This window comes from Halogeometricum sp. S1BR25-6, from assembly GCF_031624495.1.
In the GTDB taxonomy this organism is placed as follows: domain Archaea; phylum Halobacteriota; class Halobacteria; order Halobacteriales; family Haloferacaceae; genus Halogeometricum; species Halogeometricum salsisoli.
This window is the reverse complement of record NZ_JAMQOP010000007.1, coordinates 1-113,355: the sequence shown is the minus strand read 5'-3', so window position 1 is coordinate 113,355 and position 113,355 is coordinate 1. Positions and strand designations below refer to the sequence as shown.

General features: G+C 57.1%; 111 protein-coding genes and 15 pseudogenes (1 of these 126 only partly in view). 45 read left to right on the top strand and 81 right to left on the bottom strand.

Translation table 11 applies throughout. From position 1 onward, the window contains the following. Positions 1-144, top strand: the final stretch of a protein-coding gene (locus tag NDI76_RS22435) for a hypothetical protein (protein WP_310926383.1). 288 nt of this gene lie to the left of the window's left edge; 144 of the gene's 432 nt are visible here — the last part of the coding sequence; its start codon lies off the left edge, out of view; the stop codon is at positions 142-144. Continuing rightward, a complete protein-coding gene (locus NDI76_RS22430; protein WP_310926382.1) occupies positions 137-835 on the top strand; it encodes a TIR domain-containing protein in 699 nt (232 codons plus the stop codon). Before NDI76_RS22435 ends, NDI76_RS22430 begins: the two co-directional genes overlap by 8 nt. Before the next feature lie 36 nt (positions 836-871). Here NDI76_RS22430 and NDI76_RS22425 read toward each other — a convergent pair whose 3' ends face one another. The 4 genes and pseudogenes from NDI76_RS22425 to NDI76_RS22410 form a co-directional block, all read right to left on the bottom strand. Beyond that, entirely contained in the window at positions 872-1,333 is a 462-nt protein-coding gene (locus NDI76_RS22425) for a hypothetical protein (protein WP_310926381.1), read from the bottom strand. Between the two features lie 276 nt (positions 1,334-1,609). Beyond that, a complete protein-coding gene (locus NDI76_RS22420; protein WP_310926380.1) occupies positions 1,610-2,509 on the bottom strand; it encodes a DNA-binding protein in 900 nt (299 codons plus the stop codon). Between the two features lie 836 nt (positions 2,510-3,345). Then, positions 3,346-3,851 (bottom strand): annotated as a pseudogene (locus NDI76_RS22415) (PIN domain-containing protein). Continuing rightward, positions 3,848-4,447, bottom strand: a complete 600-nt coding sequence (locus NDI76_RS22410; protein ID WP_310926397.1) for a DUF7437 domain-containing protein — start codon at positions 4,445-4,447, stop codon at positions 3,848-3,850. Before NDI76_RS22410 ends, NDI76_RS22415 begins: the two are co-directional and overlap by 4 nt. 301 nt (positions 4,448-4,748) lie before the next feature. On the opposite strand from NDI76_RS22410, the gene NDI76_RS22405 reads away from it, so the two are divergent. The 3 genes from NDI76_RS22405 (at position 4,749) to NDI76_RS22395 (ending at position 7,680) form a co-directional block, all read left to right on the top strand. Beyond that, positions 4,749-5,276: a hypothetical protein gene (locus NDI76_RS22405; protein ID WP_310926379.1), complete on the top strand. Its 528-nt coding sequence runs from the start codon at positions 4,749-4,751 to the stop codon at positions 5,274-5,276. Between the two features lie 110 nt (positions 5,277-5,386). Continuing rightward, a complete protein-coding gene (locus NDI76_RS22400) occupies positions 5,387-5,899 on the top strand; it encodes a DUF7342 family protein (protein ID WP_310926378.1) in 513 nt (170 codons plus the stop codon). A gap of 686 nt (positions 5,900-6,585) precedes the next feature. Continuing rightward, entirely contained in the window at positions 6,586-7,680 is a 1,095-nt protein-coding gene (locus tag NDI76_RS22395; protein ID WP_310926377.1) for a CAP domain-containing protein, read from the top strand. Between the two features lie 60 nt (positions 7,681-7,740). Here the strand turns inward: NDI76_RS22395 and NDI76_RS22390 are convergent, their stop codons facing one another. The 6 genes from NDI76_RS22390 to NDI76_RS22370 all read right to left on the bottom strand — a co-directional run bounded on the left by NDI76_RS22390 (position 7,741) and on the right by NDI76_RS22370 (position 12,679). Next, entirely contained in the window at positions 7,741-8,031 is a 291-nt protein-coding gene (locus NDI76_RS22390) for a DUF8069 family protein (protein WP_310926376.1), read from the bottom strand. Positions 8,032-8,199: 168 nt separating this feature from the next. Continuing rightward, positions 8,200-8,634: a toxin-antitoxin system TumE family protein gene (locus tag NDI76_RS22800; RefSeq protein ID WP_425498415.1), complete on the bottom strand. Its 435-nt coding sequence runs from the start codon at positions 8,632-8,634 to the stop codon at positions 8,200-8,202. Positions 8,635-8,642: 8 nt separating this feature from the next. After that, positions 8,643-9,176 carry a DUF7342 family protein gene (locus NDI76_RS22385; RefSeq protein ID WP_310926375.1) on the bottom strand — a complete coding sequence of 178 codons (534 nt, stop codon included), beginning with the start codon at positions 9,174-9,176 and terminating at the stop codon, positions 8,643-8,645. 137 nt (positions 9,177-9,313) lie between these two features. Then, positions 9,314-9,757 (bottom strand): DUF8030 family protein, encoded by a 444-nt coding sequence (locus NDI76_RS22380; RefSeq protein ID WP_310926374.1) that lies wholly within the window; start codon positions 9,755-9,757, stop codon positions 9,314-9,316. 553 nt (positions 9,758-10,310) lie between these two features. Then, entirely contained in the window at positions 10,311-10,733 is a 423-nt protein-coding gene (locus NDI76_RS22375; protein ID WP_310926373.1) for a saccharopine dehydrogenase NADP-binding domain-containing protein, read from the bottom strand. Beyond that, positions 10,730-12,679, bottom strand: coding sequence for a copper-translocating P-type ATPase (locus tag NDI76_RS22370; protein WP_310926372.1), 1,950 nt, complete (start codon positions 12,677-12,679; stop codon positions 10,730-10,732). Before NDI76_RS22370 ends, NDI76_RS22375 begins: the two co-directional genes overlap by 4 nt. A gap of 24 nt (positions 12,680-12,703) precedes the next feature. Between NDI76_RS22370 and NDI76_RS22365 the strand changes: the two genes are divergently transcribed. Next, positions 12,704-12,931: a hypothetical protein gene (locus NDI76_RS22365; protein ID WP_310926371.1), complete on the top strand. Its 228-nt coding sequence runs from the start codon at positions 12,704-12,706 to the stop codon at positions 12,929-12,931. A gap of 262 nt (positions 12,932-13,193) precedes the next feature. On the opposite strand, the gene NDI76_RS22360 is transcribed toward NDI76_RS22365, so the two are convergent. Next, entirely contained in the window at positions 13,194-13,391 is a 198-nt protein-coding gene (locus NDI76_RS22360) for a heavy-metal-associated domain-containing protein (protein ID WP_310926370.1), read from the bottom strand. A 131-nt stretch (positions 13,392-13,522) separates the two neighbouring features. Here NDI76_RS22360 and NDI76_RS22355 point away from each other — a divergent pair. Continuing rightward, positions 13,523-14,121 (top strand): annotated as a pseudogene (locus NDI76_RS22355) (winged helix-turn-helix transcriptional regulator). A gap of 123 nt (positions 14,122-14,244) precedes the next feature. Beyond that, positions 14,245-15,324 carry a hypothetical protein gene (locus NDI76_RS22350; RefSeq protein ID WP_310926368.1) on the top strand — a complete coding sequence of 360 codons (1,080 nt, stop codon included), beginning with the start codon at positions 14,245-14,247 and terminating at the stop codon, positions 15,322-15,324. Positions 15,325-15,541: 217 nt separating this feature from the next. Here NDI76_RS22350 and NDI76_RS22345 read toward each other — a convergent pair whose 3' ends face one another. Continuing rightward, complete coding sequence (locus tag NDI76_RS22345) at positions 15,542-16,195, bottom strand: hypothetical protein (RefSeq protein ID WP_310926367.1); 654 nt, start codon at positions 16,193-16,195, stop codon at positions 15,542-15,544. Positions 16,196-16,679: 484 nt separating this feature from the next. On the opposite strand from NDI76_RS22345, the gene NDI76_RS22340 reads away from it, so the two are divergent. After that, positions 16,680-17,273 carry a helix-turn-helix transcriptional regulator gene (locus NDI76_RS22340; RefSeq protein ID WP_310926366.1) on the top strand — a complete coding sequence of 198 codons (594 nt, stop codon included), beginning with the start codon at positions 16,680-16,682 and terminating at the stop codon, positions 17,271-17,273. Positions 17,274-17,519: 246 nt separating this feature from the next. Here the strand turns inward: NDI76_RS22340 and NDI76_RS22335 are convergent. After that, positions 17,520-18,835: pseudogene (locus NDI76_RS22335) on the bottom strand (permease). A 491-nt stretch (positions 18,836-19,326) separates the two neighbouring features. Here NDI76_RS22335 and NDI76_RS22330 point away from each other — a divergent pair. From NDI76_RS22330 to NDI76_RS22290, 9 genes and pseudogenes are all read left to right on the top strand, one after another. Next, positions 19,327-19,647 carry a hypothetical protein gene (locus NDI76_RS22330; RefSeq protein ID WP_310926365.1) on the top strand — a complete coding sequence of 107 codons (321 nt, stop codon included), beginning with the start codon at positions 19,327-19,329 and terminating at the stop codon, positions 19,645-19,647. Positions 19,648-19,866: 219 nt separating this feature from the next. Beyond that, positions 19,867-20,061, top strand: coding sequence for an SHOCT domain-containing protein (locus tag NDI76_RS22325; protein WP_310926364.1), 195 nt, complete (start codon positions 19,867-19,869; stop codon positions 20,059-20,061). Between the two features lie 95 nt (positions 20,062-20,156). Continuing rightward, positions 20,157-20,573, top strand: coding sequence for a DUF302 domain-containing protein (locus NDI76_RS22320; RefSeq protein ID WP_310926363.1), 417 nt, complete (start codon positions 20,157-20,159; stop codon positions 20,571-20,573). Between the two features lie 5 nt (positions 20,574-20,578). Next, positions 20,579-20,932, top strand: a complete 354-nt coding sequence (locus tag NDI76_RS22315; protein WP_310926362.1) for an SHOCT domain-containing protein — start codon at positions 20,579-20,581, stop codon at positions 20,930-20,932. A 454-nt stretch (positions 20,933-21,386) separates the two neighbouring features. Beyond that, positions 21,387-21,431, top strand: a pseudogene (locus NDI76_RS22310) (hypothetical protein); the annotation flags it as partial. Positions 21,432-21,483: 52 nt separating this feature from the next. Next, complete coding sequence (locus NDI76_RS22305) at positions 21,484-22,140, top strand: plastocyanin/azurin family copper-binding protein (protein ID WP_310926361.1); 657 nt, start codon at positions 21,484-21,486, stop codon at positions 22,138-22,140. 216 nt (positions 22,141-22,356) lie between these two features. Continuing rightward, entirely contained in the window at positions 22,357-22,725 is a 369-nt protein-coding gene (locus NDI76_RS22300) for an SHOCT domain-containing protein (protein WP_310926360.1), read from the top strand. 7 nt (positions 22,726-22,732) lie between these two features. After that, complete coding sequence (locus NDI76_RS22295; RefSeq protein WP_310926359.1) at positions 22,733-22,972, top strand: hypothetical protein; 240 nt, start codon at positions 22,733-22,735, stop codon at positions 22,970-22,972. Between the two features lie 3 nt (positions 22,973-22,975). Continuing rightward, a complete protein-coding gene (locus NDI76_RS22290; protein WP_310926358.1) occupies positions 22,976-23,323 on the top strand; it encodes a cupredoxin domain-containing protein in 348 nt (115 codons plus the stop codon). Positions 23,324-23,423: 100 nt separating this feature from the next. On the opposite strand, the gene NDI76_RS22285 is transcribed toward NDI76_RS22290, so the two are convergent. Genes NDI76_RS22285 through NDI76_RS22245 form a run of 9 tightly spaced genes read right to left on the bottom strand, consistent with a single transcriptional unit; the run spans position 23,424 to position 37,031 of the window. Then, entirely contained in the window at positions 23,424-24,935 is a 1,512-nt protein-coding gene (locus tag NDI76_RS22285) for a primase-associated protein (RefSeq protein ID WP_310926357.1), read from the bottom strand. Next, the gene (locus NDI76_RS22280) at positions 24,932-25,816 is read right to left on the bottom strand and encodes a bifunctional DNA primase/polymerase (protein ID WP_310926356.1); all 885 of its coding nucleotides are present in this window, start codon (positions 25,814-25,816) and stop codon (positions 24,932-24,934) included. Before NDI76_RS22280 ends, NDI76_RS22285 begins: the two co-directional genes overlap by 4 nt. Then, positions 25,813-29,616, bottom strand: coding sequence for an ATP-binding protein (locus NDI76_RS22275; protein WP_310926396.1), 3,804 nt, complete (start codon positions 29,614-29,616; stop codon positions 25,813-25,815). Before NDI76_RS22275 ends, NDI76_RS22280 begins: the two co-directional genes overlap by 4 nt. Further along, on the bottom strand, positions 29,609-31,807 hold the full coding sequence (locus NDI76_RS22270) for a VirB4 family type IV secretion system protein (RefSeq protein ID WP_310926355.1): 2,199 nt from the start codon (positions 31,805-31,807) through the stop codon (positions 29,609-29,611). Before NDI76_RS22270 ends, NDI76_RS22275 begins: the two co-directional genes overlap by 8 nt. Further along, positions 31,800-32,921, bottom strand: a complete 1,122-nt coding sequence (locus NDI76_RS22265) for a TraC-like domain-containing protein (protein WP_310926354.1) — start codon at positions 32,919-32,921, stop codon at positions 31,800-31,802. The genes NDI76_RS22270 and NDI76_RS22265 overlap by 8 nt, the downstream gene beginning before the upstream one ends. Before the next feature lie 2 nt (positions 32,922-32,923). Beyond that, a complete protein-coding gene (locus NDI76_RS22260) occupies positions 32,924-33,985 on the bottom strand; it encodes a TrbL/VirB6 family protein (protein WP_310926353.1) in 1,062 nt (353 codons plus the stop codon). Positions 33,986-33,987: 2 nt separating this feature from the next. Continuing rightward, positions 33,988-34,848 (bottom strand): hypothetical protein, encoded by an 861-nt coding sequence (locus NDI76_RS22255; protein WP_310926352.1) that lies wholly within the window; start codon positions 34,846-34,848, stop codon positions 33,988-33,990. After that, the gene (locus tag NDI76_RS22250; RefSeq protein ID WP_310926350.1) at positions 34,845-36,581 is read right to left on the bottom strand and encodes a DUF8186 domain-containing protein; all 1,737 of its coding nucleotides are present in this window, start codon (positions 36,579-36,581) and stop codon (positions 34,845-34,847) included. The genes NDI76_RS22255 and NDI76_RS22250 overlap by 4 nt, the downstream gene beginning before the upstream one ends. A 27-nt stretch (positions 36,582-36,608) precedes the next feature. Then, positions 36,609-37,031, bottom strand: coding sequence for a DUF7985 family protein (locus NDI76_RS22245; protein WP_310926349.1), 423 nt, complete (start codon positions 37,029-37,031; stop codon positions 36,609-36,611). Positions 37,032-37,952: 921 nt separating this feature from the next. Here NDI76_RS22245 and NDI76_RS22240 point away from each other — a divergent pair. Next, on the top strand, positions 37,953-40,244 hold the full coding sequence (locus tag NDI76_RS22240) for a DUF6789 family protein (RefSeq protein WP_310926348.1): 2,292 nt from the start codon (positions 37,953-37,955) through the stop codon (positions 40,242-40,244). A gap of 759 nt (positions 40,245-41,003) precedes the next feature. Here the strand turns inward: NDI76_RS22240 and NDI76_RS22235 are convergent. From NDI76_RS22235 to NDI76_RS22795, 4 genes and pseudogenes are all read right to left on the bottom strand, one after another. Further along, positions 41,004-41,408: a DUF7541 family protein gene (locus tag NDI76_RS22235; protein WP_310926347.1), complete on the bottom strand. Its 405-nt coding sequence runs from the start codon at positions 41,406-41,408 to the stop codon at positions 41,004-41,006. Positions 41,409-42,173: 765 nt separating this feature from the next. Then, a complete protein-coding gene (locus NDI76_RS22230; protein WP_310926345.1) occupies positions 42,174-42,893 on the bottom strand; it encodes a CPBP family intramembrane glutamic endopeptidase in 720 nt (239 codons plus the stop codon). Between the two features lie 557 nt (positions 42,894-43,450). After that, a complete protein-coding gene (locus tag NDI76_RS22225; protein WP_310926343.1) occupies positions 43,451-44,791 on the bottom strand; it encodes a right-handed parallel beta-helix repeat-containing protein in 1,341 nt (446 codons plus the stop codon). A gap of 141 nt (positions 44,792-44,932) precedes the next feature. Continuing rightward, a pseudogene (locus NDI76_RS22795) lies at positions 44,933-45,175 on the bottom strand (NosD domain-containing protein); the annotation flags it as partial. Here NDI76_RS22795 and NDI76_RS22220 point away from each other — a divergent pair. The 6 genes from NDI76_RS22220 to NDI76_RS22195 all read left to right on the top strand — a co-directional run bounded on the left by NDI76_RS22220 (position 45,077) and on the right by NDI76_RS22195 (position 50,825). Beyond that, complete coding sequence (locus tag NDI76_RS22220) at positions 45,077-45,430, top strand: hypothetical protein (RefSeq protein ID WP_310926342.1); 354 nt, start codon at positions 45,077-45,079, stop codon at positions 45,428-45,430. The pseudogene NDI76_RS22795 and the gene NDI76_RS22220 overlap by 99 nt on opposite strands. 25 nt (positions 45,431-45,455) lie before the next feature. Further along, on the top strand, positions 45,456-46,241 hold the full coding sequence (locus tag NDI76_RS22215; RefSeq protein WP_310926340.1) for an ABC transporter ATP-binding protein: 786 nt from the start codon (positions 45,456-45,458) through the stop codon (positions 46,239-46,241). Between the two features lie 26 nt (positions 46,242-46,267). Beyond that, positions 46,268-47,056, top strand: coding sequence for an ABC transporter permease (locus NDI76_RS22210; RefSeq protein ID WP_310926338.1), 789 nt, complete (start codon positions 46,268-46,270; stop codon positions 47,054-47,056). 133 nt (positions 47,057-47,189) lie between these two features. Beyond that, complete coding sequence (locus NDI76_RS22205; RefSeq protein WP_310926337.1) at positions 47,190-48,149, top strand: hypothetical protein; 960 nt, start codon at positions 47,190-47,192, stop codon at positions 48,147-48,149. A 323-nt stretch (positions 48,150-48,472) separates the two neighbouring features. Next, positions 48,473-49,777, top strand: a complete 1,305-nt coding sequence (locus NDI76_RS22200) for a DUF7405 family protein (RefSeq protein ID WP_310926335.1) — start codon at positions 48,473-48,475, stop codon at positions 49,775-49,777. A 217-nt stretch (positions 49,778-49,994) separates the two neighbouring features. After that, the gene (locus tag NDI76_RS22195) at positions 49,995-50,825 is read left to right on the top strand and encodes a DUF7350 domain-containing protein (protein WP_310926334.1); all 831 of its coding nucleotides are present in this window, start codon (positions 49,995-49,997) and stop codon (positions 50,823-50,825) included. Positions 50,826-50,899: 74 nt separating this feature from the next. Here the strand turns inward: NDI76_RS22195 and NDI76_RS22190 are convergent, their stop codons facing one another. Further along, a complete protein-coding gene (locus NDI76_RS22190; protein ID WP_310926333.1) occupies positions 50,900-52,225 on the bottom strand; it encodes a hypothetical protein in 1,326 nt (441 codons plus the stop codon). Between the two features lie 169 nt (positions 52,226-52,394). Then, complete coding sequence (locus NDI76_RS22185; RefSeq protein WP_310926332.1) at positions 52,395-52,808, bottom strand: hypothetical protein; 414 nt, start codon at positions 52,806-52,808, stop codon at positions 52,395-52,397. Between the two features lie 210 nt (positions 52,809-53,018). Here NDI76_RS22185 and NDI76_RS22180 point away from each other — a divergent pair, with 210 nt between their 5' ends. Further along, entirely contained in the window at positions 53,019-53,930 is a 912-nt protein-coding gene (locus NDI76_RS22180) for an iron transporter (RefSeq protein WP_310926330.1), read from the top strand. A 275-nt stretch (positions 53,931-54,205) separates the two neighbouring features. On the opposite strand, the gene NDI76_RS22175 is transcribed toward NDI76_RS22180, so the two are convergent. Next, entirely contained in the window at positions 54,206-54,466 is a 261-nt protein-coding gene (locus NDI76_RS22175) for a DUF7520 family protein (RefSeq protein ID WP_310926329.1), read from the bottom strand. 169 nt (positions 54,467-54,635) lie between these two features. Here NDI76_RS22175 and NDI76_RS22170 point away from each other — a divergent pair, with 169 nt between their 5' ends. Genes NDI76_RS22170 through NDI76_RS22160 form a run of 3 tightly spaced genes read left to right on the top strand, consistent with a single transcriptional unit; the run spans position 54,636 to position 58,651 of the window. Beyond that, positions 54,636-57,260, top strand: coding sequence for a heavy metal translocating P-type ATPase (locus NDI76_RS22170; protein ID WP_425498414.1), 2,625 nt, complete (start codon positions 54,636-54,638; stop codon positions 57,258-57,260). Between the two features lie 3 nt (positions 57,261-57,263). Then, the gene (locus tag NDI76_RS22165) at positions 57,264-57,722 is read left to right on the top strand and encodes a DUF7996 family protein (protein WP_484494597.1); all 459 of its coding nucleotides are present in this window, start codon (positions 57,264-57,266) and stop codon (positions 57,720-57,722) included. 5 nt (positions 57,723-57,727) lie between these two features. Beyond that, on the top strand, positions 57,728-58,651 hold the full coding sequence (locus NDI76_RS22160; protein ID WP_310926325.1) for a cation diffusion facilitator family transporter: 924 nt from the start codon (positions 57,728-57,730) through the stop codon (positions 58,649-58,651). A 581-nt stretch (positions 58,652-59,232) separates the two neighbouring features. Here NDI76_RS22160 and NDI76_RS22155 read toward each other — a convergent pair. From NDI76_RS22155 to NDI76_RS22140, 5 genes are all read right to left on the bottom strand, one after another. Next, on the bottom strand, positions 59,233-60,555 hold the full coding sequence (locus NDI76_RS22155) for a hypothetical protein (RefSeq protein ID WP_310926324.1): 1,323 nt from the start codon (positions 60,553-60,555) through the stop codon (positions 59,233-59,235). After that, entirely contained in the window at positions 60,552-60,830 is a 279-nt protein-coding gene (locus NDI76_RS22790; RefSeq protein ID WP_425498413.1) for a DUF7521 family protein, read from the bottom strand. The genes NDI76_RS22155 and NDI76_RS22790 overlap by 4 nt, the downstream gene beginning before the upstream one ends. Continuing rightward, entirely contained in the window at positions 60,827-61,096 is a 270-nt protein-coding gene (locus NDI76_RS22150; RefSeq protein ID WP_310926323.1) for an ArsR family transcriptional regulator, read from the bottom strand. Before NDI76_RS22150 ends, NDI76_RS22790 begins: the two co-directional genes overlap by 4 nt. 487 nt (positions 61,097-61,583) lie before the next feature. Continuing rightward, a complete protein-coding gene (locus tag NDI76_RS22145) occupies positions 61,584-62,981 on the bottom strand; it encodes an arylsulfotransferase family protein (protein ID WP_310926321.1) in 1,398 nt (465 codons plus the stop codon). 56 nt (positions 62,982-63,037) lie between these two features. Then, positions 63,038-63,610: a plastocyanin/azurin family copper-binding protein gene (locus NDI76_RS22140; RefSeq protein ID WP_310926320.1), complete on the bottom strand. Its 573-nt coding sequence runs from the start codon at positions 63,608-63,610 to the stop codon at positions 63,038-63,040. Between the two features lie 264 nt (positions 63,611-63,874). On the opposite strand from NDI76_RS22140, the pseudogene NDI76_RS22130 reads away from it, so the two are divergent. Next, positions 63,875-64,875 (top strand): annotated as a pseudogene (locus NDI76_RS22130) (arsenic resistance protein). 263 nt (positions 64,876-65,138) lie between these two features. On the opposite strand, the gene NDI76_RS22125 reads toward NDI76_RS22130, so the two are convergent. Both NDI76_RS22125 and NDI76_RS22120 read right to left on the bottom strand, forming a co-directional pair. After that, positions 65,139-66,212: a sodium:calcium antiporter gene (locus tag NDI76_RS22125; RefSeq protein WP_310926317.1), complete on the bottom strand. Its 1,074-nt coding sequence runs from the start codon at positions 66,210-66,212 to the stop codon at positions 65,139-65,141. A gap of 115 nt (positions 66,213-66,327) precedes the next feature. Continuing rightward, positions 66,328-67,401, bottom strand: a complete 1,074-nt coding sequence (locus NDI76_RS22120) for a hypothetical protein (protein WP_310926316.1) — start codon at positions 67,399-67,401, stop codon at positions 66,328-66,330. Between the two features lie 626 nt (positions 67,402-68,027). On the opposite strand from NDI76_RS22120, the gene NDI76_RS22115 reads away from it, so the two are divergent. Both NDI76_RS22115 and NDI76_RS22110 read left to right on the top strand, forming a co-directional pair. After that, positions 68,028-68,309: a DUF7967 family protein gene (locus NDI76_RS22115; protein ID WP_310926315.1), complete on the top strand. Its 282-nt coding sequence runs from the start codon at positions 68,028-68,030 to the stop codon at positions 68,307-68,309. Between the two features lie 446 nt (positions 68,310-68,755). After that, on the top strand, positions 68,756-69,364 hold the full coding sequence (locus NDI76_RS22110) for a hypothetical protein (RefSeq protein WP_310926314.1): 609 nt from the start codon (positions 68,756-68,758) through the stop codon (positions 69,362-69,364). Between the two features lie 46 nt (positions 69,365-69,410). On the opposite strand, the gene NDI76_RS22105 is transcribed toward NDI76_RS22110, so the two are convergent. From NDI76_RS22105 to NDI76_RS22070, 7 genes are all read right to left on the bottom strand, one after another. Next, positions 69,411-70,448 (bottom strand): DUF7350 domain-containing protein, encoded by a 1,038-nt coding sequence (locus NDI76_RS22105; protein ID WP_425498412.1) that lies wholly within the window; start codon positions 70,446-70,448, stop codon positions 69,411-69,413. An 83-nt stretch (positions 70,449-70,531) separates the two neighbouring features. Continuing rightward, on the bottom strand, positions 70,532-71,065 hold the full coding sequence (locus NDI76_RS22095) for a winged helix-turn-helix transcriptional regulator (protein ID WP_310926310.1): 534 nt from the start codon (positions 71,063-71,065) through the stop codon (positions 70,532-70,534). Next, positions 71,062-71,385 carry a DUF7471 family protein gene (locus NDI76_RS22090; RefSeq protein ID WP_310926308.1) on the bottom strand — a complete coding sequence of 108 codons (324 nt, stop codon included), beginning with the start codon at positions 71,383-71,385 and terminating at the stop codon, positions 71,062-71,064. Before NDI76_RS22090 ends, NDI76_RS22095 begins: the two co-directional genes overlap by 4 nt. Beyond that, a complete protein-coding gene (locus NDI76_RS22085) occupies positions 71,382-72,068 on the bottom strand; it encodes an SCO family protein (RefSeq protein WP_425498411.1) in 687 nt (228 codons plus the stop codon). Before NDI76_RS22085 ends, NDI76_RS22090 begins: the two co-directional genes overlap by 4 nt. A 39-nt stretch (positions 72,069-72,107) precedes the next feature. Then, the gene (locus tag NDI76_RS22080; protein ID WP_310926306.1) at positions 72,108-73,343 is read right to left on the bottom strand and encodes an outer membrane protein assembly factor BamB family protein; all 1,236 of its coding nucleotides are present in this window, start codon (positions 73,341-73,343) and stop codon (positions 72,108-72,110) included. A 63-nt stretch (positions 73,344-73,406) separates the two neighbouring features. Continuing rightward, the gene (locus NDI76_RS22075) at positions 73,407-74,783 is read right to left on the bottom strand and encodes a hypothetical protein (RefSeq protein WP_310926305.1); all 1,377 of its coding nucleotides are present in this window, start codon (positions 74,781-74,783) and stop codon (positions 73,407-73,409) included. A 553-nt stretch (positions 74,784-75,336) separates the two neighbouring features. Next, a complete protein-coding gene (locus NDI76_RS22070) occupies positions 75,337-75,675 on the bottom strand; it encodes a hypothetical protein (RefSeq protein WP_310926399.1) in 339 nt (112 codons plus the stop codon). A gap of 556 nt (positions 75,676-76,231) precedes the next feature. Between NDI76_RS22070 and NDI76_RS22060 the strand changes: the two genes are divergently transcribed. After that, positions 76,232-77,323, top strand: coding sequence for a tyrosine-type recombinase/integrase (locus tag NDI76_RS22060; protein ID WP_310926304.1), 1,092 nt, complete (start codon positions 76,232-76,234; stop codon positions 77,321-77,323). A 72-nt stretch (positions 77,324-77,395) separates the two neighbouring features. Here the strand turns inward: NDI76_RS22060 and NDI76_RS22055 are convergent, their stop codons facing one another. Together NDI76_RS22055 and NDI76_RS22050 are read right to left on the bottom strand one after the other, a co-directional pair. Next, entirely contained in the window at positions 77,396-77,680 is a 285-nt protein-coding gene (locus tag NDI76_RS22055; protein WP_310926303.1) for a hypothetical protein, read from the bottom strand. Positions 77,681-77,828: 148 nt separating this feature from the next. After that, the gene (locus NDI76_RS22050) at positions 77,829-78,134 is read right to left on the bottom strand and encodes a DUF6788 family protein (protein WP_310926302.1); all 306 of its coding nucleotides are present in this window, start codon (positions 78,132-78,134) and stop codon (positions 77,829-77,831) included. Between the two features lie 1,344 nt (positions 78,135-79,478). Between NDI76_RS22050 and NDI76_RS22045 the strand changes: the two genes are divergently transcribed. Continuing rightward, complete coding sequence (locus tag NDI76_RS22045; RefSeq protein WP_310926301.1) at positions 79,479-80,858, top strand: Cdc6/Cdc18 family protein; 1,380 nt, start codon at positions 79,479-79,481, stop codon at positions 80,856-80,858. A gap of 321 nt (positions 80,859-81,179) precedes the next feature. Next, on the top strand, positions 81,180-81,380 hold the full coding sequence (locus NDI76_RS22040) for a hypothetical protein (RefSeq protein WP_310926300.1): 201 nt from the start codon (positions 81,180-81,182) through the stop codon (positions 81,378-81,380). Positions 81,381-81,565: 185 nt separating this feature from the next. Here the strand turns inward: NDI76_RS22040 and NDI76_RS22035 are convergent, their stop codons facing one another. Beyond that, entirely contained in the window at positions 81,566-81,946 is a 381-nt protein-coding gene (locus NDI76_RS22035; protein ID WP_310926298.1) for a DUF8160 family protein, read from the bottom strand. Further along, positions 81,943-82,710 carry a ParA family protein gene (locus tag NDI76_RS22030; RefSeq protein ID WP_310926296.1) on the bottom strand — a complete coding sequence of 256 codons (768 nt, stop codon included), beginning with the start codon at positions 82,708-82,710 and terminating at the stop codon, positions 81,943-81,945. Before NDI76_RS22030 ends, NDI76_RS22035 begins: the two co-directional genes overlap by 4 nt. A 391-nt stretch (positions 82,711-83,101) precedes the next feature. Here NDI76_RS22030 and NDI76_RS22025 point away from each other — a divergent pair, with 391 nt between their 5' ends. Next, positions 83,102-83,329: a UPF0175 family protein gene (locus tag NDI76_RS22025; RefSeq protein WP_310926294.1), complete on the top strand. Its 228-nt coding sequence runs from the start codon at positions 83,102-83,104 to the stop codon at positions 83,327-83,329. Continuing rightward, positions 83,326-83,850 carry a PIN domain-containing protein gene (locus tag NDI76_RS22020; RefSeq protein ID WP_310926292.1) on the top strand — a complete coding sequence of 175 codons (525 nt, stop codon included), beginning with the start codon at positions 83,326-83,328 and terminating at the stop codon, positions 83,848-83,850. Before NDI76_RS22025 ends, NDI76_RS22020 begins: the two co-directional genes overlap by 4 nt. Positions 83,851-83,963: 113 nt before the next feature. On the opposite strand, the pseudogene NDI76_RS22015 reads toward NDI76_RS22020, so the two are convergent. The 4 genes and pseudogenes from NDI76_RS22015 to NDI76_RS22000 all read right to left on the bottom strand — a co-directional run. Next, positions 83,964-84,221, bottom strand: a pseudogene (locus tag NDI76_RS22015) (hypothetical protein); the annotation flags it as partial. A 78-nt stretch (positions 84,222-84,299) separates the two neighbouring features. Next, positions 84,300-85,226, bottom strand: coding sequence for an ArdC-like ssDNA-binding domain-containing protein (locus NDI76_RS22010; RefSeq protein WP_310926289.1), 927 nt, complete (start codon positions 85,224-85,226; stop codon positions 84,300-84,302). Between the two features lie 87 nt (positions 85,227-85,313). Beyond that, a complete protein-coding gene (locus NDI76_RS22005; protein ID WP_310926288.1) occupies positions 85,314-85,661 on the bottom strand; it encodes a DUF8013 domain-containing protein in 348 nt (115 codons plus the stop codon). Positions 85,662-85,732: 71 nt separating this feature from the next. Further along, a pseudogene (locus NDI76_RS22000) lies at positions 85,733-86,733 on the bottom strand (DUF6610 family protein). Between the two features lie 438 nt (positions 86,734-87,171). Here NDI76_RS22000 and NDI76_RS21995 point away from each other — a divergent pair. Next, positions 87,172-87,594, top strand: a complete 423-nt coding sequence (locus NDI76_RS21995; protein ID WP_310926287.1) for a DUF8011 family protein — start codon at positions 87,172-87,174, stop codon at positions 87,592-87,594. A 331-nt stretch (positions 87,595-87,925) separates the two neighbouring features. Here the strand turns inward: NDI76_RS21995 and NDI76_RS21990 are convergent, their stop codons facing one another. From NDI76_RS21990 to NDI76_RS21975, 4 genes are all read right to left on the bottom strand, one after another. After that, a complete protein-coding gene (locus tag NDI76_RS21990; protein WP_310926286.1) occupies positions 87,926-88,507 on the bottom strand; it encodes a hypothetical protein in 582 nt (193 codons plus the stop codon). Beyond that, positions 88,504-88,662: a hypothetical protein gene (locus tag NDI76_RS21985; RefSeq protein ID WP_310926285.1), complete on the bottom strand. Its 159-nt coding sequence runs from the start codon at positions 88,660-88,662 to the stop codon at positions 88,504-88,506. The genes NDI76_RS21990 and NDI76_RS21985 overlap by 4 nt, the downstream gene beginning before the upstream one ends. Next, a complete protein-coding gene (locus tag NDI76_RS21980; protein WP_310926284.1) occupies positions 88,662-89,348 on the bottom strand; it encodes a DUF6166 domain-containing protein in 687 nt (228 codons plus the stop codon). Before NDI76_RS21980 ends, NDI76_RS21985 begins: the two co-directional genes overlap by 1 nt. 121 nt (positions 89,349-89,469) lie before the next feature. Next, positions 89,470-89,862 (bottom strand): CopG family ribbon-helix-helix protein, encoded by a 393-nt coding sequence (locus tag NDI76_RS21975; RefSeq protein WP_310926283.1) that lies wholly within the window; start codon positions 89,860-89,862, stop codon positions 89,470-89,472. A 101-nt stretch (positions 89,863-89,963) separates the two neighbouring features. On the opposite strand from NDI76_RS21975, the gene NDI76_RS21970 reads away from it, so the two are divergent. Then, positions 89,964-91,190, top strand: coding sequence for an MFS transporter (locus tag NDI76_RS21970; protein WP_425498410.1), 1,227 nt, complete (start codon positions 89,964-89,966; stop codon positions 91,188-91,190). A gap of 39 nt (positions 91,191-91,229) precedes the next feature. Here NDI76_RS21970 and NDI76_RS21965 read toward each other — a convergent pair whose 3' ends face one another. From NDI76_RS21965 to NDI76_RS21910, 12 genes and pseudogenes are all read right to left on the bottom strand, one after another. Further along, positions 91,230-91,451 carry a DUF8129 domain-containing protein gene (locus NDI76_RS21965; RefSeq protein WP_310926282.1) on the bottom strand — a complete coding sequence of 74 codons (222 nt, stop codon included), beginning with the start codon at positions 91,449-91,451 and terminating at the stop codon, positions 91,230-91,232. Between the two features lie 49 nt (positions 91,452-91,500). Continuing rightward, positions 91,501-91,779, bottom strand: a pseudogene (locus NDI76_RS21960) (DUF7389 domain-containing protein). A gap of 17 nt (positions 91,780-91,796) precedes the next feature. Further along, entirely contained in the window at positions 91,797-92,201 is a 405-nt protein-coding gene (locus NDI76_RS21955; protein ID WP_310926281.1) for a DUF6166 domain-containing protein, read from the bottom strand. A gap of 77 nt (positions 92,202-92,278) precedes the next feature. Further along, positions 92,279-92,674 (bottom strand): DUF7567 family protein, encoded by a 396-nt coding sequence (locus tag NDI76_RS21950; protein WP_310926280.1) that lies wholly within the window; start codon positions 92,672-92,674, stop codon positions 92,279-92,281. Positions 92,675-92,749: 75 nt separating this feature from the next. Beyond that, on the bottom strand, positions 92,750-93,115 hold the full coding sequence (locus NDI76_RS21945) for a DUF7568 family protein (protein WP_310926279.1): 366 nt from the start codon (positions 93,113-93,115) through the stop codon (positions 92,750-92,752). Positions 93,116-93,118: 3 nt separating this feature from the next. After that, positions 93,119-93,609 (bottom strand): annotated as a pseudogene (locus NDI76_RS21940) (DUF7995 family protein). A gap of 128 nt (positions 93,610-93,737) precedes the next feature. Further along, positions 93,738-94,142: a DUF8025 family protein gene (locus NDI76_RS21935; protein ID WP_484494598.1), complete on the bottom strand. Its 405-nt coding sequence runs from the start codon at positions 94,140-94,142 to the stop codon at positions 93,738-93,740. 96 nt (positions 94,143-94,238) lie between these two features. Continuing rightward, positions 94,239-94,544 (bottom strand): plastocyanin/azurin family copper-binding protein, encoded by a 306-nt coding sequence (locus NDI76_RS21930; RefSeq protein ID WP_425498408.1) that lies wholly within the window; start codon positions 94,542-94,544, stop codon positions 94,239-94,241. A 133-nt stretch (positions 94,545-94,677) separates the two neighbouring features. Then, positions 94,678-95,913, bottom strand: coding sequence for a ZIP family metal transporter (locus NDI76_RS21925; RefSeq protein WP_310926277.1), 1,236 nt, complete (start codon positions 95,911-95,913; stop codon positions 94,678-94,680). Beyond that, positions 95,914-97,176 carry a multicopper oxidase domain-containing protein gene (locus NDI76_RS21920; RefSeq protein ID WP_310926275.1) on the bottom strand — a complete coding sequence of 421 codons (1,263 nt, stop codon included), beginning with the start codon at positions 97,174-97,176 and terminating at the stop codon, positions 95,914-95,916. It abuts the gene before it with no gap. A gap of 3 nt (positions 97,177-97,179) precedes the next feature. Further along, positions 97,180-97,881 (bottom strand): metal-dependent transcriptional regulator, encoded by a 702-nt coding sequence (locus NDI76_RS21915; protein ID WP_310926273.1) that lies wholly within the window; start codon positions 97,879-97,881, stop codon positions 97,180-97,182. 202 nt (positions 97,882-98,083) lie between these two features. Continuing rightward, positions 98,084-99,309 (bottom strand): annotated as a pseudogene (locus NDI76_RS21910) (IS701 family transposase). 146 nt (positions 99,310-99,455) lie between these two features. Here NDI76_RS21910 and NDI76_RS21905 point away from each other — a divergent pair. After that, positions 99,456-101,390 (top strand): aconitate hydratase, encoded by a 1,935-nt coding sequence (locus NDI76_RS21905; protein ID WP_310926271.1) that lies wholly within the window; start codon positions 99,456-99,458, stop codon positions 101,388-101,390. 148 nt (positions 101,391-101,538) lie between these two features. Further along, a pseudogene (locus tag NDI76_RS21895) lies at positions 101,539-102,361 on the top strand (phosphosulfolactate synthase). Positions 102,362-102,488: 127 nt separating this feature from the next. Here NDI76_RS21895 and NDI76_RS22785 read toward each other — a convergent pair. The 5 genes from NDI76_RS22785 to NDI76_RS21875 form a co-directional block, all read right to left on the bottom strand. Further along, positions 102,489-102,596, bottom strand: coding sequence for a YgaP-like transmembrane domain (locus NDI76_RS22785; RefSeq protein ID WP_425498417.1), 108 nt, complete (start codon positions 102,594-102,596; stop codon positions 102,489-102,491). Between the two features lie 123 nt (positions 102,597-102,719). Continuing rightward, a complete protein-coding gene (locus NDI76_RS21890) occupies positions 102,720-103,163 on the bottom strand; it encodes a hypothetical protein (protein ID WP_310926269.1) in 444 nt (147 codons plus the stop codon). Between the two features lie 77 nt (positions 103,164-103,240). Further along, positions 103,241-104,062 (bottom strand): IS5 family transposase, encoded by an 822-nt coding sequence (locus NDI76_RS21885; protein ID WP_310926268.1) that lies wholly within the window; start codon positions 104,060-104,062, stop codon positions 103,241-103,243. Positions 104,063-104,066: 4 nt separating this feature from the next. Continuing rightward, positions 104,067-104,522 (bottom strand): PIN domain-containing protein, encoded by a 456-nt coding sequence (locus NDI76_RS21880; protein ID WP_310926267.1) that lies wholly within the window; start codon positions 104,520-104,522, stop codon positions 104,067-104,069. After that, positions 104,519-104,770 carry a ribbon-helix-helix protein, CopG family gene (locus NDI76_RS21875; RefSeq protein ID WP_310926265.1) on the bottom strand — a complete coding sequence of 84 codons (252 nt, stop codon included), beginning with the start codon at positions 104,768-104,770 and terminating at the stop codon, positions 104,519-104,521. Before NDI76_RS21875 ends, NDI76_RS21880 begins: the two co-directional genes overlap by 4 nt. Before the next feature lie 266 nt (positions 104,771-105,036). Between NDI76_RS21875 and NDI76_RS21870 the strand changes: the two genes are divergently transcribed. Continuing rightward, positions 105,037-105,291, top strand: coding sequence for a hypothetical protein (locus NDI76_RS21870; protein ID WP_310926264.1), 255 nt, complete (start codon positions 105,037-105,039; stop codon positions 105,289-105,291). Positions 105,292-105,413: 122 nt separating this feature from the next. On the opposite strand, the gene NDI76_RS22855 is transcribed toward NDI76_RS21870, so the two are convergent. From NDI76_RS22855 to NDI76_RS21850, 5 genes and pseudogenes are all read right to left on the bottom strand, one after another. Beyond that, positions 105,414-105,680, bottom strand: coding sequence for a DUF8150 family protein (locus tag NDI76_RS22855; protein ID WP_484494596.1), 267 nt, complete (start codon positions 105,678-105,680; stop codon positions 105,414-105,416). Positions 105,681-105,972: 292 nt separating this feature from the next. Beyond that, entirely contained in the window at positions 105,973-107,388 is a 1,416-nt protein-coding gene (locus NDI76_RS21865) for an ATP-binding protein (protein WP_310926263.1), read from the bottom strand. A gap of 179 nt (positions 107,389-107,567) precedes the next feature. Beyond that, positions 107,568-107,950: pseudogene (locus tag NDI76_RS21860) on the bottom strand (DUF7995 family protein). A 105-nt stretch (positions 107,951-108,055) separates the two neighbouring features. Next, the gene (locus NDI76_RS21855; protein WP_310926261.1) at positions 108,056-108,496 is read right to left on the bottom strand and encodes a DUF8025 family protein; all 441 of its coding nucleotides are present in this window, start codon (positions 108,494-108,496) and stop codon (positions 108,056-108,058) included. A 190-nt stretch (positions 108,497-108,686) separates the two neighbouring features. Next, a complete protein-coding gene (locus tag NDI76_RS21850) occupies positions 108,687-109,631 on the bottom strand; it encodes a transcription initiation factor IIB (RefSeq protein WP_310926260.1) in 945 nt (314 codons plus the stop codon). A 182-nt stretch (positions 109,632-109,813) separates the two neighbouring features. On the opposite strand from NDI76_RS21850, the gene NDI76_RS21845 reads away from it, so the two are divergent. After that, the gene (locus NDI76_RS21845) at positions 109,814-110,065 is read left to right on the top strand and encodes an AbrB/MazE/SpoVT family DNA-binding domain-containing protein (protein WP_310926259.1); all 252 of its coding nucleotides are present in this window, start codon (positions 109,814-109,816) and stop codon (positions 110,063-110,065) included. Continuing rightward, positions 110,066-110,500 carry a type II toxin-antitoxin system VapC family toxin gene (locus tag NDI76_RS21840; protein ID WP_310926258.1) on the top strand — a complete coding sequence of 145 codons (435 nt, stop codon included), beginning with the start codon at positions 110,066-110,068 and terminating at the stop codon, positions 110,498-110,500. It begins immediately after the preceding gene. 73 nt (positions 110,501-110,573) lie between these two features. Here the strand turns inward: NDI76_RS21840 and NDI76_RS21835 are convergent, their stop codons facing one another. Continuing rightward, positions 110,574-110,990, bottom strand: a complete 417-nt coding sequence (locus NDI76_RS21835) for an SWIM zinc finger family protein (protein ID WP_310926257.1) — start codon at positions 110,988-110,990, stop codon at positions 110,574-110,576. 1,069 nt (positions 110,991-112,059) lie between these two features. Continuing rightward, a complete protein-coding gene (locus tag NDI76_RS21830) occupies positions 112,060-112,392 on the bottom strand; it encodes a HalOD1 output domain-containing protein (RefSeq protein ID WP_310926256.1) in 333 nt (110 codons plus the stop codon). Positions 112,393-112,567: 175 nt separating this feature from the next. Between NDI76_RS21830 and NDI76_RS21825 the strand changes: the two are divergent. Continuing rightward, positions 112,568-112,834 (top strand): annotated as a pseudogene (locus NDI76_RS21825) (DUF7342 family protein); the annotation flags it as partial. On the opposite strand, the gene NDI76_RS21820 reads toward NDI76_RS21825, so the two are convergent. Further along, positions 112,820-113,272 carry a toxin-antitoxin system TumE family protein gene (locus tag NDI76_RS21820; protein ID WP_310926254.1) on the bottom strand — a complete coding sequence of 151 codons (453 nt, stop codon included), beginning with the start codon at positions 113,270-113,272 and terminating at the stop codon, positions 112,820-112,822. The pseudogene NDI76_RS21825 and the gene NDI76_RS21820 sit on opposite strands and share 15 nt — an antisense overlap. After that, positions 113,269-113,355 (bottom strand): annotated as a pseudogene (locus NDI76_RS21815) (winged helix-turn-helix domain-containing protein); the annotation flags it as partial. The pseudogene NDI76_RS21815 and the gene NDI76_RS21820, both read right to left, overlap by 4 nt.

Below are 113,355 nucleotides of genomic sequence, written 5' to 3'. Positions count from 1 at the left end.
TCTCGGTTCGAGGACGAAGTCGATGGAACCACTCAGCTGATGACAACCAGATCCATGTTCACATTTTACGGCACGATCGCCGGACTACTCATCATTTACACAGTAATCCTGATCTGCATTAACGGAGGGGAAATCTTTGGTTAGAAGAGTCTTCTTCAGTTTCCACTACGGCCGAGACGTATGGCGAGTGAACCAAGTCCGAAACAGTTGGGTGACCAGCAACGACCGTGAAGCAGCAGGGTTCTTCGATGCCGCAGAGCAGGAGAAAATCAAACGAGCAACTGATGAGAAGATCCGGAGATGGATCAACGGACAGCTCCACGGTACCTCTGTCACAGTCATTCTCATCGGTAACGAGACTGCAGAGAGAGACTGGGTTCACTACGAAACCAAGAAGAGCATCGAAAGAGGAAACGGCATCGTCGGTGTGAAAATCCATTCTCTGAAGGATAAAGAAGGCAGTACCGACTTCAGCGGGACAAACCCATTGAAGAAATTCGTTGTCGAGGATGGTAACCATGTGCGTACGCTATCCAGTATTTTCTCGACCTATGACTGGAAACGAGACAACGGTAGAGAGAACATCAGCGAGTGGGTTGAGGAAGCAGCAGAGATTGCTGACAGTCTCTCCCGTGAGCAGCAGAACACGGTTCGACGCCGAGAATCGATCAGAGATGGACTCAATTCAGACGTAGGGGCGGTTATCTTCCTGCTCATCACAATCGCCATCCTGATCGACGAATACACCGACATCAATCTACGAGATTTGATTGACGTCTCCAAGCTCCAGCAGCAGTCGCACCAATCCGATCCGTTCTCAGATCACGAGTTTTAGATCAGACAACGATTATCGAGGGCTCCAGATATGAGACTAATATCCGCAATCCACACACTCCCATCGGAACCCCTCGCTACGTCTCTTATCACTAACCGGCTCCTGTAAAGAACCACATCGAAAGCACTCCTTGAAATTGTCGTCCGGAAATGCTCCCTCAAACTCTTCGATGCAGGACTCTAATTGGAATCTTCTCGTGGATTTTCTGAACCACTTATTGGAGTCCAAGATCCTCTTATCTAGCTCATCAGCTTCCTTCCGCCAATCTGCTAATGACTCTAAGAACTCGTCAGTGGTGGTGCTCTCTTCAAGATCGTCGATACAATCTTGTACCGCCTTCCGCTTAAGCTCTGGCTCGGCACGTTCACGTGCTGCATCCCAGCTCCCTCTGTAGAAACTGTCCTGCTGTTGCTTGATTTCCTGTGGTTGGCCTTCCAGCTCGTCAACTTTCTCACGCCACTCTCGGAGAAGAGCGTCTACAGCGTCCGATTGACTCATAGCCGCAATTGAGTACTCAACTGAAATAAGAACTAGGAGTGAATATACGCCTGATCAACTTTTCTCTGCTTCCATCGAAATCAGGACGCCGAGGATAGGTCGGCGCCTCACCGCTTCAAGTGCAGAAAGACTGTCTTTCGACAGGAGTCTCCTTGAATCACTGACCTACCTAAGGTTGTGGCTGCGCGCGCAGCGAAGCGAGCACGGAGCGGAGGGTGGGGCGGTGGGGTCTGGGTCGGTCCGGCACGTAGCAAAAAAAGAAAGCCGCATACACTGCTATGCTTCCCACCACCGACCGCGCTCAGGGAAGTGAACGGTGCTCCACCCAGTCAGGGCCACGGAGACGCGCCCGTTGTACCAGTTCTTCGCCGCTCCGTGAATGCGAACGCGCTCGCCCTCCTCAATCCACGGCTGGTCGCTCGCCACCCAGCTGGTGAACTTCGTTTTCCCGCTCTCGTCTTCGATGAGTCCCACTTGGGAAATCGCTGAACTTGACGGTTTCCACAACGTGGTCACAGTCCCCTTGATGCTCACCTCCTTGCGATTGACGTCCTCGAGCTCCTCGATGGGAACCACCTGCCCTGGCGCCGTCTGCAGCTCCTCGAACACCCCGACGACCGCGCTCATCAGGTCTTTTCCACCGACGACAGCTTTACCCAGCCGCCGCCCGATCGCTGCTCGCGACCAACCATCCAACTTCTCCGCCAGCCGTATCGACTGCGTGTTTACCGCCGCCAACTGCTCCTGCGAGAGTTCTGCACGAGGATCGTCTCGCTCCGGATCAGCCCACGGGTCCACGCTCGCCGCGCGCTTCTGGAACTCAGCACGCCGCTCAGCGCTCCGCTTCGCTGCGATATCTCGCGTCCGCTTCTCCCGACCATCTTGCGTACCCAGCTCTGCTTTGGCACTGATGCGCTCCAGCTCAGCTTCCCGCGCCCGCATGCGCTCTTCCTGTTCGAGGGTCGCACCGTAAATCCGATCGTCACTGGTGTCGATCATCCCGTCCGGGTGATTCGCATCCACCTTCGCCTGCGTCTCCATCTGCACCGTCGCCTGGAATTCCGGCGTTTCGTCGACGACCTCGAAGCCGTCCTCGTCCACCGCCGCTTCGTCCGCGTTCTCGAATGCCTGTTCATCGACCGAAACTACTTGACTGGTAGCGTTCTTACTTGACATTGGAACTCACAGGTTCCTGAAGGCGCTCACGCGCCCGACACCGCGATGCTACGACATCGCGGTTCTTCGCACCACAACGACCGACAGACCCATCTATGCGCTCTCGCTCGCGCCTTCGCGAGCGCCCCCTGGGGCGCGAGCGAGAGCGCTCAGAAGAGAGACGCTCAACCAGCACCGCGCGCCGACCCGCCCGGAGCGAGCGTCCAGCGGGATATGCCCGCTCGTGTCCGGCCCGATCCGCGGGTCCGTGTCCAGCGCGACTGTCGTCGAGCACGCGCGCCGCGGTGTGGCGCGCGCCAGCGCAGGCGGCACGAAGCGCTGGAACGCGAAAGCCTGCAAGGGGCGCAACCGACGGGCATACCCGCTGGCGTCGAGGGCACATTCATTTTAGCCCGGCAGCCCGCCCGCCACTGCAGGCAGGCAGCCCGGAATGGTCAGTCGCGAGCGACGCGGAGGTCCCGTGAACAGAGTGAGCGGGACGTCGGTGAGCTTTGCTCACCGGAAGGCGGCAGCGGCGAGCGGGGCGGGCCGGTACGTACACACCTGTCCAGCCAGCCACGTCGCTCGGTGAGCCAGCTACAATCCTGGCGGACTTAGAAAGGGCGAGGCCGCCTCGGTCGTCCCCCGACCCCACAAGCACCGCGGGCACGAGGCGCACAGCGGCGTCCTCGTGAGCGGGGTTCCTGCGAGTGGAACGAGCGGGAGCACGGAAGACGAGCGGAGCGAGTCTTCAGGAGCGAATGAGGGCCAGCGAGACTTCGTCTCGCGCGATCGCGGAACGTCGAGCGGCCGAGGGCTTTCGAGTTCCTCTCTCACCGACTCAGACTAGAAATCGGTCAGCTGTCACCGGCGACCAGATCCTCGATGAACCGGAACCCGTTCACGAATGTTACCGAGTCACCGTACCCCTCGCTCGCGAGTACGGTTTCAGCCCCTTCACCGGCCGCGATATCGGTCGTGTAGATGCAGACCTCGCCGTCCCCGCGCTCAGATGCTGGCCAGCTAGCGCAGCAAGGGCCGCGTCGGCACGTTCAACCTCGTCGGCTGGTCGGTCGTCGGCGTTCGCGATGTACCGCTGGACCCCGTCCATCACCCGCGAGACGACCGGTTCGGAGAACTCGAGCGGCGCCGCAACCGTCGCCCAGTCCTCGTCGATCGCGGTGTCAATCGGCATTTCCTCAACGTCGGGGTCGTCGACGGTCAGCTCCCCGTACACCCGTTCGGGCAGGACGAAGGTGATGTCATTTCGGCGAGCGAACCGCCGAACGGCCTGGTACCGACTGTTCGAGGGCTGTCCCATCGCGACAAACAGGCCGGTGTCGGCGATGTGGAGCCGGCTCACGCGTCGTCAGCTGCGTCGCCGTCGTCGATATCCAATTCGTCGAGTCCCGTCCCTGCTTCTTCGATGTCGTAGTGTTCGTGAACGACGGGGTGAAGCGCCTGCAGAATCATCTCCGCGGCTAGCGGCGAGATGTCGAGGTCCTCGGCCATCAGCCGGTGGGTCACCTCGCCGCGCTCCCGAGCGACGGCGTAGGTGAGTGCGGTCGCGAGGCCGGCGACGCCGTGCCGGTCGATGTACGTGTCGATATCGTCATTCGTCTCGCGGCGGCCGACGGCGTCGATGAGCGCCGGCGTGATCGTATACTCGCGGTCGCCGGCGGCCGTCGTCACAGTCAGGTCGATTGCCCGGGCGGCGTACCGGCGGGGCTGCTCATCGTCAGTGACGTCGACGACGCCGGCGTCGACGAGCCGGTTGACGTAGCTGTAGGCTGTCCCCTGGGCAAGTTCGAGGTTGTCCATTACGTCTTGGACGGTCGCTTCCCTCTCTCGGGCGAGGTACGCATACAGCTGGGCGAGCTGTGGCTCTTCGAGGAGATCGGCGACCGAGAGGAAGTCTCGGATGACATCGCCGTTGGTTCGGTTTGAGGTCCGTGACATGGGCAACGAGGTGTTTACAGTTTACAGAGAATTGGTAAAGAGTATTGCGGTCAATCAGCCAAAGGGTGAGAGCGTCTCGATCATCGGGAGGCTCCGTTTCCCGAGCTCACCGCGCGAAGCGCCGTGAACGTCTCCCGACCCCGCAAGTGTCCGACTCCTCGGTCGCGGCATCCTCCCTATCTCTCGGCAGGCGTTCTCGAACATCTCATAGGACGATCAGCATCCTCGTCAGGGCGTCTTCCACCGATCACCAACATACGCCCCAATAGAAATTTATACTAAGATTATATATCTGTGTTATATGTCTGGTGTATCCTCCAAATTAAACAAACAGCGAGTAAAGCACGACCTTCATGGCGAGGAGGTGGGACGGCGTGGTTCATTCTACTGTGACTTCTGCAATACTAAAATGTCCATCGAGGAACCAATCATGTATGATATCGCCAGAATACACGATATGGCGCACTTAGAATTACTGGTGGACCTTCCAGATGGATGGTCACTTGACGCTGCTCGGTGCCAGAACTGCGAGGTTGAAGGTATTATACCTGAAACCGATGGCTGGGAGGAAGCAGTGGTCATACTTTCGGTCAACGAGTCAAACGGAGTCCTCAGCGTTGACACACGTAGCCTCACCGTCGTTGACTACTCCCCGGGCGAAGAGGGAGAGTACCCTCCACCGATACAACCGGCCTTCCTGAGTCGACAAGGTGCATCCATGTCCCGATGGGGTTTCCTCAAAAGCGCCGTCGAGACAACCGAGGTAGATAGTAGGCCGATTCAAGTCTACAGAGACATGTTAGAAGAACTGGAAGGCGAGACCGACTAAGGAAGTTTGAGCCTCTCGGCGCCGCACAGGTCCTATAAAACATCAATCTCCGTCCTAGACTATTTCTCCGACCTAGTGGATATATGTTCCAGCAGTTCGTAGGTCTTGGTATGCCAGCCAACGAAGAAGAGAACCGCGACAATCGGACACGAGGAGAACGAGTCCGGAGTGCCGGTCGGACACTCCACCACCCTCGGTCAGCGTCTTGGGTAGCCGACGAAACAGGTGTCTCCACGAAAACCGCTCAGAAATACCTTGACCAGCTCGTCGAAGACAACGTCCTTCGAAAAACCGACCGAGGAGACCAAACGCTGTACTGTATCGATCAACTCATGGCGAAATACCGAGAGGTAGCAGAACTCCAGCGAGCCCACTCCCGCGAAGAACTCACCGATGCCCTTGAGACCATGCGGAATAAAATCACAGACTGGAAACAAACGTACAGCGTAGAGGCACCTGGGGAACTCAGAGCAAGCATCGCAGACGTTGAGAATGCAGCAGAGAGTGAGACTCGGCGTGACATCGCGAAAGAATGGGAACACCTCACCAACCGCATCCCAGTAGTGAGAGCCGCACTCAACGAATACGACTGGGCTGACGACCCAGACCCGATCTCGGCGTGAACACATGGGGCTCTCAGGCGACATCGATAGGCAAGTCTACCGGGAATTGAAAGACATCCTCCAACGATACCCCACCGTCACTGCAGTCACGTACGAACCTGATAGCATAATCAAGACCTCGATACGTGCGACAATAGACTCCGACCGGGTTAGCTCTCCGACTGGCCCCCAGTCACCAACTCTCGATGTCGAGTGGCGATTCGATAAAGAGGGACAACAGTATCGCATTCACTACGCAGATCCGAATACAGGACTCAGTTGTGGGTGGCATCGTGACGATGACCACCCCGATCTCGGTCCAGTCCACTTCCAATACTCTCTAGCAGACTCCGAGGAGACACATCATAGGCCAGCGGAGATAGAGGCGAACGTCCCTTCAGAAATCCTGTGGGAAACACTTGATACCCTCTTCTCTGAGACTCTCCCCCAATTGACTTCCAGTCAGAATCGCTAGTCCTCGAAACGAGGGCGTCTTCTATAGTAGCGTCTGCAAGTCATCACACACTCGGCTGCGCGACGGCATGCGGCCGGATGAGTACACAGTTGCAGACGCTATTATAATGTGTCTCTGCTCGACGTCAACGGTATCTGTCGCGTTTCTCTTTCGGTGACTACAGGCCAGGATCAATTGCGGTCTCTCTCAACCGAACATTCATATCAAAGAAGACTACATTCTCTGTATCAATATGGGAGCGAGGGAATGCCACTACTGCGGGACGAGTCTCGAAGAAGAAGGACTCAGCACCCGCTGTAACTACTGTCGCGAACGAGTCTGTGGCGACCACCGACTCCCCGAAAAACACGACTGCCCCGGCCTCTACTACCAAAAACAATCCACCGACTCAACTCGCAAATCCTCTTCGCGGCGACCAAGCAGGTCACGGACGCCTCCGAAACCCACGTTCGGGCAGTCAAAGAAAACAGGCCAGAGCCGCCCCTCTCGAACACGGCATGCCTCGGGGTCGTCGAGAGCAGCTGGGAAGACCCCCGAAAAAACGGGTATGAGGGGACCTGATGTCAATGCCGATGGGAGCATTAAACCCCGGTCGCACCAGACCCCAGAGAAGCCCTCGTTCGACGAAGCAGGCTCGAAGTCGCCAGTGGTGACTCGTCGTCGAATCATCGGTGGTCTCTTCACAACACTTCTCGGTGCCATCGGCGCCGCCCAAACCGGCGTGATCGACTCCCCGATCAATCTCTCTGGTGTCGACATCCCGAATCTCAATACTGGCGGACAGGGCGGTGAGACCAGCGGTGGTGCATCGACGTTGACGACCGAAGCAAGCGAAACTGGCAGTGGTGGTGAGGGATTATTCGGGGAAGACCTCGACGCTCAACGGGTTCAAGAGTTCGTTCACGACGCCGTGAACGCACGGCGGTCCGAAGAAGGCGTCAGTACCCTCCAGTACAGCGCAGACTTGCAGGAGGTCGCCGTCTCCCATTCTGAGGATATGGCTGAGGATGAGTATTTCGCGCACGACTCTCCAAGTGGTGAGACAATGGAAGATCGCTACGAGCAGTTCGGTATCGACTGTCGACTCAGTGGGGAGAACATCGCGCAGACGTGGTACAAAGAACGCGTCCGAACCGATGACGGCGAACAGTATTACGATACGAACAAGGCCCTCGCTGAGGGGATTGTGACGCAGTGGATGAACTCTCCGGGGCATCGAGAGAATCTGCTTCGAGACCGATTCAGCAAGGAAGGCATCGGGATCGCCGTCGTTGAGGTTGATGACGGCACGAAGGTTTTCGCCACCCAGAACTTCTGTGGGTCGTAACCCCGTGACTTCACATCAAGAGCGCATCACAGAAGGTACAGCCAGCAAGTGTCTGTTGCATCACTCTCCTCCCTCGTCGGTGTCGTGAGCGGCAGTCCAGCCCCGATGGAAGAGTGCGAGTTGGAGAATCGAGTCGAATGCTTCGTCGCTTGGCTCGTGGACGAGAACGCGTTCGTTGGGGATGGGAATGACGACGTCGTCGTCGACGAGGTTGTTGACGAGAGAATGGGCCCTTTCGTCGTCAATATCCGCTATTGCGACGCGGGCGGCATCTCGGTCCTGTGCGACGAGTTCCGCTTCAAACCGTTCGTGGTCGGCTGATGCATCGTCGAGTGTGTCTGTACCGGGCATGGGAATCACGTCGGCGCGAATCTACGCGCCTCGGCCTCTCAGGCGCGGACAAACTGCTCTCTGCTACGTGTTTAACCAACGGTGCAAGGGGGCTATGGTTCTGTGTTGGTTAATTCGCAGCGGAGTGACGAAATTGTTCGCGATATAAGTTCACCTTTGGGACATCCCTTACTCACTCCACAGGGTCGCTATCCGGTCTTCAATTTCGTCGAGGACGAGCCGAAGCACGTCGCGATGGTCGGTCGGCCATGAAGCATCGTCGCCGGGGGTAGGGGCAGCCGGTGGGGGGTGGAAATGGTCTCGGGTGTTGTGAGGGTTGGGATGACGATCCCACCGACATTCCCAGGAGCGGTCTGACTGAACCTCCCGGTAGTGAATTTTGAAGTCGTCGTTCGTGTACCAGCGAACAGTCAGAGTCGTCTCCTCGACGGAGTCCGGATAGTACGATGGCGCGAGTGTCACACGAAGTTCGAGATGGCCGCTCGCGTCGGTGATACGTGCTGTTGCGACCTGGCCCGTTGCTTGGAGACGCGTCCGCAGGAACTCGAGTATCGGGCGATCGATAGGGGCGGGGCTTCCGCCGTCACCTGTGGGCGGCACCATCGGTGTGACTACCCGGATACCTGTTCGGTTTCAGTGCTTGCGCGTTGCTGACGGGCACGTTCGTAGCGTGTTCGCTCCTTGATGGCAGTCGCCCAGTCGCCGAGGTCACCGTACACGTCATCGATTGTTCGGTCGTCGCTCGATTCTGCAGTGGCGACGGCGTCGACAGCCGCTGGCGTCGGAGCACCATACGTATCCTCGTACTCCTCGATCCACGAGCTCAGTTCCCGAACGCGCTGCTGGAGGTCTTCAACGGAGTGGTCGACCGCGAGCTGGTTGATTCGCCGCCACTCGAAGTAGGCGTCGTTGCGCTCGTATGTGGCTGGATGGCCGTCGTGGCGCGTGACGATACCGAGTTCACTGAACCAGCCCAGATATTTCCGAGCAGTTTTCGAGTCACAGTCGGCGACGTTGGCGATGGCGCTCGCTGTTGTCGGCTCACGAGTCTGGAGAATCGTCCCGTAGATGCGTTGCTCAACATCGTCGCCACGAAACGCATCCTCGAAGGAAGGCGGGCCGTCTGGAGACTCGCTATTGGACATACTTGTTCTTGCGTGGCACAGGATATAGTTCTTACTTCGGGGAATAGTTTCCTGACTTTGTGCGGGGTGGAATCCACCAACTGGCCACAATCTTAACCAACAGACGTTATGGTCTTATGCTATTGTTGGTTAAGACATCACTCCTGAACTCGCAGCTTCCGAACTGGCATCACCTGGAATTTGTCGGGGTCGCCAACGACGCCATGCTGACCCACACCACAGCCCAGTGACGACCGCTGTGTGAGTCGGTTGACCAACTCCTCACGAACCGCTTCACGGCTGACTGTCGTTTCGTGCCAGCCGAGACGCTCGTCGAAATACCGCTTCTGGAACCGCTGGCCGACGTCGTCGACGGCGATGAACTGTGTTCGCTTCACGCCCGCTACGCTCGTCGAGACGAACTCGGCTCCGACGTCTTCGTGGGTGAGTTCGACGAGTGCGCACTCGACAAATGAGACGATGCCAGTCTGACTTCTGTTGTGAGGGAGCGTCAGTTCGAGATCTGTCCGCGATTCTTCGCTCAGTTGCTCCGCCTGCTCGCTAGAGAGTCGTGATTGCTGTTGCTCGTGTTCAGATGACACGGTTGTTGAGTGGGGTGCCTACGACAGCCCCCTCGTCCCTCTCGGGGGCGACAAACTCCATCGCGGATCGCATCACCACCCTGTGAGTGAATTCTGATATATCGGCTAGAAACAGTTGTCGTTTGATGGCCTCTCGGCCGGAGAGACCCAGCGGCGTTTGCACCGGTGTACCCTAGTCTTCCTTTGGATAATTTGGGAGGTGCAGAGAGGGATAAAACACATTCAAATTTGTTTATAGTGTCGTCGGGCGGTTTTCAGGCAGTAATGATCCCCTCGACGAACTACGAAATACGGTGATTGGTGAAAATTGTGCTTGACGAGGTGGTGAAACACTCGGATTCGAGAGTATAGTGGTCTCATAGTGTGCGGACCTGAGCAGTATCCAATCAAAGTACCTGGTGGCTCGTTTGGTGTTTCTGCAGATGATATCCCTGTACTCCCGAAATCATGCGATAAGAGCTCTGAAAAGTGCATGACGTGATTTCAGGCAGAGTTGTGCCCTTCTTTCATAGAATCATAGATAATCTGGCAGTTTTGTGTGGGGGGGTTAGGACTAGACTGATGTCGTGGAAGACAGAGATACCTGGTGCGAGTCCGACACTTGGTATCGCTGTCGTACCGTTGTCTCGCGTAAAATCGTAGAGTTATTCGACCTTGCGGAAGAACTCGTCCGCGGCTGTGATGTCGATCTAATCGATTCCCGTTCCAGACACGCCTCGACGAACGTCGTCCCCGACTGATCTACGCACATTACGACTTGGTCAAGATCTTCGAGGACACGAGCGTACGAATCCGTCTCCTGGAAGTCGAACGCGACACCAGAGACGTGGTCGCCGAACTTGCTGGCGACGGCGTTCGCTTTGGTCCCGTCGCGACCAGCAATAATCACTGCGCTCGGATCGTCAGGCGCAGTGGCCAGTTCTTCTGCAACCGTGCGACCGACCGATCCGTAGCCTCCGACGATCAGCGTCGTCATGGCGAGAGATCGACTCCCCGGAGTCGGCGGGCATTGATCGCGACGATGATGGTCGACAGCGACATGAACACGGCACCGATGGCCGGCGACAGTAGAATCCCGATGGGTGCGAGGATTCCTGCAGCGAGTGGCAGCGCGAACACATTGTAGTCGGTCGCCCAGACGAGGTTCTCCTGCATCTTCCGGTAGCTCGCCTTCGAGAGCTTGATAAGACGGACCACGTCGAGAGGGTTGTTGTCGACGAGGATGATGTCGCCCGACTCGATGGCCACGTCGGTCCCGGAGCCGATGGCGATGCCGACGTCAGCCCTGGTGAGCGCTGGGGCGTCGTTGACGCCGTCACCGACCATCGCGACCAGTTTTCCCTCGGACTGGAGCTGCTCGACCTTGGTGTCTTTCTCCTCGGGCAGGACTTCCGCGAAGTACTGGTCGATGCTGAGTTCCTCGGAGACGGCCTTCGCGACGTCTTCGCTGTCGCCGGTCAGCATCGCCACCTCGATGCCCATCCCGTGCAGTGCCTCGATGGCCTGTCTGCTCTCTTCCCGAATGACGTCCGCCAGCGCGAACCCCGCGACGACCTCGGATTCGTCGTGAATCAGGTAGATAACCGTCTGTGCGTTCGAGCCGGCTTCCTCGGCGAAGGCAGTGATGTCGTCGGGGCGGTCGATATCGAGTTTTTCGATCAGGTTGGGGCCACCCAGATGAACTGTCTCGCCATCGACTGTGGCTCTGACGCCGAGACCACGGAGGTTCTCGAAGCTCGAGACCTTCGCCCGTTTGATGTCACGTTCGTCGGCGGCGTTCCGGATGGCGCGAGCGATCATGTGTTCGGAGTCACCTTCGACGCCCGCCGCAACCTCGAACGCCCGCTGTTCGTCCCAGTCGCCTGCCGTCTCGACTCCGACGACGCCCTGTTCGACCTTCGTGAGCGTCCCGGTCTTGTCGAACATCACCGTATCGAGATTTCGGGCCTCCTCCATGGCGATGCGGTCGCGGATGAGCATCCCGTTCTGGGCAGCAGTGGAGGTGTTGATCGCCACTACAAGCGGGACGGCCAGACCGAGTGCGTGCGGACACGCGATGACGAGAACCGTCACGACGCGTTCGAGTACGCCGATGTTGAACCCGACCGCGACGACCCACGCAACGGCCGTAATCGCTGCGACGCCAAGTGCCACGTAGAACAGCCAGCCGGCCGCCCGGTCGGCCAGCAGCTGCGTGCGGGATTTGGACTGCTGGGCCTCGTCGACGAGTCGCATGATACCCGCCAGTGTCGTCTCGTCACCGGTCTTCGTGACGCGAACGCGGAGGCTGCCGTCCTGGTTGGCCGTGCCAGCGACGACGTCCGACCCGGGTTCCTTATCGACAGAACGAGACTCGCCGGTGATCATTGATTCGTCGACTGAGGACTCCCCCTCGACGACTTCCCCATCCGCAGGTACACTCGCACCCGGACGGACGAGAACGATGTCGTCCTCGCCGAGTTCGGAGACAGGAACCTCTTCCGTGTCCCCACTCTCGGTGACGCGCTCGGCGATGTCGGGCATGAGTTTGGCCAGTTCGTCGAGCGCTCCGGACGCCTGCCGGACCGACCGCATCTCCATCCAGTGGCCCAGCAGCATGATGTCGATCAGCGTGACAAGTTCCCAGAAGAACGGCGTCGTTCCCTCGAGGAACAGGCTCGCAATCGAGTAGACGAACGCGACCGTGATCGCCAGCGAGATGAGCATCATCATCCCCGGCTCACGGTTTTCGAGTTCCGTTCGGGCCATCGAGAGGAACGGCACCCCACCGTACGCGAAGACGATTACCGAGAGGACGGGCGTGATCCAGACACTACTTGGGAACGTCGGCGCAGTGTAGCCGAAGACGTCCTGGATGAACTCGCTGAAGAAGATGACTGGTACCGAGAGGACGAGCGACACCCAGAACCGTCGGCGGAACATCCCTTCGTGGCCCGTGTGGTCGGTGTGGACCCCGTGCTCCTCGTGTGGACCCTCTTCGTGACCGTGCGCACCGTGGTCGTGTTCGTGGACTGCTTCTCCGTGCTGTGCGTGTTCGGGTTCGGTTTGGCGGTGCCCGTCCTCGATTTCGTGCTCGTGATGCGCGTGTTCGTCCGAGTGCTCGGATTCCGTGGTGCCCTCATCCGCCGTAGTGTGTGCTTCGTGCTCCGGAGGAAGGGAATGCTGCTCGGATGACGCGTGGGCTGTTGCTCGCCGTTCCGAATCTGCTTCTAACTGGCAAATTCGACAACAGTAGACAGATCTGTCGGATTGATTCGAAGGTTGTGGCTCCGCGGAGGGGGTTCCGGAATGCTCGTGATCTGGATGGTTGCTCATGGCGTGGGTGTTGGTGCCGTCTCCCATTATATTGTCCAGGCCCTGATACTGCGCGGTGACATCGAGAGGGTTGGAATCGAACGAGAACGGCGGGGCGTTCGTCGGTGTGTTCCGGCGTGTCTCAGGCGTGGGCGGTGTAGCCAGCGTCCTCGACGGCCTGGACGAGTGCTGTGAGGTCAGCATCGCCCTCGACGCTCGCCTGTTCGGCTTCTCGATTGGCGGTCGCGTCGGTCACGCCGCTCACCTCTCGAAGTGCGTCTTCGACTGTCTGTTCACAGTGGCCGCAGGACATGCCCTCGACGGTGATGGTTGTCGACATACAAGAACACCTACGTTCCCCTTTCTTATGCGGATTTTCCCTTCGATATAGTGGGTGATGACCAATCCAAAGCTTGGACACTAACCAGTATCCGCTGAGATGCTTTCGTCGATTGTCGCCGTTGGTCCACTATGCGCGACCTCGACGAAACCAATCCCGAAATACTCCAGATCCTGATGTCGAACGCTCTCGACCGTACAGTAATATCGCGGACATCGTCGGTCTCTCGGCACCGGTCATGTCGGATCGGGTGGCGAGACTGCAGGAGAGGGGCATCATCAACCGGTTCACGCTCGACGTCGACCGCTCCCAACTCCGGAAGGGCATTCCCGTGTTGCTGACGCTGGATGTTACATCGGATGGGCCGGGAGTCGCGTCAATCAAAGATCTCCTGCTCAACGAGGGAGCGGTCGAACACGTATTCACCACTGCTGAAGCCGATCTGGTCGTCTATGCGCGAGTGCCGGACAACGATGTTGCGAGTTGGCTCGACGACACGCTCGAAGACGGAGCAATCGCAGATTTCGGAGTAACGCTTCTAGCAGGCGCTGATTGGTCGCCCGATCTCGGCGGGACGGAGTTCGCGCTCACCTGCGTTCAGTGCGGGAATACGGTCGATACCGAGGGGACAGCGACCCGCATCGACGGGGAGTTGTATCAGTTCCGTTGTCCCTCGTGTGAATCCCGGTTCGAGGAGAGATACGAGGAACTTCAGCAGGGAGCCGATTGATTCGATAGAGACTCGCCAGATTGGTTTGGGTTCGAAACGGCTGAGTCCGCCAGCTCGACTGACGTAACACGGGGTCGTATTTCAAACGCCGATTGTAGCCAACCCAGTTCTTTTTCCACTGAAGTGAACATCCTTTTCGAAATGAATTCTCGTCGAGTCCTCCCGTTCGCGCTTTCTGCGCTGGTGATCCTCGTCATCGTCGGTGCGGCCGTCCCCGTCACTGCCAGTCCCGCTCCGGTGTCGGCCTGTCCACCGTGTGGTGATGGCTTCGTCCGCGCAGCAGCCTCGCATGGACTTGCGACCGAGGCCCGTCACGGTGAGGCAACAGTCCGGGTCCACGACAACGGGTCTGCGACCTGGACGGCTCGTGTCGTCCCGACGAACGAGTCCGTGTTGGACCGCCTTGCAGCGAACGAATCACTCGCTTGCGCGGTCGCCGGCGACAGTTTCGGCGTTCGATACGGCTCCGGCATCGAACACGAGCTACTCGCTGCGGACGCCGTCAACGGAACGTTCGTGGTCTGGTACCGGACACTCGGTGTTGTTCGAGAGAGCGTCTTTGGGACGCAGACGCTCACGTACTTCCGCGATTCCCCCGGCGCGTACGTCTACACCGGCCTCGGTGCCGACGAGTTGACGGTAGTCGCACCAGAGGGGATGACGATCGCCAGTGGATTCGGCACCGTCGAAGGTAATCGGATGACGGCAACAGAACTCCCCGACGCGAGAGATGGTCCCTTCGTCGTGTTTGCATCCACGGGTAGCATCACGCCCGGCTTGCTCGGTATCTTCGCAGTGACCAGCGCGCTCGCCGGGGTCATCGTCCGGAATTTCCTGCTGTTTGTCGTCGTACTAGGGAGTGTTCTCGTCGGTGGAATCGCAGGAATGAGACGGTTCACCGACTCCGCCACGGGTCGAAGACCCGCTCTGCTCGGATGGGGAGTGGCCGGTAGCGGCGCGTTACTACTCCTCGGCACGCTCGTCACCGAGGCAGACATCCTCTCGGAGCTCACAGGAAACCTCCTCGCGGGCGGTGTCGTGTCCGGTTTCCCGGGAGCGGCGGTCGCACTGCCAGACGAGGCGAGACCGAGCACAGCTGCCCCCGCGAGCACGGCACCGTGTCTGAGAACTGTTCGCCGGGATCGTTGGGTAGTATTGCGTGTCATTATCACACAATCCTCCGCCCATAATGTCAACGGCTGATGACAAATATGTCTGGGTCTTCGGGGAGGGCCACATCGACACAAAACGAGACTGGTACAAACCAGCCGACAGAACGAACCACACATCGGACGTCTGACCGTCGAATTTTCGCTGTTAGGCACGGCTACGAACCGAACAGCATCTGCCCCTGTGGAAGATGAAATCTCCTGCAGAGGGCTATGAATTCATCCGCTTCGGGGGCACTCATCACCAGCTGTTAGCTCTCGATTCGAATATCGTGCTGGGTCGTGATGAGCGTCCCGTCCGGTTTCGACTGGAGGAACAGCCGGTACCGGCCAGGAGTTGGGAACTGCGCGCCGAATACGACTCTACCGCTGTCGGGACTCGTCTCTTCGGGGTGGACGTGCAGATAGGCGAGATCACCCTCACGGAGCGCAACGAGATGGCCGAGTGCGCCGAGATACGGGTCCAGACGCGACACGGGCCCATCTTCACTGCTGATTTCGAATGCTAACTCGACCGACTCGCTGGCGAGTATCCCGCCAGTACGGAGTTCGATATCGTATCCGTCTGTCGTTGCACGGTATGAGGTATCTGGGCGCGGCGCAACCTCCATCGGACCGGGGACAAAGAGATCGAATCCGAGCGTCGTCGGTCGACTGTCGACGACTAGGTCGACGAACGCCCTGTAGACACCGGGATCGGGGAGGGAGAATTCCCCAACACGCCACGTTCCATCGGCGTTGAGCATCGGATGGAGGTGCTGGAATCGGGTCAGATCCCGACGGACGACGATCAGGTGGCTGCGCTGTCCGTGAGCCTCGTCGAACTCGGTTACGATATCACCGTTCGACGTGACGATCTGAAAGCTCCAGTCCGATGGGTCGCCTGGAGTGAAGCGCGTGTCCATCGGTACGAAGCGAAGTCGTTTGCGTCCACCGACAGTCCACCCAGTGAAGCGTGTCCGCCAAGGCTGTATCCCTCGGGTTGACTGTGGCGATCGTGGCTAGAGTGATCCTCCATAGAGTAGAGATGGTCTGGTGCGGATTTACCGATTACTACGCTGAGTGTCAGATATGCGTTCTCAACCGATTCGTCGATCCGCAGCCGGATCACAGTCGAGAGATCGGCCCGCTGGTATCGATTACGGAGTCGACGTGGCGGTCTCAGATTCGAGCCGCTGTTTGAAGAACACGAGTTCCTTGTGGGTGTGGTCGTAGAGTTTGGCCTTCCCGTCCAAAACGGACGTGAACAGCCACTTCAACGCTCGACCTCGACGAGTGTTCGGGAAGTCCATCCAGACTCTTCTTGTCTCGGTCAATCAAAACTGGTACACCGATGTCTCGCCAACTCTCGGGCATGATCGAGTATCACGATATATCGAGGTGGGATGGATGAATCGACGGCGAGCCGATGCAGTCGTCGGTCTCCTCGTCGCTGCCGTCGTTATCATCGGCGGGGTACTCAGCTGGCAAGCGTACCAGCAACAGCAGGCCTTCGAGCAGATGGGATCGATGATGGGCACGTCGATGGGGACGGTTCACGGAACGAACCCGCTCTGGTACGTCCTTGGAACCCTCCTCATCTCGGCTGTCATCGGTGGGGGGTATCTCGCGGTCCGGGACGACCTCACCAGCACAGACGTAAACGTCCGCTCACAGCATGAGATGGCGGTTCCGACCGACCCTGAGATCGCCGAATCGTCGGAGGGGACCACCCAACCAGATGGGTCCATCAATCCAGAATCTCAGCCACAGGCTCGCGTGTTAGACCTCCTTCCGGAAGACGAACGCCGTATCCTCGAACCAGTCCTATCCTCGCCCGGCATTACGCAGATCGAACTGCGGGATCGCTCCGACTTCTCGAAGAGCAAGGTAAGTCAGACGGTCAGCGCCCTCGAGAAGCGCGGATTGTTGTATCGTGAACGGCAGGGGCGGACGTATCGAATCTATCCGAGTGACGACTTGCAGCAGAATCAAGCGCACTAGCAATCGCTACCGCGAACTAGAACCGTTTGGTACCATCGCCATCGGTGCTGAACTCGAGACGAGCTACGTCCGTGTGACCCCGTTTTCACCAGCCGTGTCTAGATTGCGTGCAAGTTCTATTTCGCCGGGGTCGCGGGGTGTCTGTCCTAGCCGAGGGGTCAGCTCCATCGACGAACTCGTCACCACGATCACCGACTACTGGCACAGCAAAGATGCCGACCGACTAAACGAGAGAGACCGAGAGCGTTAGTCGGCTGTGTGAGCGTGCTCGCCATGCTCCTCATCTCCGATCGAGTCCGAACGGTGCAGCCAGTAGAGGAATAGGAAGAACACCGTTGCGAGGACGTTCAATATCATCTTGTAGTTCATCTCGATCTTTACCTCTGCAATCTGGACGCTCGATGGGTCTGGAATGACCCCCGCCCCGAGGAAGATGAAGTGAATGACAAAGCCCGTGAGCACGGCGGAGACGAAGATCATTCCAGAGAGGATGGCCGCGAATTTCGTGCCGTAGTACTCACGGTACGCGTCCATGATCGGCGGGACGATGAGGTCCGCATAGATGTACGAGAGCACCGATCCGAACGGCAAGCCGTTGGCGTAGAGGACGGCGCCGAACGGGACGTTTCCGACCGAGCAAACGAACGTCGCGACGCCGATGACCGCACCGAGGACTGCCGTCCAGAAGACGTACACTGGGAGTCCGAACGTCGGCCCGGAGAAGACGGAGGTCCAGACGCTCTCGGGAATGAAGCCAGCGATGAGACCGGCAAAGATGAACCCGATGGCGATTTCGTCCCAGAGCATCCCCCACTCCGACCACTGCTTGTCCGCGAGCGCCTTCCAACCCGAGAGGGAGGTCGCCTGCTCGCGGATCGTGGTATTGGCCTCTTCCGGGTCGAAGCTGCCCTTACAGGACTGCGAGCAGAAGTAGTATGTCTGACCGTCGTGTTCAGTCGAGTAGTCGGCCTCCTCGGGGTTGACCTCCATCCCGCAGACGGGGTCCTGCACGGTCGGGGCACCCTCGTCGAGGACGTTTTGCCGGGCCTGATCGATTACCTTGTCAGGAGTAAGGTAAACGAAGCCGAACGCCATCAGGCCGATGAGCATGAATCCGCCGACGAGGTCTGCGACCAGGAACTGCCAGCCCAACAGGATGTAGATCACGATACCGATCTCGATGACGAGGTTCGTCGAGGCGAACATGAACGCCCCGATGGTCGCGGCGGCAGAACCGCCCTTCTTGAAGAGGTTCTTCGCAGTTGCGATCGCGCTGTACGAGCACGACGAGGAGACGAACCCGAACAGCGACCCGTAGCCAATCTCGCGCAGTCCGTGACCGTCAAGGAGGTCCGCGACCTGCTCATTCGAGGTCCAGGCTTCGACGCCGCCGGCGATTGTGAAGCCGATCACGAGCGCCCACCACGTGATCCACGCCATCGCAGCGGTCGTCGTCAGGAACTGGCGCGTGCTCTCGACGAAGAACGGCCACAAGGGACGACACCGAGTGCGACCGTCGCGAGCGCAATGACGGCGAGGATCGCGTATTCCTTTTTCTCCATATAGGATACATGGGGTTCAATCTTTTACAGAGCTTTGGCTAACACTCCATGGGTGAGACAGGGTCGTAATTTTCTGTCCGTAACGTGTTGACGACTGAGATACTAGACTCTGAATCAGCTGGTGAGTTGGACACGGACAGCTACTCCCTCAATCCGCGTTTCGCATGACTCGTGAGGGCGAGATCCTCGTTTCATCAGCACCGTCTTCAATAGCAGTAGTCAGAAAACGTCCCAGCCCATCCATGTACCCATGGCTGAGCTAGATTCGTTAACATTCCAAAGTAGCTCGTCTCACTATCGCTGGCTTCAACCGGTCCATGATGGAGAAGGAGGGCGAACCGAATTCTCATCGAATTCGGCGGCTATGAACGATTCTGTTCCTGAAAAACGATTAGAACACCCTATACACATTCTCGAACGTTCTCCTGCGCGGATTCACACCCATCGCGATAACTCCAGAGGGGTCCTACGACTAATCGAGGAGAATGGCAATGACCAACTTCACCATCGGCCGCTGGCTGCTCGTAGCGCTCGCGATCATCGGACTCGCTTTCGCTGCGCCTGTGGTCAGCGCACACGGCAACGAAACGACCGCAGACGACGCGCCCCCGTACGACGGGACCGCCGACGACTGGGCGGCCTGGATGGAAGACCACATGACCGAGCACATGGGCCCCGGTGCTGTCAAGTGGATGGAGTCGCACATGGGTGTGACCGTCGACGAGATGGCCCAGGACATGGCTGACGAGGAATACCACAATGGGGCTAACGACGACTACAACGGCGGGATGTACGGGCAGAGCCACTGCTGATAGGCCCTGACCGTTTCGATCGCTTCAGCCGAACACCACGATTCACCAACTCAAGATAATGACGCAACTCACCATTCGCATCGGACGCACTGCTCGTCGACTCGCGATACTCTCTGTCCCGCTGCTGGTTGCGGCAACTGGGACGGCTGCTGTCCACAGTAGTGGGAGCTACGGCGGTGGTATGATGGGCGGGAGTAGCTGGGCCTTTTCGGCGGAACGATGGGGCTCTGGGGGCTCCTCTGGATGGGGCTCCTCATCGCCGTCCCCCTCTACATCGGCTATACGCTACTCAATCGAGGGTCCGGCGGGAACAATGAGCAGTCGCTGTCGGTTCTCCGCGAGCGCTACGCCCGCGGTGAGCTCTCGGACGACGCATTCGATCGGCGGCGAAAACAGCTCGAACGTACCGGATGACCGGAACCGCTGCTGTTCCAACCGGTGCACCACACCCCCAACGCTCGCCGTTGCGGCACCCGACCGTTAACCCCGTGGACGGGGTATGATATTCCATGGAATACACAATACAGACTTCAGTCACCGGTGAGTTCGACGACGTCGTCGACACGACGATTGCTGCGCTCAAAGACGAAGGATTCGGCGTCCTCTGTGACATCGACATCCAAGCGACGCTCAAGGAAAAACTCGGCGAAGAGTTCCGCCAGTACCGCATTCTCGGTGCATGCAATCCCCCGCTGGCATACGAGGGACTGACCGAAGAAATCGAACTCGGTGCACTCCTCCCGTGTAACGTCATCGTCTACGAAACCGACGACGGCGAGGTCATGGTGAGTGCCGTCGATCCGCAGCAATTAGTCGGCATCGCAGACAACGACGCGCTCGATTCAATCGCGACCGAGGTCAACGAGCGCTTCGAGCGTGTTCTCTCGGCCGTTACCGACGAACTAGGATCGAAGTCGGAGACCTGATCTCGATGCCTTCACCGAACCAGCTCGACACCACGACCATCGTGCTCCTGATCCTCGGAGCGATCATCTTGCTCCCGTTGCTCACGATGGGGATGGGATTCGGCGGGATGATGGGGTACGGTGGGATAATGGGTCAGTATGGCGGGACTGGTGGATGGTGGCCGCTCGTCGGGATGCTCGTCCCGCTCATCTTCCTCCTTATCCTCCTCGGTGGTGGCTACCTCGTCTTCCGGCGCATGAGCGAAACGCAGACATCTCGAGATCCCGCGATGGAAGAACTCCGCACGGCATACGCTCGCGGCGATCTCACTGACGAAGAGTTCGAAGCCCGCCGCGAGAGACTCGAACAGTCGGAGTAATCGTCTCGACCACCAACTCCCGCGTTACTCACGTCCGCTTCCCTTGGATTCCGAAATCTGTGACCCTCACAGCTTTCGGATGTGAACAGAAATGTGATAAAGGTACAAGACCATACTAGCTACTATGACGGAAGTACTCCTCTTCACGCAGGAGACGTGCGGGGCGTGCGCAACGCAACGAGAGAAAAACGAAGGCATCGAAGATGCGTATCCGGATGTCGAATTTCGCGAGGTCGACATCTAGACCGATCTGGAGACGGCCGAGGAGTACGGCGTCCGAAAGACACCAACGACGCTCGTGTATGCGAACGGGGAGCGGACTGACGAGTTCATCGGCATCGTCGACCGGGACGAACTGGAGGCGGCTATCGAACGTGCAGACCAGCAAGCGACCGGACTCACGCAACGACTCGCCAGCATCGTACGCAGATGACGGAAACCAAACAATCAAATAATGAACTACAGTAGACGCCAGTTCCTGGGAGCACTCGGAGCCAGCACAGTCGCGACGGCGGGACTCGCTCGGCCAATCACTGCCCAGGAGACGCCCGTTGTCAGGATGGGCCAACAACTACTTCGACCCGATCGGGCTCCACGTCGACCCCGGCACGACCGTCCGCTTCGAGATAGCGGCCGGAGCACACTCGGCGACCGCCTACGAGAACCGGATTCCATCTGACGCCAGCGTATTCGATAGCGGGACCATCTCGTCGGGATCCTTCGAGTACACGTTCGAAGAGCCAGGCACGTACGACTACTACTGTATCCCACACAAGTCAATCGGGATGGTCGGTCGCATCGTCGTCGGCAGCCCCGGCGGTCCAGCCGCGGAGAGTCCGATTCCGGACGGCGACGTGCCCGAGAGCGACGCGATCGTCGAACAGGGTGCCATAGCATATGGGTCCAGCACCGGAGGCGACGGAAACTCCGATGGCGGAATAATGGGTCCCGGTATGGGGTCTGGTTCAGGGATGATGAACGGCCGAAACGGTGGCTGGGGTCGCGGGCTGCCGTTCGTCAGCGGGGCACTCGGAATACTGGGGCTGGTTGCCGGACTACTCTACTGGGCACTGGGTCGAGATGATGCACCTCCCGAGAGTGACGATTCCGCGATGGAAACCCTCCAACGCCGATACGCACGAGGCGAGATCGACGAAGCGGAGTTCCAACGACGCCGTGAACGATTGGTACGGAATCAAGAGAACTGATGCCTGTCAGGGCCTGTGCGTGGGGATGTTCTGACGACTGTGGATCGCCGACGTACCATAGTCGCCTGACGTCGTCGCCTACTGTCAGGGGGACCCATTCTAGCGAAGACACGGAGCAACGTATCGGCTGCCCTCAAATCAGAGACTATTACTGGAGCAGTACTGGCAGCCGACCAAGCTTATCGACGCAGTCGACGAACTTCACTAGTGGTTCATATGTCGACAGAACGCACGTCCGACGGCTTGCTCCGCATCATCCTGATCGTCCTGGCGGTAATCGTCCTGTTCCCGCTGCTAATGATGGTATTTGCGATGCCGATGATGGGAATGATGGGCTGGTGGTGGGGTGGCGGAATGGCTGGCGGCCTCTCCCCACTGTGGGGCATCGGGATGATGCTCGTCTGGCTCGTCGTCCTCGTCGGTATCGGCTATCGCCTCTATCGCGGCCTCGTTGGCGGTGTCGGGTCATCGCTGACCGGCGATAGAGCACTCGAGGAACTCCGAGTGGCGTACGCTCGCGGTGATCTCTCCGATGAGGAGTTCGAGGAACGACGGACGAAACTCAGCCGCAAGGAGTCGCAATAGCACGATCATGTCTCCGACAGTACAGCGGCGGGAGTTCCTGACCGCGCTTGGAGCTGGCATCGCAGGTCTCTCTGGCTGTGTCGAGAATCTCCCTGGCAGTGGCGACGGTGTCGACAGGACGATCTACGTCGGGGCCTACCACTGGGGCTTCGTCATCGTCGACGAATCCGGCGAGGAACAGGAGCGTGTCAGCCTGCAACGGAACGATGTTCTTCGCGTCGTTTCGTTCAACACGCTCTCGGGTTAAGCCATGCAATCCCTTCCATTGTCCATCCGCGAGGCACTCCCCGGCCACGAGACACTCGAAGAACGAAATGAGGAGCGCATCCCGCCTCCATCTAGCGGCGACTTCCACGAACTGCTGGAGGCAGCGAACGAGCAGTATCCCGACCACAGCCTCGCGATCATGCCGTCAGGACAGGTTCACATGGGTGGTGGAATGATGATGCACCCGGTCGCGCTCCCCCAGAACGCCACCAGGCCCGTCGTTCGACAGTTAGGTGCGACGCGACGGGGCGACTACACACTGAGCTGTTTGACCTACTGCGGCTATGGGCACCCCTACATGGAAATTGACGGGGGGATTATCATCACTTGACACTCCTCACGACTCAACCTCGTGAATTACACCACCGTATCGCACACGAGGACTTCATCCCTCAAGATATGATGAATTGAGTTCGCTGAAATCAATCGAATTAGAACTCCCCGCCAGTAGTTTCGGCCCCATCCAACTGGTCGTACATCTCATCCGGGAAGGGGAGACTCCCCCAAATCGAGTATGGACACCGCTCCTGCCCGATACAGTACCGCTGCATATCGTCGTTGTCGCAGTTCATCGGAAGCGGGGTGTTGCCCCCAATCGTGTTCGAGAACTCGTAGCGAATCTGGTAATCGGTAACCTGTTCATCGTACCAAGGCCACCGTGAGAAGACGTCCTTGAGGTCTGCGACAATCGTCTCGAGGTCGCTGTTCTGATACTGTGGCAGCCACATCACCATCCGGGCAAAGTTGTACAGATCCTTTCGGACTGGCTTCTTCTCGTGGAGACGTTCGGCCATATTCGCCATACAGGGGAGTTCGAACAGATCCTCGATTGACTCGACATCGAGGGGCTGGGCGCCACGCGAAGACTCCTGAACCCGATAATGGTTCGTATTTCCGTGCTGCCGGATAGTCAAACTTCGGTGGTCACGCTGGGATGCGAGAAGGTTCCCGAGGCTCCGTGGACTCGAAATCCGATTACAGACGTCTCGCTTCCAGCTCGCTTCCGAGTCGTACGCCTCCACCGCTTCAAACAACTCCTTCGCCGAGTGGAACTCTCCCAGTGAGACGACCTCGTCTGGAGCGTCTCGAATCGCGTCCCGGAGCACACGGATGGTCCGTTCTCCGGGGTTCCAGTCTCGCCAGATCCGTTCGTGGTGTCCCGTCTCGATGAAGCGGTCGATGCGCTCTGTGATGGCCGACTCATTCGTCGTCAGCCACGTCAGCTGGTCTTCTGAGAGGTTCTCCTCTTGGACTCGCAGGAGCTTCTTGAACGCACGTCTGGCATACTCGCGATACTTCGTATCGAAATCACCAGCCGGCACATAGAGACAGTTGTTCTTGACACGAGTGAGCAGTTCTCCGGATTCGCCTGTCTCGGTGTCGGCGTGAACGAGGCAATCCCTCGACGCTGCAGCCATCGGAATTTCGAGATACAACCCGTCACTGAATTCGGGCATCTCTTTGATTCCAGTACAAACGCGACCGGGGTGTGGTCCGTCCTCCCCGGGGTCTTTCGCGTACAGCACCTCCGCGATATCCTGTTGGAGACTCCCATCACCGAATTCTCGAAGGAGAGAGGCGAGATTGTTGACGTAGAGTTCGCGAATATCGTAGAGGACCTGTACCTTTCGCGGTGGAACGTGTTCGAACTTTGGGTGTAATTTCACGCAGATTGCGTTCAACGTCGCAAGGACGGCGAGCATTCCGGGTTCGTCGACGAAGGGCTTCTCTGCGGCGTTGGCCCTGACGTCTTCTTTGAACGCCGCCGTCCCGAACCGCTCGAGATCGTTCAACAGATCTTCCGGTTGATCTTCGCCGTCGACGATGTAGCGATTGTAGCCTCGCGTGAACAGTTGGTTAATGCGTGTCGTGCCGTATTCAAGCGGGAGCGTCGCAACGCGGTAGGCGGTACGCTCGTCCTCGACAGGGGTTGACTGACTCATGACTGGATGACCTCCGGTGTTGCAGACCGAACGTCGAAGTTTGGACTCTCTATCGGCGTGACGATACTGCAGACGTCAGCGTGCAACGAGTAGGGGAGTCGGGCGACTCGACGTCGGTCGGCGGTAACTACTGGGTCGATGGGAATCTCGTAGGTGTCTTGCAGAAGGTCGTTCAGCACTTCTCGGCTCTTCGCGTCGTACCGATGGGCAGGGCCCGTATCGAGGACATAAACGTGAACGCCTTGGCCGCTGTACACCACTACCGTCTCCTCGGCGTTGAAGTCGTCCTCGAAGATATCTCGTAGCTCGAAGCCGTACTCGATAGCCCGTTCAACATCCTCGAAGGAATACGGGTAGCCTACCGGGTCCGCTTCGAAAATGCCCGCGGTATCGAGCAGCACCTCGCTGTCTTCCGTACCATCTCTGTCAGGTACTGCTCGTGTTGCTCGCTCTCGAGCGATCGTTTTCGCATCGATATCGACGAGGAGCACCCACGGCCGTTCCCAGTGATCGAGAGCGTAGTAGACTGCATCAGGACGCGGGTCTGGTTTGTCGAACAGATCGGGGTCGGCGAGTGCGAAGTTGCTCCGTCCGAGTGGATCATTTCGGGCTGGATGGCGGATGAACTCGAGGACGTCGTTGAACTCGTGGAATGCCGACGAGGTCCGTTCACCTGAGGCGTTCGTTTGCCACGTATCTCGTCGGATGAAGTCCTTGTCTGGGACTCCGTCTTTCCGTACCGGGTGAGGGTCTCGAAACGCGAGTGCGTACTGCTTCGGCCCCTTTGCTGTGATGAACGACGGTAGCTCGTCGACGTACGAAGGGAACTCCTCCGTGTAATACCTGTAGATCTCCTCGCGGGTTGCATGGCGCCACGTCATGAATTGAACTCCTGATCAAGTTTGTTGAAGCTCCGAATCGTCGTCAGTCCGGCTGCGTCGAACGATTCAACGGCCTCTCGGATATCCGAGAACCGACGGGCTGCACGCCCATTCACACTGTGTTCTATTCGGTCGGCTTCTGCGAGACGGTCCAACACCTCGACGGCTGTCTCGCGTCTGTTGAACGCCCAGATAGCGTTCGCATCCACCGCACTCTGCTTGTCGTAGTCGTCGACCGGCGCGTGTTTGTTATTACTCGCAAGTTCGGCCTCACCGACCCACACGAGTTCCCCGTCAGCATCGAGGCCGGCGACGTCGAACACCGTCTCTTCATCGTACTCGTAGTAGGATTCGACCTGTGTGACGTCGTCGCGGGAGTCTAACCACAGTTCGAGCAGCTTCACCCCAACTTTGTGCGGCATTTTCTCGCCGATATCGCCCTGACCTGGGCCAACCTTGAGCTTCTGGCCGAGCAGCTCACGCCCTGCTGGGAGGACGGTGTAGTATTTCCGACCGCAGGCTCGTCCTTCCTCCAGCAGGTCTTGTTCGACGAGCCGTTGCACATCCAGATCCTCAAAGTCCTTCTTGAACGAACTCATTGAATCCAAGAGTCTGTGATTTGGCGCGTCACCATTCATCACGTCGAGGATGCGGGTTAGGAATCGGACGTCGTCGTGCGTGAGCCCGTACCGCCGGAGTTCGTCATCTGGGACGGTTACTCCACCTGCTTGTACTGGTGACGACCTATTCTCATCAACAGCCGTCTCCTCTTCTTCACTGACTGGTTCTCCGGACTCAGTTGCCTCGGAATCTCCAAACAGCGAGGGAGTGGTATCCGCGTCTTTCTCTTTCTTCGCTTCGTCACTTGCTGACCCACTGGTTGCCTGTCCGAGGAACGACGACTGCGTCGATTCCACTGGGCTAGTTGAGTCTACGAATGTCGGGCCTTCATCGTTCGCTCTACTCCCCCAGCTGTCGTCGGCTGTCTCCGATTCGTTGGTGGTCTCAGCAAGCCCGTACTGGGTCTGTGTTCGCTCCGACAGTCGTGGGAGGGCCACGGTCTCGAAGTGGTCCTCCTGCTCGACAGAGAGCGGCTCGTCACTCTCAGGATGACCGGCTGCTATTGGGAGCGGCTTCACCGAGAACGGGGCTGGACCCGTCTCCCCGAATGAGGGACTTGGCAGCTGCGCAATCCACTCTCCACTGGGGAGCGTATTGATCCGATTGCGGAGGTCAGTCGGGCTCAAGTCTTCATGAGCCAATGACTCAGCGAGGTCGCGCTCGATGGAAATATTCCCGATGAGCTTCGTCTTGATATTGTTGAGGACTTCGTCGTAGGCGCGTTCGCTCCGGTTCCGGACCTGCCCGGGGAACTGCATCACCAGCCCCATACTTAGGCCGAAGGACCGACCTTGGGGAAGCAACTGCTCGGAAACGAGTTTCGTTGCGGCGATGGGTGCCGCCTCCTCAATGATGAGGTTCGTGAGCTTCTCGTAGTCCGTTTGCCCGTCACGTCGACGCACCTGCACCGCATCCCAGAGATTACTCAATAGCAGCAGTGTGATTGCCCGCTGTGCCTCCGGACGGAGATCACCGAGATCGAACAGAATTGTGATGTCTTCGTCGAGGAACTCGCGGAAGTCGAATCGATTGTCGACGTACTCTCCGGTATCGTCCTGTTCCGGAACGTGACTGAAGATCCGTCGCAGGTGTGAGTCCTCTCTGAGTTTATCGAGGCGGTTGCCGACCGCGTCCATCGACACCTGGAACTGGTGGTCGTCCTTCGAGAAATGCCGCGTGAGTGACTCCTCGACGTTTGTATTGTCTGCCGAAACCGGTGGGATTGTTCGCTCACGTTGCATCTGGAGTGCTGCCGCGAAGAGGTCGTCAAGCCCGAAGACATTGCTCCCATACTCCTCGTCGAAGAGCGCCTTGATGAGGTAGCTGAGGATTTCGTTGGCGACGAACGCTTGTCCGTACATCTCGCGTCCCATCACCATCCCCATGATATCGTGGAAATGGTCGACCTTATCCTGGATCGCGTCTTCGCGGTTCCGCCCTGCTTCAAGCGCAGGCCGAATATCGAAGAAAGAGAACGCAGGGAGCGTCTCTGGAACGCGGAACTGATAGACGTCGTCCAACCCACTGAAATGCTCGTAGTGGCAGCGAAGGTAGTTTGCACACATCCCGTCGCCTTTCCGATCGACGATGACGACGGGCCCGCCTGTTGTCTCTCGCAGGGACAGCGCGTCGTTGATGACCGCTTTCGATTTCCCGGCCCCGGTCGAGGCAAACCGACCGTAATGCATCGTCAAGAGCTTCGGTGGAATCCGAATCGGGTCCGGTTGGGGTGAGCCATTCTCATCGAGTGCATACCCGATCGCCATCCCCTCCTGGAACTGCTGAATTAAGTCGGGATTCGGACACGCGAGCGGATTGCGGCTCTGTTGTTCAGCGCGAGTCCCGCGTGTTCCTTCTACTGTGAGTTGCTCGGAGGAAGGAACCAAGACGAAGTTCGCGAGTTCCGCCCCACTGAGGACGAAATCCGATCGGGTCTTCCCTCGGCCGACCGCAATCTCGCGGTCAAGTAGCTGCTGAAGAGCGGTTCGAGCGTTCTTCTCCTTTGTTGTTTCTCGAAAGCCCTCAGCACGGAGTCGTTTGCCCGTGACTTCGTAATAGGGGCCGTCTATCGGGTCAAACACGGGCCGAAGTGAGTCCATCTGCGCTGCAAGTTCGTCGCGGGATGCAGTATCAACTGGAACGCCCACTGCTCGAATGTTTGCGGTAAACGACCGGTTGTGGTTCTTCGCGTCAATGTATTCGATCCGCTTTGCGACTGATTCGGGAAGATGTGTCTCCGCGCGACCGTTCTGTTGCTCTTCGACCGCGAAGAATGAGCCAATGAGCTCTTGGATGAAGGTATCCCGTCCATCGAGAAGGTCCTCTCTGCGAACTTCAGCGTCGGCCTGCCAGGGTGCTCGCCGCTGGAACACAACTTGGAACGCCACAGGCGAACCTGCCTCCATCAGATAGTCGACGAGTGAGGCTAGCGCCGCGCCGGGCTGGTCGACAGCAGTTACTGCGTCGTCGTCATCACCGGATGCAAAGGGCGTCAGCGATGTCATCCAGTCTTTCTTTCGGGTAGCCGAACCGGACCAGCGCACACCAACTGGCGAGACGGCGTCGGTAGTTGGCCGAGCGAGTATCGTTCCCTCCGTCGTCGCGGTTGGTTTTTCGAGTGTCGTCAGTGGTTCCTCTTCGGGAACTGCACTCGGTGGTGCGAGTTCGAATGCAGCGTTTCCTGTCTCGATGAGGTGATTCGTGGCTCTCTGGGCCGTTGTATCGCCAGTAGAGAGGGGGGACGTTTCCGTCGTTTCTGCCTGGTCTTCGTCGTCAAGGTCGTGCTGCTCCTCGGGACCAAATTCGTACTGTAGTTGTCCTGCTTCGTAGTGGTCGATGAACTCCTCTCGTGTGAGTTCGACTGGCTGGATGAGCCGAGCGGCGACATTAACGTCAACGCGTTCAATATCGAATGTGGCTGGATAAATCGAGCGGAGGCGCTTCTCGAAAGTGTCGAGATGCTCGTCGACGCCGTAGTAGAACTCCACTGGCTCGTCCGTTCCATCGCTCAGGGCAAGGAATTCAAACCGGGGCGGTGTTTCACTGTGGAACGGATTCAGCTTCTCTGTGAGGCTTTCCGATCCGGTATTCGTGAGCTTGTGAAGACTAGCGAGAACACGCGAGATTCCCGCAGAGTCGAGCTGTTCGGACGTCGGCGTGACGCGGAGATACTCACGCATCCTCATCACCCTCCATCTGACCACCATCAGGTTTCGCAGTAACCGACTGTGACTCTCCGTTCGCAGCCTGCTGTTCGAACTCCTCACGGAACTCCTGTACGTCAGTAGTGGCGGCCTCCTCGTTAGCACCGGGAAGTGTTTCTCGTGTCTGTTCGGCCGGGTCGAAATCGATGACTTGCTTTTCCTTGGACATTGCCTGCACCTTGATTCCGCGCCACTCGCCGTCGACGCCGACGAGCGCCTCGGAGAACCCGGCGTCCTCGTTGCCGGGGACCGCATCCTGTACGTAGCGCATCTGTGCATAATTCAGACCAAACTCCTCAGCCCACTCCTCGTCCATCCCGTCCAAGCGATGGAACTGCTTGACGGCACACTGGTCAAGAATGGCCTCGGACTCGGCGTGCTCGAAGAACTCGTCGACAGTCTGAGTGACAAGGCGGATCGAGAGGTCGTGGTGGCGGTGATGACGGAACACTGTTTCGAGGAACGCCAGACTCGCGGCGTCCTGCATGATATAGCGCGCCTCGTCGATGACGAACACGACTTCTTTGTCCGTCTCCTTCGCTCGCTCGTACACCAGAGAGATGAGTAACTGCATCGTCAGCGCCGTACTGCTGTCGACGCTGCCCTCCTGCTGGGCAAGGTCGAGATAGATGACCTTCTCGTCGCGGATGTCGAACTCCGAGGACTTCCCGAGATTAGCATGGCGACCTTCTTCCTCGAAGGGGCGCAGTTGGTCCAGCAGCCACGTTGCGTCCTCACGGATCTTCCCAGCCTCCTCGTCGGACCGGACGACGAACTCCTCCGGTTCGTCGACCATGTCCTCGAAGACGTCCATCATCTCTCGGATCGTCGGACTTGGGTTACTGTGCGTCGATATATCATCGGAGATACTATTACGCATGTAGGCACGTTTGAGTCCGAGCTCGAGTGTCGTCCGACGGTCACCGAGCGAGATACCGCGCAGTGCGAAGAAGTTCGTCAGGAAGCTCATCGCGTCGTCAAGCTTCTCGTTGAACGGACTCGCGTCTTCACCCATCGCCCGCTGGACGTGGTCGGGTGTCTGGCGAATCTCCAGGGGATTCAACCCGAGCGTCCCACCGACGGTGATGCGTTTCGCATCGAGTGCCTCGGAGACGCCCGCCCAGTTGTTGAGCGGTTCGAGAATAATGCCGATGCGATCCTTGCTCTGTTCGATCGAGCGGATGAAGTTCTGTTTCGAGCCGAACGATTTCCCGGAGCCGGTATCGCCGACGGTGAACATCGCGTACCCGCTGTCACGGGCGAACGGATCAATGACGACGGGACTCTGGTTGTCCTTGTGGATCCCGAACTCGACACCACCCTCTTCGAGGATGGTCGCGTTATGCGGTGACGAGAGGAGTGCACCGATGGCACCACCGAGGGCGATAGACTCACGGCCAAACTTGTTGTCTCCAATCGGGGCAGCCGACTGGAGCGCGAGGTCCTGCCGGCAAATCGCGGTCTTCGGCGTTAGGTTCGCCGGGTCGTCGCGGAGCGCGCTCTTGACCTTCTGGACGGAGTCTCGGAGGTCATCTTTGTTGTCGTCACGAACCGTGACGAACATCCCTTGGTCGAAGACGTTCGCTCCGTTCTCGACGGCCTTGTAGGTTGCAGCGGCTTCGTTGGCTCGCTCCTGGAGATACGCACTGCGGACGCTCTGTTCGAGATCGGCGTCGACTTGGAGGTCATCAGCGATATCCTGCAGTTCGTTCCGTGCCCGTTGCTGGTTCTTCGGGGTAATGTGCGCTGTAAGGTCGAACTCAACGTCAGTCAACTCGAAGAGGTCGCTCAGATAGCCGTCGTTCGGGTAGTCGGCGTAGTCAGCGATGTACAGTGTCGTCGTCCACTGCTCGCCGACGTGAGCCGCCCGTGTCTCCCACTCGATGGCTGCCGGCGCGATCACCGTCTTGTGGGACTCGGAGATGTCGTCGAGGAGTTGGCCCTCTACGTGACCCTCTTTGAGCGTCTTCTCGTCGAGGACATCAGAAAAGTCGACTTCCGGTTCGTCGGCGGCGGTGTGGCGGTCCCAGAGACGTTTGCTACTGGCCCCGAGGGTAATCACCAGTATGGCGTAAATCGCCGTACCTTCGGGCGACATCGGGTTTAGAAGCCACTCTGTGAACTGGCCGAGGATACCGCCACTCGCCTGCAGGATGACGTTACGCATTGACCTCATCCTCCCGGCGTGAGCGACCGATAATCGGTTGCTCGCGAACAGCGTGCTCGGCTTCCTCGGCGTCGTGCTCTCGTCCGTTCCAGAAGTCCATGTTCAGGACAAACAGTTCGACCGTACTGAGCCGGCGAGCGGACCACCCGGACGCCTGCTGGATGAATTCGGCGCGAACGTCGTTGACGCGGCTGTCGAGTTTCTCGAACATCTGTGCCCGGCGTTCAACATCTGTCAGGTCCTCACGGCGCGTCACGAATGGGTTGAACAAGAACCCGATGACGGGGAACTGCGTCAGCTTCTCTGCAGGTGTGCCTTCGTCTCGGTATCTATCGTAGACCTCTAGTGGCGAGACCTCGACACCAAGGTAGTATCGCACCTGCTGGATACCTCGGTCACGCATCTCCTTGGGGCGTGTCTCACGATACTCCTCGAGGAGTTCTCGGAAGATCGGGTTCTGCGTGACGTCTTCGTCGTTGAGTCGCTCCTCGATCGTCTCCGTAATCTGTGCGACCGGGAATGACCGAGTTGTCGCGTGGAGTTTGATCTTCGAGTCGAGTTCCTTGTTGGCGAACTCCTCACCCGCCTCTTGGAGCTGGGCCCAGTCCTCGGACATGGCGAAGTCCATGTTCCCTGGGTCGATTTCGATGAACGCTTCCATCGTTCCGTCTGCTCGTTGGATCGCACCAGCACCGGGCCACGCTCGCTTGACGTTCGTGAGATCCTGCGTTCGCTCGTCCGGTTTGAACGGCGTGTAGTTCGCAAGACCACCCTCGTTCCGCTTAGTCTCGTCCGTGTTCTCGTTTGGCTCCTCTGGAGCACTAAACGTAACCTGCGGACGCTTGGCGTACCGATAGATGCTCTTCGTCCAGGTCCACGCATTGAGGTGGTTGGGAGAGACGTAGATGACGGCAACGCCAAACCCGAATCCGCCCACGACGAACGGAAGGGCGAGTGATTCAATCCCGGTGAGGCCTGCGATGAACAGGCCGACAATCGGGAAGGCGATGAGCACGCCAACGTCTCCTTCCTCGATATTGAGGTAGGGGATGCGACTCTCTTCGCCGAACTGGTCCATGATGCGCCGTGCGGCTGCGTCTTGGTCTATCGACATTGTTAGTGGATTCCGGGGTCGTTCTCGGTCCGCCGGTACGATGGCGTGCTGTTCTCTTCGGTACCGCTTTCTGCTCGTGCTGCGGCCTTCTGAGCGAGTGCGTGACCAGCAGCTGCCTTTGGTCCCCACCGAGCAGCAGTTGTCGCGACGCCGGCGCCACCGACGGACGCACCGGCTGCGACGCCACCGATGAGTGCCGCTCCTGTTGTCGCACCTCCCACGACCTTGGCGGTCAGCGGAGTCGCGTATTTGAACGTCTTCCAAGTCACATAGAGAGCGATTAGTGGGAGCGATGCGGCTACGAGGTATTTCAGAAATGCACTACCGGGAGCAAGCGCGCCTTCAGAGTAGAGTAGGTCGTATCCTTTGAAGACTACTGCTGCGGGGAGAGGAAGAACTGCAAGTGGAATGAATCGCTTGATGAATCCCATCGCAATATCGGAGAGAACAGGGATGTTACCGTAGCCTAAGGCGAACGCTATCGGCATTCCATACACGTAGACGTAGAGGAGGATTTCTCGAATGTAGTAGAGGGCCTCAAGTGCCCACATCGAGAGCCCACCAACCAGAGCAAAGACGAAGGCGAGTGCTGGATTGCTCAAAGAGACCTCTAAGAAATTGAGCATCGCATCTCCTAACGAACTAAGGCTCGGCATCAGAGTAATCGTGAACCCATCAACGATGTAGAGGCACAGAATACCGAGCCAGTACCACGTAGTGATGAGGAACGCTCCGACCCAGGCAGTTTTCTTTGTCCGCCTTGCTTCGTATGCGCTTCCAATGTTGAAGATCCGAATTGTGTGCCGCCCTTGAACACACATCAGCAACAGGAGTAACGAGATTAGCATAATCTCGCCGCCAACTAGGGCATCTTGTATTGCAGGCCATGGAGCATTGGAGGGAGTCCCGAATACGAACGTCCCATCCGTCCGTGGCGTTGGGGTTCCGAACATTTCCTCGGTGAGGGAATCGTAACCAGTCTGCAAGCCTTCCATGAAGAGGCCGATTAACCAATCGACGGCCTCTTTGAACCCCTCAAGGACGACATCAATTAGATCCACCATGGTTAGATCTCTCTCATCGTCATTTCGCAGTCGTCTGTCTCAACAGATGCAGAATACTGTATACTGTAGGTCTTGGTTAGCTGAGTCTCCCCGACTTGCGTTTCGAGGATGAGCTCGAACTCGCCGCTCTGTTGTTCGTCTTTGCACGAAGTGCCTGAGCCGGGAACGAACGCAAAAGGGGATCGAGAGCTGTAAATCGTGACTCGATCCCCTGCGGCAACGATGAGCTTGCTTACTTCGGAATCAGACTGAGGATCGTAGATTCCGCTCACGTCCTCGTTGTCAGCATAATTTGTTCCTTCCTCACCAGAGGGATACGGAACGTCTCCGATGAAGAGAAGTTTCGTAATCGCATCCGGGCCGCTGCCCTGGTTCTCAACGGTCACGAATGCTTCTTCAGTAATCTCGTCACTGGAATCGTCCCACATCTCCTCAGGCTGATTCCTTCCAGTACCCATCTCTACAATGCTGAGGCTCGGTTGTATGGGAAGAGAAGTTTCCACCACATTCTCCTCCCCTTTCAGCACGACCACGCGGTATTCGCCGGGCTCATACGCGGTTCCAATCTCGAACGAGACCTGCTGGGCCCCTGTGGCCACGTCACGCGTTCCGAACAGTTCCCCATTCGGCTGGATGAGGTTGACTTGGTCGACATCGGCTTCGGCCGAGAGTTCGACGACGAGTGTCGTGCCGTCGACAGCGACTCGTGTGAGCGGTCTCTGACTGTCTGACGCGGTCGTTTCGTCACCGGAAGTTCCGGAGCGTCCACCACTATTTAGACAGCCAGCCATGCCCGCGAGCGTCGCACCGGCCACTGTTCGGAGGGCGTTTCTTCGACTGATGTGTGGATGGTCATTGGTCATGGGTTTCGTTGGAAGATGTCTTCTGGACCGAGCATTCGGAGGAGACGGCGTCCCGCGTAGAACATCACGAAGAAAGGGATGAACTGCCAGCCGACCTCGAAGACGAACGCGAACCAGCCGTCGATGGAGCCGAGTGGATGCCACCGAGCGGTCGCCGTGTCACTCACATAGGCCGGGTTGTGTCCGAGCCACGACCCTGGATGATAGCGGGCCGTGTAGATGCCGGGTTCGGTGATCGTCACAATGGCGACGCCAGAGGCGTTGGTCTCGACTTTCTGATCGGCGACGGTGATATAGCCGTTACGGGCGCTTCCACCGATCAGATACCGGCGGGTATCGTCATTGAGGATGATCGGTGCACCAGTCTCGTTGTCGCGCAGTTCGATTCGGAGCGTCGCCTGCGACTGGTTCTGTTGGAGCACTTCGACCGAGAGATTGCTGCGACGAAGCTGTCGCTCGGAGCCAGCATTGGGCTCAGCGATAGACGCGTTCACGCCGCGAACGATGCCCGCGACGTGAAGCGTCTCTCTGTCGACGTTCTCGGCACGGACGGCGACACCGTACGTCGTCTCGTAGGACTGGTTGACGACCTCGATGGTGACATTCTCGCCGATAGTCTCCAGTGGAGAGGACCGTTCGGTCCCCCACGTGTCGATGATCTCCGGGCCGTCCCGGACGGGTTCAGCACGCGGCCCGATTCGAGATGGATACGCGTGGACGTACACGGGGATTGCGTCGGATTCGACTTCAGCGCTGTCGGTTCGGTTCGATCTGACGAGGGTATCCCAGTTGGTGTTGCGAGCGGTATAGAACCGCCAGACACCACGCACGCTCGCATTTCCGTCGTCAGAGAGAGTATACCCTTGCCACGGCCGGGACTGGAAGATGGCGACGCCAGCATCACCATTGGGATACTCGGCGTCGTAGGGATGCGCAGAGAGGTCGTAAATCTCGACGTCGATCGAGTCGGAGACATTTCGCGTCTCCTCACGGTAGACGACCTGGATATCGGTTCCGTTGATCCCGTCAGTCTGTATCGTTTTCTTCAGTCGGACGTGGATTTCTGCTTCGAGGGAGAGGGTTGCACTCCAGTCATCGTCGATCTGGTAGTCGATGGCCGGTGTGTGCGACCCGTCGGTCCTTGCGATGATTTCTTTGTCTTTCTGTAACCGAACCTCCTCGATCTCGTGGTCTGCAAGGGACCACTCGATAGTCTGGTTCCCAGAGGAACTCCCGTTAGGAACACGGACGCGATAATCAACGAACCCACGCATCGTCCCATTTGGTGCGATGTAGAGTGGCGTGTCACCGGATTCGAGGTGGCTTCGAGTCGACGGTTGAATCGCGAATACGGTTGCGTGGGCATCCGCAATGAACACGCCATCTTCGAGCGACGCATGAGGCGGGTGTACGGACGTGCCCAGGCCACCGGCTTCGAGGTCCTCGAAATCGTTCCGAGTCCAAGTTGCAGCAGTCGCCGGCGGCCGCTTGAACGTGATATCCGTCCCGTTTGCAAGCTGGTGGATGGCCGTCCGCTCGTCACCGTAGCGCTGGCGAGACTCGTCTTGACTAACGTAGTTATCTGCATCACGAGACCAGAGGGTGGCGGATTCGTTCTCAGAGAGCCCGTTACCTTCCGTACCCGGCCGCGGTGGGCTGGCTGTAGCGAAGCCTGTCGCGAGGCTCGTCGCCAACAAGGCGGCCATGAGCACGGAGAGTTCTCGGTGTTGCATGGACTCGTGATGGGATCCTGGAGTTGCTTACCAGGGGGTGAGATTGACGCAGTCAGCTAACGGAAGGCTCATCATCGATCCGGCGACCGTGTACAACGGGCCGAGAACGAGGAGGATGACGGCAGACTTCATCGCCGAGCGCTTGTGGCGTTTGAGCCCTTTCTTCTGCTCTGAATTGAGGGTAAACATCTCGATAAGCGAGTCGGCCTGCCAGACCACGGCAACGCCGACGATGCCGAGTCCGGTAGTGAGCTGGAAGAATCCCTCAATCATGCTCGGGAGCTTGTCGGCGCTACAGACCGCAGTTGTCTGTGCCGCGGCGGGGTAAACAGCAAACATGCTTAACAGCGCAAGGGCGAGAATAGCCGGTCTAGAGACGGTGCTTATCGCCGTAGATTGACTGTCAGTACGGTTCTCAGACATCTTGGGGGTAGTGCTGTCCTGTGACATAGCGAGTTCTTTGTTTGCGTCTTCGACAGGTGCCGAGGAGGTCGGCTATCGACGAGGTCGATGGAAGAGGATAAATAAATTCTGGATATAGTGAGTGTATAATATTTAAACTAATAGAGTGGTTTTGTTAGACTAGTGCTGAGTGTTGCTAACTAGCAGCATAAAATGGAGTTTGTGAGCAAATCAAGATGTGATGAAGGACTGATTTTGAGTTCTCCCCATGAGTCAGCTGTCGCTGTAGATTTTCTTGTTTGCACGCTAGAATCTAATGTTCAGCGAACTCAAGCCGTAGCTTTATTTTTCATACCTTCTCAAAGTAAACACAAATAATAGAATGTACTTTCATACCTGGATTTTCTGTTATTTATACAGAGAGACTTATCAATATACAGAATTAGATACCTGTATTCCTCATATTATGAGTTTAAATGGCCTAAGATAATGCTAAAATGGCTCTTGTTAGTAATCTGTAGCCACATCCTATTTAAACGTGCATTAGACCGGCTCCATCGTAATACCAGAACTGCGAAGATACGGTATCTTTCGTCGATTAGTCTGACTATCGACTTGTAATCTGTTGGTTAGGGTTAGGTAGTTGATTTGACTATACTAACTGAAACATGATCGAAAAGTGGTTTCAGAGCCTCAAGATCCGAGCTGATCGCTTTCATAATTTGCGGGGATCAACTGAGCGTCCGCTAGTGTCTTGCGAGGTTTAGCTATTACTGATGTTTCAGAGGCTGCGTCAAGCGCTCCATAGACAAACACCGGTTCAGGAGGTTGGCCACACGGAATTGTTTCCGTAGTATCTTTGTGATTAATTATTTCTCCAAGTTCGAGGAGTAGATTTAATGGCAGAAACTTCGTCCACAACCATAAGATGCGCTACGCACTCAAACAGTCGGATCTCCGGAAATCCGTATGAGTATCATACCATACGTACTCGCGGTAATCGTTCTCTCTGTCGTGATTCTCCGGGCACGATACGGCTCATTCCGAAATTTCTCTCGAATCGTTTTCGCGGATGGTGGACACGTCCAAGGTGAAGAGACGGAGGAACGCGAGAAGAAACAGAACCTTCTCCGGTGGGTGACGACCGTCGACCACAAGGACATCGGTCTCATGTACCTCGTGTTCGGGACCGCGGCGGCCCTGTGGGGCGGCGTCGACGCAATGATGATTCGGACGGAACTGCTGACGCCTGCCGTCGACGTGTGGTCCGAAGAGACGTACAACGCGCTGTTCACCACCCATGGGCTGACGATGCTGTTCTTCTTCGTCACCCCGGTGTTCTTCGGCATGGCCAACTACTTCCTTCCGTTGTTTGTCGGCGCCGACGACCTGGCGTTCCCCCGCATCAACGCCATCGCCTTCTGGCTCCTCCCTCCCTCGTTACTCCTCGTCCGCGGTGGCCTCCTCACCGAAATCCTCGCACGGATCCTTGGCCTCGGGCTGCCTCGATCAATGCTCCAGCTTTTGTACACTCTCGCTCCACCAGCAACGGGATGGACACTCTATACCCCGCTATCGACACAATTAGTCAATCCACAGATAGATTTTATGCTACTTGGATTACATTTGAGCGGGCTGTCGACGATGATGGGGGCGATAAACTTCATCGTCACCATCTTCATGAAGCGCGGTCCGGACGTCGATATCGGCGATCTCGACATCTTCACGTGGTCGATGCTGACGACGAGCGGAATCATTCTGTTCGCGTTCCCGCTTCTCGGGAGCGCCCTCCTCATGCTGCTCCTTGACCGCAACTTCGGCACCTCCTTCTACGCTGTGGAGGCAGGCGGGTCGATACTGTATCAGAACCTCTTTTGGTTCTTCGGCCACCCCGAGGTGTACATCATCTTCCTGCCCGCGACAGGACTGATGAGCACCATCCTCCCGAAGTTCTCGGGTCGGAAGCTGTTCGGCTTCAAGTTCGTCGTCTACTCGACGCTGGCCATCGGCGTCCTCTCGTTCGGCGTCTGGGCGCACCACATGTTCACAACAGGGATGGATCCGCGAATTCTCACTTCCTTCATGATCGTCTCCATCGCTATCGCCGTTCCGAGCGCCATCAAGGTGTTCAACTGGCTGACGACGATGTGGAAGGGGAACATCCGGTTGACCGCACCGATGCTGTTCTCCGCCGGGGGGCTCAGCCTGTTCGTTATCGGGGGAATTACAGGCGTCTTCCTCGCGTCCATCCCCATCGACGTGATGTATCAGGATACCTACTACGTCGTCGGACACTTCCACATGATCCTGATGGCGATCATCCCGTTCCAGATGTTCGCTGCCTCCTACTACTGGTTCCCCATCATCACCGAACGGATGTACAACCAACGTCTGGCGCGCCTCCAAGCTGTCCTCACATCCGTCGGTGTGTTCGTTACGTTCATGGCGTTCCTGATACTTGGCGCCCTTGGAATGCCCCGGCGGTTCGCCTCCTACCCACCGAAGTTCCAATTTCTCAATGACGTGGCTACTATCGGGGCATATATTATCGGCTTCAGTGTCCTCTTGTGGGTGTACAACATGCTGCATTCGCTGTGGTTCGGCGACATCGTCCGTGACGCCGACGTATGGGACCTGAAGAAGACCCAGCAGTTCACCCGCGAGTGGCAGGCGTTTGAGGTGCGCCTCGCCGAGAAGTACGGCGTCACCAGCCCCCCGCCTGAGGAGACGCGGGCCGCCGCGGAGAGCCAGATGGTCGGCGACCAGAAGGACGAGGCGGACACGGGCAGTCCGAAGGCGTTCGAGGACCTCTCGGGCGTCGGCCGCGACGTCGTCGTCGGCGCCGTCGCCGGCTTCGTCGGCATGATGCTCATGTCGGCCGTCCTCTACGTCGGGTCTCTCCTCGGCGTCTTCCAACTGGCGGCGTTCGCTGAACTGGCTGAGCTCGTCGGCGTGCAGGGGAGTCCGTCCATCGGCTACTTCATCTTCCTCGGCGGCGGCATGACCACGTGGGCGCTCCTGTTCGTCACCTTCGCGGACTTCCTGCCGGGAGAACCCCTCGTCAGGACGGGCCTCGTGTTCGCTGTGGTGATGCTGCCGGGCTTTTTCGTGGCGTTCTACAGCGGGCAGTCCGGGTTGGAACTCGTCGGCTACATTCTAGTGGCGTTCGTTGCCCACCTTGCGTATGGCACCGGACTCGCGGCTACATTCAAAATGCTGAGCGGGCGTCTGCAGACATCGCTCGTTCACGTCTCAGAATGAGTGGAGGCAGACCACGATATACGCGCTGACAGGTGTTGTTGAGAATCGTGCGAAAAACATGCCGTGGGCGATGAGACCTATTTTGAACGATGATGCAGTGTGGCTACAAAGGTTACTTGCTCTCTGTATCCAGTTCCAGCACATGGCCAAAGGGAATCAAATAGTCCTCATACATCCATTCAAATGTCTCACAGCTTTGTTAACTGTCTTAGACAGCAAACAAAGGAAGGTAGCGCCAAAGGTATGGAACTCCTGTCAGCAGCAGTTGGCATTGGTATCAGATTAGCCCCATTCTCGTCGCTGGATTGGTGCTAAGTGTCGCAGGATTTGAGATCACTCCGTACTGAGCATCGTTCCTTCATTAGTACTTGACACAGGACGCGGATTCGGCGGAGTTGCTCTCTCTATCTCCAATACCGGGATTTCGACCGCTCATACGTTAGATTTCGTGTCCCAGCACTCCGCACACTCATCTATGCAGCCGTCGGATACGTCACTGCGTTATCGTTTGGACTCTTGGCGATCGCTGCAATCTCGTTCTTAGGTGTCAAAGTCGGGACGAACGACGCCGCATAGATCGTCACCGGGAGCGGTTACCGATTGTTGGCAGCGATTTCGTTCGTGAGCATCATCTTTGCGTCAACCTACTTGACGCTGCTCTCGTTACTGTATTTCGCTTCCAGTTCTCTCAAATGGCGTAGCAGACGAAATCTTCCACCTACGATTCCGGGCGTTACTTATCGAGACCAGTATCTCTGATTAGTCAGACGAAGATTCTGACGCATCAGAAGTCCGGTTCGTGTTTCCGAAACGAAGTCGGTGGTACCCAATCCTGAGGAGTAAAAGGACGAAACAGAGCACTCCTGCGATAACGATTGATTGGCCACGGATAGTCATTCCAGTCTGATTTCGCAGGATCAATACGCTCCCGATAACCAATAGGGCGATTCCCTGTGCGCCGATAGATCGAGTAGATCGAGTGACGTATCCCGATTCTGCAAGGATTCCGGCAACGGATCCGACGAATAGTAACAACCCGCTGACTGAAACGGGGCGAAGCGCAAACAGGACACCAACCTCAGACAAAGCTAGGCCGAGTGCGATAAACATCGGCCATGGACTTGATCCAGTGTTCACCAAGTCCGCTTTTGCATCTTCACTCATCCTGACGCACCATCACTTGATGTGTCGTCGATCTGTCTCCAAACCTCTCGCTCAAGACACGTGGTCCGGATTAAGGCGCCTCTTTGCTGCTCAACCATTATCGAGATTATTCCACTACAGGCATAATAAGCTGGCTACCAGTTGAACAGGTCACCTTATTAATTCTAGTCGTGTACTATTGTAGCGATGGGGACTGTGTATCCATCTACCTACACATATTTCGCTATATCAGCCGGACAACGAATCCGACCAAGACTAATAGCAATACGATGCCGAACAGGACAAACATGAGACGGTGTTTTGCTTTCACGAGTGTTGCTTCGAGAGGAGCGTAAAATGAGTGTTCATTCGGTTAGAAGAGGTTCAACGGAGATATAAACTGACGAACGCCTGTTTGCCAGTGGAATCCGCGGATTATTTGTAGAAGAGTTGCCTTCTCTTCGATATGGCCATCGAGAACGCACTATCGGTTGTAGCGCTCGTACTACTGATCGCCTTGGTTGGTTTCTACGTGAGTAACCCGGTGACGGAGGGAAGAGCCCCACTCATTGGGTCAGCTCTAATCGGAGCGATAGTTTGTCTACAGTTCATACAACTGCTCGTAGCCAGTCGCCGATAGAGGATTAAACGAGAATCAGAAGAACACCTAGTATCGGTTTTTACCTAAAGAACGTTCGCAACTGGCCGAAATCGTTCGAATTTCTCGGTTACCGTATTCGGGTGAGGAATCTACCGTGTCGCTGTTGTCAATATCGTGGGGTACTCTCATGCGCTGGAGAGATACAGATTTGCGTAGAGAACCGCGTTGTATCCGCCGTGAAGGAGCGCTGGAACTACCAGATTCCCACTCAACTCATAGAGCGTGCCGAGTACGACCGCTAATCCGAAGACAACGATCATATACGTCAGCTGTCCCCGTCCCGTTAGTGAACCCGCGTGGCTGATAGCGAAGATCGCGCTCGCAAGAACAATAGCCGACCGAGCGGCGAACGACTCAGTGAGAAGTCCCTGAACGATACCCCGGAACAGCAGCTCTTCACCGGGCCCGACGAAGAGAATCGAAAGTGGGACCAGTAGCAGTACAACAGACGGTGTTTCGCTCGCGATGATAGCGACGTTATTTTGAGCGATTGGAAGTCCGACAGCTGTGACGAACCCTGTGAGACCGAAGTAGACGCCGGCGAATAGGAGTCCTCCGCCGATGATCCAAGTGATGTCTCGCCGGCTCGGAAATCGAACGTGCAGGAGTTCAGAGCCTCGCGACCGAAACGCGACGTACCACAGCGCGACTGTCCCAAACGCAACGCCCTGGAGCAGTACGGTTGAGACGACCAACCTGATTGCCGGTCGCTCGGTGAGCCTGACACCGGACATCTCGAAGAAGGCAGTACCAAACGAGAGAAGAACGAGTCCAAGTAGGAATCCCGCAGCAGCGAGGGCAATCGCCAGTAGAAGATGTTTCACTCGGGAAGCGATATCCTTCATTCGACTGTCGGACATAGCATCAGTACGCATCTATTCAACGGTTTGTGATTCTCTGCTTTGTCTCTATTGATAGGACGATCGGCACGGGTTATTATCTCGCACCCGAATTACCGCCGGTATTTATTAATAACTACGGGGTCAAACGCCTATAGAATAATAATCGGTCCACTCAGGTTATTACAGACCTATGGATGTAACGCAGTTATCAATTGAATAGGGGTTAGCAAAGTATACCCAGGCAAGAACAACTCAAGAGAGGAGGAACCGGTGAGCTCCCCTAAGTCTAGTAAATTGCAGAGTGCTATCTTGCGCCGGATCTATAGTAACGTCTGCAACTGTCTACTCATCCAACCGCGCGCTGTCGTGCGGTCGAGTGGGTGATGACTTGCAGACACTACTATAGGCCAACGCACTGACGAACGTGGGTGCAAACAGAGAAGAGGTGACAGTACCGACGGCCATTCTCATAGCTCACGGTCCGAATAGAGACGGTATTCACGACTCGGAATGACGATGACCCTACCAACACCTCCTGATTGACGGCAGTTAGCCGACAATCACGAACGATAGTCCCACGAATCGTCATCCTCGCTCTTACCCGTTCGATTGTACGTCTCCCGGACTCGCTTCACGACGTCGTCACGAATCGGGTCGGCCGCCGGAGCAGGGTCCACGACGCCCCCTTTGCGAAGTCCTGGGACGAACTGCTGGAGTTGCCGTAAGACCGTTACCGTCGGAGAGTGAGCGACGGTGTTCGCGTACGGTACGCGACCGACGGCGCGGTCTACCGACCCGGTCGGACGGAACGACCGGACGAGACTCCCACTCGGGGTTCGTCTCACACCGGGTGCGCTCGACCAGTAGTTCCCGCGCCACACGTGGACGATATCGTACGCCGAAGTCGTGACCGGTTTCCCGTTTCGCACCACGTCGTTGTCCGTGACGGTATTCGTCGGGAGCAGCGTGAGACTCCTGAGTCCGATGCGGTTGTACGCGAGGACGTTCCGGCGATACAGCGAGTAGTGTCCTTCGACGAGAAGACCAGCGCGGTTCTGCGTCAGGACGTTGCCCGAGACGTAGTTTTCAGTTCCGGCGACGATAACGCCGTTCCCGCTCCGCCGCACTGAGTTACCGACGACGGCCGTCTCCGAGGACCGCATCTCGACGTAGATACCGTAGCCGGTATCTTCGACTCGGTTGTTACTGATCAACAGATTCCGGCCGTAGAGGTTGAACACACCGAGCATCATGCCCTCCATCCGCGAGTCGCGAACGACGAGATCGTCCACGTCGAGGGCGAAGACGCCGACTTTCCCGCCGTAGAAGGCCGAGTCCTGCACCACGACCGACGAACCGATAGCCGCGACACCGAGGAATCCCTCGTCCCATCGTTTCGTGCCGTACAACGTGAGATTCGAGATGGTCACGTTTGGACTGTCGCGGGCAATAATCCCGTTCGACGTGGTGTTGATCCGGACTCGGGAGACGAAGGATTCTCCCGCGGTATCGAAGACGACCGCGGCGTCGCCGTATCCGTGCACCTTTCGCATGTTGTAGTTCCACGACGTCTTATCGACGGTGACGGCGCCGGCCGTGACGTTGTTACCGCTCCGAGCGGGGCCGACGCCGGAGAGACTGAGATTCGCGACGGCCGTTCGCGGCGCCGTCATGGTCATCACAGTCCCCGTCCTGTCACCGACGAGGTGCGTTCGGTTCTGTCCCACTCCTCGAATCGTTACCGGCTTACTCACGGTGACGTTGGAGACGTTGTACGTTCCGGCCGGGACGCGGATACTCGTGTTCGGCGGGGCATCCCTCAGGGCAGCGGTGAGCGTCGGCGCGTCCTCGCCGACGACGACGGAGACCGGCCGGTTGAGTAACGTCCGTCGTGAGGTCACGGTCGAATCTGTCCGTGCCTCTCGTTCGTCTACGATCTGTTTCCATTCCTCAGTCGTGTGTCCGATTGAATCCTCCTCTCGGGTTCGTACGTCATCCCACCGGACGACTCGTCCGCCGTACTTGGATACGAACGCTGCAGCGTCGGTTCGGGTCGAGAAGGGAACAGCAACGGAGTCACGCGTCGGAACGCGGGCTCGGCTACCGACGACGAAGAACGCTTCAGACGCGCGCACCCAGCCTGCTTTCCGCGCGTTTGACAGTCGAAGCGTGCCGTCCGAGTCGAGTTGAATCGGTTCACCGGAGAAGTCTGTGACGTAAATCTGGAGCGGACGGCCGAGACCCCGTTCAGACCCTGTCTGCAGGTCGGTCAGGAGGGAGGTGATACCGTAGTAGCCGACGGGGTACCGATACTGAGAGTAGAAGACTTGGGCTTTCGGAAGCACGAGCGACGACCGCTGGGCTTCTCGTACGACGCCCTCAGAGATTCCGACGCTGACGGTGTCCTCGAAGTCGACAGCACCGGCCTTCCGATCCGGGGAGACTCCAACAGCAAACGGGACGCTACCAACTACGAGGACGACCACAAGCCCGAGAATCGCGAGACGGGTCCGCATCAGTTTGAGTTATGCACGTGGTAGTCAAAACTCCTTCGTCAGGGTTGCAGTGCGTGCCGACAACCATTTCACACCAGCAGAGAGACGGACCTGTATGCGTGGCTCCGAGGACAGTAAAGAGGTGATTGTACAGCTGGAAGACATCACCCGCTCGTTCGGAGATCTGACCGTTCTCGACGGTATCTCTCTGGAATTCGCCACAGACGAGGTGACGGCGATCGTCGGTCCGAACGGGTCGGGAAAAACGACGCTGTTACGCGTCGTTGCCGGTGTTCTCGGATCCGATGGCGGAAGTCGTCGAGTCCCAATCGAAACGGAGCGACCGATCGGATACCTCCCGCAGGACCCTCGCTTCCGAACACAGTTCTCGGTCGATGAGACGCTCACGTACTACGGTGATCTCCTCAAGGCAAGCGTCGACGTGGAAGCGTCGATGGAACAAGTCGGCCTCCTCGACGTTCGTGACCGACGGGTCGGACAACTGTCCGGCGGGATGCGTCGACTGCTCGGCATCGCACAGAGCCTTCTCGGGGATCCGCCTGTGGTCGTCCTCGACGAACCGACCTCGGGGCTCGACCCCCGAATGCGAGAGCACGTCTTCGACATCGTCGGTGACATCGCCAGCGAGGAGACCACAGTCGTACTCAGTTCACACGACCTCGCGGGAGCCACTCGGACGGACTACGTCGTGCTCCTCGATAGCGGGACGGTTCGTCGAGCGGGGACGCCGCGTGAACTCATTGACGCTGGACCAAACGACTCGCTGACGGCCGCATTCCTCGATTCGATTCCGGACGGACCGGCAGTTCAAACCGGGACGCGAGGTGAGTCGTGACGTACTCGTGGGCCGACCGAATCCGAGTGGTGTTCGGGCGGGAACTCGTGACAGTCTGGCGAACCAAGACCTACCTCCTCCTATCGGTGGGATTCTTCCTGCTCGTGGTCGCCGTCGCGTTAACGAGCGGTGTCAGCGGATACGTTCCTCTCGTCCTCTCGCTTTTGACTCCGGTCGAACTCTTAGTTCCGCTATTCGCCGGCGCGTTCGGGTATCCCGCGATTGTGGGCGAACGCGAACGCGATGAGCTCGATATCCACCAGACGTACCCGGTGACTCGCGGCGAGTACGTTCTCGGAGTGTATCTGGCCCGGCTCCTCGCACTCCTCGCCAGCATCGTGCTCCCGCTCGTAGTACTCGTCTTCGCCGTTCCGCTGTTCGGTCGCGCTGCGACGTTTCTTCCGCAGTCGACCGGTCTGGACTCACCGGTTCTGTACCTTCGGTTCGTTGTATTGACGGCCGTTCTCGGTGCCGTCACGCTGGCCGTCTTTCACCTCGTTTCGGCCGTCGCACGAGACGCGCGCCGCGGCATCGTCGCGACGCTCGTCGCATTTTTGATCGTCGTGTTCGGCTTCGACATTGCTGCCGTTGTCGGGCTCGGAGTAGGCGGTGGGGAAGCAAGCGCCGCCCTGGCGCTCCTGAGTCCCAACGGGGCCTACCGGAATCTCGTCCTCTCTCTGACCGTCGCTCCGGTGACTGCGTCAGCGAGCGTCTCGTTGGTCGAGACGTTCATGTCGACGTTCGTACTTCTGGCGTGGACGCTCCTTTCGCTTACCGCCACCGCCTTCTTTGTCTGGAGCTCAGTTGACGGGTGACGCTGGACGCAGCACCCGCCCATTGACGTCGTCTCCCGTACTCGTCGTCCGCACCAAAACACACTTTGCCGTGTGACCGACCGCTAAGGTACGGATGTTTCATCGACGAATCACGGCACTCGGTCTCGCTCTCGTGGCGGTTGGAGCGTTCTCTACACCCGCTGCAGCACATTCAGGAACCACTCACGCGGGGACGCCACACTGGCTTCTGTTCGTCTTACTGATCGTCGGAATCGGTGGAATAGCAGGATCAGTCGCTTCCGCTCGTCGAGGTATCGTTTCGTTTCGTGCCGCTGCGGTCATCCTCGCCGGCGGGGTCGTCTCGGTTGCCTTCAGTGGAATCGGTCTCGTCGAACTCCAAGTTGTCGGAACGACGCCGCCGAAACTCGTCGATATATATCTGCCACTGAGCCTCGTAGCGAGTACACTCTTGGCAGTAGGTGGGTTCGCTACGGTGCGACTCAAGCGGCCGACGAAACCACTGTACGCGGTCCTGTGCGTGATACTCGGAAGTTGGATTGCCTACCCGGTGGTGATGCCGAATCAGGGATACACGAATCCACTAGGTTACCTCCTCGCTCTCTCGCTTCCCGCCGTTCTCGCAGCCATCGTCTGGTCGGACGCTCGGGGGATCATCCAGAGTATCCGCCTGCAGACGAAACCGAAGCTCTTCGGCATCGCGGCGGGTCTGTTGATGAGCGTCTTCTTCGCGTTCTCCGGGGGAACGATGAGTTTCAACCCCGATGACGGTGCCAACGTCCCGACGGAGGCGTTCGTCATCCCGTACGAAGTCGCCAGTCCACTCGTGGTGTGGCCGGCCGTTGAGTGGTACTTTCCGTCGATCCCCTTCACTGGATATATCTCCGTTGGAACGGTCTTGGTCATGGGCGTGCTGGGTAGTCTCGTCGGCCTCAACGTAGCGGTCGTGACGCAGCAATGGACAAACAGCGGGTCGGTCGCCGGGAAGAAGATGCTCTCCGGATCGCTCGCGACGTCCGGTGCGACCGCATGTTGTTGCTGTGCGCCCGCGTTCTATGGCGTACTGAGTGTCCTCTTCGGCACCGCTGCGACACCGATCTACTGGTCTTCATGATTCCGACGTCGCCCGTCGGCGGCGTGTTCTTCGCGCTAAGTATCTTGATGTTGCTCGGTAGCCTGCTTCAATCGGCCGGTGGCTCGGTTCCCGAACCGAATCCGGCGTCTCCTTCAGCGACGATTAACTAACGGGATGGCATCCACCCGCTGAACGAGTTCTCCACAACCGATTATCTATCCGACTATACGACCGCGTTCGCGCGACTTTGTTCGTTTGAACGAGCGAAGGTTCGCAGTCACGCGATACCCGCCTGATCGGCGGTCATCCGGTTCGATGAGTTCACCAGAACCCATTTTTGTCTGTGGATCGAATTCGAATTAATGGCTGATAGACGAGGCATCCCGCGGAGGGACTTTATGAAATCGGCCGTCGCCATCGGTGGGGCGGCGGCACTCAGTGCATGCCTAGGACGAGGTTCAGTAGATGTTCCGACGGGGCCGGAGAACCTATCGTCGCTTCCTCGACGTCAACATGCGTGGAACGAAGTGCTCCCACGAGACGACCAGGGAAATACCGTCCCCCCGCGCCATCACGTCCTGCTATACCTGAAGTACAGCCGTAGCGGTCCGCCAGTCGAGAAAGACAGGAAAAGCGTTGAGAAGGCGCTTCGTGGTGTCGAACGAGCGTACGAACGGAGTGGAACCGGTCTCTTACTTACGATGAGCTACTCTCCGGCGTACTTCAGTCGGGTCGATTCGGCACTCCCCGAAAGCGTTGACCTCCCGGCGCCGAAAGCGCTTGCTTCGTTCGAAGACCCTGAATTGGATACGCCCGATGCTGTCGTCCATCTCGCGAGCAACAATGCACCGGTCGTCCTCGGGGCAGAGGAAGCGCTTAAGGGAAAAAAAGGAACCCTCAACGGTATCGAACAACCGGACGCCGCGCTGACCGACATGTTTGAAGTCGTCGACCGTCGAACCGGATTCGTTGGTGATGGACTTCCGGCCGAAAACGCTGGCGATGCCGATGGGATCCCTGCCGACAAAGTTCCGGACGATGCGCCCCTATTCATGGGTTTCAAATCTGGATTCGAAAAGAATCAGGCGAGTGAGGACCGAGTTACGATCCAGTCGGGGCCGTTCGCGGGAGGAACAACACAGCACATCTCGAAACTCCAACTCAACCTGAATCAGTGGTACAACCAAGACGACCGCTGGCAGCGCGAGGCGAAGATGTTCTGTCCGTATCACGCCGAAAACGATGTCGTGGAAGGACCAGGAGATAACCTCGGAACGAGTAGTCAGGTCGAGGACTGCGGACCCGCGACTGAGACCGCCCGTGAAATGGGTGTCGTCGGTCATTCTCAGAAGATGACATCCGCCCGCGAAAACAACAGCCCAGTTATCCTCCGGCGGGATTTTGATTCAACCGACGGCGGACAGGCAGGCCTCCATTTTCTGGCGCTCCAACGAGGGATTAGTGATTTTGTGGCGACGCGGGAAGCGATGAACGGGACTGACGTGGTTGAACAATCAGCGGTTGGACAACGAAACAATAACGGGATTCTCCAGTATGTTCAGACAGAGCACCGCGGTAACTACTTAGTGCCACCACGGCCGTTGCGTGCACTTCCGCCCGTACTTCCGTCTGAGAATCCTCAAGGGGTAGACAATGCGTCGTCGTGAAGTTTTCGGAACTCTCGGAGGAACGTCCTTAATCGGCCTCGCGGGATGCACAGGGCTGTTTCAGACGCAGTCCGCGCGGGCCCCGCCACTCCCTGAAAATCGACCAGATGCCGTCTACTTCCCGAGCCACTACGAGGGGATGAAAACATCGAACGTGAAGACTCAAGGCGGCTATAGCTGTGCACTCACCTATTCGTACGCCCACCGATTCTGGCTAATGAAGCCGGACGGTATCTCAAAAGTAGACATCCAGCCAGAGGATTCGCTTCACTTGATGCCGGTCGTATGGGAGACAGAAACGGAAATCATTCCTCCCGATATCAACCCCCAGGTCTACATCACTCAAAACGGGAACTCGGTCGATCAGTTCGCACCGTGGCCGATGCTCTCCCAACCGATGGGGTTCCACTTCGGTGACAACGCTCAACTCAATGGAGACGGTTCCTATACGGTCGAAGTACGGGTCGGCGGTCCGTCAACTCGGCGGGTGGGGTCTCTGTCAGGGAACGAAGGAAACGTCTCATTCGCGTTCGAGTTTGAGTTTAGAAAATCTACACTCGAAGAGATATCGTATACGGATATCCCTGCAGACAAGGAAGGAACGAGGGGCGCAGTTGATCTGATGAATATGGAGACGTTGCCGAGTTCTCAGGTCCCGAAACCCGGTGCGCTTCCTGGCGATGTCCGTGGAACGACGACGAGCGGGGACGCAAAATTTGTAGTGACGATACTCAAAGATGCATCGCGGTTCGGTGGAGATCGAAATCAGCAGTATCTAGCCGTGTCGCCACGGACACCTTACAATCGAACTATGCTCCCGATGATGTCTGTTTCGGGAACGTTGACTCGTGATGGGTCCACGGTGTTCGATGGAATCTTACAGTCGACGATCGATCCCAAACTGCGCTATCACTACGGCGCGGTCGTCTCGGACGTGCAGTCTGGTGACGAGTTCACAATAACTATCGATTCGCCACCCCAAACCTCTCGCCACGAGGGGTACGAAACTGCGTTTGTCGATATGAAAACGATGACGCTGACGCTCTAGCGGCGGAACTGAGCCGAAATTAAAGCTCTCGATCACACCCACAAATTCTCCGGTGAGATGTATTCTAGTTGTGCTCAGGATAGATACGGGGGAATCGCACCGGGAAGGGAGATAATCCAGAGGCTGACGACCGTGTAACCGATCATGACAGCAACGAACGGATACTGGCTTCGAACCGCAGCGAGTCGGCTGGAGAAGAGGTCGTATCCGAGAGTGTGAGCCGTCCAGACGGCGAGTAGATGTCCGACGAGGATAGACGCGATGTTGAATCCGTCAAACCAGCCCGGTGGCGAGAGGACCAGCGGATTCGACGGTGGAGAGAGCGGTGATGTGAGAGCGAGTACCAGCGCAGGACTTAGAGAGACGAACAGCCCTGCGTAGTGAGCCAGATGATACCCTGCCGCGATCGCTAAGAGTGGGGACGCGAACTGATACCTGATCGTTCGAGCAGTGATGTAGGTGCCGGTACGGCGCCGTGAGACGCGACCAGCGTACCAGTATGCGGCGAAAAAGACGAGATATCCAGCGAGGAGCAAGAGTGTGTATACGGCGACTGCACGAACCTCCGCACTCACGAACCCAGGGAAGTTGAGTTCGACGATGGTCCTGATCGTCGTTGATCCAGCACTCGTCGTGATGAACCCGCTGTACGTCAGTTCCCAAACGAGTGCGATGATGAATGCGATGTCAGAGGTATCAGCAACGACGTCCGAGTGTTGGAGATCCCCTCCAGGGAGCTTCATCTCTACGGTTCCTGTGTGTCGTGTGAGAGGAGAGACGGCACCGTAAAATCGGAAGAGTACGGAGAGGGGGTCAACGTTTCCGAACCACGGTTCGGGGCCGAACACGAGCGCACCGGCGAGCGTGACTGCCGTGTATAGTACAATTGCGGTCGCGAGCACTGCCGGGACAGTACTGACGGGAAAGATAACTTCGACCCAGACGAGACCCAACAGCCCTACAACCGCCGGCCATCGCTTGAGCGAGCCTGGATATTCGAGCCATCCAGATGGGAGGACGGATGCGACGGTCCGCCACGGATTGAGTACTGGCCAAATATTTCCGACAAGATACGTGAAGATGGGCAGGCCAGCACGAACTCCAGCGAACGTGACCAAGATGGCGAGACTTGAGGTCGGAAGTTGGGGACCTACGTATCCGAGATATACTGTGAGAGCGAGGGTGGTGACGCCGAGACCACGTGCGATCCAGACTACTGGTTGCCACCAACTCTCAATCGTTGGGAGGGTCTTCGACCAGTTGTGAAGATAACGGATAAACGCTCGATCGGTCACAAAACTCGCGAGGAGAGCCGACGCACCGATAGTGGCGCCCCCAGTGGCGAGATAGAGCCATCGAGGAACTGCGAGTGTGTCTCTGGGTTGCTTCGAGAGGGTCATTCCGTTCCCCGCGATCACAGTATCCGCAAATAGGACCAATGCAGCTATCCAGAGTAGGCACTGTACAGCGACCCTGAATCGGGGCAGCGAGAGGATCGCTTTCAGTTGATCTCGAGCTGGCCGGCGTTCCGATTGTTCGTTTAGATTGACCGATTCACTGGAGGTCGATTCAGGCGAAGACGGCATAGATATTCAACAACCCAAAGTACAAGATGACCAGTATTGCGAGCGCTCTCAAACGCAGACTGCGGAGAGCGTCTTCTTCTTCCGTAAATGCGGACTTGAACTTCTCCTTGTCGATGTCGTCAAGCCGCTGGCTATGTTCTCTACCTCTGTGAAGCACAAGACGGTCGATGGTCGGGAACGGATGTCCGCAGTACTCACACGTGCCTGCGGGCGTTTCACCCTCTGGAACGGTTGTTTGTATCTGTGACATTTTGATCGGTGACCGGTACACGGAACTACTCAGTGCGTCTTTGAAATCGTTCTGGTTCAGCATTCGGAGCACTTTTGCAACCCAGTAGCAGGGCACGAGAACTCGGCTTCCGCGTCGTCTACAGCGATGTTCCGCTTCGGTATCCACACCAGAAACTTCTCCCTTACGCAGAGACACGTAACCGATATGAGACGGAGGTCGTTTCTCAAACGAGGGACCGGACTGGCGAGCTGCATCGGATTAACGGGGTGCCTCAGCCGTCTCGGGTTCGAGACGCAGTCAGCGTGGCGGGACCCACCTCAGGTCAAGAATAGACCCAATGCGGTGTACTATCCGGCCATCGTGGAGGGGATGGGCATGTACGGTACAGTCACCAAAAACGGGTTGGGAGTCGCCCTCGTGTACTCATATCCGCACCGATTCTGGAATCTCACAGGTACAAGGAAGGAGAAAGTGGTCGTTCAGTCTGATGACTCGCTTCACCTGATGGCAAGCGTTTGGGATGCAAAGAGCGATACGATCCTCCCGATTGATCTCTCTGTGACGATCGAAGATAGCGACGGTAAAGTAACGAACACCAATCTATGGCCTATGATCTCCCCTAATATGGGCTTTCACTACGGCGACAACGTCGCACTAAACGGAGAGGGGGACTACCGAGCCACAATCAGATCGGGGCCACTTCAAACAGATCGAACAGGCGCACTTGATGGGCGATTCACGAAATCTCAATCGGTAACATTGGATTTTACGTTCGACACGAGCGAAACCTACAACCTCCCGATTCGGCGGTTGGGGGAGAAAGCGGGTACGAAAGGGACGGTTGAGTTGATGGATATGAAATCCGTTCCATCATCTCGCGTTCCCCCGAAAGAAGAACTTCCAGGACAGTCGATCGGAGAAGTGTCTTCAGACGACGTGTCTTTTCTCATCAGTCTGATAGACGGAGACTCTCGATTCAGCAAGAACGGCCAGCCTACGCTACTCGTCTCCCCGCGAACACCGTACGATCGTGTCATGCTTCCTCGAATGGCACTCACGGGGTCCGTGAACCGAAAACAGACGACGATCCTAAAGCGGAAACTTCGAGCAACTATCGATCCCGAGATCGGATGCTACTATCGTGCTCCCGTCGAGGAGTTACAAGCCGGCGATTCGGTCGTGATCGAGACGGTGACCCCTCCGCAACTCGCCCGTCACGACGGGTACGAGACCGCATTTCTCGACATGCCTCCAGCGAGATGTACCGTCAGTTCGGTAACTCAGTGAAACTCTGTCCAGTAGTCGGCACGTACGATGCTCAGTGTTGGACGCACGTGACAACAAAGGCCTTTATTCGGGAGAGTACTCCTCCAGTAGTTCGATTCAACGCTTCGTCTGCGGACGTCGCCTCGTTCGTACTTGCTCGAGTCGCCTCGTCTTCCGACGATTCTTCTTTGTCGTTGCAATAGATGCACATGCGCTCCTACTCGGAAGCAGTACTGATAATTCTATTCGATCATCCGTCTCACGTCAGACATCCCTGGTTGTCGAAAAACCAGCTGTCAGATCGCATCTTCGTCGAAACGGGAGAGAAAGAATACGATGCCCAAGACCGCACCGACCAAGACGGCAGCGGCCGTCGCCCCGTAGAGAGCCATTCCGGTAGGAGTCGGATGAAACGTGATCCAGTCGAAAATTGAGATCTGCTGTATCTTCGTACTCGTTCCGAGGACTAAGCCGAACACCGCGCCGATGACGATACTGGCCGCGAAAACCGAACCGAATACGGTCTTCCCGTTCAGCGTTCGGGCAATCTCTTCCATGCACCTACGATGTTTCTCCTCTCTCTAAGTCCCTCCTATTCTCGGCCTCAGACAATTCGATTGAAGGAACGTGTTAGTAACTCTTCGGCAATATATTATTAATCTTACGTACCTATACCTGAACTAGTAGCAGTTGGATTAATAACTCCGGAGTTCTTCGTTTCTGGTAATGACCTCTCCGCATCGTGAGCCAAACGAGCCAGAGGACTCACAGTCGCACGATCACGACCACACCCACGATCACGGACCGACGGAGCCGACGTCAGAATCGATGGATCGAGGAGATGTCGCGCAGTTCTCTGTGCCGGAGATGGACTGCCCCTCCTGCGCGGGAAAGGTCGAAAACAGCGTCCGCAAACTCGACGGAATCAACGGCGTCGACCCGGCGGTTACGACCGGGACGCTCACCGTCTCCTACGACCCCGAGCAGACGACACCAGCGTCAATCAGCGACCGCATAGAAAAGGCGGGTTACCGCGTGGAAGACGACGGGGAAATCACAGCGAAGTTCACCGTGCCGGAGATGGACTGCCCCTCCTGCGCGGGAAAGATCGAAAACGCCCTCGACCGCGTCGACGGCGTCTCGACGTACGCTACTCAACCTACCACGGGGAAGGTGACCATCACATACGACGAGTCCGCTACCAGCGAGTCGGACATCGTCGCCGCCATTGAGAGTGCTGGCTACGAGGTGACTGACACGACGACGGGGAGACGCTCAGGTTCCAGAAGCGAGGACTCCGAAGAGAGCATCTGGACGAGCACCCGCGCGATTAAGACCTGGATCAGTGGTGGCTTCGTCGCGCTCGGATTGCTGTTCGAGTTCTTCCTCGTCGGACAGAACGCCGAAGTGGCGACCGTCGTCAGTCGGGAATTGTTCGTCGCCGACGTCCTCTTCTTGGTGGCTATCGCAGTCGGTGGCCAAGAGATACTCCGAAACGGGTACTACTCGGCCCGAAACCTGAACCTCGACATCGACTTCCTGATGTCCGTCGCTATCGTCGGCGCACTGGTCGCCAGTCTCGCGTTCGGCGAAGCGCTGTACTTCGAGGCTGCGACCCTCGCGTTCCTCTTCAGCGTCGCCGAACTGCTCGAACGCTATTCGATGGACCGCGCCCGCAACTCGCTGCAGGAGTTGATGGATCTCTCGCCCGACGAGGCGACCGTCAAACGTGACGGCGAGGAGGTGACCGTCCCCGTCGACGACGTCGTTGTCGGCGACGTCGTGGTGGTCAAACCCGGTGAGAAGATACCGATGGACGGCGAAGTCACCGACGGGGAGAGCGCGGTCAATCAAGCGCCCATCACCGGCGAGAGCGTCCCCGTCGACAAGACGACCGGGGACGAGGTGTACGCCGGGACTATCAACGAGGAGGGCTACCTCGAGATTCAGGTCACCTCCGAAGCGAGCGACAACACGCTCTCGCGAATCGTCGAGATGGTCGAGGACGCCCAGTCCAACAAGACCGAACGTGAACAGTTCGTCGAACGGTTCTCGGCGTACTACACACCTGTCGTCGTCGGAATCGCCATCCTCGTCACACTCGGCAGTCCGTACGTTCTCGGCACGTCGTGGTCGACTGCAGTCGTCTACGGTCTCACGCTCTTGGTTCTCGCATGTCCGTGTGCGTTCGTCATCTCCACACCTGTCTCCGTCGTTTCGGGTATCACGAGTGCCGCGAAGAACGGCGTCCTCATCAAGGGCGGAAACCATCTCGAAGCGATGGGCGCTGTCGACGTCGTCGCCTTCGACAAAACGGGCACGCTCACCAAGGGTGAACTCGCTGTGACAGACGTCGTCCCCCTGAACGGGAACAGCGAGGAAGACGTACTGAACTGCGCGCGCGGCCTCGAACAGCGGAGCGAACACCCTATCGGCGAAGCCATCGTCGCAGAAGCGACCGACGCTGGCGTCGAAGGACGTGAGATAGACGAGTTCGAGAGCATCACCGGAAAGGGCGTCCGTGCGACGCTCGACGGAAAGCCACACTTCGCCGGGAAGCCCGGTCTCTTCGAGGAACTCGGGTTCGATCTCTCGCACGTCCATGCGACGACCGACGGCGGTGTGGTCACCCAGACCGCCCGTCAACTCTGCGACCGTCACAACTGCCTCGACCTACTCGAAGACGCCGTCCCGAAACTCCAATCCGAGGGGAAGACCGTCATCCTCGTCGGAACGGAGGACGAGCTAGAGGGTATCATCGCCGTCGCGGACGAAATCCGACCGCAGGCGAAACGGACTATCGCTCGATTGAAGGACCTCGGCGTCAAGCACACCGTGATGCTCACAGGGGACAACGAGCGAACCGCACAGGCAATCGCCAAACAAGTCGGTGTCGACGAGTTCCGCGCCGAACTGCTTCCGGACGAGAAGGTGTCGGCGATAGACGAGTTCGTCGAGGAGTACGACGGCGTCGCGATGGTCGGCGACGGAATCAACGACGCACCCGCGCTCGCGACGGCCACCGTCGGCGTCGCGATGGGCGCTGCCGGTACTGATACCGCGCTCGAAACCGCCGACATCGCGCTCATGGCGGACGACCTCTCGAAGCTACCGTACCTGTACGAGCTCGCGAACGACGCGAACAGCGTCATCCGCCAGAACATCTGGGCGAGTCTCGGAGTCAAGGCGGCGCTCGCTATCGGCGTTCCGTTCGGTCTCGTCCCCATCTGGCTGGCCGTCCTCGCGGGCGATGCGGGGATGACCGTCGGCGTGACCGGGAACGCCATGCGCCTCTCTCGCATCCGGCCGGAGAACACCGACGAGCAATTAGCCGAGACGCCTCAACGATAGACGATGGGGGACCAAGTGACATCAGACAGTACGCGCGAATCCGACGACGAATCTCGTCGGTATCCGTTCGGACTGTCGTCTCGACTGTCGTTTCTCGTCGTCATCACAATCGGCCTGATCGGGCCCGGACTCGGGGTGGCCGTACTCGAAGAGGCGAACCTCCCCCTAGCGGCGGACATCGTGTGGATTGTCGGGTATGGGACGACGATCTTCGTCGTGTGGTACGTCTGGATTCGGCCGCTGAAAATCGTCGGAACTGACGCACAAGATTGGTCCGAGCGGAACGAGGCGGAAGAGGACGAACAGGACGAGGTAGAAGAGAGCGAACGTCAAGCGTCGAATACGGATCAACCGCGTCCAGAGCCGTCACAGACGACTGATAGTGCTTCGTCGGAGGCGACAGAGGCGTCAACATCGAAGACAAACGATCAAAGCGGAGCAGACGGCACGAAACAGGACTGATCCCCATGTCTGGACACGACCACGACGAGATGAACGCTCTCGAATCCGCCTCGGGAGGGAGTACGAGAACGCTCGCAATCGTCGCAGCCATCAACTTCTTGGGATTCGTCGTTGAGTTAGCTGGAGGGATCCTGTTCGGGTCGGTAGCGCTGATAAGCGACGCGATACACATGCTGTTCGACATGCTCGCGTACGCGATGGCGTTTAGCGCAAGTTACACCGCAGAGCGGTACGGTGGCGGACAGACGTGGTCGTACGGATTACACCGCCTCGAACCCGCCGCCGCGTTTTTGAACGGTATACTGCTCGTTCCGATGATCGGCTATATTCTCTGGGAGTCGTACCAGCGGTTCCTCGATCCAGTGAGCATCGACCCGACGATGACACTGATTATCGCGACCGGGGGGTTACTCGTTAACCTCGGGTCCGTTTACGTGTTACAGGGCGGTGAGATGAGTCTCAACGAACGAGGAGCGTTCTACCACTTGCTCGGTGATGCAGGCGGGTCAATCGCGGTGATCGTTTCAACGGCTGCGATCGCGGTCTTCAAGGTGCCCATCGCAGATCCAATTGCGGCGGTACTCATCGCCGTGTTGGTGCTCTGGTCCGCCGGAAAGGTGCTGTGGGAGAGCACCTCGATACTGCTACAGCGCAGTCCGCTCGACACGAACCGACTTCGGGATGAACTGCTGTCCATCGACGGCATCGAACGGGTCGATGACCTCCACGTCTGGCAGGTGTGCAGCCAGCTGACCGTCGCGACCGTTCGTCTCGGAGACGACGTCGAAACGCTCGAAGACCAGCAGACGATCCGCCAACAGGCACACGAACAGCTCACCGAGGCCGGTGTGGATCACGCGACTGTCGAACTCCTCGGGGCGGCTGATGCCGAGGTCGAGTCGACGGCCCGCACGAGCCACGGGCACTAGGGATGAAAACGAACGCAATAGGAAGGTTTCCTGACCGACGGCATCCTCAAGCGGATAGAACGAAACGGTCGCACAGTCGATACCGAACTTGTGATGTGGACTTCCCATCGTGCCGTCACAACCGATCGAATTAGAGGAATCGACGATTCCGTGGCCGGAGTACACACCACTGTCGTCGACGTAGACGATCCATCACGTACGACGGAACAATCGGAAATCCCACTATCGTCTGTTTGGACCGAGGCGAACCGACGGTGACGTACCTCAAACGCGGTATCGGCTACGTCGATATCTCACCTTCAGATAACCTCCACCGAGAAACTGATGAGTCTGACGGGACTACTCGCAAATAGGATTTCATTGTTATACTAAACATCGTCCTGTTCGGGACGTATTGGACCTGTTCGTCGCCTCTTCTCGTCTCGGACACCAATCGATGTCCAACGTACACCAACCGTTCGAAACGGAGACATTCGTGCGTTGTCTCACAGCGAGCGGATACAAATTCTGTGAAACTCAGGGAATCTCCGAACGACCGATAAGTGAAACCGGATTACGGTACAATACGATAATGGGGACAGCTAGTCGCGATATCGGTCGATTTCTCCGACAATGACGAGGGTCGCCGATAGGATGGTCAGACCGAGTTGTAGCTCTCGGAACCAGAACGGTGTCGACGGGACAACTGCCCGGAGACCCACGAGCATAAGCGAAAGAACGGGGACGTCACCGGACGGGTCTTCGATCGTGGTCCCGTTCGAATCGTATCGAGGGCCACCGACCGATTCGCCAACCGGAAGCCGATCAGCCTCGTACGGAATTCGGTCTGTCTCGACGCTCCAGACGATCTCACCCGATTCGTTCACCTCGACGAGACGCCGGTTCAACGTATCCGTGATCAGCGTGTTTCCGTTCGGGAGTCGGTCGGCGTCCCGGGGCCAATTAAACGGAATACCGCCGGCACCTGAAAGCGTCCACGCCGGTTCCCACGCACCGTTCTCGGTGCGGTGGAGTTCGACCACGCGGTCGTTGTCGCTGTCGGCGACGAGTACCGCTCCGTCTCCGAGCCACTGCGGATTGTGCTGGTGATCGAGAACAGTCGGGTCACCGCAGCGAACCTCACCGTCGCCGTCGTAATCCGCGAGTTGATCCGATTTCCGACAGCTTCCGTCGTTCGAATCGTCTGTGTCCTTGTTGATGACGTTAGTGACGCCCTCGCCGCGTTGAACGACAAGTAGCTGATTTGCGTTGCGGACGGACACGAGATACCGACCTTCTCCGATGACGTCGACGTCGTTGATATGAAGCCAGTCAGTCGTCGTTGGGTCGGTAGGCGCGTCGTAGAATTCACTCGCGTTCCACTGCCACGTCACCTCGCCATCCTTAACGGTGAAGATGCGCTCGTACTCCATATCCGTCAGTAGATATTCTCCCGATTCGAGTCGTTCGACGTCGTGAACTTCGCTGTTCGAACTCGACCGTACTGGGAAACTGTACTCTGACACGACGCGCGGTTCGGGACTTGGGTCGATGACACGGAACCCGGTGCGAGTACACGGTGCGTCGTACGGGCCGCACTTTTGATAGCCGGAATCCATGAACCCCGCGAGGACAGTGCCGTTCTCAGTCTTCGTTACATCGAAGTAGCTGTCTGCGCTCGATTCGCGCCACGTGACGTTCGTTCCGTTGAGATGGTAGACGCTCCCGAACTTGTGCCACCCTGGTCCACCACCCTGCGAGCCGACGAGCGTTTCTGGGGTTCGTTCCCCATCGGAGCCGGCTCCGATCGCAGGAGCGAGTGTCGCGCTGACGAGCAACGTCGTCGCCAAGAGCACACAGCCGACAGTGATTAGTCCTGTTCCGCGACGAATTCGACCGAGAGGCAGGTCTGTTATCGATTTCATCGTTGAGTGTACAGCGAATACGTGATAATTGCGAAGCCAACAGCGACAAAAATGCTGTTCACGAGTATCCCGATTTCGAGGGGGGCCGAGAAGAATTGATTGGCACTACTCGTGGTAAGCGTGCCGACGGTTATCACGCCAAAGCCGAGCCCAAGCGCACGCAGAGTGCGCTCTCCAGTTCGACGGTACGCGTTAAACGCGATATAGGTAATTCCACTGGCGAGGAGCAAAATTCCCGACCGCACAAGGACGATGGCGGTCACGATTTCGTTCATAGTTCGTCTTCTATCATCAACCAGATGTCTGCGATTCGTTCGTCGGTGGTCTGGGAACCGTATTCGACAGTTACGGAGAATACACCAGTCTCTTCTACCGAAATCGTGACATCGTCGAAAGTGCGTTTGCAGTAGGTGGTTCGACCGCCGCTAGGGTTAGTCTTGTCCCGCTCTCTGAGAAGCGCGGCCAAGCCGAAGACGTCTAATGACCGATACAGCGTCGATTGGAGAATTCCGCATCTATTGACGAGTTCGTTGGCGGTCATGGGATCGCTTGTCTCCAAAGGATCGCCTGACAGGCGGGGTCATCCAGCGCATCGGGGACATCCTGTAACGCTAAGTTGGTTTCTGACGGCACTGTGACTCCACTTCTTGTTCGATGATGAACGTCCGCCGGGATACGTTATCCGATTTCCATCTGCATCTCCTTTCGGATTCTCGGGTGGATTTACAGTGACATCACCCGTCAGTCAGACGATGTATAGAAAGTGGATACGAACGCGCTACGAGAAGCACGTAATCGGCACCAGTACGACAGAGAGCATAGTGAGTAGCAAAAAACTCCAATGAACGGGATAGACGGGGGACTCTCACTGAGCGGAAATTTGACGTACACTCTTACGTTACAGACTGGACAGATACCACTGACTCATCGCTGCGATAAGGACGGAACGATAGGCTTCCTCACATCGGCGTTGAATCGCTTTCAGAGAGGAGCGGTCCCACCTCACACTCGGTTCTTACTACTCAATCTCATCTATCCTGCCTCCACCAGACGAACTCGGTTCCAACCCACAGTAGACCGGTCCCGAGTATCATCGCCACTTCGAGTACCTCCAAGATTCCCATCCAGACGGGAGTGATGTACATGAGGCCGTTCAGATACTTCCCGGGGATATACTGTTTGATAGCGATCACGAATCGGTCGCTGAGATCACCGGTGTTGGAATCGAGATTCGCACGCGCTGCACTCGGACCGTCGCTACTTTCGTCCCCAGTTCCGAGTCGTTCCGCCTCGTAGGGGAACGCGATGTTGACGCTCCAAACGACTTCTCCCGACTTGTCCACCTCGAATACGCGATTTCCGTTTGAGTCCGTGACGAGCGTGTGACCGTTCGGAAGCCGGTCAGCGTCACGAGGCCACTGCATCCGCGCATCCCTCCAAACCCACGACTGTCGCCAGCTCTCGTTCGTTCGTTGGTACTCGACGACGCGGTTGTTTTCGGAATCCGCGACGAGTACGGATGGCCCGCCGCGTTCGGACGGAATATAATCGGGGTTGTGCTGCTCGTAGAGGATGTTGTAGTTATCCTCTTCGCCGAGCGTCCACTCGCGGTTAAGACCACTTTGGTTGATGAAAACGACTCTGTCTTGGTTTCGGGCACTTACCATGAATCGACCGTCGTCAAGGACCTCAACGTCGTTGATGTGGGTCCAATCTTCGGGGAACGGTCCGCCAGTTTCCCGAGAGAACGAGGAACTGGCGTTCCATACCCACTCAGTTTGGTTGGATGTCGTGTTCACGACGAACACTCGGTCGAGGTAGATATCTGCGACGACGAGGTGTGTGTCGTTGAGTCGGTCGGCGTCGTGATAGCGTGTCGCCTCCTTCCCGGGTGTGGTCTCGCTCCAGATTCGGGTCACCTCGCCGGTCGTCAGATTGACCCGCTCGTAGCCGTTCCGCGTGCAAGCGTCCGTCGATCGGGCGCGTTCGTACTCTGTCCACGTGCTCTCGTTAACCCGGCGCTGGGAAAGATCCGCACTACTCGGACACGCCGACGGGTCAAGATGATCCGCGAACATGTACTCAACGGTCGATTCCGTCCCGGCGACCGGGTCGACGTCCCAGTAGCGAGTGTGCGAATCGTTGTAGTAGAGGACGCTCCCGTTCGGATTGAATCCGACGAGTTCCGCTCGGGCGCGAGGACCGCCGCTCGCCTCACCCCGCCACGAGTTCGAATCGGTCGCGATGACGGTGATGTTGTCACGAGGCGGAACGATTTTCTCGTCGGGATCGTCGATTCCCTGATTCGAGAGATGGTTCTCGAACGTATCGTTCGTCGCTCCCGCAGCGTATCCGTACACGAGACCGAGACTCGAAACCCCGAGAACGAAGGCGAAGAAGAGCCGAAGCAACCGCTTTCGATCCATAATATTTTACCCGTTTAGCGCATATTGAGTGTTTGGATATCGATGCTAGAAAGCGGTTACCTACTAAAGTCGCTGGAGGAAATCCGACCGTTATCGACGATTGTTTCGCTTTTCGGCACCTTTCCGTCTGGCGGCATGCTTCCCTCAGCTGGACCACCTGGTTTACCGACGACTATTCGGCCGACCATACCCAGAGTTTTGTGTGGGAGACAGTAGTAATCGAACGTCCCGGTTGTCTCGAACGTGTACTGGAAAGTCGCCCCCCGTTCGCTCAGAGTTCCGCTATCAAAGGCTTGTGCTCCGTCCGGAATGCGGGTCACCGAAGCGGGACCGTTCCCTTTCTGGTACGCCGTTGCGGAGTGGTTCCCACTCCGAATCTTGAACGTGACGGTATCACCCGTTTCGACGAACAATCCGATGGGGTCGAAGTAATACTGACTTCCTTCGGTGACCATCAGCACCGTATTTGAGTCCCCGGTCGCCTCACCGGAGCTATCGGTTGTGTGTTGCGACTCGCTCGTTGAGTCGCCGTTATCGCTCTGTGTGCCAGAACTGCTGCATCCTGCGAGGGTCATCAGACCACCCGTGGCAGTGATACTAGTCGCCTTCAGATACTGTCGGCGCTCCATACGTCTCTCTTAGAGCCTACCGAATAAAGACCGATCGCAGATTCCCAATAACAAGGAACCCGCCGTCGTGAGCTTGAACGGCGTATCGATGAGTTAGAGCAAGAACAAGAGTCGAATAGGTTGATTCTTGATCGGATCCGCCGTCGTAGCTGGGACACGGTCTCCCCTCACCGGCCTTCTGACGGTGATAGAATGGCGGTTTGCTCAATACACCGGAATACATGGTAACAAGGGTTTCTCTCCTGGTTCCGAAACAGTACATAAATGGATTTGAACAATTGGATCCAACGGCATCAGGTCGCTGTTTACGCGGTTGCAGTCACGTTGGCAATTGGAGTCGGAATAAACCGTCCAGATTCTGCTCCACTCATCGAACAATTCATTGACCCCGTATTGGCGGTTCTCCTGTACGTCACCTTTCTCGAAATTCCGTTCATCCGGCTTCGTCGCGCGTTTACGAACGGTCAATTCATGGCGGCGGCTCTCGGGATAAACTTCCTCGTCGTTCCTGTCGTCGTCTGGGGACTCACTCGGTTCTCCCCTCAGAACCAGCCATCCTTGTAGGCGCGTTCATGGTTCTTCTGGCACCCTGTATCGACTACGTTATTACCTTCACCGAGCTCGCAGGCGGTAACTCGGAGCAGATTACTGCGGCGACGCCGGCTCTAATGCTCGTACAACTGCTATTGCTTCCGCTGTATCTCTGGCTCTTCAGGGGAGCGGATGTAGCCGAGGCCATTGAACCCGGGCCGTTTATCGAGGCATTTCTGATAATCATCGCACTCCCGTTAACGCTCGCGTGGCTCACGGAAGCGTGGGCAGAACGGTCGCAGAGAGGAGCGACTTGGCAAGAGACGATGGGGTGGCTACCCGTCCCCATGATGGGCGTGACCCTGTTCGTTGTCATCGCCTCTCAACTCCCACAGGTTCAAGACTTAATCGGTCAGATTGCGGTTGTCGTTCCTGTGTATGTCGCATTTATCGTCGTTATGCCCGTACTCGGACGGCTGGCGGCGGGGCTATTCCGGATGGACGTCAAGGAGAGTCCCGCGCTCGTATTCACGTTTGTCACCCGGAACTCCCTGGTCGTCCTTCCGTTAGCGCTCGCACTCCCAGCGGGCTACGGGTTGGCCCCCGCTGTTGTCATGACTCAGACGCTTGTTGAACTCACCGGGATGGTGGTTCTCACACGGGTGGTTCCGAGGTGGCTCCTCCCAGAGTCACCGTCGCCGATTTCACTTACTCACAAGGTACGAAGCGATTGATCTCTCGCCTTCTTGTCGCTACGCCTGCAACGTGAGAGCATGAAACTCTCACACTCGTCTGTGGTGGGAACGCCGGACAAAACCAGATGGCGACGGCCTTCAAAGAACACAAACGGGATGAGCAGGGGATGGACGCTAAAATCGTAACTGGGGTTAATCCAGTTGAAGCCCCCATGACGAGGTAGTACTGTACAGAACCGTAACCCTCAATCGAGATCGCAGCTAGGTCAGCAAGCGGCTACGACTCACGCTTGAACTGTGAGTTAGATGATGTTAAGTACCCAGAATGCAACGATAGCGACATAAAGTACATATAAGAGGTCTAGTGTAGCTACCTCCCACCGCTTGAATCCGTGTTCGTCAGAACCGAAGTGGATAAGCCCAGCGTAGGCCACAGGCATGGCTACAACGAACAATAAGTTCACCAGATAGAGTTGGAAATTCTCGACTGGAACAGTCATAAGTGCAAGCGGAACGAACGCGACGCTCATGGTGACAGCGTGGTCACCAAGTACGCTGGTGGTTCCAGCCGTTACCTGTCCGCTTTGGACAATACTCCACGTGGCGAATAACTCCGGCGACGCCGTCATCAGTGCAGTAATGAATAGCCCACCGACGAGTCTCGAGATGCCGAGCGCAGAGACGATATTTTCGGTCGAACGGACTGTCAAGTACGTCCCGACCGCTAATACGGCTAGTCCAGCAGCCGCGGTCGCTATCTCTCGTGTCTCCCAATTCACGGACTCACTTTCTTCTCGTCCCCGAAGGACGGCTTGTCCGAGGAAGGCGAGGTAGGCAACCGCTATTATCCCCGCATCAATAGGTTGGAAACCTCGCCATAGAGCAGGAAGCGTGAGAACGGCAACTAATCCTAATATTCCTAGATATGGGAGTGCCAACACGGAAACTGCAGTTCGCTCAACGCGAAGAAGGTGTTCCTGACGATGTCGTTCATGCTCAGCTGTCTTTGGCTGCTGGGACTGTTCTTGGGCCTCTGAGTTCGACTGTGAACGTTCGCTACTATCGCGATCACCGAGCGAGTTCGTTCGAGAGGCGATATATGCAGTAGTCACCATCAATGGGATTGCGACAATATTCGAGCCGAACATGACTCCGAGACCGATGTCCGAGACGCCGCGAAGTGCACTCACGACGTTGATACCGATCTCAGGACTAGCTGCTGCAAGTCCGACGAACGCACCGCCAGCCACCGCCGTAAGACCCCACTGTCGACGAAGCTTCTTCAAAGGTTTTGCAAAGCGTTCAGCTCCCCAGTGAGCCGCAAAGACCCCGACGATGAGCGCACCGACCCATATCCATACGGTCAACTGGACCATCGTGATGAGATAGATACACTTTCGCGGTGCAAAAAGTAGGATACAATAAGATAGAAGACCCCATCATAGGGTTCTAAATTCAGCTGTCGTTGGGGGAAAATATAAATCGGCGGATTCAATCCGCTGGAACGATAGATGTTGACTGGCCGCGACGACGTGCAGACGCTACCGAATAGACGAGACTTCCGGTGAAAAGGGCAATGCTGAGGACGATAAATAGTGAACTCAAGGGTGACGCAGAATCTACGAAAATCCAATAGAGTGGTGCAGCCACCGAGGGCCCGGCTACTAAGATTGCGACCTTCGCAACTAACGGACCGCAGCATCCACACGTACACGAACCCACGATGGCTGCTGTTCCTGCTGTACCCTCCGTTGTACCCGCTCGTTCCTCAGCGCGCCAGTGACTAGCAACCACTGCCGCGTTCAGTCCAGTAAGAGCGCTCAGTAATCCTACAACGATAAGATGACCAGGAGAGATTGCGAAGAGAAGCGGTATCTGCGGAAGCCAAACCTCAAGCATAGGCCACGTCACAAGTTGATAGGTCACTGGTAGGACAGTAACAATCATCTCGTGAGGCGCTCCTTCCTCCCAGAAGAACGATAGATAGCCACTCACAGACATGAAGAAGAGTCCAACAAGGAAGCCGACGCCGATGCCAAATCGGCGAGCGACCGGATCGCGGAGAACCGCTGCAAGCACAGTCGACGCATCTTTCCAGACGATATATCCGACGAGAACTGGCGTACCTAATACCAGAAGATATCCTAGCGGATGAGAGCTGCTTCCTACGTCGGGAACGATACCGGGATACGAGATCCATGCTCCCAACAAAATGCCGAGGAACGTGTAACGAGGCCTATCCGGCCATCGGAGCCGTCCAGCGACAAGGCTCCCAACCATTATCAGAATTCCACCTACTAAGGAAATCGGTGTGTACCACGCCCGCGGGAACGGAATCGAAGCCGCAGAGTAAGTGGGATCTGGTGAGAAACTCTCGAAGAGAATCGCTCCGAAGGCAGTAAGCGCGAGTCCCAGAAACACAGTATAAAGCGCAGTCGTCGGGGTAATACGGCTCGTTCGTTTAAGTAAGACTCCGCCACCGAGGAGCACGGCGCCACTAACGGCAATGAGGATTCCGTCCGACTGAGAGAGACCCCCGACGCTCGAGCCGCCGTGGGCAGACACGACTGAGGCCTGCGTAAGAACGAAGATCAACGATAGAAGGACAGAAAGTATGCGTGTTCGTCTGTAGCATCGTGACCCGCCACGAAGACCAGTCTCTGTTTCTCCCCTCCAGGGTAGCTTCATTACCAGCTATTCTGGGCTCAGTGGAGTTTTACCTTGCGAAATTTAGTCCGCAATCGCCAGACGGTCCTAACGGTTGACTCACGATGACAGTGGTGAAAGGAATAGAGAGTAGTGGATTACTGACGCCTACCGTTAAGTAGAGCGGGCAGTACACCATTCAGAAGATATACCGAGATAGGCTTCCTAATCAAACCAACAGCAACCGTCCGTGAGAGAATAAATGGTACTGAGAAGGCTCTCAACAGCTAGATTGTAGAAAAAATTTGAAAGTAGAGGCTGAAATCTTTAAGAAGCACTTTTAGAAATCCACGGACCATCAATGCGTCCTCTCCGACATCGTCCGACTACACGTGAGATGACGTCGTGGAGGGGTCAACTTGTCGCCAAGACTGTACCGAGAGAGTCTCTCACCTCTTTGAATACATCGTCACCGACCGCCTAGCGCTAGTACGGGGGCAGTCTCCTCCACCACGCACTTCTGCATGGCTTGCAAACGTGCTGGTATGGAAGACGACCCTGACAACATTCGCGTCTGGTTGGTCGAGCGGACGTACTCCGACGACGAGCAGAACCTCATTATCCTCACCTATGCCACAACCGACGGTGAGCGGTATTTCCGCAAGGAACGGGCGCTCACCAGCTTCAGCGATGTGCGCGACACGACCGCAGCCGTTGACGTCGGTCCCGGCAATCTCGGCTCAGTCGACGACTCTGACCTAGAAGACCAGTACGCCACCGAGGCCAAACGGATGGCCGATACTCACGCCCCCGACGATGTCATCTAACTGCATCCATCCACTACCTGTCGATTGAGCAGCTAGAACCTACCCGTTATGTCTCGGTACCTCCCATGAAACGCCATGCGCGAACTCGTCTTTGCCTTGGAATATACTTGTATGCTCGTTTCTCACACTCACTCGGTTTGGCGTACTACATTGGTTATTGACTATTAGTATTCGAGGTGAGCCTACAGCTATACTGAGAAATATTTTATTATGACTATAACAACTATGACTCAAGAGAGTCAATTTCGCCGGTGAATAGGTCTTCAAAGGCCAATTATGAAAACATACGGAGTACTACAAATACCGATCCGAGTTCCGAGTCCATATATGCTGTAGAATAAATACCAATATAAAGTGATAACTTTGAATAACAATGCGATATAAAACCAAATACGAGAGATACACCATAAGAAACAGACTCTACAAGACCTTTTGTGCTCATGCAAATGCGAGAAGACAGCAAGACACAAAACGGAACGAAATCCCTCGACCTCACTCGACGACGGCTCATTCAGGGTACAGGTGCAATCGCAATCACAGCCGGAGCACTTCCGTTACTCAGCGGGACCGCCGCAGCGCATTTTCCTACTGAACTTGATATCGATGTCCAACCTGGAAACGAAGAGAACTTCATCGATTTAGACGAGCACGAATCCGTTGAGGTCGTCGTCCACCCTACCCAATTCGTAAACTCGGACGGTGAGATGGAAATGTTCGACCCAGTCAAGAGAGCCGTCCGATACCGATTCGGGTCGTGGACCACACTCGACGATGGGAACGGAGCTCGTCCTCTCAACGACGGTGAGACGGTCGAAACCAGTAGCGGACACGGAAACCAAGAGAGCGAAGAATCGCTCTCCCTAGAATTCCCCGTCGCCGATATGGGACTCGAAGGTGACGAAGATACAGTATGGCTCTACTGGGAACGGGACGAATCCGGAGAGCACGGGTACGGGGGGGTCGGCAAGGTACGCGTGTACGGCAACACGGTATCCGATCAGGACCTCGTGCAGAGACTCATCGAAGTGATCGGAGACACGAACGAATCGACGTAAACCTCCGGACTCTTTTTGACAGCGGTCAGGAGAGAGCGACATATCGCTACTCAAGGCCAAACGTGGGCATCACCAAGAACGCCGTCTCGTACCCCTCGTGCCGAGCGACTTGCGGCGGGACGTCGACGGTTCCCTCTACCGCGCTATCAGCAGAGAGGTCGTCGACGGTTGCGCCGTAGTGGAAATTGAGTTCGGGGTCGAGCGCCGGAGAGAGTTCGACGGGATCGGAACCGTCGATGGACGCTGATAGCGCTATTCCGGGGATAACGAGGCCGTTGTGTGGTGTGCGGGCGGAGAGAGCGAGGTACGGACCGGAACCGAACCGCTCGGCTTCGACGACACTTCCGAGGAATACGGCGTCCCCGCTGGTTCCCCGTCCGAGCGGTGTGCCCGGAAGCGAGTCGGGGGCATATCCGGTCGGTATCATCTCCATCTCCATCGGCTTCACCGCTCCGCGCTGGCCCTGCTTGTCTCGCAATAGCTGATATGGAATGTCGTTTAGTTCGCGTTCGGAGAACTCGAACGTGACGGTGGTCTCGGCGGCCGAACCGAACATCCCTTCAAACGAACCGTACCGCGGGATACTGACCCCGCCGGCGCTGGCCGTGACATCGTACGTGCCGTCACCGTCGAGCGAGAAGTTCGCGCCGTAATGGAATCCCATCCGCTGAGAGAGCATCGGGTAGATGACCTCCTCGCTCACCAACTCGCCGTCGCGCGTTATCTCGACGGAGAGTCCGGTGTTCGGGAGAACCGTCCCGGTCTCACCGTCCCACGGGATCGCCATCAGATGCACCGAATCCTCCTGTCGAATCTTCACTTGGTTCGTGACGTACTCGCCGTTCTCTTTCTCTATCGTCCAAAATCGGTGTGGGTACGAGTACATCAGCCCGACCCTTATCTCACCGAGTGTGCCTGTCCCGACCATGTTCATCCTTTCCACGTGGGTAGGGACGTACACCGCACTCAGACGGTTCTCGACGAGAGGAGGTGTGTTGCCGGGTGACATCTCGAACATGTTCGAGACACTCCCCGTGCATCCGGTCAACGATCTGAGCGCGACCGTCCCGACCCCGAGGAGCATCTGACGTCGTCTTATACTCGCGTTCGGTACCGCGCGTTCAAACTGATTCTGGTGCGTTCTCCGGAACTGAAACGGGAGCCCGATTACGACTCGTCCTCGTCGTTTCCGTGCTCGTACAACACACCGTCGAACAGTCGCGTGAACCGGTCGACCATCCGGTCGGGGAACGACGGCCGAACGAGTTCGAGCAGTTCGACCGCGGTCGATCGGTCGTCGACGGCGACCGTCACGTGGTTACCGATGCCGCGGTGCTTCTCGACGAGTTCGCAGTCGATCAGACGGTTGAGGTGGTATTCGAGGGAGCTTCGCGCGATACCGAGGGACTCGATGAGTTCGGTCGGTCGACTCGGACCGTTCTCGAGGAGAACGGACAAAATATCCCGTGCCGTCTCCCGCCGAAGCATGGCAACGGTCTTCCTCGTCTCGGGGTCGAAATCGGGAGCGTAGTAGTGCGTTCGTCCGAAGTACGACTCCTCGTCGATCTCTCCCGCCCGCTTCAGTTTGCGGACGTGGTACTGTACTTGGCCGTTGGCGAGTTCCAGGCGCCTCCGGAGTTCGTTGAAGTGAATGCCGGGATTCTCTCGAACCGCCGTTGCCACGCGTTCTCTCGTGTTCATGTATTTCGATTTCCGTGGTTCCGTCGCGCGAGGTATATCGCGCCGATGACCGCCAGCAGCGTCACGACATCGAGGCCGTGTTCGACCAAGTGGTGGATCGACCCGTCTATCAGACCGCCGAACGCGAGGCCACCGACGCCAACTCGTCCGACGAGAGCGGCGATGGCGAGGGTCAGAAGCAGGTACGAGACGGTCGGGCGGCGCCTGTACGCAAAGACACCCATAACGAGGAGAGACAGCCCCCCGACTGTGCCGACGCCGAGGACGATGGGAAGCGATGTGTCGACGACTGCGGCGTGCGCGACAGCGATCGTGTTCACAGTATCCCGCCTCCGTTCCGTACGGTCCGAAGGTCTTCTATCAGTCGTATCTGATCGAAGCCGCCTCCACCGAGACGATAGGTTCGCTCAACGTACCCATCGGCGTTCGCGAGGGTGATGATGGTCGTGTGGACGAACTCGTACTCGCTGTACTCCGACTCGACCTGCTCGTAGACGATGCCGAACTCGTCCGTGACGACGTCTTTCGCCGCGGCCTCGTCCTCGGGTCGAAGGAAGGCCCAGTTTCCGGCGTCCGTGTCGATGTTCATCTGATCGGTGTACGACTCGAGCACGTCGACGGTGTCCCGTGCGGGGTCGAAGTCGATGGGATAGAAGCCGACCTCATCGGTGTACTCGTTCTGGACGCTATGCGCCTGTACCTGCCTGAGCGTGCTGATGAGCGTTGGGCAGACGGTTCGGCACGTCGTGTAGAAGAACGTCGTGAAGAATGACGTCTCGACGTATCGGAGCGACACTGATGCGTCTTGGAGTGGTGCCGGGACCGTCACGTCGGGGATTCGTTCGCCCCATGCCGGATACGGCAAATCGGCGCTCGTCGTGCCGCCACGGTCCGGTTTCCGTAGAACCGTATTCTCGTTCCCGCCGCCGAGCGAACCGACACAACCCGCGGTCGAGACAGATGCCGCGGTCCCGAGTCCGGCGAGGAACGTTCGACGCCGCATAGTCAGTTCTGAGTGGTGCATGGTATTGAGCCTCTTGTCTCACGACCTGCCTTCGTACTCCAGTCGCACGACGCGTCCGTCGGCGTAGATGACGAACGCCTCCTGAGCGCCGTCGTCGTCGACGTCCGCGAGCGTTGCGTGGGTGAATATCGGAACGTTGCGACTGTACGTCGACAACACGTCGCCGTTCGCGGGGTCCAGCACGGTCACGCTGCCGTCGTTCCCGGCCGCGAAGAGTTCGGGCGAGCCGTCGCCGTCGAGGTCCCCGAGGGTCGGCGGGGGCATCATCTGGACCCGATCGACGACGATTTCGGTCGACCACTCGGTCCGTCCGGTCGCGGCGTCGAGCGCGTGGATCGTCCCGTCCTTCGCGGTCACGTACGCTTCGGCGTCGCCGTCTCCGTCGCCGTCACCGAACGCGTGTACGGCGGCGAACTCGCCGACGTTCGCTCGCCACTCGACCGAACCGGAGTGCCCGTCCACGGCGACCACGTCGCCGTCGACGGTCGCGAACACCGCTTCGAGGGCCGGGTCGTCGTCGGCCTGTCCGTACGTCCCCCACGTCACCGACCCGTTCGTCGTCACCGTCTCGTTCCACTCGACGGAGCCATCTCCGGCAAAGAGAACTGTCTCACCCGTCCGCTTGCCGACGAGCAGTTCGGGTTCGCCGTCGCCATCGAAGTCGGCCACCGTCGGCTGTGCCCAGACGTAACCGTCGAGGTCTGCGGTCCACAGTTCGGAGCCGTTCGACGCGAAGACGAACGCGGTTCCGGTCACGTCGACGGCGACGATTTCGCGCCCGGGCGAGGGGGCGAGGTCGGCGACGAGAGGTTTCGTGTAGCCGTAGTTCGAGAGGCCGAGTCGCGTCCGAACGTCGCCGGACTCCGCGTCGAAGACTGCGACCTCCCGTTCGGTCGTCGCCGCGAGCACTTCGAGTCGCCCGTCGCCGTCGAGGTCCGCGACCGTCGGGTCGGCGACGGAGTGAATCGTGCAGTTCGCCGCGGGTAGCGTGTACTGCCACACTGTCGACCCGTCGGTTGCATTCGCGGCGACGAGCGCGCAGTTTCCAGTTCGATCCGCGCCGCTGATGGGCGCGTACACTCGCTCGTCGCCGACTGCGACGGCGTGGTGATTCGAGGAGATGTCCCGACCGGTGTCGCTCGTCCACGTCGCCTCCAGACCGTCACTGCCGAGTCCACCGGTGAATCCGAGGGCGACGATGGTTCCGAGAACCAGGACAATACCGAGGACCGCCAGGAGCGTCGTCGCTCTCATTCGAACTGAGCTCGCACCCGATACGACGTGAGTGCTCTGGTGTCGCTCTCGGAAGCGGGCGGCTCAGACCGCGACGGGGAGCGAGACGACCCACAATGAGAGGACAGTGTAACCGACCATAAGAACGACCAGCGGCGCGTGGGCGATCAACGCCCATCGCTCCGTGGGCGCGAGACGTTGGGTAACGGCGTCGGCCGCGACGACGGCGACGACGTGACCCGCGACGATGAGAAACACCTGAATCCCCCAGAACAGCGGGAGCGAGAGCCACCACAGCGGGTCGACCGATTCGAGACCGGCGACGCGCGGAAGTCGCCCCGCGTACGTCAGGACGTAGCTGAAGTTGTGCGCGAACTCGTATCCCGCCGCGATGGGAAGGAGCGTTGGTGCCAGAACGACCGATGTCGGGGGGACGGACCCGCCGTCGGACTCTGCTCGCGACGAACGACTCGTACCAGCGCGCGCGAATCCCTCTCGAAGCAATCGGCTGACAATCGCTGTTACGCCCGCAAAACAACCCACGAACCCGAGCAGTCCGAGACAGTACAGGAGGATACTCACCGTGCCACCGACGCCGAGCACCTCCTGCGCGCCGAAGTAGAGGTCGCGATACGTCGGCGACTCGGCGAACCCGTCGAAGGTGACCGTGTAGACCATCGCGACGACGAATGCGGCCGAAGTTCGCGACTCGAGCGAACGGGCACAGCCCTGCCACGGATACCGGACGACGAGTTCGGCGGTTCCGTCGTCTGCGTCTTGGACGCGGAGCGGAGCAACTCTCCCCAAGAGCCGATAGAACACGTCCAGCGGGTCGGCGTGGTCGAACCACGCGGGGCCGAACGCGAGCGCTCCGAGAAGCATCACGAGACCGTACGACGCGACGACGACAGCGGTCACTTCGGGGAGTTGCGGGATCCGAGTGAGGTTCTCGGCGACGCCGACGAGGAGAACGAATCCGAGCAGCGCGGGCCAGTCTCCGAATCGCTCCGGATACCGCCGGAACCGTATCGCTTCGCCTTCCAACCGGCAGAGGGCGTGGTAGACCGTTCGCCACGGTGAGAGGGTCAGCCACGGACTGCCGACGAGTATCGCGACGAGGGCGACGCCCTTCAGCCAGACCGCCCACGTGGCGAGCGTCGCGACGTTCTCGCCCGGAGCGCGCGGTCCGAGCACTCCATGTACCAGCACGGCGAGGAAGACGAGAAGGAACCCGACGCGACCGAGCATCCGGAGGGCGACGAGAAAGCGGCGCGGAATCACGCCCACAGTCGCGGTCCGGTTCGGCGTTGAATCGAGTCGCGCGACGAGAACTGCGGTCAAGACGACGGTGAACCCCGCACCCGCGTAGAGTAGTTCCAGCGGTACGGGAGCGTCGAACCGGGTCGCGAACTGGTGAGCTGCGACCGGTCGGGCGGCGAACGCGAGTGCGGTGGCAACCACGAGAGCGCGTGTGACGCCCCGACGGGAAACTCGGTCGCGCATCGTTCGTGCTACCGCTTCTGAGCACAAAACGAACGCGGAACGAGCGCCTCGTTCGACGTCTCTACTCGCCGAATAATAGTACGCCCTCCGGAACTCCGCCTGGAGTTTTGTTCTCTTCCACCCGAGTACTACCGATGAGGCTCTCACGGGGACGACGTACGTTTCGAGAGGTACGTGATGGTTGACAGACCCGTTTCTCGTCGGCGGATACTCGGCTTGCTCGGTGGAGTCGGTAGGAGAGGAGTATCGGGCTACGTCGGAGCGATCGAAGCGGTGGTTTTCAACGGCAGTCCACGTGGCGGATCCACCGCACGTCGAGAATCGATCGACGCCGTCTACGTCTCCGCCATCGCCGAAAGGATGAATACGACATTTCGCCGCACGTTACTCAACACGACGCTACGAGACGGCGTTTATGACATGGAACCGTTGTCGGAGCAGGGTGAGTTCCTTCGAGAACCTCCGAATGTGAGAACGAAAGGTGGTAACAACGGACGGAGCGGTGCGACGGTCAGGACCGGTAGTCCCACGGATCATCGTCGACTCCCTTCCCGGTTCGGTTGTACCTCCGATAGACTCGATCGACCGCGTCCTCCCGAATGGGGTCGGCTACCGGGTCGACCACGCCGCCCGTTCGCAATCTGGGGACGAACTGCTGGAGTTGGCGGAGGAGCGTGACCGCCGGCGAGTGGGCGACCGTCTCGGCATGATGGACGCGACCGACTGCGCTATCAACCGGACCGGTCGGTCGGTACGACCGACGGAGACGCCCGTGCTGCGTCTCTCTGACACCGGGTGCTTCCGACCAGTAGTTCCCGCGCCAGACGTGCACAATGTCGTATACCGGCATCGTCACGGACTTCCTACTAAAAGCCGCTGTCGGTGAACAGATGGAGTATGTACCGGTATTGACCGCCGGAGAATGCGTCGATTAGTCTCCTCGGCACTAATCCCGCCTGACTAGCGCTCTACGCCAGCACGGACTGCCTGTTGTGAGTGGCAACCCTCTGCGAGAGATCAAATTTTGCGGCTGTTTGCGCGCATTCGGTGGCGTTTCACCGAGAAAGGTAGTTGATGCGACATCGTAGTGGCTGTCCGAACCATGAAAATCTCCAGCAACGCGCAAAAATAATCCATCCTCCGAAACTCTGCAACTTCACGGTCCGTATATTAGTATATCATCATAGGATTTACGGGTTAGATTCAAGACGTAAAAATACTATATTCGGCAGGTATAGGCGTTCTCTGTAGCAACGAATGATGAAGGAGGGTCCACGTACGTGTAGATGAGTACACGAACGTAGAACTAAGGGGGTCGACGCTGTACCCTCATCCCATCCGATGCCAACCACAGAATCCAGGGGCTACGACCCTCGAAACGCCACTCCAGCATCACGGAGGATCACATGACCGACGATGACTCCGAGCTCTCCCAAGCTGTTGACCGCTACCTACGATCCAACGGTGACTCCGATCAGTACCGCCAGACCGCCGAAACCGTCCTCAACCAGTTCACCGTCTGGCTTCGAGGTCGCGACTTCAATTCCTTCGACTCCTTCGAGAACGATGGCGAGCAGATCCTTCGCCGATATGCCGACCGACTCAACCAGCGCGTCGAGGCAGATGGAATCGCAGCATCGACGGCACAGATGTACTATAACGTCGTCAGCGGCTTTATCGGCTACTGTGTCCGCGACGGCGTCCTCTCACAGAATCCGGCGCTCACAGATCGCGCTCGCGAGCCCTTGCCCCGCGACGACGAAGACCGCACCCAGCAGTTCTGGACGCCCGACGTTCGCCAGCAACTCGTCGAGTACACGAACGACCGCGCGTACGAAGCAATCGAAGCGGACGGTCTCGACGCTACACAGGCCGTCCAAGACCGTACGTTCATCCACGTCCTCGCGTACACGGGCGTCCGAGGAGCGGAAGTCTTCCGCGTGAGCGGCGACGACCGCTCGGGCCGACAGGGACTCACCTGGAAACGCGTCGATACGGACTCGTGGACGTTCCGTGTCTGGGGAAAGTCCCAGTCGTGGGAGGACGTCTCCGTGCTCGAACAGGCGCGTGAGGCGATACGGCAGTGGAAGCGCGTGCAGAACCCTCCGACCGACGAGTGGCCGGTGTTCCCGACCGGACACGGGCCGTCGAAGTACGCGGCGGTCCGCGACGCTCGCGACGACGCGGACGCACTCCTCGGTGACGCCGACGTCGACGAGGTTCTCCACGAGTTAGAGATTGCTCCGCCAGCGATTACGACTCACGGTGCTCGTCGGGTTCTCGCGCGGATTGCTGAGGACGCTAGCGTCGACGTCGACGGTGAGAAACCGAAGCTGCATGGTGCTCGTCGCGGCCTCGGGGATGCGTTGTTCCGGGAAGATCGAGGACTAGCGTCCGATATCCTTCGGCACTCCAGTCTTTCGGTGACGAAGGAAGCGTACTCGCACATCGACGCTTCAGAGCGCGGTGAGACCGCTAGTCGACTCCTCGACGAGTAGTTCAACACTTATTTCTGCAGTAGATGGATGTGAAACAGCCGTTCAGTGGGGACGTGCGAATTGAGCGATTTCCTAAAACCAGTCTCGAACAGAGGGGATGATTTCTAAGGCTGTGGCAATGAGATAGAGTCCGAGAATAGCCACCACAACCCAACTCACGGATGCGATAATCGATTGTTCTGAGAAAGCACTCAGCATCCCGAACCAGACGATTAAAACTGAAACCCCGATTTGCACGAGCTTCCCGGTTGCTCCAAGAATTCCATCTTCAACAGCTTTCCGAACAACGACATACAATGCCTGCTCGTCAAATCCGACATCATGCTCACTATCTGTTCTATCCTCTGGAGAAGTCATGAGGGGGAAAGTCACTCAGGAGACTCAAAAGCGTATGGATGTGTGGCCGTCGTCACTACACTACTGAAGAAATGTTTCCCGAACCAGTGGCGTTCGATTCGTGGCTCTCCTGTACCGAACGATTCGTAGAATCTCTGACAGTGACCCATCAGCTGCTGTCAACAGGTCCCTTATATTGTGAGCGGATCTTCTCTCCGTCCCGCCACTGCCAGTACCAGTACTCATTGCTGTTGATTTTCTTCTTCGTCAACGTCGCTTTACCTGGGACGCCGTCCGGAAGATTGTCTCCCCGAATATCCGTCCGTACCTCATCGTCTCGTTCTTCTTTCTCCTCTATCCTTTGTTCACGTCGTTGATCCTCGGCCAGTCGCTCAGCTAGTCGTGAGACCTGGTCCAGTTGCCGGGGAGTCAGTTCCTCAAGCCGGTCTTCGATGTCGTCAGGTACATCGCGCATGCTCGTTGTTGGTTAAGTCCTTGACTGTCTCGTTGGTTAATTCTATCGGTTGATATCGTGCAGAGAGACACAACCATTTCCCGAGCCCCCTCACGAAACCGACTGTACCGCTCGAAAACCACGCTTTCTTTCTAGAACCCTACAAACAAACCACTCCGCTTAGGTGGTTTGCAGCTATGGATATGTAGATACCATGATAAAGTTTTCCATAAGTTATAGTGTTGCGTGTTCCTAAATTGGCCTTCCCTTTTGACCTAGAACTCGGGAAATAGTGGTGTCTGACAGGAGCCGTTGAGATAGGTCATAGCATAAAAACCAACGGGCTCAAGACACTCAGGAACCTTCGGTCTTTACCAGACGTCAATACGTCCCCACAAGTTAAGATGGCGATGTTTACTCCGGATGAGAACATTTTCTCGGACGAGTATCCCTTACGTGAGAACTACCAGCCGGAGGAGATCCAGGAACGAGATAACGAACTTGAGAAGTACCGGAATGCGTTGCAGCCAGTAATCAACGGAGCACCACCTAAGAATATAAGTGAGAGTTAACCTTGTCATCTTTTCGGACGACGCCTATCAAGAAACTTCGACACCCCCTCCCCGGATTTCAAATGAATTCGGCTCCACGGGAAGTGGAGGACTGACTCGTGAAGGCTTGTAGGTACGGGGCGAAGAAAGCCAATTTGACGGCAATTGGGCGTCTCTTGTATGAATAACCGATGCTATGATTCTCGTGGAGAACGAGGCACTACCCGCGTTATTATATAATTAACTGTATAGGTAAAGTAGTAGTAGTAATGAGTAGCTAAAAGTCCTAATTTCAACCAATACAGCGAATTTCCACAGAGAAGAACTGGTGATCTCAGCCATCTTTATATACTAACCGAGAATTTGGCTGATGAGTAGACACCGCCGTGAATATTCCGTGCGGTTCCAATCGGCCACTAACTCGGACACCACATTTCAGATGATTTCCCACTCACAACGTCTCTTGCTGCTGTTTCACCGGGTTTCATAAGACAGACCAACATCTCGGGCCCGTTCGAATTCTTTTCTGTAACCGGCTAAATTCATCTGAAATACGGTGTGGGTGTGTTCTATATCTCGCAAACAAGTCACACTATCACGCGAATTCATCTGAAATACGGTGTGGGACATCGAGTACTGTACTTACCCACTAATTCATCTGAAACATGGTGTTGACTAATTCACTTTCAATTCTGACTCTCTAAGAGACAGACACGATGGAAATCTTGGGATAGAATCAACTCTCTAATCGAATTCTACCTTTGAAGATGTGGTAGGGAAAAGAACTAAGGCAAATTCATCTGAAATGCGGTGTATGCCCTCAAGCACGGAGCAGACAAGAACGCTTGGCGATTACGCCACCGAGCATGGCGCTGTCGCTCACTCTCGCTCCGGTTCTCGGGACGACCCCCTATCTGTCCTTGATGAGGAGGATCCAATTTTCGCCAACGAGGATCTCCTTCGTATCGACCACATCCCAGACCAGGACAAGATTGTCGGGCGAAACAGTCAAATCGAGACTGTCGCCCGTCGATTGAAGCCGACAATTTCTGGTGGGTCGGGTAAGGGAACACTTCTTCTTGGGAAATCCGGATCGGGGAAAACACTCGTGACTCGATACGTCAGTCGCGAGGTCGAAGAACGAGGGATGAACAACGATGTTCGTATTGGTCGCGCAATCATTGACTGCGCACAACGTCGCTCAGAGGTCCAAACAGTCATTCATCTCGCGAAGGGTCTGAACCGTTCTGAGAAGACCGGTGTCACGATTCCACACTCCGGTATTGCGACTGGGGCGTACTACGACCGACTGTGGACAATCATCGACGAACTCTACGACGCAGTCATTGTTGTCCTTGACGAGATCGATCGTCTTGCACCACCTGACGACGCGAGAAATGTTCCTCCTGAAGAAGCTGAGGACAGCAAACTCCTGATGCAACTGTCCCGAGCAGGAGAAGAGAACGATGTCGAGGCCAGCATCACGGTTGTTGGTATCAGTAACGACCTCAAGTATGGTGATCGCCTAGACACTCGAGTTGAGAGCTCCTTTGCGCCGGATGAGATTGTGTTCCCTGCGTACGACGCCAACCAACTCGGAGACATTCTCGAACGACGTCGCGACGCATACCGATCAGGCGTTCTCTCAGACGATGTTATCCCACTCTGCTCGGCCTTTTCTGCCCAAGAACACGGGGACGCACGCCGTGCACTCGACCTCTTTCGACTTGCTGGCGAAGTCGCTCGTGATGATGACGCTGGGCAAGTTCGAGGGGAACATGTTCGAACCGCCAACGACGATGCTGAAGTGACCCGTATTCAGGATTTGATTCGTGGCTGTCCGACACAGGCCAAGATTGCGATTGCTGCACTTGCTGCGATGGATGAGTTCACAAACCAGTCACAATTCAAAGCAGCGGAAATGTATCAGGTGTATCGTATGTTTGCTGAAGCGATCGGTATGAAGGTGCTTGGACAGAAGCGCATCACTGACCAACTCCGTGAATACGAGACACTGACGATCATCGATATGACACGGACGAGTGATGGGTATCGAGAGGGGACGTATCTCCAACTGTCACTGCTTGACGAAGCAAGTCTCCTACTACAGTCGGTTGGCCTGGACGGCCGCTGTTCACAGATTCCGATTGACTCTCGGATGCGCCAGAAGCTAATTAGCATCGTCAGTAAATAACCCCTTTTTGATTCTGTTTTCTTTCCGGCCAAAGAGGCGACTGGAGATTCACTTGTCTCTTAACTGTCTTAGACGTCATACCTACCATATCTCTCTTTGCTATCTAAACTACTTCTCTAAGTTGGCAGAAAAAGAGGTTCCAAATACAGTCGGGACTTTGGAGAGAATCGATCAGTAGAATGCCTATACTGGTGATAGGTTTTTGTGGTCGTGCTGAACTCAGGGGGCGAATCGGTCATCGATTCGGCACTCACTATGGGCAAATTGGAATTTCACACTCGATGGCAAAAGCCAAACATCCCTTCTCTGTACCATCAGTTAATGAGTGAGTCAAAAGACGCGAACACGAGGCCAAAAATATCAGTTGCAGTTGTAGACAAGACGTACGCGAACGAAATCCCCGACAATATTGACTCTGAACTATATACGACAACAAGGCCTGAGTCATCGTTGGTTGAGTTTGTGGCTGACCCTGACGGGGAGCTGGCAGAGGCACTCAGGCGAAACGGATTCGACATCTGACCTAATCTTCTCGCATACCCACTTAGCAGCCAGTTCAGCGCCAATGAGACGGAATTAACGAGACCTCCGTAAGAGATTCAACCTCTAAGTTCAGCACGCCGCTTCTGACAATTTTTGGAGAAGTCCATACAGTTTCTTCATGCTGAAGACTTCAGTAGAACTGCTCAGATCATCTCTTAGAGAGATTAGATGTCTAAGACGCCTTCGAGATCTTTCCCTTCTAACCCGGCTCTAATCACAGCAGGGTAGTAATCGCGATTTTTCTCTAACGCTTCGCCGTGTTCACGTTTGTACTTGGCATTGAGTTCGTCAAACCGGATGTCGAGCTCCTGTCTGATGTCCTCGGGGAGATACATCAGCACGCTCGGTCGATCTTTCACAGAGAGCTCATCTGGTTGTGCTGTCTCAGACTGCATATCTGTCTTAGATTTCTTAGACGGCTTATCTGACGGTTCTGTCTTAGACTCTGCCACTGTCTTCTCTTGTTCTGTCTCAGATTCATCGTCGTCTAGATCATCATCGAACCGACGTCGAAGCCGACTAGACCGTTCGTTTCGGTCGCTCATTCGAGATCCTCCAGATACCTTGCAATGTCCAAGTAGACGGCTTCCATGTCGCACTCCTCGCTGTGCGTGAAAATCGAGACACCCTCGTTCCAGGCACGCTTGAGTGCGACACGCTTTCGAATCTCCCAGATTGGCATCTGATCTCCAAGCGTTGCCTCGAACCACTCCATCATCTCCTCAGCTTCGCCGTCTGTCTCGACGCGGTTTGCAACAAGGCCTACCTCTCGAATGGTCGTCTCATACCCCTGTTCAAGCGAGTCGATTTGGTCATAGAGGATTTCTAAGGCTCGGATACTCGTCCCTTCGGCGAGTGCTGGCACGAGGAGATTCCCACATGCGAGGAGTGCGTTGTCGGTGAGATGGCCGAGCGAGGGCGGACAGTCGACAACCACGAAGTCGTATTCGTATTCTAATTCGTCGAGGACCATCTCAAGGCGCTCGCGCGACCGCATCGCCCCCGTGAGATCGGTTTCGAGTGTGAACATATCGATGTTCGCTGCGAGGACGTCCATCTCCTCATGTTCGTATATGAGGTCGTTGACGCGTTCTTGTTCGCCGATCTCGACAAGGACGGTACCTAAATGCGGAGGTTCGGATTCGTACGCTTGCCCAAGTCCCAACCCTTCGGTTGCGTGTCCTTGTGGGTCAAGATCGATGAAGAGTACATCGTGACCGCGCTCTGACAATGCACCAGCGACGTTGATCGCTGTGGTTGTCTTCCCAACACCACCTTTCTGATTCGTACACGCAATCTTCGTTGTCATATCTTACTTGCTGGTTATGCAATCTTAGACGTCTTAATAGTTCGTCAGACAATGGGTAGTAACGAGTTAGTTTAACGAGCATAGATAATTATACTGTCTTAGACTTCTTAGAAATTGCTGAAACTGAATTTGGCACCGCGAAAAAACCACTCCCGAAATTATACCTTGTACACGACAATAGAGGGCTCTCAACTCATTTCAGTAATCATCAGAAGCATCTACTTCGTTCGTGTCCCTTTTGCTAGACCCCACCGTGAAAGAAACTCTAAGACAGCATAGATAATTATTCTATCTTTGATATCTTAACAGCCTCTTCTCGTCTTTCGCCAGACGGTATCTCTTTGATTGTCGGGTAGATTCAAGAGGCAGTAGCACTCAATTTTAGGTGACTATGGGAACCCGAGTTGATTCCGGCGGAGGGGGTAACAACGACCTTGCAGAGGCTATTGGGTTGTTTATTCTCGGGGAGATCTCCCTTGGAAAAGCTGCCGAGCACGCCGGTGTCTCTCGCTGGGAGATGGAATCTATCCTGAAGGATGCCGGTGTGGACCGTCGGTACGGTCCTCGCTCTCAAGACGAACTTGACGACGAGGTCACGACAGCCTTGAATCTTGAATGAGTGAGGAAGACTCGGTAGCGCTTGTTTTTGATGCAACTGTACTCAGCAATTTCGCGAGCTCTGACTCAATCGACTGGCTAACTACAGAATTTGACCAAATATATACTGTTCCTGCAGTGCGAGATGAAATCGCTCAGGGCATAGACACAGGACACGCATTTCTCGAACCAGCACAGACGGCACTTGATGCTGGAAAGTTTCAGATTCCTGCTGTCGATTCGACAGTGGCAGACCGATTTGAGTCTGAAAGAGATCGCCTTGACCGTGGTGAGTTTGAAGCCTTTCTCTTAGCGTGGGAGAACGGATGGACGCTCGTAACTGATGATGCTGCTGGTCGTCGGGTAGCGAAAGACAAGGACGTCGACGTAACTGGTTCGATTGGATTACTCGTTCGGGGTGTTGTGAGAGGTGACCTTTTGCTTACCCTCGCTAACGAATGGTTGCACACATGGACTACCGAACGTGGCTATTACGCCCCGGTCGACAGTGTCAATGATGTACTCCCAGACGACTACGAATAGTGCGGCACTCGAGAACCAGCTTTGATTACACTCCCAAGCAATTTTGCCGACTAACTATCTGACCCAACTAGCCCTTTGTACTTCGACTTGATCTTCTCACCCACCCGCCACTAGTAGTAGTAGCGATGGTTGTTGATCTCTTTGACCGTAATCGTCACCTTTGAGAAGACGTCATCCGGGCGGTCTGCTTCCACTTCGACGTCTTCATCCTGTTCGTCCTGTTCTGGGAGTTGCGCCTCACGCTCTCGATGCTCGGCGAGTTCATCAGCGTATCGAGCGATGTCTCGAAGTACATCTGGTGACTGGTCGGTAAGTTTCTCAGCGATACCGCTTGGTACGTTCTGAGGCGGCTTTGGTGGGTAATTGGACATGGGTCACCGTTGTGTTAACCAACACAGACGCCAGGAGCAAAGCTGCGTTGGTTAAGTAGACTCTGGTTCAGCGTCGGTTCAATCTTCAAGCAACGTAATGATCTCTGTCGATATTCGACTGATCCGCCCGAGCCGCTCGCGAACAATCTCGGGATCGTCCGACTCCCAGGCAGCCAAGTAGAACGCCGAGCCGCTGGTGTCGAGCCCACAGTACCGCCCGACGACGTACGCGACGGCTTCGGCCTCGACTTCGCGTTTCGACCGTTCGGTGTCGTCGTCGACATCGAAATGGAGCAGGGCGTGCGCGTACTCGTGAACCAGCGTCCGGGCGAGATCGGCGTCGTTCTCTCGATCCCGAACCTCGACACGCGGCTGCATATCGACGAGACTCAGCTGCTTGCAGGTGCCCTTCGCCTCACCGTGGGTCCACTCGTCGGCCGGAATGATCCGCACCGTCACGCCGAGTTCATCCGCGGCGTCGGTTAGCCGGCTGACGAGATTGCCGGCGTCCCCGGTCGCTTCCGTATCGAGTTCCGGAAGCGGCTCACCGTCCGTCTGGGAGATGTCGAACACCGGCGCGGGTCTGAACCCAACGAGTCCCTTCGACCACTCTTCGGGTGGCGTCTGGTCGTAGTCACAGTCACTGTTCTCGTGATAGCTCGGTGAGTTCTCGCACTCCGGGCACTGCGTTGTGATGATCGGTGCCCAGATCCAGATCGCGCTTTCTCCCTCCTGGACGTGCCGGTCAAAGTCTTCTTGCCATGTCCGATAGCCAGCGACGCGGGTCGCCTCGGGGCACTGGCGCTTGATCAGGAGCGTGTTCCGGTAGGAATAGTCGTGGAAACGACTCTGGACATCGAGCCACTCCTGGAACTCCTCGCTGGCCTGCGCGTCGTCGACGCCGGCGACGAGGTCGTCGACCCACTGTTTGATAGTGCTGTTCATCTCGTCGGATCGCGTGTCGGTCTCGTCGAAGGAGACTGACGAGTCACTGGTCGTAGCCATAATTTCACTGAACCGGGTTCACCGCAACCGCGTCAATTCGGAACGCGCCGCACCCTTCAGGGCGCGAAAAACAACTCCCCTTGAGAGTTACCGGAGTTCGTATGGTTCGTCCGCGAACCCGACTGTAACGAGATATTCGAGATACGCGTCGAACCGCTCGACGTCGCTCGGTACGTCGGTCGCGAGGTGTCGCGCCCACTCGATGGCCCACCGGAACGCGGGATCGGACCCACCTTTGCCGTGGATGTACCACCACCGAGCCGCTTTGAGAACGACGAGTGGATTCGTCGGCGGTTGTTCACTCGCCAGTCCGCGAGTGATGGATTCGATCTCCGCAGGAACATCACCTGGCTCGATTTCCCCGGACTGTGTGTTCGAAATATCGATTGGAATCCCATCGACCGAGACATCGTTCGCATGCTGTCGCTGACTCACTTGATTCACCTCTGGACGAAGACTCTCGATGGAGCCTTCGCCCTCTCAGGGCTCGAAAAACAATCTCCGAGTCACGCCGGTGGGAAGTAGACGCTCTGCTCGCCGGCTATTTCCTCGAGATTGTTTCTTTGCCGATGCGAGAAGTAGCAGTCGTAGCTGCAGTATCCACAGACATCTCCCGTATCATACTCGGCAACAAGGGACCACGAGGGGTTCTCCAGACATTCGCTCCGCATCCAGTACAGGCAGCACCGTCGAGATCACTCGGTGATGGCCCCTCGTACCCTACATCCAGACCGGCATCTTGCGGTATCGAATCTGGCCAGACGCCGTGTTCCTGCCAGAACTCTCGGAGTCGACCAAGGCTGTGACGAACGGTCTTCCGAACTGTGACATGGTCTGCGTCCCGACCGCTGTCGTCCCATCCGGCCGCTGTCCAGAACTCTCCGAACTGCGCGCCACGATGGAGGCCGTTCCAGTCAACGCCGACGATATCTGCGGGTGGGTCATTCGTGAGCGTCGGTCGGGTCAACTGCTGAATGACGTCAAGCTGTTTCGGCGGGCTCCCACCGAGGATGTGGACGCGCCGGCCACGCCAGTCGGTCGGCTCGGAGAACTCGTGGGCCAACCGATCAGCGTAGCCCCGGGAGTAGCCGAGCACGATGTCGTCTGGAATCATCTCGATCACCTCCCTGCACTTGGGCACGATGACGAGCTCTGCATCGGGGTAGCTCGCTTGGATTTCGAGAGCAGCAGCGACGTAATCACCGACATCGTCGGGTTCGTACGCGTCACCAATGGCGCCGACTCGCGGCTCGTGTTCGAAAAACCGGTCGACGTATCGAGTCAGGTCGGGACTTCGAAAGTCGTTATCGAGCATCCCGACGGGAATCTCTAACCCCTGAAATTGGGATTGCTGATAACTACAGTCTTCACGATACCCGGGCAGGAAGCCGAGTGTGAAGGCGTCTAGAGCGAACGGAGCCCGATGGAGGAACGCCATGTAGTCAGTTTGCTTTGCAGCGTCAATCTCACGTGCGGTGCTACTGCTGGAACTGATATCGAGCGACATGAGTAGGGCCCGGAACGGCCACTTCTGGCCGCCCCACACCCCTTCAGGGAGAGATAAAACCGGGCTATTGGAAGCAATTAACCAACAGAAACAGCATAGGAGGGGTTCCTGTTGGTTAATGATCTGAACGAAGTCGGAGCTGGACTGCCCTCCACTGATCACTCGTCAGAGGAGTGTCGTCGGCGTACCTGCTCCGGATTCAGCACCCAGGGATGTACATCCCAGCGTGGGAAGCTGCTCTTCTATAAGCAGAAGTTCTCATACAATCGATTGACGTGCTTCTCTGTGGCTGATAAACGGACCGTGCTGAATAGAGAGCGCGAATCGGTCACGGACTTGGCGCCTGCTGTGAGAGACTCGCATTGCTCAGAATAGGGAACTTATCGACTAGTCCAATACCAGAGTCATTTATACGTCTGCCTGACACAATTGTGGGAAATGAACATCCTACGACGGGTGAAAGCCGAGTTGTTTAGAGAGCCAAACGGAGATAAGTGGTCCGTAGTACCTATCGGATTCGGGCTTCTATTGATTTTAGTCCTAATCGGCGGAATCTTGTTCACTACTGGTTGGAGTGAACAAATCAAGATAGAACCAAGGTTCATTCTTCTGGCGTTTGCATTTCTCTGTATGGGTACGGCGGAGATCCTTGCGGCTGACCGTCGAAAGCAGGCCGGATTGCTCCGTATCTCGTCGATAACCTTCTTTCTCCTATTCGGCGGCGTAACCATAGGTTCTGTACTTCTGAGTACCGAGGGTAAGGACCAACAAATGATGGCCTTCTACTTCGTCCTCGCCGCACTAATTGCAATCACCCTGTGGTTGGCTTGGATATTTTGGAAATCAGGTCGTGAACAGTGACCGGCTGGTGTTGTGCCACCAATAACGCCAGATACGCAGGCCCTACTGAACAGCTGTTTCGCAACCAACGGCGTGAAACGAACCGCAATCGCGTGCTGAACTCACTCTCTATATTCAGCACGCCGATTTCAACTGATAGGAAATCTGCAATGACGAGGAGTATGAAGACTTCTGTGAATTCCTATCGCGTGAACGAGCTGGATTCCTCGGTCGCACTCGTCGCGAAGTGATCGAGAGTCGCTTTCTGCGTCATGCTGACCACTGCTCAACTGTCGTTTGTGTGCTATCGTGACCACTGGATACCTCACACACGAATCGCCATTTCGGCGTCTCACGAATCGGCTTGTCGGTCGATTCCCTGCTTGGCCTGTCCCCGCTTTCCCGTACAGTGCCAGCCCTTGGCTCGGAGTGCTTTCACCATTGATCCAGAGTAATCCGCTCGAACGAACGTCAGGAGGAGTCGAATCCCGCGTCGACGTGCTTCACGTCGAATGAACTGATCCATCGACCGTGCAAGCGCTGCCGATGCGAGGTTCGGGAAGTCGACACCGATACAGATGCGAGCTGCCTCGACGATCTCGTCGCCTTCGTACCGGGTTTTATCGTGATTCAATGACCGGATGAGCGGGTGTCGCCATGTAATCGCACCCATAAGATGTCCTTGGTAGCTCAGACCGTGATGAACCAGGTTGGTGAGTGGGACGCTGTCCATGTAGGAGTGATGGTCCTCGTAGATTGCGCCGGCGACGTGCCGGGGAATCGTCTCGATTTGGACTCGCTCGGCGAACCGCAATCCAAGCGGCGCTGTAATCGGTTCGCCGTCGCGATGGATCGGACAGTCGCACCCGCCCGACGCCCGTGTGAACTGAAACCCGGTCTGGCCAGTCGCATCATCGTGGTGGACGCTGGTCATGAATCGTCGCGCCCCGCCGAGACGTCTGTGCTCTCGGTTCTCTCACGTTCCTGCTGGTCGTTGTACCGCTCGAGTTCGTGGCCGATACGCTCCAGTGCTTCAACGGCACGTTCGATGAGCTGGTAGGTGGCCCGGGAGAAGCGAAGGGTCTCCATCACGCATCCTCCTCCGGCTTGACGAGGTCGTTGCTCTCGGCAACGAGTTCCCGCACGGCGGGAGCAGGATCCTCCTCAATCGGAACTGTTCGTATATCGAGTGGGGCGGGATACGCACGGTCGCCCTGGGCACAGAGTAGGAGCAGCCACTTCTCGGTCCCTTCACCGAGGACGACGTAGTGGTCGATGTCTCGCCGCTGGAAGACTGTCCGTTCTGACCGATTCACGGCACTCCAGTTTACTGGAAGTGACGGGGTTGGCGTTCCACCATCCGGCGTGAGTGCTTCGTGCTTGGTGACACCCGCGAGTGCGGCCTCGATGTCGTCGCCGGTGAGATGCCAGCAATTGGCTGGTCCACTGCACTCCAGCTGGCTCACCACGTCATCGCGGAACTGGATGTAGTGTTGGGAGGCAACGGCTTCGTCGTCGGTGTAATCGAGGAGGAGTCCACAGGCGAGCTGTGCCGAACCGCTACCAGTGTCGCCCCACTCGAATCCCGACAGGTGCTGTCGTACGAGACTGAGGCTTCGGTCGGGGACGAGTCGCTCGTGTTCGGTGAGGTTGAGTACGACCGGTCTGTCGTCGACGCGCATCCCCACATACTCGACTTCGTCTCTGTTCGTCGGGCAGGGGTCGCTCGCAGTCTGTACGTCTGTTCTGGGATAGTCGGTCGAATCCGTCTTCATGTGTCGAACGCGGGTGGTCGAATACCCCGCACCCCTACCGGGGGTGAAAAACTCTCTGCGAATCTATCGCCTCCTCAAAAACCAGCCTATTCAAACGACGAATCGAGCCAGTTCCGCAGACTCAGGCTACAGGCTGGAGGAACATGACGTTCACACGCCCAACAGCATCGAAATCCCGGAGTTGATACACTAACTCACGAATCCGATTTGCGGGACCGGTGCAGAAAATGGTCTCCAGACACCAGTCCCCGTGGTGCATATGTTGGGTCGTTCCAATGACGTCCTCGAACTCGTGCTGAATTGTATGGAGTTCTCCAATGACGAGTGTATGTTCGTAGTCGAACGCTATTGCCGCGACAGCTTCTCCTTCAATCTCTTCTAAGCGAGTGTGGCGCTCGATGTATTCTTGCATCGCTTCACGGACGGCTCGTGACCGTGATTCCATCCCCTCTGACTTCCACGTCTCGTCGAATGAATCGAGCACCTCCTGTGGAACGTTGAGGCTCGTTCGCATATTCGATCTTACGTTGAGAGCTACTTAGGACCCTGTTATTACGATTCCTCAGAATCAAAATAACGGAACGTAATTGAGTCTCTCTTATCGATGTTCGAATAATGGGTCGTCTCTCTGGGTCTCTCTGGAATGCGTCCGCACCTGGTAGTATCATCAAATACTATCTCTACAAATCCGCCAAAGCGGTCGAATTCTACCGGCCGATTATGTACCTCTTCTTCCTGGCACAGGGACTCAACTTCACCCAAATCGCCATTCTCGAAGCGATATACAATCTAACCACATTACTCGGTGAAATACCGACGGGGTACATCGGAGATCGCGTTGGTCGACGGAATAGTCTTCTTATCGGGACGGTGCTGATTGCTGTAACGCTCCTTGGGATTGGCCTTTCTGAGTCGTTTTTCGCGTTGGCGGTTCTCTATGTCTGCTGGTCTGCGGGGTACAACTTTAGATCCGGGAGTGAGGATGCGTGGCTGCACGACACGCTCACAGACGACCTCTCGGAAGACGAGTTCGCACACGTTCGAGGGCGAGGAGAATCTGCAGCTCTCGCGGTTGGTGCTGGTGCAGCCATTGTTGGCGGGTATCTCGGGAGTATCGATCTCTCGTACCCGTGGTTCGTCGCAGCTGCAGTTACTGGGTTCGGAGCCGTGGTACTACTGACACTAGACGAACCTGAAACGTACAAAAAGACAGACACGGACGAGTTGAGCTTCCGCCGAACCGTTGGTATCGTCAAGGAGGCGCTTTCCGAACGGAATCTCAGGGCATTCATTCTCTATTACTACGTCCTCTACGCCGCTGTGACGTACCTCGTGTTTGTCTTTCTCCAGCCGATTTTCCAGACCGTCGTTGTCGATTTAGGCGTCTCCCCTGGACAAGTCGAATCACTTCTGGGGTGGTTCTACGCAGCGTACAGTCTCGTCGGTGCGGTACTCAGCTACTATACTGGCGCGATCAAGGAGTTCATCGGTATCCAGACGTGGTTCATCATCCTGCCATTCATCGTCGGTGCAGCACTGGTCGGGATGTACTTTGTTCCCATACTCGCGCTTCCGACGTTCCTCGTCGCTCGAGGGCTCTCGGACGTCACGCGGTCGTTCGCTGGACAGTACGTTAACAACCAAATCGAAACGCTCGGACGCGCAACCGTGTTGAGCGCCATGGCGATGGTCAGCGGCTTAGCCGTCATTCCATTTCAACTTGGGAGCGGTGTTCTCTCGGACTATGTGTCCCCACTGTTTGCGCTAGCTGCCGGAGGAGTTGTCCTCATCGTTGGTTCAGTAGTGATCCTTTCGTGGGAGCTCCCTGTAACCGAGCCATGATGTTACTGAAGGCTCTGAAAACGACGATTGCGGGTTGGCTCACCTCTCTTGGGAACGGATTTCGTCGGCCTGCTGCTTGAGCTGGCGAAGAATCCGAACACGCTGCTGATTCGCGTTCTCGTACGCGACACACGCTCGCAGCGTTTCCATATCGTGAATCGTCACGATTCCCGCGTTGATGAGTCGCGAGTTTGGCGGTTCGAGTCGCTGTGCTGGCGACAGTCCATCCGAATTTCGTTCTTGCTCTTCTGAGTTGCTCACTGATGATCGCCTCCGCTCTTACAGAGGCGAAATAGACCTCACCTACCCGCTACTCGTCGTCTTCCCCCGGTTGGATCTGGCGGGCGTCTTCGGCGAGGTCGTGGATGTACCCCCGAAGCGTCTCCATGTCCTCGCGGGCCTCTTCGAGCGTTTTCGCTTTCACTTTGGCAATGATCTAGTCCTGGTCGCGAGTCCCAGTACCGCGAGTCAGCTTCACAGTGAGGGAAACCCCGACATCGCTTCGCTCAACGTACTCAGTTGATGCCTTTCGCTCGCTGTTCTCGGTCGATTCTGCGTTCGTACGGGACTGCTGGGTGGGTTCTGTCATGGATTGCTCTCTGACTGTTAGCTGACGGACGGTGCGACTGGCTCGTCGACTGTCTCACGAAGGGCCGAATCTATCTCGTGTCCTGTGAGTCGCCAGCGCTGTTTGGGACCACCACACTCCAATCGGCTCACTACTTCGTTCTTGAACGCCATGTACTCCGCTAGTGCGACGTCCTCGTCGTCGGTGTAATCGAGCAGGAGGGCGAGCGCGAGTTGCGCTGGGCCACTCCCCCTGTACCCCCATTCGAAGCCCGAGGGACTGTGGTCCGCCAGCTTGAGACTCCGATCTGGGGTCAGCGGTTCGCGGCCAGGATACTTTTCGACGATTGCGCGGCCTCGCTGTCGGTAGCCGACGTAGACGACGTCGGTCTCATCCGAAGTGTGTGACGTTCCAGATGACTGTGAATCACTTGTCCAACTCATAGTTCTGTTCGCGGGGTGCTCGTTCGAACACCCCCGCACCCCTCTGGGGGTGAAAAACTCCCCAACGAACCCTCTCCTTAGGCCAAGTGAGACACCTCAGCAGGTTCTTCGACGTCGTCGAACTCACCGCGCTCGACCGGTTCCCAGTCCTCGTCCGGTTTTGGACTCCACCAGTCGATCTCGTAGGCACCCGGTGCGCCGAAAATTTTCACCCTCGCCGAACCGCCAGGCAGGTCACGACGAAGTTTTTCGTCGACGTGGAGATTCCAGGTCGTGTCGGTATCGAAGCAGGCGAGGACAGCTTCCTCGTAGCCACGATCCTCTTGCGACTCTTGGAGTTCCACCTGTGTATTGCAGTTCTTGCAGAACACGCCCTCGAAGGGGATGTAGCTGAACACCTCGTGCCCGCAGACGGGACACCAGAGGAACTCGAACAGTGCTTCGCTGTGACGGTTGATGACGTCCAGACTCATCTGTAGATCTGGCCCGTGTGAATCGGGCCACCCCTCCTGCCCCAGAAAAACGCTTCCGCTGGGCGTCTTGTGACCTTAGCGTTCAGCGCCGTAGACTACCTTCGAGCGAGCTTCGTAGCCACAATCGGGACAGTCGAACCAGCGCTGTACCTTCGCCCCGTCAGCTGCCTTCTCACCGACGAGAACGTCGTCGTTCGGGCACTCAGGGCAGGTCAGCTCAGGGAGTGATCTGTCTCGGAGAGCGTCCCGAAAGGCTGTCGCCTGCTTCGTCTCGAAGCCACGTGACCAGACCGGATAGTCGTCGACGAGGATTGCACCACGCCACTTGTACCGGTATGAGTCGGATGCACGATGGAGAACGGCTCGGGCTCCAGTCTCGGTGTTTCGATACGCGAGCGACGGTGTGCGACTCTCCCGTATCCAGTTGGTGATTCGGGGCATCGGTTAGAAGTGGACGTCGGCAGGGACGATCCAGAGGTCCTCGCTCTCGTCGAGAATCCGATCGAGCTGGCCGCGATGCCGAATACCGCTGGCGTGCTCGGTGTACAGGAACACCGTCGGTCCGTCGTATGCGCCGACTTGATGGAACGCGTGCCGAGCGAGATCCTCATCGCGCATAATCTCCTCGTCGGAGAGTCCGTTGATGGCTTCCTTCACCCGTTCGAGATTGCGCTCGAACTCTTCTTTCGTCGCTTCCCACCCTCAGTCGAGTAGGTCCTGCCCATCGTCTGAGTCGACGGGGGCTGCGGCCGGTAAATCGCCCATCGAGCCTTGCCCGCGACCATCGTGTTCTCCTCGTCAAAGCAGACGTAGTAGTCGAACACGGCGCCAGCGTGTGGGTCGGCCCCAACCAGCCGATCGAACACTGTTTTGCCGGTGGCCACTGCGTCGTCTCGCGTCGATGCCTCTACCAGGGTGTAAATGACCATGTGCATCGGTTTTCACCTTCGTCTGCCGACGCATGCGACTGCACAACTACGTCACTACGTGATGCGCCGGCACCCATCGCCGGCGCTCAAAAAAATAGTACTGACGACGCTGACTAGACGTTCTCAAGTTCCGACTAGCAGTCTTTCTCCTCGACGGTGATCGTCAAGTTCCCGCTCTCGTAATCGGCCTTGAACTCAACTGAGAACCTATCCGAGTTGTAGGCGGCATGATACGCACGATGTCGCTTGAGCGATCCGGTTACTTTGAAGTGGAAGAAGGCAGCAGCTGTGTACGGTTTGCTTGCTGTTTCGATCTGAGCCTCGACTGATGCAGGGAGCGCAATTTGCGGCGTGTCACGGTCGATTCCCGCGGCGAAGGCTCGAACTTCGTCGACGCTTGCTTGCGAATATTCAGGTGTGTCGCCGGTCAACACATTCACGGGCCTTTCCGTCTCGTCAGTGAATAGCACGTCTTCGAAGGTACGAGTGCCAAGAATCGCGTCGGGGCTCAGGTCACACTCCTCAAACGGATTTTCGATGGTTGCTCACACATTGAATCACGAAGCCCTGAGGGCTCAGTCATTCTGCCCCAGAAAAACAGATCCTGTTGCTCGAGTGGAAGACCGCTCAGAGCTTTACTCGACCGTTATAGTACCTGTCATCCCTGAGCCTTCGTGTGGAATACACACATACTCATACGTCCCAGTGACGTCGAAGGTGTGTTCGTACGTATCACCGGTAGCGAGCAGCCCTCCACTCACGTCGTTTCGTGCGGCTCGTTCAGACTCGAATCCTCCACTAGCGAAATACACTGCCTCTGTTGGTATCCTATCCCCGTAGGCCGTCACTGTATGTCCGACATCGCTATCGTTCACCCATCTCACTGTTGTCCCGGCGCTTACAGTGAGCGTCTTTGGATCGAACGCGAAGTCTTCGTTCATCGAGACACGTGTCGTCCCGTCGGGGTTGCTGTTGGACGAACAACCTGCGGTTGCCGTTGCTAAAAGAGCGCTTCCACTGAGTTTGAGCATTTGTCGTCGATTCATCGATTGTATAAGGGTTAGTTCAGGGGGTTTAGAGTGCGACGAAGAGGTCAGTGACGTACATCACGACAAGTCCGACGAGGAACGTCACGAGATTCAGCGCAGAACCGACGCGTCCATTCCGACTGACCATCTCTCGAAGTTCCCAGATGACCTGCAGGATCGCCCCCACGCCGACAGCGAGGAAGAACGCCCCGAGCGTCGGCGAGAAGGCAAGGCTACCCAGCCAGCCACCGAGGATGACCGGAGCACCTGCAATGAACCCCAGACCGACGAAGTGGAGGACGTTCGGACGCTCACCACGTGCAACGGGTGCGACGACAGCTGGCCCTTCAGTCACGTTGTGAAGCATGAAGCCGATGACGAGGAACGCCCCGAGCGATACGCGCCCGAGTGCGAACGAGCTCCCGATGGCGAGCCCCTCGGCGAGGTTGTGGAGGCCGATTCCGAGCGCAACCAGGTAGGCAACCCACAGACCGCTCTGGGCACGCGCATCACCTGCTTCCGCACGGCCCTGTCGCCACGCGCTGACGGCCTGAACGGCGAGAAGTGCGCCAATGATTCCGAGCGCGACGAGGGCGGGCCCCTCGAACGCGCCCGGCACTTGTTCACCGAGTTCGAAAGCCTCGAACCCGGCATCAATAGCGAGGAACGCGAGGATACCCGCCGAGAAGGCGAGAATCGCGTGGAGCCAGCGGTCACTCATCGATTGCAGGAATGGGAACCACAGCATCCCGAGTGCGACGGGGATGACGCCGACGAACAGGCCGATGACAGCCATCGTCACCAGTAGGTCAGTCGTCAGGCCCGGTGACTGGCTGGGGGCGATGATGGTGTGGTGAACGGTTGCACCGTCCGAGAGCAGCAGGGCCACCTCGAGGTCCCAGCCTGGGTTCCAGTGGTACGGGATGACGACCTGTGCGCTCTCACGAGGAGCGAGTGTGTTATCACCGCCTGCGCCCTGCACATCGAAGTCCCAGTAGGCTTCTGCGACCAGCACCTGTGAGATAGTCACTTCGTCCGGACCGTTATTCGTGACGTGTAGGACGACGGTCTCTTCGCTCGGCAGGGTCGTATGCGTCACCGACACGTCGGGGAGTGGCGCACCACCGTTGTCGAGCGACGCGAACGGCGCCGTCGCGAAGAACCCACCTGCGATGAGTGCGAGCAGGAGGATTGGGAGTAGTGCTGCAGCCCACTTCGGAAGTCCCAGCGGGCGCTCAGTTTGGTTCACAGTCGTGTCGCCGTCAGTGTTTGGTTTGCTCATTTAGACCACCTCGAAGAAGCTCATCCAGCCAAGTTCAGCGAACTCTGACTGGTGGGCATGGAACATGTACAGTCCCGGGTCGTGATCGGAGTAGTCCAGCTCGATGATACCACGCTGTGCCTGACACTGCATGACCGTGTCCACCGTTTGGAGCGTCGGCGTCAGTGTCGTCCCGTGGTCGTAGTAGTCGAAGAACTGCGAGTGGGTGTGGAACGAATTGATGAGGTCGAACTCCGTCGCGTTGGCCAGGTAGACTCGCTGGCGCTGCTGGCCGTCGATCTGGATCGGGCGCTTGGTCTCCCCGGCTTTCCAGTTCCCTCGGCCGTCGGTCTCGCCGACGCTGTAGGCGAACGCCCGCGTGTTGGCGGCGTACACCTCGTTGCCGCCGTCGAAGTTGGTGTCGAAGCCGTTCATCACCATCACCATCTCGTTGATGGGGTCGTTCTCGGCGTACTCGTGATTCCGCGTTTTCGCCTCGGCGACGAGTTCCGCACGGAGTTCGTCGGTGATCTGCGAGCGGTGGAAGTCACAGTACTCCTCTGGTCGCTGGGTGACACGATCCGGATCTGGGTCGATGATGATTGCCCCGTACAGTCCCCGGTGGATGTGCTCTTTCAGCGGGAGCGAGTGACAGTGATAGAAGTGGACGCCTGCGGGTTGAGCGATCCACTCGTACGTGAACGACTCACCCGTATTGAGGACGCCCGGTCCGTTCTGCGGGATCCCGTCCATCTCCGGATTGAGGTTCCGGAGATGCGGGTGGATGGTGTGGGCGTGTCGTCCGAGGTTTTCGAACTTCACACGAATGAGATCGCCCTCGACGGCTCGAATGGTCGGGCCGGGTACCTGGCCGTTGTAGGCCCATGCCGGAAATTCGATGCCAGGGGCGATGCTAACGGTGGTATCGACCGCTTGGAAGGTAAACTCCCGAACGGTTCGGCCGTTCTCCTCGTAGACGTCCTGCGGGACGTTCTTTTGTTCACCACGGCCTGTGTTGAACTGGTAGAGGAACTCGTGTGGGTCAAAGTCCGTGTCGCTATATTCTCCGGTCGCACCGAAATTTCCGTGTGAATCCTCTCCTGGACCATGATGCTCGTCGCTGTCTGCCCGTCCGATTCCAGTGAGAGCGGCGCTCCCTGCGAGACCAAGCCCCCCGAGAACTGCCCGTCGAGTGGTCTTGAAATCCGATTCGAGCGAGTCTACTAGTCGTTGCTCCAATCTCTCTGATAACTTTGCTGCTTGTGAATAATCTTGTGAAGGCATGTATTACGCCTCGTTGTACTGTCTCTGTTCGCTTTCGGCCGGTTCAGCAGGCCGTGATACGTATATGTCTGCAGCGACATCAGTCGGGAGCGAGAGCGGTTTCTCTGTCGTCCTCACTTTGCATGTGATCATCCCGAATGGCGCGGTTTCGACCACTTCGAGTTCCGTTCCAAGCGAGATCCCAGAGTTCGCAAGATACGATAGAACGTCTGCGCGGCTTTCTCGCACCTCAGAAACGACCGCAACCGTTCCCTCTTGACACTCCGCTAACGACTGCTGTGTCTCGCATTCTCGAATTTCGAGGTCGGCAGTAGGAATCGGTTCTCCATGTGGGTCTACCGCAGGCGACCCGAGGAGCACTTCGATTCGCTCGACTAACGTCTCGCTCAGATGATGTTCGAGGACGTCTGCTTCGTCGTGTACCTCTGCCCAATCGTATCCGAGCTCCTCGGTCAGGAAGAGTTCGAGTAGCCGATGGTTGCGGAGCACTTTGAGCGCCCCCTTCTCACCACGCTCGGTGAGACGAGCACCCTGATAACTCTCGTAATGTACGAGACCATCGTCGTCCATTCGCTGCAACATCGTCGTCACGGTTGGTGGTTTGACCCCTATCGCGGACGCAATCTCGGATGACGCGGCCGGGATGTCTCCGTCCTGAAGGTAGTATATCGCCTTCAGATAATCTTCGACTTTCGGGGTCACCATGGGCGAGATTTAGATGCCTCTAAACAAATAGTTTCCCTTCCCCACTAAACAGTTTAGATGGCTCACCAACTGACACGATTTGTACTTTCATCCTCACTGAAGCACCCACACGACGAAAATCAGAACCCGGGTGACTACCCTCATACGGGAGCCGTGTCTTGCTTTAGCCCCAAGTCGTCCGATGCGCTCAATCAGGTATAACTCAGCCTTGCACGTTAGCGTCAGGCTGTTGAGCGAACAAAGAGGTGGTCAATCTCGTTCATGAGATCATCGACGCCCCGATCATCGTTGTCCCAAACCCACGTGAGGAGGTTGTAGACTGCTTCTTTCAGGGAGTGCTCGAGGTTCGCTCGAAAGCGTCATCGCTTCGGGCGAACCGTCCCCAAGGCGCTCAACTCTGGATCAAGACGAACGAGACTGTAGGCAACCATCAGAAGGTGCCAGTCGTGACTGGCACCTTCGTCAGTCTGCATCTCGCAGTCTCCTAGGCCGAGATCCTGCTTCGAGTCCTCGAAGAACGTCTCGATGCGCCACCGTATCCCGTAGGAGCGAATCACGTGCTCGGTCGGTGCGTCGATCTTGTTTGTGGCGAGGTACTTGACCGGATTCTCCTCGTCTTCATCAGTCTCTTTCCCGGCGATAACCAGCTTCCCGTCTCCCAGCTGGAAGACGGGAAGCTTCTTCGTCCAGATATGGTAGGTTTCGTCATCGACATCGTGCTCAACCGTGTCGATGCGCTCTTCCAGCGCATCGACGCGGAGTTCTTCGCCGCCGTAGGTCACCTTGCGATTGCTCCGGAGCGGGCCGATCCAATCCTTGCCGTAGAATTCGATGTGTTCGGGAAGGCCAGAATCGTGGGCGAACCACGAGTCGAAGAGGTAGGTGTGCCTGCGGACACCTACCTCTTCTTCGAGTTCGGTGACGATCTCGCGGGCGAGATCGTACATTGGTGCCGTGGTCTTGGTCATCTTCATCCTGTTTTTCATAGAGGCGGAAGGTGAGCGGATAGGCCATTTTGTCGTCAGCGTAGAAGGCGTAGATGAGGTCTTGGCCCCAGACAGTGTCGCCTTCAGCGTGATCGTAGAAGTGGCCGACGCCGGGGACTTCGTCCCCGGCTTTCTCGGTAATCGTGTCGTCGAGGATGATGTGGCCGTCCTTCGACCAGCGCGTTTCACCGTGTTTCTGGAGTTCCTCAAGACGTTCGTGGTTGAGCTGCTGTTCGTCCCAGTCGTACTCGGTGAGGAACTTGTTGAGGGCGCGTTTGCTGTTGGCTGGAAGAACTTCGCGTGCGATGCCCGCCACGGTCTTGTTGCGGGCCGCAACAAGACCTGTGGCGTAGGCTTTGGCGTGATGTTGTTGCTCCGGTGAGAGCGAGTCGAACTCGTCGAACACGTGCATGCACGACAAGAAGTCCGTAATCGGCATCATCCGTCCTTGCCACCGACTATGTCACGCTCCTACTTCAACGTGCAAAGCTGAGTAATCTTTCACATGCCTGGGTAAATGATGGAATTCGCTGTATGGTGTGAGTGTGCGTCACAAGAACAAAGAGGGAACGGGCCGTCTCTCCATCCATGCCTGGAACAGTAACCGAGAAACTCATCGATGACCATCTCGTCGACGGTCAGCTGAAGCCGGGCAAGGAGATTGCCCTGGAGATCGATCAGACGCTCACCCAAGACGCCACCGGGACGATGGTGATGCTCGAACTCGAGGCGATGAACGTCGAGCACCTCGAAAGCGAGCTCTCCGCACAGTACGTCGACCACAACCTCATCCAGGAGGATAACAAGAACCCGGACGACCACCTGTTTCTGAACAGTGCCTGCGAGAAGTGGGGCATCTGGTTCTCTCCCGCCGGGAACGGCGTCTCCCACCCCGTCCACCAAGAACGGTTCGGCGTGCCGGGCAAGACCCTGCTTGGCTCCGACTCACACACGCCGGCCGCGGGAGCGATGGGCATGCTCGCGATCGGCTCCGGTGGCCTCGACATCGCCATGGCGATGGCCGGCGAGCCCTACCACGTGAACGCACCGGAGGTCTGGGGTGTGGAGTTACGTGGGGAACTCCCCGACTGGTGCAGCGCCAAAGACGTCATCCTCGAAATGCTCCGTCGCCACGATGTCGACGGCGGCGTCGGACGTGTCATCGAGTACCACGGCTCCGGGCTGGACACCCTAACTGCGATGGACCGCCACGTGATCGCCAACATGGGCACCGAGCTGGGGGCCACCAGCACCGTCTTCCCCGCCGACGACGCCGTCAAACAGTTCCTCGCCCAGCAGGAGCGCGAGGACGAGTTCCAGGAGTTACGGGCCGACGACGACGCCGAGTACCACGTGACCGAGACCATCCGGCTCGACGAGATCGAACCGTTGATCGCCAAGCCATCTAGCCCCGGAAACGTCGTCCCGGTAACGGAGGTGGCGGGCGAGGACATCTACCAAGCCTACATCGGGTCCAGCGCGAACCCCGGGCTCCGTGACTTCGCGGTACCGGCGATGATCGTGAAGGGCGAGCGGGTCCCCCCGGAGGTCAGCTTCGACGTGAACCCAACTTCCCGACAGATGCTGGAGAATTTGACGGAGATGGGGCACCTCGGAGCGTTATACGCGAGCGGCGCTCGCGTCCATCAGGCGGGGTGCAACGGCTGTATCGGGATGGGGCAGGCACCGGCCTCCGGCCGCAACAGCCTCCGAACGGTCCCACGGAACTTCCCCGGGCGCACCGGCACCCGCGAGGACAGCGTGTTCCTCTGCAGTCCCGAGACCGCGGCGGCGAGTGCGCTCACCGGTGAGATCACGGATCCGCGAACCCTCGAAGAGACGCACGGGATCGACTACCCCGACTGGACCGAACCCGAGGAGATCATCGTTGACGAATCGGCGCTGAGCCCACCGCCGGAGAACCCGGGCGGCGAACTCGAGAAAGGACCCAACGTGAAATCACTGCCCGAGTTCGAACGTGTCCCGGACGCGATCACTGGCCCGGTGTTGATGAAAGTTGGCGACGACATCTCGACCGACGAGATAATGCCCGCTGGTTCGGACGTGCTCCCCTACCGATCGAACATCCCGAGGATCAGCGAGTGGGTGTTCGACCAGGTCGAGCAGGGGTTCTACAAGCGAGCCCAAGACCAGGGCGCGCCGTGGATGGTTGTCGGCGGGTCGAACTACGGTCAGGGGAGTTCACGCGAGCACGCAGCCCTCGCGCCGTATTACTTGGGGATGCGGGCGGCGCTGGCGGTCAGCTACGCGCGCATCCACTGGCAGAACCTCGTGAACTTCGGCATCGTGCCCCTCGAGTTCACCGACCGCGCCGACTACGACGCCATCGACCAGGGCGACACGCTCGAACTGCCCGCCGTGCGTGAGGAGCTACAGAACGGGCGAGAGGTCACCGTGCGCAACGCCACGCAGGACACGACGTTTGCGGCCGAGCACAGTTTGAGCTTGCGCCAGATTGAGATCGTGCTGCAAGGCGGGTTGATCGAGGACTTCAAGCAGTAAACCTTCCCGGCGCGATGAACTCATCAAGGCGGTTCAAAATCTTGAGGACCACACTGTTACCGACCTCGTATCCCTGCTTGACTAAGCAGTCGGGCCGGGGAGTATCACGAAGGAACGTGCACTCGTTAGTTCACGTGAGCCATAACTGATTCAGATCGAGCGTTTCAGCTTCCTACATCAGAACCACCGACCGGACAAGCCGCGCAAAACTGGTATTACAGAAATCTGTAGTCCCTACTACGATCCGATGGGCCGCGAGAACTCCGCGATATCCTCGAGACGATGGGCTGGTACGTTGATATTTACAAGTTCTCCGGCGGGTCGTTCGCCCTGATGCCCGAAGACGCCGTTCGAGAACTCATCGATGTCTGCCACGAACACGATGTCGAAGTCTCGACCGGGGGTTCATCGAGAACGTACTTGTGCGCGACCACGATAAGGTCGATGACTACATCACCGAAGCTGGTGATCTCGGCTTCGACATCGTTGAGATCTCCAGCGGATTCCTCGCGATCGATGCCGCCGACATGGTCGCACTGACCGAACGTGTCGACGAACACGGCCTCAAACCGAAGCCTGAAATCAACGTCCAGTTCGGCGCGGGCGGTGCGTCGAGTGTCGAAGAACTCGAAAGCGAGGAGGCAATCGATCCGGCAAGTGCTATCAATGAAGCGAAGCGCCATCTCGACGCTGGCGCGTACAAGATCATGGTCGAGTTGGAGGGGATCACTGAACGCGTCCGCGAGTGGCGAACAGACGTTGCCTTCGAGATCGCGAACGGGGTGGGCATCGAGCACTACGTGTTCGAGGCTGCTGATCCGCCGGTGTTCGAATGGTACATCAAGAACTTCGGCCCGAACGTCAACCTCTTCGTCGACAATTCTCAGATCGTCGAACTCGAATGCATTCGGTCTGGCCTCTGGGGGAAGAAGAGTAGTTGGGGTCGGACAGTCACGTATACCCGCGAATGAGACCAATGTGGACTGTATCTCAACAGTCCTCACTGGCGGCAATATGACCAGTAAGGGGTGTTCGACAGGAGGAGAGAATGACCGTCCGACCAAAGGTCTATGTCGGCCAATGAGCGATGGGAGAGACTTACTTGGCAGCGTTCTCTCGACACGTGTTGATTCCTAACAGGTAGTTTGTCAGGCACCACTGCATGAGGCCGGTGATGAGCAGATCCGCGGCAGCGTAGAGGACGATAATCTGCCGGATGGAGATTTCCGGCTCTGTTGAAATCCTATTGTCTCGACATCTTTCCCACTGAAACAGCCGTTAGGTAGGTATGCTTATGTAATGTGTATATCTTCCACAGTCCTCTACCATTCACTTCTGTGTCCCACTACCAGCGAACCACCCGGCCAGCCCAAGCAGTATCAATCCTGAAACACCCGTAATAACAACCGGGGCTGTATCGGTGTGGGTCGTACCGGCGAACTTAATTGCCCACTTTACCCAGTGGACACCTACTATACTGAGAGCACCAGCCACGCCGAGATGCCAACTGGCATGTTGGGCGTCGGTTGCCCATCTATGAACAAGGTGAGCGGCAGTGGTACCAACCAGTCCGAGAATAAAGAGTTCTGCGATAAACACCACTGGCTCGAAGGCTTCTGGGTAGACTATCCACAGTATCGTCGTAACACGCACTGGATTGAACATAAGTAGAACGGTACCAAGTGGAGCCACCGCTCGAAGACCATACAACCCCGTAAGGAGTACCGTCGCAAGGGTAGCATTTCGGACAAACGAGATCCACCGCGTGTTCATTACATAGGCACCAGTCTACTATGTGAAAACTCTGGTGTAGGTTACTGAACAATTCGTAGTTCCTCCCCATCTTACGTTCAGAGTGTCTTGTCGATGTTGTGAGTGAGACAGCCAACAGCGAGTTCACGGAACTGCTTCCACCAGTGCCGTGAGCGGACGAACGCGCCATATTTCCGTTTGAGGCGAGAGTTCACCGTCTCGTTCTGACTCCGTTGGCCATAGAGATCGGCATCCAACCGAGCGTTCCACGCTTTGTGGAGCGACGAGAACTCGCGGTGCTTGATGAGCGGTCGAACACCAGTCTTACGGGCTACCGCGCGAACCTTCTGGTCGTCGTATCCCTTATCACCGAGGAGGATTGTCACATTCTCGGCATTCCGCTTGATGAGCGGCGGTGCAATCTGGGAGTCATGTTTTCTGGTCGTCGTCACGTGGAGATCAATGATAGCATTCGCTCTCGTGTCTACGAGTAGCGTGACTTTCAACTGCTGAATCGTCAACTTCGTGCGCTTCGTGTAGTGCTTTGAGGCGTGACTGCGGTCGAACCCGGAGGCGTCGATCCCAACGACACCATTGGTCGGGAGAAGCGTAACTGAGAGGTTGAGAAGAACCCGCCAGACCGCCATATCGAGCCGACTGAACGCCTTACACAACGTTGAGGGGGAGGGGAGTTCCTCAAGATCGATGGCTTTCCGAATGCGTGGCATCTCGATGAGTTCGTCGAGAAGCGTCCTGTAAGTCGTGTTCTTCCGAACTTTGAGACAGAGTAAAACGATGTGCTGGTGGAGTGTGTACCGGCGTTTGGAGAACTTCGATGAGTAGTGATTGACAGCTCGGCGTGCCAAGTGGATCGCTTGCTCAACGAACCGGAGCAACTGCGATTTCGGAAGGGCTTCCATCCGGTCAGACTACCAGACGTACCTGTAACTCCCTGAGGATTTCAACAGAGCCGCTGGTTTCTGTTTGGAGTGCTCGCATCAGCTCGGCTGCTTTCGATTTAGTGAGTTCCCCACGAGTGTAGCCGAGAACAATGATACCGATTGAACCATGCACCTCAACATCGATGTCCTCGGCAGCGTCTCTTGCAGCGAGGTCGTCAGTCAAAAGGACAGCTGAGCGCTCAGATGCAACCGCAAGAGCAGCAGTCTCGCCAGGGTCTAAATCAGCGGTGCGTTCAGTTATCTCTGCCTCGATGAGCTCGTACTCGATGGTACTGAGTGCCGACGGAACCGTACCTGTCTTGAGTTCCTCGTATACCGTTTGTGGGATGAGGAGTTCATCAACTACTGAGAGCAACTGAAGCGCATCAACTTCGTTGAGGTGGATGAGTGGGCCTGTGTCAGCGACCGCAACGATCACGCATTCAGGCCCCACCGAATATCGTCTTCGACTGCCTGCAGCTCGCGTTCTGCACGCTTGACGCGGTCGCGACCAACGAGTTCGATCGCTGTTGCTCGATCGATTTCGTCGTTCGTGTATCGGGAGAGGATGAGATCTACCCAGAGGTCTTCGACACCGCGCTCCAGCGCCTGTTCGAGGATCTCCGACTCGGGGATGCCTCGCGCTTCCGCGATTTCTTGCACCCGTTCGGTGAGATCCGTGGCCATGTCCTCACAATTGCTCTACGATGACTTAAACGTCCGTGGATGCTCTGTTGGCAGCTCAAGACAGTTTGGACGGTGTGCCTCGTCAGTGGTGACGCCGTCGCACATCTGTCCGAGTGAGGCGTTAATATTGCTTCGTTCGGGAATGCAAAGTCAATTCTGGGCTCCTGAACGGATTGGAATGGGTATCCAGGCTTAGTCTGAGAGTGGAACTCAGGGGTATCCCACACAGTGGAGGTTTTTATCGGGTCGAACACGTATCATAGACAATGACCGAGGTGGGACCGAGAGCGGGAATGCATCTAGAGGAGTTAGACAGGGAATTACCGGTCTTCGTCGAAACGATTGGTGGTGACCTCGAATCAGGCTACTTGTCGATTCACGATCCAGACCATCTGGAGCCATCGAGCGACTACGTTGAGATGACACTCGGTGAAGCACTGGAGATTGCAGACGATTTCTGCTGTGACTGTTTTACGACGGCAATGATTGACCAAGGTCTCGAACGGGTATCTGACTTATAGCGACCCTGGGGCCCCTTCTCCCGTCACCGTTTCTTGATCACTCCCTTAGAAACTCACCGCGCTAGCGGTTTGTGAGCAGTAAGAAGTTACAGCTAACGTTCGAGAACCCAACATCCAGATACTCACTTAGTCGTTTGGCCCGCTGCACGGATCGCATCCGGATCGAATTGGTCGAATTGTGAGGATCCCTTCTCTCGAGCTTCCGAGAGCGCCTCCGCGCTACTGACCTGTGAATTGATCAACTCATTCAGTTCGGATCCCCATTGCGGCGCAGGCGTTGAACGGACATGCTCGATCCACTGGTCAATCGCATTGAGCCGTTGCGCCAGACGGTCGGGGTCGATATGTATATCAGACCTCCCCGCTCTCTGCTCGGTGTTTGGGCCCATACTATGGTTTCACCATTCTGTGCCACAGCTAAAAAATCACTCTTCGTGTAGATTTGCTGGCTGGATTCGATACGTGTCTGCAACGAATTCATGGATATCTTCCAGAGCGCCTCTATGTTCTCACGGGCGTCTTTGAGCTGAAATCCTTTGAGTGAGATTCCGACTGCGCTGGAGTCATTTCGAGGCCACTCGTTTCTTTGAGCGTTGCGTACCGCTCAATCGTGATTTCTGATTATCGGATATCTGACCTCCCTTTCAGAGGTCTAAAAACCATTCTCAATACCGTCCGGCGTTACTGGTCGGCTCTACTCTCGAGCATGGCAACGATATCGGACAAATCGAAGAGACGGAGGTCGTCACGTTCGTCTGCAGCTTCCTTGACGGAGCGTTTGAACCCAGAGCGGCTGAACAAGGCAAATTCATACGTCGGCTCACCACCTGTGGTGGGCGTCCAGTCGATGTGCTCCACGTCGTCTTCGAGATCCGAAAGCACATCATAGCCGAGCGGGGTGTTGGTGAACTTCGCTTCGCCAGCGATCAGCGTCGACCCGTCGGTTGGTGCGACGACGTCTACCTCCCGGCCCTTGTACCACCACTGGCTTGGTACCTGTGTGAGCTGGTAGTCTGCATAGAGCGCCGGCACTGCCTGGTGACAGAGCGATTCGAACGTTTCGCTGACGAAGTCGGGAAGTTCCGGTTCGATGAGATCTGCGTAGGCGTTTTCGCCGTAGAGTTCGTACTGTCCCTCGCGGCCGTAGAGATACCGGAAGTAAAACCGGAATACGGAATCTCGAATCTGGTACCGGGTCCGCTTGCTACGCGTCGGATCGGCGAGTGCCGGATGGTGTTTCTCGATGATTTGGAGCGTTTCCAGTCGGTCGAAGTAGTACGATGTATTGGTACTCTCGATGCCGGCTCCTTGGGCAATCTCATTTCGACTGCGGTTCCCGCTGGCCATCGATTCCAGTACGGAGAAATACGTGTTCACCTCGTTGAGCTCCATCTGGAGGACGGTTTCGGGCTCGTCATGGAGCGGGCCATCTGGATCGCAAAGCAATTGCGTGATGTTCTCTCCGAGGCTCTGTGACGGATCGAGAGGACTGAGATATCGAGGTGTGCCGCCGAAGACGCCATAGACGAACACCCGTTCTTCGGGATCGTACGTCGGCACGAACTCTTGGATGGAGCGAAACGGCAACTGGGTGAGTTCGAGGCGACCATTCGGTCTCTGAGACACCCGGCCGTAGAGTGGCGCACCGCCATCGAGAACGTGGGTATGAATCATACCGATTGCAGAGCCCGTGAGTACGAGCGTCGACTGACTCTCGTCGACGGCCGTATCCCACAGGTGTTGAATGACCGAGGGAAGCCCCTCATTCGATTCGATGAGGTACGGGAATTCATCGATGACGATGATTGCGTCTCTGTCGGAGAGGTACGTTAAGAGCGGTTCCCATTCCTCTTTGACGGCTGTGATGTCGGGATAGGTCGTCGCTGCTGCCTCGACGAATCGCCTGAGCTGTGTCGTCGCTGTTCCTTGGATTGCCTGATAGTACACAGCATCGTCACGGTCGGCAATCGATTGGCGGACGAGTTCGCTCTTTCCGATCTGACGACGCCCATAAATTATTGCGAGTTCTGCAGCGTCACTCTCATAGAGGGCCTGCAACCGGTTGAGCTCATCGATGCGATTGACGAACTGGTCCATACTCCCTGTCGTTGTAGGAGATACATATGGGCTCCGAAGTTAGAAACAGGACTATAATAGTCTAGACTATAATATTCTGAGCCCTAATCGCTAGGCCAGTCATCTGATCTTTCCTCACTAACACTCCGGCAGACATCCCCCGACTGTCCCATCAGTCGTTCGGCGGTTGACGGCATCTGTCAGAAGTGAACGTCAGCTGGAACGATCCAGATGTCGTCGCTCTCGTCAACGATGCGATTCAGTTGCTCTTGGTAACGAATCCCGCGCCCGTGTTCGTCGTATAGGAAGATTGAGGGACAGTCGTAGGCACCGACCTGATGAAACGCGTGCCGAGCGAGGTCCTCATCGCGCATGATCTCCTCGTCGGAGAGGTCGTCGAGCGCCTCCCGCACTCGATCCAGATTTCGCTGGAATTCGTTCTTCGTCGCGTCCCAACCGCGCTCTAAGAGTTTCTGTCCCTCTTCAGAGTCGACGTGTGCAGCTGATCGAACACTGCTTTGCCGGTGACCACTGCGTCGTCTCTCGTCGATGCTTCTACCAGCGCGTAAATGACCATGTGCATTGGTTTCACTTTCATTTACCGACGTACACGACTGCATACCGCGTCGCTACGTGGTGCGTCGGCACCCATCGCCGGCGCGCAAAAAAATCGAACCGACATCACTGGCTATGCGTTCTCGAATTCCGACTGACAGTCCTTCTCCTCGACGATAATCGTCAGGTCCCCGGTCTCGTAATCAGCCTCGAACTCAACCGAGAACGTATCCGAGTTGTAGGCGGCGTGGTACGCACGATGTCGTTCGAGTGACCCTGTCGCCTTGAAGTGGAAGAAGGCAGCCGCTGTGTACGGCTTGCTCTTTGTTTCGACCTGCGTTTCGACTGATGCCGGGAGTGCGATGTGTGGCGTGCCACTGCCGATTCCTGCGGCGAAGGATCGAGCTTCGTTGACGGTCGCTCGCGAATGATCTGGTGTCTCGCCAGTGAGCACATTCACGGGTGTTTCCGTCTCGTCTGTGAACAGGACGTCTTCGAAGGTACGGGTGCCAAGAATCGCGTCGGGGCTCAGCTCACAATCCTCAAACGGATCTTTCGACGGTTGCTCAGTCATTGAATCACAAAGCCCTGAGGGCTCAGTCATTCAGCCCCATAAAAACAGCTCACTACACCTTGTGAGAGTTGATTTCAGCTGTTTCTAGACTGAGTCATCTCTTCCTGACCGAGACGCCCGGTCTTAACCAACATCTATCTGTGGCTCCCTCTATTGTTGGTTAATAGAGACTCGTCGTCGACACCCATCTCTACGCTGAGTCCTCTGAATCGATTGTCGTCAAGAGTTCGTCGCGTCGAGCACGAAGCGTCGCTGCAGTTGTTCCAGCGACCTCCGCGATGTCCGTTTGTCTGAGTCCTCGTCTGTACTCTTGCGAGGCGATGTAGACGCAAGCGCCAGCAACCCCTGCTGGCTGACGCCCGTTTGCGATGGCTGAACCGTGCGCCCGCTCTGCCAGTTCGAGTGCTCGTCGCCGAACAGCATCCTCAACCGCTAGCTCCGAAGACAGCCGCGGGATGAGCGACCGGGGTGTGACCGGACTGACCGGCAGCCCAAGCTCTGTATTCAGCGTCTTGTATGCGTTCACAACCCTACTTCGTTCGACCTGTGCTCTTTCAGCGACTTCACTTCGCGCCACTCTTGAGCTGTTGCACCGACACGCGCCATAGACGCTCGCTGCGGCGATCGCTTCGATTGACCGACCCCTAAGGAGGTCCTCGTGCTTGGCGCTTCTGAAGAGCTGGCAGGCCTGATCACGAACGGTCTCCGAGAGTCCCAACGCACTCGCGATCCGACGGACTTCGCCCAAGCCGTGCGCGAGATTCCGCTCACTTTTCGACCGCCACCGGCCCCGGCGCTGTTCTCGACGTAGTCGGCCGAGCTGTCGGCGTTTTCGTGCTGAGAGTTGGTTTCCACTTGCGTCTCGCCAGCGTCCGATTTCGGTCGAGAGACCGCGGTCGTGACGTGCCACGGTGAGTGGTGCCCCCGTTCGTTTATTGGAGGACTCCTCGCCGTCAAACGTCCGCCACTCTGGTCCGTGGTCGATTTGTTGTTCGTCGATAACGAGCCCGCAGTCTTCACAGTTTGTCTCTGCTGTGTTCGTTCTGACTCGTCCGTTGCACTCTGGGCACGCCGTCGTATTATCCGTCGATACGTCTTCGTCGAAATCACTCTCGTAGATGTCTCTCGTTGCCATCGGTCATCAGCGAGGTGCTTCGTCTGCACCCCGCACCCCTCAGGGGGCAGAAAAACGACCGCGGACGTACTGGTGTGATTCTGTTTAACTCCCAACCCGTCGCTCCGGACGACGATCGTTCGTCTCAGGCGTTAGTGTGCATGCACACTACGTTTATACAGCGCGGTCTCATCAGTTGGAATATGAGCAATGACAGCGTCGACTCCGAAAGTAAGGTCTCTGGGAATCAAGCGAATATCCCTGCTCGAATTCGTCGAGAACTCGATATTGACGATGGTGATACGCTCCGCTGGCACATCGAAAGCGACGGTACTCTCCGCGTCGAAATCGTTCAGCAGCGAAGCGGGACATTCGGCGACTTTACCGGCTACGACGGCAGCCAAGAAACCGACGTGACGACCGACCACGACGCTTGGGGCGTCGACGTCAACTAAATGCCGCAAGCACTCGTCGATACATCTGTTCTCTTCGCCGCAGCATATCGCCGGGATGGCGCACATGATGACGCACTTCCCATCCTCCAAGGTATTGATGCTGCTGAGCTTCCAGAAGCGGTCATTCTTGACTACGTTCTTGCCGAGACACTGAACGGACTGACGACACACGCTGGTCACGAGGCTGCTATCGACTTTCTGGATCGTGTCGAAGAGAACACCCACTTTCACATCGATTCGTTGACTGGCGACGCCTTCGCGACTGGGAAGGCACTCTTCCGGCAGTACAAGCGATTTTCATTTGTTGACGCCTGTATCGTCGCGTACATGCAGACTGAAGGCCTCGGATATCTCTACGCATTCGACGACGACTTCGACGCCGCCACGGATGTGTATCGCCTCGACACGGCGACCAATCCCTACCAGCCAGAGTAAGGCAGGAGCGACTACACAATCGGTTCAATACGATATCAGTTGTACAGAGGTGACGCGACCAGCGCGTGTATACCTACGTCTCAGGGAGCGTTTTTCGACCAGTCCGAACGCAGTCCCAGCAGGGAAATCCGTCGTCGAGTTTATCGCACTCACACTGATCCGACTCAGCAGGTTCGTAGTGGTCGGTAGCTCTGGTTCCGCCGTCTGCCACGACCTGCACTTTCGTCACAAGTTCGAGGATTCTAGGCCGAATCGCGATGGCGACCCGATGTTTGCATGGGCCTTCATACGCAGCGTCGGCGGGGCATTCACAAGTAGCCGGAATACCGTTGACGACGGTAACGAGGTACTCGTGGGTTGCTGGGTTCTCGTGGCTCTCGTTGCGAACTCGGATGTCACCGTCGAGAACTGAAAACGCGAAGGCTTCGTACTGTGCTCGTTTCAACACGTGACTCGTCGGTTTGAAATTTATGGGTAGTAGGTGATCCATCGGTGAGTCCAGCGCTTGTACGCAGCGCTGCACGGCTCACAGCGCCGATAGACTCTCACCGATGCTGGTGCTCTGTGGGGCACTTCAACTGTAGTACGAACCCCGAGTTCTGTTGAAAAGACTCAGTAATTGACAGATGTCGCGTGCTGACTACAGAGAGTGTATTCACCGTCGGATGTGTCCACTTATACATTCTACCGAGTTGAACACTAAACAAGGATGGCAGAGGAAGTCTCTCAACGCCGCTGGTTGCTCCTCATGGTCGCAGCGTGTATCGCAGGCTCAACACAAGCTTATAGAGTAATTATTGGTGAAGGGGGAACTCTCGGCGTAATTGCTTCTGCCGCATGGTTACTTGCGATTCTCATCTCAGGGTGGCAACTGAATCAGTCTCGCCATTAGTTGGTAGCGATCGATTCGCGTCCTCTATCGAACAGTCGTGCCATTCCTTACCGCAGTCTTTGAGTTCGGAGTCGGGTCCTACGACGTACTCATTTTCTGCCCGAATCTTGCCGGCGGTTGAGGCGGTCGAAAACCCGACCGCCGAGCGTTCGTTTGAACCAGCTGAGCATGTGCATGACGTCGCGTTCAAACACACGCGAGTAGAACGCTTTGCGCTTAGACTCCGTCGAGGTTCTCCCAGCGTGCCGTCGGTGACTCTCCTCGAAAATCGATTACCAGTGCGTCGGCGGGCCGAAGATACTGTTTGCCACCGTCTTCATCTAAATCTACTTCAGCGAGTCCACCTGCTCGAGTGAGTGAATTGGTCATTCGGTGAGCGCTACCGGCCGGGACTCCGTTGTCGATCTCATCCTGCGCAGAAGTCGGTCGGTCAGCCATCGTGAGAATCGAGAAGGCGTGCTTAGTCCGAATCGCATTGAGTAGCGTATCGGAGTTGACGACGACTGAGCTGTCGACCGTAAGTTCAATCGGGTCGTCAAAGTGTGATTTGCAGGCCCCACACCAGTAATCCTCGGGATGTTGGCGACGCTTTGTCTTCTGACTGAATTTATTATTGACGCTGGTTCCGCCACAGACAGGGCAGCGTTCCTCACGAACGGGGTTGGACTTAGACGAGGTCATCTTTGCTCTCCTTACCGATGCGATTGACGGTCAGCTGGCCATCGTGCCCAACGAAAACGTCGCAGTTTCCGCAAGTGAAGCTGATTGATGAACGGCCGTCAGTCGCGAGTGACCTGACGGCATCGAGATTAATCTGGTTTCCAAGTGGCGGAAGCGCCAGCGGGTCGCAGTCAAGTTCTGCTGCAATTCGCCAGACAAGAGTCGTCACAAACTCCTCGGGGTTGTTGACGATACTGCCGTTGTGTACGGGGTCAACGGTTGAGTGAGATATTCTCGGTTCGGGCTGTACGCTTCCCCCTTTTTGCATCCCCTTCGACATCTTAATTGTTCGATGGCAGTCCTTTGTTATCAGTTTATCTTATTGTCTCATTAGGATAGACAACAGATTTTGGAGGCGGATGTTCGCGTGTGATCTCCCGGCGTCTCGTCGAGATTATAGATGAGCGTATAGTCGTCGATGTCCGGCTCCGCCTCGTTGGCAGGGAGGAGGGACCGCGATCACCGAGGAGATCAAGGAGTGGCAGGCGACCTATGACGTCGAGACGTGGGAGGAGCTCGAACAGTCGTTCGCCGACGGCGACCTCGCAAGTGCGGAGCTCCGTGACCGCCACGACGTGATTACGCGTTGGGAGGAGACTCTGGAAGACCGCCGCCTCATCAAGCACGCGTTGGCGCTCTACTTGGATGTCGAAGCCGCTCGCGACCAGATGGTCAACGTAGCGACCGAACCGTGCGCTAATGCCGCCTCACGGCGAGTTTGAGGCGCTATTCAGCTGGTCGACGTCGTCGTCCTCGTAGGCTGCTCGCCACATCGCATGGACGGCACGCGTCACGAGTGAGACTTCGGTCACATCGATACAGGACGGTTCGGCGTCTGTCGTCGCGGCCTCGGGCGGGGAATGGAAATGAATCTCGGGTGAGTGTGTGTTCGGGTGACGATCGAAGCGCCAATTGACGTCGTCGCTATCGACGTAGTGAAAGGAATACATTCCCAGTTCGCTCCACTGGATATCGAGTCGCGCAGTGTCGGCATCTCCAAGCCCGTCAGTGAGACTGATCTGCAGTTCTGTGGGTGCGACGACGTTATCGTACGACGTTTCCTCAACTAACGGCTCGAGTTCGAGCCAGAGATCACGAATCCGCTGGAGGGCTGGTAGATAGATGGGGCCGAACTCACCGGCTCGGTCGTCCTCACTCATACAGCGAGCTGGTGACTGGCCTCGTCGTAGGCGAGTGCTGCTTGGGCGACCGCGAGATTCTGTCGCGTCGTCCGCCACGCAGT

What these genes read in the sequence shown, in the direction of transcription:
- NDI76_RS22290 (WP_310926358.1), top strand. Translation starts at nt 22,976, where the DNA reads ATGCAATCCCTTCCATTGTCCATCCGCGAGGCACTCCCCGGCCACGAG.
- NDI76_RS22315 (WP_310926362.1), top strand. Translation starts at nt 20,579, where the DNA reads ATGCCTTCACCGAACCAGCTCGACACCACGACCATCGTGCTCCTGATC.
- NDI76_RS22045 (WP_310926301.1), top strand. Translation starts at nt 79,479, where the DNA reads ATGCCCTCAAGCACGGAGCAGACAAGAACGCTTGGCGATTACGCCACC.
- NDI76_RS21980 (WP_310926284.1), bottom strand. Translation starts at nt 89,348, where the DNA reads ATGAAGACGGATTCGACCGACTATCCCAGAACAGACGTACAGACTGCG.
- NDI76_RS22855 (WP_484494596.1), bottom strand. Translation starts at nt 105,680, where the DNA reads ATGGGCCCAAACACCGAGCAGAGAGCGGGGAGGTCTGATATACATATC.
- NDI76_RS22230 (WP_310926345.1), bottom strand. Translation starts at nt 42,893, where the DNA reads ATGAAGGATATCGCTTCCCGAGTGAAACATCTTCTACTGGCGATTGCC.
- NDI76_RS22170 (WP_425498414.1), top strand. Translation starts at nt 54,636, where the DNA reads ATGACCTCTCCGCATCGTGAGCCAAACGAGCCAGAGGACTCACAGTCG.
- NDI76_RS22115 (WP_310926315.1), top strand. Translation starts at nt 68,028, where the DNA reads ATGGAAGACGACCCTGACAACATTCGCGTCTGGTTGGTCGAGCGGACG.
- NDI76_RS22790 (WP_425498413.1), bottom strand. Translation starts at nt 60,830, where the DNA reads ATGAACGAAATCGTGACCGCCATCGTCCTTGTGCGGTCGGGAATTTTG.
- NDI76_RS22095 (WP_310926310.1), bottom strand. Translation starts at nt 71,065, where the DNA reads ATGAACACGAGAGAACGCGTGGCAACGGCGGTTCGAGAGAATCCCGGC.
- NDI76_RS21985 (WP_310926285.1), bottom strand. Translation starts at nt 88,662, where the DNA reads ATGGAGACCCTTCGCTTCTCCCGGGCCACCTACCAGCTCATCGAACGT.
- NDI76_RS22375 (WP_310926373.1), bottom strand. Translation starts at nt 10,733, where the DNA reads ATGACGACGCTGATCGTCGGAGGCTACGGATCGGTCGGTCGCACGGTT.
- NDI76_RS21930 (WP_425498408.1), bottom strand. Translation starts at nt 94,544, where the DNA reads ATGAACGAAGACTTCGCGTTCGATCCAAAGACGCTCACTGTAAGCGCC.
- NDI76_RS22155 (WP_310926324.1), bottom strand. Translation starts at nt 60,555, where the DNA reads ATGAAATCGATAACAGACCTGCCTCTCGGTCGAATTCGTCGCGGAACA.
- NDI76_RS22105 (WP_425498412.1), bottom strand. Translation starts at nt 70,448, where the DNA reads ATGCTCCTCGGGGTCGGGACGGTCGCGCTCAGATCGTTGACCGGATGC.
- NDI76_RS21875 (WP_310926265.1), bottom strand. Translation starts at nt 104,770, where the DNA reads ATGGCCACGGATCTCACCGAACGGGTGCAAGAAATCGCGGAAGCGCGA.
- NDI76_RS22390 (WP_310926376.1), bottom strand. Translation starts at nt 8,031, where the DNA reads ATGCCCGGTACAGACACACTCGACGATGCATCAGCCGACCACGAACGG.
- NDI76_RS22025 (WP_310926294.1), top strand. Translation starts at nt 83,102, where the DNA reads ATGGGAACCCGAGTTGATTCCGGCGGAGGGGGTAACAACGACCTTGCA.
- NDI76_RS21890 (WP_310926269.1), bottom strand. Translation starts at nt 103,163, where the DNA reads ATGAACACGCGGTGGATCTCGTTTGTCCGAAATGCTACCCTTGCGACG.
- NDI76_RS22300 (WP_310926360.1), top strand. Translation starts at nt 22,357, where the DNA reads ATGTCGACAGAACGCACGTCCGACGGCTTGCTCCGCATCATCCTGATC.
- NDI76_RS22235 (WP_310926347.1), bottom strand. Translation starts at nt 41,408, where the DNA reads ATGAGTGAAGATGCAAAAGCGGACTTGGTGAACACTGGATCAAGTCCA.
- NDI76_RS21975 (WP_310926283.1), bottom strand. Translation starts at nt 89,862, where the DNA reads ATGCGAACGAGCCTCAACGTTCCACAGGAGGTGCTCGATTCATTCGAC.
- NDI76_RS21845 (WP_310926259.1), top strand. Translation starts at nt 109,814, where the DNA reads ATGAGCAATGACAGCGTCGACTCCGAAAGTAAGGTCTCTGGGAATCAA.
- NDI76_RS21840 (WP_310926258.1), top strand. Translation starts at nt 110,066, where the DNA reads ATGCCGCAAGCACTCGTCGATACATCTGTTCTCTTCGCCGCAGCATAT.
- NDI76_RS21920 (WP_310926275.1), bottom strand. Translation starts at nt 97,176, where the DNA reads ATGCCTTCACAAGATTATTCACAAGCAGCAAAGTTATCAGAGAGATTG.
- NDI76_RS21925 (WP_310926277.1), bottom strand. Translation starts at nt 95,913, where the DNA reads ATGAGCAAACCAAACACTGACGGCGACACGACTGTGAACCAAACTGAG.
- NDI76_RS22420 (WP_310926380.1), bottom strand. Translation starts at nt 2,509, where the DNA reads ATGTCAAGTAAGAACGCTACCAGTCAAGTAGTTTCGGTCGATGAACAG.
- NDI76_RS22370 (WP_310926372.1), bottom strand. Translation starts at nt 12,679, where the DNA reads ATGTTCCGCCGACGGTTCTGGGTGTCGCTCGTCCTCTCGGTACCAGTC.
- NDI76_RS22070 (WP_310926399.1), bottom strand. Translation starts at nt 75,675, where the DNA reads ATGCCGGTATACGACATTGTGCACGTCTGGCGCGGGAACTACTGGTCG.
- NDI76_RS22200 (WP_310926335.1), top strand. Translation starts at nt 48,473, where the DNA reads ATGGCTGATAGACGAGGCATCCCGCGGAGGGACTTTATGAAATCGGCC.
- NDI76_RS21830 (WP_310926256.1), bottom strand. Translation starts at nt 112,392, where the DNA reads ATGTCGAAGGGGATGCAAAAAGGGGGAAGCGTACAGCCCGAACCGAGA.
- NDI76_RS22385 (WP_310926375.1), bottom strand. Translation starts at nt 9,176, where the DNA reads ATGTCCAATAGCGAGTCTCCAGACGGCCCGCCTTCCTTCGAGGATGCG.
- NDI76_RS22080 (WP_310926306.1), bottom strand. Translation starts at nt 73,343, where the DNA reads ATGAGAGCGACGACGCTCCTGGCGGTCCTCGGTATTGTCCTGGTTCTC.
- NDI76_RS22195 (WP_310926334.1), top strand. Translation starts at nt 49,995, where the DNA reads ATGAAGCCGGACGGTATCTCAAAAGTAGACATCCAGCCAGAGGATTCG.
- NDI76_RS22055 (WP_310926303.1), bottom strand. Translation starts at nt 77,680, where the DNA reads ATGACTTCTCCAGAGGATAGAACAGATAGTGAGCATGATGTCGGATTT.
- NDI76_RS22245 (WP_310926349.1), bottom strand. Translation starts at nt 37,031, where the DNA reads ATGTCACAGGACAGCACTACCCCCAAGATGTCTGAGAACCGTACTGAC.
- NDI76_RS22145 (WP_310926321.1), bottom strand. Translation starts at nt 62,981, where the DNA reads ATGGATCGAAAGCGGTTGCTTCGGCTCTTCTTCGCCTTCGTTCTCGGG.
- NDI76_RS22280 (WP_310926356.1), bottom strand. Translation starts at nt 25,816, where the DNA reads ATGACGTGGCGCCATGCAACCCGCGAGGAGATCTACAGGTATTACACG.
- NDI76_RS22275 (WP_310926396.1), bottom strand. Translation starts at nt 29,616, where the DNA reads ATGCGTGAGTATCTCCGCGTCACGCCGACGTCCGAACAGCTCGACTCT.
- NDI76_RS21820 (WP_310926254.1), bottom strand. Translation starts at nt 113,272, where the DNA reads ATGAGTGAGGACGACCGAGCCGGTGAGTTCGGCCCCATCTATCTACCA.
- NDI76_RS22395 (WP_310926377.1), top strand. Translation starts at nt 6,586, where the DNA reads ATGGGAGCGAGGGAATGCCACTACTGCGGGACGAGTCTCGAAGAAGAA.
- NDI76_RS22190 (WP_310926333.1), bottom strand. Translation starts at nt 52,225, where the DNA reads ATGACCCTCTCGAAGCAACCCAGAGACACACTCGCAGTTCCTCGATGG.
- NDI76_RS22040 (WP_310926300.1), top strand. Translation starts at nt 81,180, where the DNA reads ATGAGTGAGTCAAAAGACGCGAACACGAGGCCAAAAATATCAGTTGCA.
- NDI76_RS21870 (WP_310926264.1), top strand. Translation starts at nt 105,037, where the DNA reads ATGACCGAGGTGGGACCGAGAGCGGGAATGCATCTAGAGGAGTTAGAC.
- NDI76_RS22150 (WP_310926323.1), bottom strand. Translation starts at nt 61,096, where the DNA reads ATGACCGCCAACGAACTCGTCAATAGATGCGGAATTCTCCAATCGACG.
- NDI76_RS22035 (WP_310926298.1), bottom strand. Translation starts at nt 81,946, where the DNA reads ATGAGCGACCGAAACGAACGGTCTAGTCGGCTTCGACGTCGGTTCGAT.
- NDI76_RS21995 (WP_310926287.1), top strand. Translation starts at nt 87,172, where the DNA reads ATGAACATCCTACGACGGGTGAAAGCCGAGTTGTTTAGAGAGCCAAAC.
- NDI76_RS22050 (WP_310926302.1), bottom strand. Translation starts at nt 78,134, where the DNA reads ATGCGCGATGTACCTGACGACATCGAAGACCGGCTTGAGGAACTGACT.
- NDI76_RS21905 (WP_310926271.1), top strand. Translation starts at nt 99,456, where the DNA reads ATGCCTGGAACAGTAACCGAGAAACTCATCGATGACCATCTCGTCGAC.
- NDI76_RS22260 (WP_310926353.1), bottom strand. Translation starts at nt 33,985, where the DNA reads ATGGTGGATCTAATTGATGTCGTCCTTGAGGGGTTCAAAGAGGCCGTC.
- NDI76_RS22085 (WP_425498411.1), bottom strand. Translation starts at nt 72,068, where the DNA reads ATGCGGCGTCGAACGTTCCTCGCCGGACTCGGGACCGCGGCATCTGTC.
- NDI76_RS22405 (WP_310926379.1), top strand. Translation starts at nt 4,749, where the DNA reads ATGTCTGGTGTATCCTCCAAATTAAACAAACAGCGAGTAAAGCACGAC.
- NDI76_RS22125 (WP_310926317.1), bottom strand. Translation starts at nt 66,212, where the DNA reads ATGGTCCAGTTGACCGTATGGATATGGGTCGGTGCGCTCATCGTCGGG.
- NDI76_RS22175 (WP_310926329.1), bottom strand. Translation starts at nt 54,466, where the DNA reads ATGGAAGAGATTGCCCGAACGCTGAACGGGAAGACCGTATTCGGTTCG.
- NDI76_RS21850 (WP_310926260.1), bottom strand. Translation starts at nt 109,631, where the DNA reads ATGGCAACGAGAGACATCTACGAGAGTGATTTCGACGAAGACGTATCG.
- NDI76_RS22160 (WP_310926325.1), top strand. Translation starts at nt 57,728, where the DNA reads ATGTCTGGACACGACCACGACGAGATGAACGCTCTCGAATCCGCCTCG.
- NDI76_RS21885 (WP_310926268.1), bottom strand. Translation starts at nt 104,062, where the DNA reads ATGGAAGCCCTTCCGAAATCGCAGTTGCTCCGGTTCGTTGAGCAAGCG.
- NDI76_RS22340 (WP_310926366.1), top strand. Translation starts at nt 16,680, where the DNA reads ATGAATCGACGGCGAGCCGATGCAGTCGTCGGTCTCCTCGTCGCTGCC.
- NDI76_RS22240 (WP_310926348.1), top strand. Translation starts at nt 37,953, where the DNA reads ATGAGTATCATACCATACGTACTCGCGGTAATCGTTCTCTCTGTCGTG.
- NDI76_RS22360 (WP_310926370.1), bottom strand. Translation starts at nt 13,391, where the DNA reads ATGTCGACAACCATCACCGTCGAGGGCATGTCCTGCGGCCACTGTGAA.
- NDI76_RS21945 (WP_310926279.1), bottom strand. Translation starts at nt 93,115, where the DNA reads ATGCCCCGAATCACCAACTGGATACGGGAGAGTCGCACACCGTCGCTC.
- NDI76_RS22325 (WP_310926364.1), top strand. Translation starts at nt 19,867, where the DNA reads ATGGGGCTCTGGGGGCTCCTCTGGATGGGGCTCCTCATCGCCGTCCCC.
- NDI76_RS22140 (WP_310926320.1), bottom strand. Translation starts at nt 63,610, where the DNA reads ATGGAGCGCCGACAGTATCTGAAGGCGACTAGTATCACTGCCACGGGT.
- NDI76_RS22285 (WP_310926357.1), bottom strand. Translation starts at nt 24,935, where the DNA reads ATGAGTCAGTCAACCCCTGTCGAGGACGAGCGTACCGCCTACCGCGTT.
- NDI76_RS22010 (WP_310926289.1), bottom strand. Translation starts at nt 85,226, where the DNA reads ATGGCTACGACCAGTGACTCGTCAGTCTCCTTCGACGAGACCGACACG.
- NDI76_RS21855 (WP_310926261.1), bottom strand. Translation starts at nt 108,496, where the DNA reads ATGACTGAGCAACCGTCGAAAGATCCGTTTGAGGATTGTGAGCTGAGC.
- NDI76_RS22270 (WP_310926355.1), bottom strand. Translation starts at nt 31,807, where the DNA reads ATGCGTAACGTCATCCTGCAGGCGAGTGGCGGTATCCTCGGCCAGTTC.
- NDI76_RS21915 (WP_310926273.1), bottom strand. Translation starts at nt 97,881, where the DNA reads ATGGTGACCCCGAAAGTCGAAGATTATCTGAAGGCGATATACTACCTT.
- NDI76_RS22180 (WP_310926330.1), top strand. Translation starts at nt 53,019, where the DNA reads ATGTACGGTACAGTCACCAAAAACGGGTTGGGAGTCGCCCTCGTGTAC.
- NDI76_RS22060 (WP_310926304.1), top strand. Translation starts at nt 76,232, where the DNA reads ATGACCGACGATGACTCCGAGCTCTCCCAAGCTGTTGACCGCTACCTA.
- NDI76_RS22265 (WP_310926354.1), bottom strand. Translation starts at nt 32,921, where the DNA reads ATGTCGATAGACCAAGACGCAGCCGCACGGCGCATCATGGACCAGTTC.
- NDI76_RS22320 (WP_310926363.1), top strand. Translation starts at nt 20,157, where the DNA reads ATGGAATACACAATACAGACTTCAGTCACCGGTGAGTTCGACGACGTC.
- NDI76_RS21950 (WP_310926280.1), bottom strand. Translation starts at nt 92,674, where the DNA reads ATGAGTCTGGACGTCATCAACCGTCACAGCGAAGCACTGTTCGAGTTC.
- NDI76_RS22020 (WP_310926292.1), top strand. Translation starts at nt 83,326, where the DNA reads ATGAGTGAGGAAGACTCGGTAGCGCTTGTTTTTGATGCAACTGTACTC.
- NDI76_RS22165 (WP_484494597.1), top strand. Translation starts at nt 57,264, where the DNA reads ATGGGGGACCAAGTGACATCAGACAGTACGCGCGAATCCGACGACGAA.
- NDI76_RS21835 (WP_310926257.1), bottom strand. Translation starts at nt 110,990, where the DNA reads ATGGATCACCTACTACCCATAAATTTCAAACCGACGAGTCACGTGTTG.
- NDI76_RS21970 (WP_425498410.1), top strand. Translation starts at nt 89,964, where the DNA reads ATGGGTCGTCTCTCTGGGTCTCTCTGGAATGCGTCCGCACCTGGTAGT.
- NDI76_RS22295 (WP_310926359.1), top strand. Translation starts at nt 22,733, where the DNA reads ATGTCTCCGACAGTACAGCGGCGGGAGTTCCTGACCGCGCTTGGAGCT.
- NDI76_RS21990 (WP_310926286.1), bottom strand. Translation starts at nt 88,507, where the DNA reads ATGACCAGCGTCCACCACGATGATGCGACTGGCCAGACCGGGTTTCAG.
- NDI76_RS22030 (WP_310926296.1), bottom strand. Translation starts at nt 82,710, where the DNA reads ATGACAACGAAGATTGCGTGTACGAATCAGAAAGGTGGTGTTGGGAAG.
- NDI76_RS22400 (WP_310926378.1), top strand. Translation starts at nt 5,387, where the DNA reads ATGCCAGCCAACGAAGAAGAGAACCGCGACAATCGGACACGAGGAGAA.
- NDI76_RS22255 (WP_310926352.1), bottom strand. Translation starts at nt 34,848, where the DNA reads ATGACCAATGACCATCCACACATCAGTCGAAGAAACGCCCTCCGAACA.
- NDI76_RS22800 (WP_425498415.1), bottom strand. Translation starts at nt 8,634, where the DNA reads ATGGTGCCGCCCACAGGTGACGGCGGAAGCCCCGCCCCTATCGATCGC.
- NDI76_RS22410 (WP_310926397.1), bottom strand. Translation starts at nt 4,447, where the DNA reads ATGTCACGGACCTCAAACCGAACCAACGGCGATGTCATCCGAGACTTC.
- NDI76_RS21865 (WP_310926263.1), bottom strand. Translation starts at nt 107,388, where the DNA reads ATGGACCAGTTCGTCAATCGCATCGATGAGCTCAACCGGTTGCAGGCC.
- NDI76_RS22250 (WP_310926350.1), bottom strand. Translation starts at nt 36,581, where the DNA reads ATGCAACACCGAGAACTCTCCGTGCTCATGGCCGCCTTGTTGGCGACG.
- NDI76_RS22330 (WP_310926365.1), top strand. Translation starts at nt 19,327, where the DNA reads ATGACCAACTTCACCATCGGCCGCTGGCTGCTCGTAGCGCTCGCGATC.
- NDI76_RS22345 (WP_310926367.1), bottom strand. Translation starts at nt 16,195, where the DNA reads ATGGACACGCGCTTCACTCCAGGCGACCCATCGGACTGGAGCTTTCAG.
- NDI76_RS21955 (WP_310926281.1), bottom strand. Translation starts at nt 92,201, where the DNA reads ATGAGTTGGACAAGTGATTCACAGTCATCTGGAACGTCACACACTTCG.
- NDI76_RS22425 (WP_310926381.1), bottom strand. Translation starts at nt 1,333, where the DNA reads ATGAGTCAATCGGACGCTGTAGACGCTCTTCTCCGAGAGTGGCGTGAG.
- NDI76_RS22110 (WP_310926314.1), top strand. Translation starts at nt 68,756, where the DNA reads ATGCGAGAAGACAGCAAGACACAAAACGGAACGAAATCCCTCGACCTC.